The 110,534-nt window shown below is 63.8% G+C and carries 113 protein-coding genes, 2 tRNA genes and 1 other RNA gene (1 of these 116 cut by a window edge); 62 read left to right on the top strand and 54 right to left on the bottom strand.

Annotated elements, in window-relative coordinates:
- Window positions 1–116: 116 nt before the first annotated feature.
- From AC07X5_RS13340 to AC07X5_RS13315, 6 genes are all read left to right on the top strand, one after another.
- Window positions 117–1,916, top strand: coding sequence for an acetolactate synthase 3 catalytic subunit (locus tag AC07X5_RS13340; protein ID WP_409959816.1), 1,800 nt, complete (start codon window positions 117–119; stop codon window positions 1,914–1,916).
- 167 nt (window positions 1,917–2,083) lie between these two features.
- The gene (gene ilvN, locus AC07X5_RS13335; protein ID WP_494770560.1) at window positions 2,084–2,575 is read left to right on the top strand and encodes an acetolactate synthase small subunit; all 492 of its coding nucleotides are present in this window, start codon (window positions 2,084–2,086) and stop codon (window positions 2,573–2,575) included.
- Between the two features lie 63 nt (window positions 2,576–2,638).
- Window positions 2,639–3,655 carry a ketol-acid reductoisomerase gene (gene ilvC / locus AC07X5_RS13330; RefSeq protein ID WP_494770559.1) on the top strand — a complete coding sequence of 339 codons (1,017 nt, stop codon included), beginning with the start codon at window positions 2,639–2,641 and terminating at the stop codon, window positions 3,653–3,655.
- A gap of 250 nt (window positions 3,656–3,905) precedes the next feature.
- On the top strand, window positions 3,906–4,739 hold the full coding sequence (pssA, locus tag AC07X5_RS13325; protein ID WP_494770558.1) for a CDP-diacylglycerol--serine O-phosphatidyltransferase: 834 nt from the start codon (window positions 3,906–3,908) through the stop codon (window positions 4,737–4,739).
- A gap of 210 nt (window positions 4,740–4,949) precedes the next feature.
- Window positions 4,950–6,488 (top strand): 2-isopropylmalate synthase, encoded by a 1,539-nt coding sequence (locus AC07X5_RS13320; RefSeq protein WP_494770557.1) that lies wholly within the window; start codon window positions 4,950–4,952, stop codon window positions 6,486–6,488.
- A gap of 115 nt (window positions 6,489–6,603) precedes the next feature.
- On the top strand, window positions 6,604–7,680 hold the full coding sequence (locus AC07X5_RS13315; RefSeq protein WP_494770556.1) for a serine hydrolase: 1,077 nt from the start codon (window positions 6,604–6,606) through the stop codon (window positions 7,678–7,680).
- A 79-nt stretch (window positions 7,681–7,759) separates the two neighbouring features.
- On the opposite strand, the gene AC07X5_RS13310 is transcribed toward AC07X5_RS13315, so the two are convergent.
- The 4 genes from AC07X5_RS13310 to AC07X5_RS13295 form a co-directional block, all read right to left on the bottom strand.
- On the bottom strand, window positions 7,760–8,608 hold the full coding sequence (locus AC07X5_RS13310) for an IclR family transcriptional regulator (protein ID WP_494770555.1): 849 nt from the start codon (window positions 8,606–8,608) through the stop codon (window positions 7,760–7,762).
- A 55-nt stretch (window positions 8,609–8,663) separates the two neighbouring features.
- Complete coding sequence (locus tag AC07X5_RS13305; protein WP_494770554.1) at window positions 8,664–9,449, bottom strand: arginyltransferase; 786 nt, start codon at window positions 9,447–9,449, stop codon at window positions 8,664–8,666.
- Window positions 9,446–10,201 (bottom strand): leucyl/phenylalanyl-tRNA--protein transferase, encoded by a 756-nt coding sequence (gene aat, locus AC07X5_RS13300; RefSeq protein ID WP_494770553.1) that lies wholly within the window; start codon window positions 10,199–10,201, stop codon window positions 9,446–9,448. The genes AC07X5_RS13305 and aat overlap by 4 nt, the downstream gene beginning before the upstream one ends.
- 84 nt (window positions 10,202–10,285) lie before the next feature.
- Window positions 10,286–10,927, bottom strand: a complete 642-nt coding sequence (locus AC07X5_RS13295; protein ID WP_494770552.1) for a lysozyme inhibitor LprI family protein — start codon at window positions 10,925–10,927, stop codon at window positions 10,286–10,288.
- Between the two features lie 253 nt (window positions 10,928–11,180).
- On the opposite strand from AC07X5_RS13295, the gene AC07X5_RS13290 reads away from it, so the two are divergent.
- Both AC07X5_RS13290 and AC07X5_RS13285 read left to right on the top strand, forming a co-directional pair.
- A complete protein-coding gene (locus AC07X5_RS13290; RefSeq protein ID WP_494770551.1) occupies window positions 11,181–11,777 on the top strand; it encodes a putative pterin-binding protein in 597 nt (198 codons plus the stop codon).
- Between the two features lie 88 nt (window positions 11,778–11,865).
- Complete coding sequence (locus tag AC07X5_RS13285) at window positions 11,866–12,285, top strand: SRPBCC family protein (RefSeq protein WP_494770550.1); 420 nt, start codon at window positions 11,866–11,868, stop codon at window positions 12,283–12,285.
- Between the two features lie 37 nt (window positions 12,286–12,322).
- Here AC07X5_RS13285 and AC07X5_RS13280 read toward each other — a convergent pair whose 3' ends face one another.
- The 3 genes from AC07X5_RS13280 to AC07X5_RS13270 form a co-directional block, all read right to left on the bottom strand.
- The gene (locus tag AC07X5_RS13280) at window positions 12,323–12,541 is read right to left on the bottom strand and encodes a DUF3606 domain-containing protein (RefSeq protein ID WP_494770549.1); all 219 of its coding nucleotides are present in this window, start codon (window positions 12,539–12,541) and stop codon (window positions 12,323–12,325) included.
- Complete coding sequence (locus AC07X5_RS13275; protein ID WP_494770548.1) at window positions 12,525–12,770, bottom strand: hypothetical protein; 246 nt, start codon at window positions 12,768–12,770, stop codon at window positions 12,525–12,527. The genes AC07X5_RS13280 and AC07X5_RS13275 overlap by 17 nt, the downstream gene beginning before the upstream one ends.
- Window positions 12,771–12,938: 168 nt before the next feature.
- Complete coding sequence (locus AC07X5_RS13270) at window positions 12,939–13,523, bottom strand: helix-turn-helix domain-containing protein (protein WP_494770547.1); 585 nt, start codon at window positions 13,521–13,523, stop codon at window positions 12,939–12,941.
- 95 nt (window positions 13,524–13,618) lie between these two features.
- On the opposite strand from AC07X5_RS13270, the gene AC07X5_RS13265 reads away from it, so the two are divergent.
- Complete coding sequence (locus AC07X5_RS13265; protein ID WP_494770546.1) at window positions 13,619–14,152, top strand: GNAT family N-acetyltransferase; 534 nt, start codon at window positions 13,619–13,621, stop codon at window positions 14,150–14,152.
- A 47-nt stretch (window positions 14,153–14,199) separates the two neighbouring features.
- On the opposite strand, the gene def is transcribed toward AC07X5_RS13265, so the two are convergent.
- Entirely contained in the window at window positions 14,200–14,739 is a 540-nt protein-coding gene (def, locus tag AC07X5_RS13260; protein WP_494770545.1) for a peptide deformylase, read from the bottom strand.
- A 245-nt stretch (window positions 14,740–14,984) separates the two neighbouring features.
- Here def and AC07X5_RS13255 point away from each other — a divergent pair.
- A tRNA-Asn gene (locus tag AC07X5_RS13255) sits at window positions 14,985–15,060 on the top strand.
- Between the two features lie 110 nt (window positions 15,061–15,170).
- Window positions 15,171–15,246 (top strand) — tRNA-Asn (locus AC07X5_RS13250).
- Window positions 15,247–15,619: 373 nt separating this feature from the next.
- On the opposite strand, the gene AC07X5_RS13245 is transcribed toward AC07X5_RS13250, so the two are convergent.
- The 7 genes from AC07X5_RS13245 to AC07X5_RS13215 all read right to left on the bottom strand — a co-directional run bounded on the left by AC07X5_RS13245 (window position 15,620) and on the right by AC07X5_RS13215 (window position 19,471).
- Window positions 15,620–16,489, bottom strand: coding sequence for a DUF4365 domain-containing protein (locus AC07X5_RS13245; RefSeq protein ID WP_494770544.1), 870 nt, complete (start codon window positions 16,487–16,489; stop codon window positions 15,620–15,622).
- A gap of 7 nt (window positions 16,490–16,496) precedes the next feature.
- Window positions 16,497–17,234: an HNH endonuclease gene (locus AC07X5_RS13240; protein WP_494770543.1), complete on the bottom strand. Its 738-nt coding sequence runs from the start codon at window positions 17,232–17,234 to the stop codon at window positions 16,497–16,499.
- A 50-nt stretch (window positions 17,235–17,284) separates the two neighbouring features.
- Window positions 17,285–18,025: an abortive infection system antitoxin AbiGi family protein gene (locus AC07X5_RS13235; RefSeq protein WP_494770542.1), complete on the bottom strand. Its 741-nt coding sequence runs from the start codon at window positions 18,023–18,025 to the stop codon at window positions 17,285–17,287.
- Window positions 18,026–18,101: 76 nt separating this feature from the next.
- Complete coding sequence (locus AC07X5_RS13230; RefSeq protein WP_494770541.1) at window positions 18,102–18,398, bottom strand: H-NS histone family protein; 297 nt, start codon at window positions 18,396–18,398, stop codon at window positions 18,102–18,104.
- A gap of 83 nt (window positions 18,399–18,481) precedes the next feature.
- Window positions 18,482–18,829 carry a hypothetical protein gene (locus AC07X5_RS13225; protein WP_494770540.1) on the bottom strand — a complete coding sequence of 116 codons (348 nt, stop codon included), beginning with the start codon at window positions 18,827–18,829 and terminating at the stop codon, window positions 18,482–18,484.
- A 131-nt stretch (window positions 18,830–18,960) separates the two neighbouring features.
- The gene (locus AC07X5_RS13220; RefSeq protein ID WP_494770539.1) at window positions 18,961–19,134 is read right to left on the bottom strand and encodes a hypothetical protein; all 174 of its coding nucleotides are present in this window, start codon (window positions 19,132–19,134) and stop codon (window positions 18,961–18,963) included.
- A gap of 61 nt (window positions 19,135–19,195) precedes the next feature.
- Window positions 19,196–19,471 (bottom strand): hypothetical protein, encoded by a 276-nt coding sequence (locus tag AC07X5_RS13215; protein ID WP_494770538.1) that lies wholly within the window; start codon window positions 19,469–19,471, stop codon window positions 19,196–19,198.
- A gap of 47 nt (window positions 19,472–19,518) precedes the next feature.
- Between AC07X5_RS13215 and AC07X5_RS13210 the strand changes: the two genes are divergently transcribed.
- The 5 genes from AC07X5_RS13210 to AC07X5_RS13190 all read left to right on the top strand — a co-directional run bounded on the left by AC07X5_RS13210 (window position 19,519) and on the right by AC07X5_RS13190 (window position 23,148).
- Entirely contained in the window at window positions 19,519–20,238 is a 720-nt protein-coding gene (locus AC07X5_RS13210) for an SOS response-associated peptidase (protein ID WP_494770537.1), read from the top strand.
- Window positions 20,189–20,548: a hypothetical protein gene (locus AC07X5_RS13205; protein ID WP_494770536.1), complete on the top strand. Its 360-nt coding sequence runs from the start codon at window positions 20,189–20,191 to the stop codon at window positions 20,546–20,548. The genes AC07X5_RS13210 and AC07X5_RS13205 overlap by 50 nt, the downstream gene beginning before the upstream one ends.
- A 46-nt stretch (window positions 20,549–20,594) precedes the next feature.
- A complete protein-coding gene (locus AC07X5_RS13200) occupies window positions 20,595–20,981 on the top strand; it encodes a hypothetical protein (RefSeq protein WP_494770535.1) in 387 nt (128 codons plus the stop codon).
- A gap of 201 nt (window positions 20,982–21,182) precedes the next feature.
- Entirely contained in the window at window positions 21,183–21,926 is a 744-nt protein-coding gene (locus AC07X5_RS13195; RefSeq protein ID WP_494770687.1) for a DNA/RNA non-specific endonuclease, read from the top strand.
- A 91-nt stretch (window positions 21,927–22,017) separates the two neighbouring features.
- Entirely contained in the window at window positions 22,018–23,148 is a 1,131-nt protein-coding gene (locus tag AC07X5_RS13190) for a hypothetical protein (protein WP_494770534.1), read from the top strand.
- An 84-nt stretch (window positions 23,149–23,232) separates the two neighbouring features.
- On the opposite strand, the gene AC07X5_RS13185 is transcribed toward AC07X5_RS13190, so the two are convergent.
- On the bottom strand, window positions 23,233–23,577 hold the full coding sequence (locus tag AC07X5_RS13185) for a helix-turn-helix domain-containing protein (RefSeq protein ID WP_494770533.1): 345 nt from the start codon (window positions 23,575–23,577) through the stop codon (window positions 23,233–23,235).
- Between the two features lie 154 nt (window positions 23,578–23,731).
- Between AC07X5_RS13185 and AC07X5_RS13180 the strand changes: the two genes are divergently transcribed.
- The 13 genes from AC07X5_RS13180 to AC07X5_RS13120 all read left to right on the top strand — a co-directional run bounded on the left by AC07X5_RS13180 (window position 23,732) and on the right by AC07X5_RS13120 (window position 34,815).
- Complete coding sequence (locus AC07X5_RS13180; RefSeq protein WP_494770532.1) at window positions 23,732–24,052, top strand: hypothetical protein; 321 nt, start codon at window positions 23,732–23,734, stop codon at window positions 24,050–24,052.
- A 24-nt stretch (window positions 24,053–24,076) separates the two neighbouring features.
- The gene (locus AC07X5_RS13175) at window positions 24,077–24,457 is read left to right on the top strand and encodes a DUF4177 domain-containing protein (protein ID WP_494770531.1); all 381 of its coding nucleotides are present in this window, start codon (window positions 24,077–24,079) and stop codon (window positions 24,455–24,457) included.
- 4 nt (window positions 24,458–24,461) lie between these two features.
- On the top strand, window positions 24,462–24,968 hold the full coding sequence (locus AC07X5_RS13170) for a hypothetical protein (RefSeq protein WP_494770530.1): 507 nt from the start codon (window positions 24,462–24,464) through the stop codon (window positions 24,966–24,968).
- Between the two features lie 175 nt (window positions 24,969–25,143).
- The gene (locus tag AC07X5_RS13165; protein ID WP_494770529.1) at window positions 25,144–25,467 is read left to right on the top strand and encodes a hypothetical protein; all 324 of its coding nucleotides are present in this window, start codon (window positions 25,144–25,146) and stop codon (window positions 25,465–25,467) included.
- A 127-nt stretch (window positions 25,468–25,594) separates the two neighbouring features.
- Window positions 25,595–26,104 (top strand): hypothetical protein, encoded by a 510-nt coding sequence (locus tag AC07X5_RS13160; protein ID WP_494770528.1) that lies wholly within the window; start codon window positions 25,595–25,597, stop codon window positions 26,102–26,104.
- Between the two features lie 140 nt (window positions 26,105–26,244).
- Entirely contained in the window at window positions 26,245–26,421 is a 177-nt protein-coding gene (locus AC07X5_RS13155; RefSeq protein WP_494770527.1) for a hypothetical protein, read from the top strand.
- Window positions 26,422–26,434: 13 nt separating this feature from the next.
- Entirely contained in the window at window positions 26,435–26,584 is a 150-nt protein-coding gene (locus AC07X5_RS13150; RefSeq protein WP_494770526.1) for a hypothetical protein, read from the top strand.
- Window positions 26,585–27,133: 549 nt separating this feature from the next.
- A complete protein-coding gene (locus AC07X5_RS13145) occupies window positions 27,134–28,330 on the top strand; it encodes an AAA family ATPase (protein WP_494770525.1) in 1,197 nt (398 codons plus the stop codon).
- Between the two features lie 478 nt (window positions 28,331–28,808).
- A complete protein-coding gene (locus AC07X5_RS13140; RefSeq protein WP_494770524.1) occupies window positions 28,809–29,996 on the top strand; it encodes a site-specific integrase in 1,188 nt (395 codons plus the stop codon).
- A 285-nt stretch (window positions 29,997–30,281) separates the two neighbouring features.
- Window positions 30,282–30,707, top strand: a complete 426-nt coding sequence (locus AC07X5_RS13135) for a hypothetical protein (RefSeq protein WP_494770523.1) — start codon at window positions 30,282–30,284, stop codon at window positions 30,705–30,707.
- Window positions 30,708–31,233: 526 nt separating this feature from the next.
- A complete protein-coding gene (locus tag AC07X5_RS13130) occupies window positions 31,234–31,833 on the top strand; it encodes a site-specific integrase (protein ID WP_494770522.1) in 600 nt (199 codons plus the stop codon).
- Window positions 31,834–32,044: 211 nt separating this feature from the next.
- Window positions 32,045–33,061 (top strand): DNA cytosine methyltransferase, encoded by a 1,017-nt coding sequence (locus AC07X5_RS13125; protein WP_494770521.1) that lies wholly within the window; start codon window positions 32,045–32,047, stop codon window positions 33,059–33,061.
- Window positions 33,058–34,815, top strand: coding sequence for an ATP-binding protein (locus AC07X5_RS13120; RefSeq protein WP_494770520.1), 1,758 nt, complete (start codon window positions 33,058–33,060; stop codon window positions 34,813–34,815). Before AC07X5_RS13125 ends, AC07X5_RS13120 begins: the two co-directional genes overlap by 4 nt.
- A gap of 402 nt (window positions 34,816–35,217) precedes the next feature.
- On the opposite strand, the gene AC07X5_RS13115 is transcribed toward AC07X5_RS13120, so the two are convergent.
- Entirely contained in the window at window positions 35,218–35,523 is a 306-nt protein-coding gene (locus AC07X5_RS13115) for a hypothetical protein (RefSeq protein ID WP_494770519.1), read from the bottom strand.
- A 129-nt stretch (window positions 35,524–35,652) separates the two neighbouring features.
- On the opposite strand from AC07X5_RS13115, the gene AC07X5_RS13110 reads away from it, so the two are divergent.
- Together AC07X5_RS13110 and AC07X5_RS13105 are read left to right on the top strand one after the other, a co-directional pair.
- A complete protein-coding gene (locus AC07X5_RS13110) occupies window positions 35,653–36,267 on the top strand; it encodes a tyrosine-type recombinase/integrase (protein WP_494770518.1) in 615 nt (204 codons plus the stop codon).
- A 68-nt stretch (window positions 36,268–36,335) separates the two neighbouring features.
- Window positions 36,336–37,067: a DUF2142 domain-containing protein gene (locus tag AC07X5_RS13105; protein ID WP_494770517.1), complete on the top strand. Its 732-nt coding sequence runs from the start codon at window positions 36,336–36,338 to the stop codon at window positions 37,065–37,067.
- Between the two features lies 1 nt (window position 37,068).
- On the opposite strand, the gene AC07X5_RS13100 is transcribed toward AC07X5_RS13105, so the two are convergent.
- The 3 genes from AC07X5_RS13100 to AC07X5_RS13090 form a co-directional block, all read right to left on the bottom strand.
- Window positions 37,069–37,314: a hypothetical protein gene (locus AC07X5_RS13100; protein ID WP_494770516.1), complete on the bottom strand. Its 246-nt coding sequence runs from the start codon at window positions 37,312–37,314 to the stop codon at window positions 37,069–37,071.
- A 160-nt stretch (window positions 37,315–37,474) separates the two neighbouring features.
- Window positions 37,475–37,915 (bottom strand): nuclear transport factor 2 family protein, encoded by a 441-nt coding sequence (locus tag AC07X5_RS13095; protein WP_494770515.1) that lies wholly within the window; start codon window positions 37,913–37,915, stop codon window positions 37,475–37,477.
- Between the two features lie 95 nt (window positions 37,916–38,010).
- Window positions 38,011–38,982, bottom strand: a complete 972-nt coding sequence (locus tag AC07X5_RS13090; protein ID WP_494770514.1) for a zinc-dependent alcohol dehydrogenase family protein — start codon at window positions 38,980–38,982, stop codon at window positions 38,011–38,013.
- Between the two features lie 289 nt (window positions 38,983–39,271).
- On the opposite strand from AC07X5_RS13090, the gene AC07X5_RS13085 reads away from it, so the two are divergent.
- The 3 genes from AC07X5_RS13085 to AC07X5_RS13075 all read left to right on the top strand — a co-directional run bounded on the left by AC07X5_RS13085 (window position 39,272) and on the right by AC07X5_RS13075 (window position 40,767).
- Window positions 39,272–39,589: an ArsR/SmtB family transcription factor gene (locus tag AC07X5_RS13085; RefSeq protein ID WP_409963383.1), complete on the top strand. Its 318-nt coding sequence runs from the start codon at window positions 39,272–39,274 to the stop codon at window positions 39,587–39,589.
- 125 nt (window positions 39,590–39,714) lie between these two features.
- Window positions 39,715–40,029, top strand: coding sequence for a hypothetical protein (locus AC07X5_RS13080; RefSeq protein ID WP_494770513.1), 315 nt, complete (start codon window positions 39,715–39,717; stop codon window positions 40,027–40,029).
- Between the two features lie 180 nt (window positions 40,030–40,209).
- Window positions 40,210–40,767: a hypothetical protein gene (locus tag AC07X5_RS13075; protein ID WP_494770512.1), complete on the top strand. Its 558-nt coding sequence runs from the start codon at window positions 40,210–40,212 to the stop codon at window positions 40,765–40,767.
- A gap of 19 nt (window positions 40,768–40,786) precedes the next feature.
- On the opposite strand, the gene AC07X5_RS13070 is transcribed toward AC07X5_RS13075, so the two are convergent.
- Window positions 40,787–41,698, bottom strand: a complete 912-nt coding sequence (locus AC07X5_RS13070; RefSeq protein WP_494770511.1) for a LysR family transcriptional regulator — start codon at window positions 41,696–41,698, stop codon at window positions 40,787–40,789.
- Between the two features lie 74 nt (window positions 41,699–41,772).
- On the opposite strand from AC07X5_RS13070, the gene AC07X5_RS13065 reads away from it, so the two are divergent.
- Together AC07X5_RS13065 and AC07X5_RS13060 are read left to right on the top strand one after the other, a co-directional pair.
- A complete protein-coding gene (locus tag AC07X5_RS13065) occupies window positions 41,773–42,354 on the top strand; it encodes a GNAT family N-acetyltransferase (RefSeq protein ID WP_494770510.1) in 582 nt (193 codons plus the stop codon).
- Window positions 42,355–42,375: 21 nt separating this feature from the next.
- Window positions 42,376–42,666 carry a hypothetical protein gene (locus AC07X5_RS13060; protein WP_409963393.1) on the top strand — a complete coding sequence of 97 codons (291 nt, stop codon included), beginning with the start codon at window positions 42,376–42,378 and terminating at the stop codon, window positions 42,664–42,666.
- A gap of 67 nt (window positions 42,667–42,733) precedes the next feature.
- On the opposite strand, the gene AC07X5_RS13055 is transcribed toward AC07X5_RS13060, so the two are convergent.
- The 3 genes from AC07X5_RS13055 to AC07X5_RS13045 form a co-directional block, all read right to left on the bottom strand.
- On the bottom strand, window positions 42,734–43,492 hold the full coding sequence (locus AC07X5_RS13055) for a 3-hydroxyacyl-CoA dehydrogenase (protein ID WP_494770509.1): 759 nt from the start codon (window positions 43,490–43,492) through the stop codon (window positions 42,734–42,736).
- A 112-nt stretch (window positions 43,493–43,604) separates the two neighbouring features.
- Entirely contained in the window at window positions 43,605–44,657 is a 1,053-nt protein-coding gene (locus AC07X5_RS13050) for an extracellular solute-binding protein (RefSeq protein ID WP_494770508.1), read from the bottom strand.
- A gap of 325 nt (window positions 44,658–44,982) precedes the next feature.
- Window positions 44,983–45,534, bottom strand: coding sequence for a phasin family protein (locus AC07X5_RS13045; RefSeq protein WP_409963399.1), 552 nt, complete (start codon window positions 45,532–45,534; stop codon window positions 44,983–44,985).
- A 201-nt stretch (window positions 45,535–45,735) separates the two neighbouring features.
- Between AC07X5_RS13045 and AC07X5_RS13040 the strand changes: the two genes are divergently transcribed.
- The 9 genes from AC07X5_RS13040 (at window position 45,736) to AC07X5_RS13000 (ending at window position 56,764) form a co-directional block, all read left to right on the top strand.
- Window positions 45,736–46,707, top strand: a complete 972-nt coding sequence (locus tag AC07X5_RS13040; protein WP_494770507.1) for a histone deacetylase family protein — start codon at window positions 45,736–45,738, stop codon at window positions 46,705–46,707.
- A 2-nt stretch (window positions 46,708–46,709) separates the two neighbouring features.
- Window positions 46,710–47,168 carry an acyl-CoA thioesterase gene (locus tag AC07X5_RS13035; protein WP_494770506.1) on the top strand — a complete coding sequence of 153 codons (459 nt, stop codon included), beginning with the start codon at window positions 46,710–46,712 and terminating at the stop codon, window positions 47,166–47,168.
- Between the two features lie 100 nt (window positions 47,169–47,268).
- The gene (pncB, locus tag AC07X5_RS13030; protein ID WP_494770505.1) at window positions 47,269–48,489 is read left to right on the top strand and encodes a nicotinate phosphoribosyltransferase; all 1,221 of its coding nucleotides are present in this window, start codon (window positions 47,269–47,271) and stop codon (window positions 48,487–48,489) included.
- 4 nt (window positions 48,490–48,493) lie between these two features.
- On the top strand, window positions 48,494–49,909 hold the full coding sequence (locus tag AC07X5_RS13025; protein WP_494770504.1) for a sodium:proton antiporter: 1,416 nt from the start codon (window positions 48,494–48,496) through the stop codon (window positions 49,907–49,909).
- Window positions 49,910–50,064: 155 nt separating this feature from the next.
- The gene (locus AC07X5_RS13020) at window positions 50,065–51,051 is read left to right on the top strand and encodes a 2-hydroxyacid dehydrogenase (protein ID WP_494770503.1); all 987 of its coding nucleotides are present in this window, start codon (window positions 50,065–50,067) and stop codon (window positions 51,049–51,051) included.
- A 70-nt stretch (window positions 51,052–51,121) separates the two neighbouring features.
- Entirely contained in the window at window positions 51,122–52,906 is a 1,785-nt protein-coding gene (locus AC07X5_RS13015; protein WP_494770502.1) for a DNA recombination protein RmuC, read from the top strand.
- The gene (locus AC07X5_RS13010; RefSeq protein ID WP_494770501.1) at window positions 52,903–54,084 is read left to right on the top strand and encodes an MFS transporter; all 1,182 of its coding nucleotides are present in this window, start codon (window positions 52,903–52,905) and stop codon (window positions 54,082–54,084) included. The genes AC07X5_RS13015 and AC07X5_RS13010 overlap by 4 nt, the downstream gene beginning before the upstream one ends.
- A 183-nt stretch (window positions 54,085–54,267) precedes the next feature.
- Entirely contained in the window at window positions 54,268–55,611 is a 1,344-nt protein-coding gene (locus AC07X5_RS13005; protein ID WP_494770500.1) for a surface lipoprotein assembly modifier, read from the top strand.
- 19 nt (window positions 55,612–55,630) lie between these two features.
- Entirely contained in the window at window positions 55,631–56,764 is a 1,134-nt protein-coding gene (locus AC07X5_RS13000; RefSeq protein ID WP_494770499.1) for a FecR family protein, read from the top strand.
- Between the two features lie 58 nt (window positions 56,765–56,822).
- Here AC07X5_RS13000 and AC07X5_RS12995 read toward each other — a convergent pair whose 3' ends face one another.
- The 5 genes from AC07X5_RS12995 to AC07X5_RS12975 form a co-directional block, all read right to left on the bottom strand.
- Window positions 56,823–57,686, bottom strand: coding sequence for an LOG family protein (locus AC07X5_RS12995; RefSeq protein ID WP_494770498.1), 864 nt, complete (start codon window positions 57,684–57,686; stop codon window positions 56,823–56,825).
- Between the two features lie 86 nt (window positions 57,687–57,772).
- Window positions 57,773–58,159 (bottom strand): fluoride efflux transporter CrcB, encoded by a 387-nt coding sequence (gene crcB / locus AC07X5_RS12990; RefSeq protein ID WP_494770497.1) that lies wholly within the window; start codon window positions 58,157–58,159, stop codon window positions 57,773–57,775.
- Window positions 58,160–58,267: 108 nt separating this feature from the next.
- Window positions 58,268–59,578: a TRAP transporter large permease gene (locus tag AC07X5_RS12985; protein WP_494770496.1), complete on the bottom strand. Its 1,311-nt coding sequence runs from the start codon at window positions 59,576–59,578 to the stop codon at window positions 58,268–58,270.
- A gap of 58 nt (window positions 59,579–59,636) precedes the next feature.
- Window positions 59,637–60,173, bottom strand: coding sequence for a TRAP transporter small permease (locus AC07X5_RS12980; protein WP_184862706.1), 537 nt, complete (start codon window positions 60,171–60,173; stop codon window positions 59,637–59,639).
- A gap of 2 nt (window positions 60,174–60,175) precedes the next feature.
- Complete coding sequence (locus AC07X5_RS12975) at window positions 60,176–61,186, bottom strand: TRAP transporter substrate-binding protein (protein WP_409963425.1); 1,011 nt, start codon at window positions 61,184–61,186, stop codon at window positions 60,176–60,178.
- A 184-nt stretch (window positions 61,187–61,370) separates the two neighbouring features.
- Between AC07X5_RS12975 and AC07X5_RS12970 the strand changes: the two genes are divergently transcribed.
- Together AC07X5_RS12970 and AC07X5_RS12965 are read left to right on the top strand one after the other, a co-directional pair.
- Window positions 61,371–61,901, top strand: coding sequence for a winged helix DNA-binding protein (locus AC07X5_RS12970; RefSeq protein WP_409963427.1), 531 nt, complete (start codon window positions 61,371–61,373; stop codon window positions 61,899–61,901).
- A 54-nt stretch (window positions 61,902–61,955) separates the two neighbouring features.
- A complete protein-coding gene (locus AC07X5_RS12965) occupies window positions 61,956–65,600 on the top strand; it encodes a hydantoinase B/oxoprolinase family protein (protein ID WP_494770686.1) in 3,645 nt (1,214 codons plus the stop codon).
- 36 nt (window positions 65,601–65,636) lie between these two features.
- Here the strand turns inward: AC07X5_RS12965 and mnhG are convergent, their stop codons facing one another.
- The 16 genes from mnhG to gyrA form a co-directional block, all read right to left on the bottom strand.
- Window positions 65,637–66,017: a monovalent cation/H(+) antiporter subunit G gene (gene mnhG / locus AC07X5_RS12960; protein ID WP_409963429.1), complete on the bottom strand. Its 381-nt coding sequence runs from the start codon at window positions 66,015–66,017 to the stop codon at window positions 65,637–65,639.
- On the bottom strand, window positions 66,014–66,301 hold the full coding sequence (locus AC07X5_RS12955) for a K+/H+ antiporter subunit F (protein ID WP_494770495.1): 288 nt from the start codon (window positions 66,299–66,301) through the stop codon (window positions 66,014–66,016). The genes mnhG and AC07X5_RS12955 overlap by 4 nt, the downstream gene beginning before the upstream one ends.
- Window positions 66,298–66,789: a Na+/H+ antiporter subunit E gene (locus AC07X5_RS12950; RefSeq protein WP_409963433.1), complete on the bottom strand. Its 492-nt coding sequence runs from the start codon at window positions 66,787–66,789 to the stop codon at window positions 66,298–66,300. The genes AC07X5_RS12955 and AC07X5_RS12950 overlap by 4 nt, the downstream gene beginning before the upstream one ends.
- The gene (locus tag AC07X5_RS12945; RefSeq protein WP_494770494.1) at window positions 66,789–68,510 is read right to left on the bottom strand and encodes a monovalent cation/H+ antiporter subunit D; all 1,722 of its coding nucleotides are present in this window, start codon (window positions 68,508–68,510) and stop codon (window positions 66,789–66,791) included. The genes AC07X5_RS12950 and AC07X5_RS12945 overlap by 1 nt, the downstream gene beginning before the upstream one ends.
- Entirely contained in the window at window positions 68,510–68,875 is a 366-nt protein-coding gene (locus AC07X5_RS12940; RefSeq protein ID WP_494770493.1) for a Na+/H+ antiporter subunit C, read from the bottom strand. Before AC07X5_RS12940 ends, AC07X5_RS12945 begins: the two co-directional genes overlap by 1 nt.
- Entirely contained in the window at window positions 68,875–71,856 is a 2,982-nt protein-coding gene (locus AC07X5_RS12935; protein WP_494770492.1) for a monovalent cation/H+ antiporter subunit A, read from the bottom strand. Before AC07X5_RS12935 ends, AC07X5_RS12940 begins: the two co-directional genes overlap by 1 nt.
- Before the next feature lie 145 nt (window positions 71,857–72,001).
- On the bottom strand, window positions 72,002–72,433 hold the full coding sequence (locus AC07X5_RS12930; protein ID WP_494770491.1) for a ComEA family DNA-binding protein: 432 nt from the start codon (window positions 72,431–72,433) through the stop codon (window positions 72,002–72,004).
- Between the two features lie 74 nt (window positions 72,434–72,507).
- The gene (gene lapB, locus AC07X5_RS12925) at window positions 72,508–73,662 is read right to left on the bottom strand and encodes a lipopolysaccharide assembly protein LapB (RefSeq protein ID WP_409963439.1); all 1,155 of its coding nucleotides are present in this window, start codon (window positions 73,660–73,662) and stop codon (window positions 72,508–72,510) included.
- On the bottom strand, window positions 73,652–73,966 hold the full coding sequence (locus AC07X5_RS12920; RefSeq protein WP_409963440.1) for a LapA family protein: 315 nt from the start codon (window positions 73,964–73,966) through the stop codon (window positions 73,652–73,654). The genes lapB and AC07X5_RS12920 overlap by 11 nt, the downstream gene beginning before the upstream one ends.
- Before the next feature lie 112 nt (window positions 73,967–74,078).
- Window positions 74,079–74,429 (bottom strand): integration host factor subunit beta, encoded by a 351-nt coding sequence (locus AC07X5_RS12915; protein ID WP_409963442.1) that lies wholly within the window; start codon window positions 74,427–74,429, stop codon window positions 74,079–74,081.
- 81 nt (window positions 74,430–74,510) lie between these two features.
- Window positions 74,511–76,196: a 30S ribosomal protein S1 gene (gene rpsA, locus AC07X5_RS12910; protein ID WP_007852596.1), complete on the bottom strand. Its 1,686-nt coding sequence runs from the start codon at window positions 76,194–76,196 to the stop codon at window positions 74,511–74,513.
- Window positions 76,197–76,391: 195 nt separating this feature from the next.
- Window positions 76,392–78,443, bottom strand: a complete 2,052-nt coding sequence (locus AC07X5_RS12905; RefSeq protein ID WP_494770490.1) for a bifunctional 3-phosphoshikimate 1-carboxyvinyltransferase/cytidylate kinase — start codon at window positions 78,441–78,443, stop codon at window positions 76,392–76,394.
- Window positions 78,443–79,348: a prephenate dehydrogenase gene (locus AC07X5_RS12900; RefSeq protein WP_409961303.1), complete on the bottom strand. Its 906-nt coding sequence runs from the start codon at window positions 79,346–79,348 to the stop codon at window positions 78,443–78,445. The genes AC07X5_RS12905 and AC07X5_RS12900 overlap by 1 nt, the downstream gene beginning before the upstream one ends.
- Window positions 79,349–79,423: 75 nt before the next feature.
- Window positions 79,424–80,521, bottom strand: coding sequence for a prephenate dehydratase (pheA, locus tag AC07X5_RS12895; protein WP_494770489.1), 1,098 nt, complete (start codon window positions 80,519–80,521; stop codon window positions 79,424–79,426).
- 56 nt (window positions 80,522–80,577) lie between these two features.
- Complete coding sequence (gene serC, locus AC07X5_RS12890) at window positions 80,578–81,687, bottom strand: 3-phosphoserine/phosphohydroxythreonine transaminase (protein WP_409961307.1); 1,110 nt, start codon at window positions 81,685–81,687, stop codon at window positions 80,578–80,580.
- A gap of 145 nt (window positions 81,688–81,832) precedes the next feature.
- Window positions 81,833–84,496 carry a DNA gyrase subunit A gene (gyrA, locus tag AC07X5_RS12885; RefSeq protein ID WP_494770488.1) on the bottom strand — a complete coding sequence of 888 codons (2,664 nt, stop codon included), beginning with the start codon at window positions 84,494–84,496 and terminating at the stop codon, window positions 81,833–81,835.
- Between the two features lie 221 nt (window positions 84,497–84,717).
- Here gyrA and ompA point away from each other — a divergent pair, with 221 nt between their 5' ends.
- The 14 genes from ompA to AC07X5_RS12815 all read left to right on the top strand — a co-directional run bounded on the left by ompA (window position 84,718) and on the right by AC07X5_RS12815 (window position 96,381).
- Complete coding sequence (ompA, locus tag AC07X5_RS12880; RefSeq protein WP_494770685.1) at window positions 84,718–85,368, top strand: outer membrane protein OmpA; 651 nt, start codon at window positions 84,718–84,720, stop codon at window positions 85,366–85,368.
- 199 nt (window positions 85,369–85,567) lie between these two features.
- Window positions 85,568–86,293 carry a bifunctional 2-polyprenyl-6-hydroxyphenol methylase/3-demethylubiquinol 3-O-methyltransferase UbiG gene (gene ubiG, locus AC07X5_RS12875; RefSeq protein WP_494770487.1) on the top strand — a complete coding sequence of 242 codons (726 nt, stop codon included), beginning with the start codon at window positions 85,568–85,570 and terminating at the stop codon, window positions 86,291–86,293.
- A 37-nt stretch (window positions 86,294–86,330) separates the two neighbouring features.
- Window positions 86,331–86,996 (top strand): phosphoglycolate phosphatase, encoded by a 666-nt coding sequence (gene gph / locus AC07X5_RS12870; protein ID WP_494770684.1) that lies wholly within the window; start codon window positions 86,331–86,333, stop codon window positions 86,994–86,996.
- 12 nt (window positions 86,997–87,008) lie between these two features.
- Window positions 87,009–87,395, top strand: a transfer-messenger RNA (tmRNA) gene (gene ssrA, locus AC07X5_RS12865).
- 221 nt (window positions 87,396–87,616) lie between these two features.
- Window positions 87,617–88,861 (top strand): tyrosine-type recombinase/integrase, encoded by a 1,245-nt coding sequence (locus AC07X5_RS12860; protein ID WP_494770486.1) that lies wholly within the window; start codon window positions 87,617–87,619, stop codon window positions 88,859–88,861.
- A 621-nt stretch (window positions 88,862–89,482) separates the two neighbouring features.
- Entirely contained in the window at window positions 89,483–89,701 is a 219-nt protein-coding gene (locus AC07X5_RS12855) for a helix-turn-helix domain-containing protein (RefSeq protein WP_494770485.1), read from the top strand.
- Window positions 89,701–90,666: a hypothetical protein gene (locus tag AC07X5_RS12850; RefSeq protein WP_494770484.1), complete on the top strand. Its 966-nt coding sequence runs from the start codon at window positions 89,701–89,703 to the stop codon at window positions 90,664–90,666. Before AC07X5_RS12855 ends, AC07X5_RS12850 begins: the two co-directional genes overlap by 1 nt.
- 63 nt (window positions 90,667–90,729) lie before the next feature.
- On the top strand, window positions 90,730–91,011 hold the full coding sequence (locus AC07X5_RS12845) for a hypothetical protein (RefSeq protein ID WP_494770483.1): 282 nt from the start codon (window positions 90,730–90,732) through the stop codon (window positions 91,009–91,011).
- A gap of 302 nt (window positions 91,012–91,313) precedes the next feature.
- Window positions 91,314–91,550, top strand: coding sequence for a hypothetical protein (locus tag AC07X5_RS12840; protein ID WP_494770482.1), 237 nt, complete (start codon window positions 91,314–91,316; stop codon window positions 91,548–91,550).
- 530 nt (window positions 91,551–92,080) lie between these two features.
- Window positions 92,081–92,410 (top strand): hypothetical protein, encoded by a 330-nt coding sequence (locus AC07X5_RS12835; RefSeq protein ID WP_494770481.1) that lies wholly within the window; start codon window positions 92,081–92,083, stop codon window positions 92,408–92,410.
- The gene (locus AC07X5_RS12830) at window positions 92,391–92,669 is read left to right on the top strand and encodes a hypothetical protein (RefSeq protein WP_494770480.1); all 279 of its coding nucleotides are present in this window, start codon (window positions 92,391–92,393) and stop codon (window positions 92,667–92,669) included. Before AC07X5_RS12835 ends, AC07X5_RS12830 begins: the two co-directional genes overlap by 20 nt.
- Window positions 92,670–92,867: 198 nt before the next feature.
- Window positions 92,868–93,107: a helix-turn-helix transcriptional regulator gene (locus AC07X5_RS12825; protein WP_494770479.1), complete on the top strand. Its 240-nt coding sequence runs from the start codon at window positions 92,868–92,870 to the stop codon at window positions 93,105–93,107.
- Complete coding sequence (locus AC07X5_RS12820) at window positions 93,104–93,487, top strand: hypothetical protein (protein ID WP_494770478.1); 384 nt, start codon at window positions 93,104–93,106, stop codon at window positions 93,485–93,487. Before AC07X5_RS12825 ends, AC07X5_RS12820 begins: the two co-directional genes overlap by 4 nt.
- Window positions 93,484–96,381: a DUF927 domain-containing protein gene (locus tag AC07X5_RS12815; RefSeq protein ID WP_494770477.1), complete on the top strand. Its 2,898-nt coding sequence runs from the start codon at window positions 93,484–93,486 to the stop codon at window positions 96,379–96,381. The genes AC07X5_RS12820 and AC07X5_RS12815 overlap by 4 nt, the downstream gene beginning before the upstream one ends.
- Window positions 96,382–96,461: 80 nt before the next feature.
- On the opposite strand, the gene AC07X5_RS12810 is transcribed toward AC07X5_RS12815, so the two are convergent.
- On the bottom strand, window positions 96,462–99,167 hold the full coding sequence (locus tag AC07X5_RS12810) for a restriction endonuclease (RefSeq protein WP_494770476.1): 2,706 nt from the start codon (window positions 99,165–99,167) through the stop codon (window positions 96,462–96,464).
- Window positions 99,168–100,377: 1,210 nt separating this feature from the next.
- Here AC07X5_RS12810 and AC07X5_RS12805 point away from each other — a divergent pair.
- On the top strand, window positions 100,378–101,067 hold the full coding sequence (locus tag AC07X5_RS12805) for a hypothetical protein (RefSeq protein ID WP_494770475.1): 690 nt from the start codon (window positions 100,378–100,380) through the stop codon (window positions 101,065–101,067).
- Between the two features lie 91 nt (window positions 101,068–101,158).
- Here the strand turns inward: AC07X5_RS12805 and AC07X5_RS12800 are convergent, their stop codons facing one another.
- From AC07X5_RS12800 to AC07X5_RS12765, 8 genes are all read right to left on the bottom strand, one after another.
- Window positions 101,159–101,617 (bottom strand): DUF2127 domain-containing protein, encoded by a 459-nt coding sequence (locus AC07X5_RS12800; protein WP_494770474.1) that lies wholly within the window; start codon window positions 101,615–101,617, stop codon window positions 101,159–101,161.
- Window positions 101,618–101,644: 27 nt separating this feature from the next.
- On the bottom strand, window positions 101,645–102,274 hold the full coding sequence (locus AC07X5_RS12795) for a DUF2894 domain-containing protein (RefSeq protein ID WP_494770473.1): 630 nt from the start codon (window positions 102,272–102,274) through the stop codon (window positions 101,645–101,647).
- A complete protein-coding gene (locus AC07X5_RS12790; RefSeq protein WP_494770472.1) occupies window positions 102,271–102,930 on the bottom strand; it encodes an OmpA family protein in 660 nt (219 codons plus the stop codon). Before AC07X5_RS12790 ends, AC07X5_RS12795 begins: the two co-directional genes overlap by 4 nt.
- The gene (locus tag AC07X5_RS12785; RefSeq protein WP_494770471.1) at window positions 102,927–105,860 is read right to left on the bottom strand and encodes a DUF802 domain-containing protein; all 2,934 of its coding nucleotides are present in this window, start codon (window positions 105,858–105,860) and stop codon (window positions 102,927–102,929) included. The genes AC07X5_RS12790 and AC07X5_RS12785 overlap by 4 nt, the downstream gene beginning before the upstream one ends.
- On the bottom strand, window positions 105,857–106,648 hold the full coding sequence (locus AC07X5_RS12780; protein WP_494770470.1) for a DUF3348 family protein: 792 nt from the start codon (window positions 106,646–106,648) through the stop codon (window positions 105,857–105,859). Before AC07X5_RS12780 ends, AC07X5_RS12785 begins: the two co-directional genes overlap by 4 nt.
- A 224-nt stretch (window positions 106,649–106,872) precedes the next feature.
- Window positions 106,873–108,990: a TonB-dependent receptor family protein gene (locus AC07X5_RS12775; protein WP_494770469.1), complete on the bottom strand. Its 2,118-nt coding sequence runs from the start codon at window positions 108,988–108,990 to the stop codon at window positions 106,873–106,875.
- Between the two features lie 99 nt (window positions 108,991–109,089).
- Window positions 109,090–109,767, bottom strand: coding sequence for a hypothetical protein (locus AC07X5_RS12770; RefSeq protein ID WP_494770468.1), 678 nt, complete (start codon window positions 109,765–109,767; stop codon window positions 109,090–109,092).
- Window positions 109,764–110,534: the 3' end of a substrate-binding domain-containing protein gene (locus AC07X5_RS12765; protein WP_494770683.1), read on the bottom strand. Its footprint extends 798 nt past the window's final position; 771 of the gene's 1,569 nt are visible here — the last part of the coding sequence; its start codon lies off the right edge, out of view; it ends in the stop codon at window positions 109,764–109,766. Before AC07X5_RS12765 ends, AC07X5_RS12770 begins: the two co-directional genes overlap by 4 nt.

Raw genomic sequence — 110,534 nt, 5'->3', positions numbered from 1 at the left:
CGCGGCAATCATCCACGCCCATGTCCTTGGCCTCAAGTTCTAAGCTGGCTTCACAAGAGTCCACGCAAGGAGCACCCAAGGTTTTTCGTCAGAGAAATTCACAAAGGTTGATCATCATGGAAATCTCCAAGGCCGAAATCACTTCGGCAGCCGCTGCTGCGCAGGGCAACCCCCATTCCTCCAACGCTGCGGGCTCCCAGGACCTGATGGGCGCCGAGATCCTGGTCAAGTCGCTCCAGGCCGAGAACGTCCAGTACATCTGGGGCTACCCTGGCGGCGCCGTCCTGTACATCTACGACGCCCTGTACAAGCAAGAGACCATCCAGCACGTGCTGGTGCGCCACGAGCAGGCAGCCGTGCATGCTGCCGACGGCTATGCCCGCGCCACCGGTGAAGTCGGCGTGGCCCTGGTCACCTCGGGCCCCGGCCTGACCAATGCGGTCACCGGCATCGCCACGGCGTACATGGACTCCATCCCCATGGTGATCATCTCCGGCCAGGTGCCCACGCCCGCCATCGGGCTTGACGCCTTCCAGGAGTGCGACACCGTCGGCATCACGCGCCCCATCGTCAAGCACAACTTCCTGGTCAAGGACCCGCGCGACCTGGCGGCCACGCTCAAGAAGGCCTTCCACATCGCCCGCACCGGCCGCCCCGGCCCCGTGGTGGTTGACATCCCGAAGGACGTGTCCTTCAAGAAGGCCGCCTACACCGGCTATCCGCAGAGCGTGGAAATGCGCTCGTACAACCCCGTGCGCAAGGGCCACAGCGGTCAGATCCGCAAGGCCCTGCAGCTGCTGCTGGCCGCCAAGCGCCCCTACATCTACACCGGCGGCGGCGTGCTGCTGGGCAATGCCACCAACGAACTGCGCACCCTGGTGGACATGCTGGGCTACCCGGTCACCAACACGCTGATGGGCCTCGGGGCCTATCCCGCATCGGACCGCAAGTTCCTGGGCATGCTGGGCATGCACGGCACCATCGAAGCCAACAACGCCATGCAGAACTGCGACGTGCTGCTGGCCGTGGGCGCGCGCTTCGACGACCGCGTGATCGGCAACCCCAAGCACTTCGCGCAGAACGACCGCAAGATCATCCATGTGGACATCGATCCGTCGAGCATCTCCAAGCGCGTGAAGGTCGACATCCCGATCGTCGGCGACGTGAAGGACGTGCTCACCGAGCTGATCTCCATGATCCGCGAGAGCAGCACCCGCCCCGACGCCGGCGCGCTGGCGGCCTGGTGGGACACCATCGAAGGCTGGCGCAAGCGCGACTGCCTGAAGTACAGCATGGGCAGCCCCGACGTCATCAAGCCCCAGTACGTGGTGGAGACGCTGTGGAACATGACCAAGGACGTGGACACCTACATCACGTCCGACGTGGGCCAGCACCAGATGTGGGCGGCCCAGTACTACCGCTTTGATGAACCCCGCCGCTGGATCAACTCCGGCGGCCTGGGCACCATGGGCGTGGGCATTCCCTACGCCATGGGCATCAAGCTGGCCAAGCCGCAGGCCGAGGTGTTCTGCATCACCGGCGAAGGCTCGGTGCAGATGAACATCCAGGAACTGTCGACCTGCCTGCAGTACAACACGCCGATCAAGATCTGCTCGCTGAACAACCGCTACCTGGGCATGGTGCGCCAGTGGCAGGAGATCGAGTACTCCGGCCGCTACAGCCACAGCTACATGGATGCGCTGCCCAACTTCGTGAAGCTGGCCGAGGCCTACGGCCACGTGGGCATGCTCATCGAGCACCCCAAGGACGTGGAGCCCGCGCTGCGCGAAGCACGCAAGCTCAAGGACCGCACGGTGTTCATGGACTTCCGTACCGACCCCACCGAGAACGTGTTCCCGATGGTGCAGGCCGGCAAGGGCATTACCGAAATGCTGCTGGGCTCCGAGGACCTGTAAACACAGGCCGTCGGCTCCCGCTGCGGCCTGCAGCCACCGCGTGCCGGTTGCTGCAGGCCAATCCACCGCTATCAGCCCGATAGCATCCCTTTGACGAATCTATTGCCTGCCGAGCCTGCGCATTACCGTGCGCAGGGGAGGGCAGCGAAAAGAGGAATGTCTTCACCATGAAACACATCATTGCCGTTTTGCTGGAGAACGAAGCCGGTGCGCTGTCGCGCGTCGTGGGCCTGTTCTCTGCCCGTGGCTACAACATCGAATCGCTCACCGTGGCGCCCACCGAGGATCCATCGCTCTCGCGCATGACCATCCAGACCACGGGCTCCGACGACGTGATCGAGCAGATCACCAAGCACCTGAATCGCCTCATCGAAGTGGTCAAGGTGGTCGACCTCACCGAGGGCTCCTACACCGAGCGCGAGCTCATGATGGTGAAGGTGCGCGCCGTGGGCAAGGAGCGCGAGGAGATGAAGCGCATGGCCGACATCTTCCGCGGCCGCATCATCGACGTGACCGAGAAGAGCTACACCATCGAGCTCACCGGCGACCAGTCCAAGAACGACGCCTTCCTGCAGGCCATCGACCGCACGGCCATCCTCGAAACCGTGCGCACCGGTGCCAGCGGTATCGGCCGCGGCGAGCGAATTCTTCGCGTGTAAGACAATCCACCCCGTTTTTCCGTATTTCAACCCCCAAACAACGCATTTCAACCGGAGCGACCCATGAAAGTTTTCTACGACAAAGACTGTGACCTGAGCCTGATCAAGGGCAAGACCGTTGCCATCATCGGCTACGGCTCGCAGGGCCACGCCCACGCACAGAACCTGAACGACAGCGGCGTGAAGGTCGTGGTCGGCCTGCGCAAGGGCGGCGCCTCGTGGGACAAGGTCGGCAAGGCCGGCCTGAACGTGATGGAAGTGAACGACGCGGTCAAGGCCGCCGACGTGGTCATGATCCTGCTGCCCGACGAGCAGATCGCCGAGGTCTACACCAACAACGTGGCCCCCAACATCAAGCAAGGCGCTTCGCTGGCCTTCGCCCACGGCTTCAACGTGCACTACAACCAGGTCGTGCCCCGCGCCGACCTGGACGTGTGGATGGTCGCCCCCAAGGCCCCAGGCCACACCGTGCGCAGCACCTATGCCCAGGGCGGCGGCGTGCCCCACCTGGTGGCCGTGCACCAGGACCAGTCCGGCAAGGCCCGTGACCTGGCCCTGTCCTACGCCATGGCCAACGGTGGCGGCAAGGCCGGCATCATCGAGACCAACTTCAAGGAAGAAACCGAGACCGACCTGTTCGGCGAGCAGGCCGTGCTGTGCGGCGGCGCCGTCGAGCTGATCAAGATGGGTTACGAAACCCTGGTCGAAGCCGGCTACGCCCCTGAAATGGCCTACTTCGAATGCCTGCACGAGCTCAAGCTCATCGTGGATCTGATCTATGAAGGCGGCATCGCCAACATGAACTACTCGATCTCGAACAACGCCGAGTTCGGCGAGTACGTGACCGGCCCCGAAGTCATCAACGAGCAGTCGCGCGTGGCCATGCGCAATGCCTTGAAGCGCATCCAGAACGGTGACTACGCCAAGATGTTCATCCAGGAAGGCCGCCTGAACTACCCCAGCATGACGGCCCGCCGCCGCAACACCGCCGACCACAGCATCGAAGTGGTGGGTGGCAAGCTGCGCGCCATGATGCCCTGGATCGCCAAGAACAAGCTGGTCGACCAGACCCGCAACTGATCGGTTGCGCGGTTTTCCCGCGCACACCATCTGCCAAAGGCCACTTCGGTGGCCTTTTTTCATTTCTGCGCCGGGCGCGCCGGTGGCCCAGGGGGCGGGGAAGGGGCTGGTACCAGCTACACTGCGCCTTCGGTCTGGAACGTGCAAGCGTTCCCGGGAGGGGTGCCATGCGCCTGCGGTGCAGGGGTGCCGACTACTATAATTTTGATAGCTGTTCACGCCAGCCTGCCTGGCGATGGGGAATTCTTCGATGCATGACGGCAAGGCTTCTGCCGACGCTTCGGGTGTGATGGTGCGCAAGCGGCGCAAAGGCATCTACATCCTGCCCAACCTGTTCACGCTGGCCGCCCTGTTCGGCGGCTTCTATGCCGTTGTGATGGCCATGAACGGGAATTTCGAAATGGCGGCCGTGGGCGTTTTCTGTGCCATGGTGCTCGACAGCCTGGACGGCCGGGTGGCGCGCATGACCAACACCCAAAGCGCCTTCGGCGAGCAGATGGATTCGCTGTCGGACATGGTGTCCTTCGGCGCCGCTCCTGCGCTTATCGCCTATGAGTGGTCGCTCAAGGACCTGGGGCGCTGGGGCTGGATCGCCGCGTTCGTCTACTGCTCCTGCGCCGCGCTGCGCCTGGCGCGCTTCAACGTGAACACGGGCGTGGTGGACAAGCGCTACTTCCAGGGCCTGCCGTCGCCGGCGGCCGCCGCGCTGGTGGCCGGCTTCATCTGGCTCATGACCGAGCTGGGCGTGCGCCGCGGGGTGGACCAGTGGATCACCTGGGACCAGGTCACCTGGACCATGTTCGCCTTCACGCTGTATGCCGGGCTCACCATGGTGACCAACGTGCCGTTCTACAGCTTCAAGGACATCCAGATGAAGAAGAGCGTGCCCTTCGCTGCCATCGTGCTGATCGCGCTGGTCATCGCCATCATCAACATCCACCCGCCCATCGTGCTGTTCAGCGTGTTCGTGCTCTATGGGCTGAGCGGCTACGGCGTGTACGCCTGGCGCAAGGCCAAGGGCCAGCACAGCAGCGTGATCAGCACCTCCACCGACGAGCCCGACGAGCGCGGCCTGCACAAGTGAGCGCCTGCTGGCGCTTTGTGCTACATTGCGTGCATGAACACGTTGGCCACGGCCCTGCTACTGCTAGCTGACCCCCACGGGCCAGGACGGTAGGCGCACGCGCACACGTTTTCCACCGAGGCCCGTATGCACCCGCAACGGGCCTTTTGCTTTGGGCGCCAGAATTCCAGCGTTGCGGACCACCCCACCATCAAATACCAGGAGAACCCCATGGCCGACAAACTCATCATTTTCGACACCACCTTGCGCGACGGCGAGCAATCGCCCGGCGCCTCGATGACCAAGGACGAGAAGCTGCGCATCGCACGCCAGCTCGAGCGCCTGAAGGTGGACGTGATCGAGGCGGGTTTCGCAGCCAGCTCCAACGGTGACTTCGAGGCCGTGCAGTCCATCGCCAACGCCATCAAGGACTCCACCATCTGCTCGCTCTCGCGCGCCAACGACCGCGACATCGCGCGCGCGGCCGAGGCGCTCAAGGGCGCCAACAGTGCCCGCATCCATACCTTCATCGCCACCTCGGCGCTGCACATGGAGAAAAAATTGCGCATGACGCCCGAGCAGGTGCTCGAGCAGGCGCGCCAGTCGGTGCGCTTTGCGCGCAACCTGGTGGCCGACATCGAGTTCAGCCCCGAAGACGGCTACCGCAGCGACCCGGACTTCCTGTGCCGCGTGCTCGAAGCCGTGATCGCCGAGGGTGCCACCACCATCAACGTGCCCGACACCGTGGGCTACGCGATTCCCGAGCTGTACGGCAACTTCATCAAGACGCTGCGCGAGCGCATTCCCAACAGCGACAAGGCCATCTGGTCCGTGCACTGCCACAACGACCTGGGCATGGCCGTGGCCAACTCGCTGGCCGGCGTGAAGATCGGCGGCGCGCGCCAGGTCGAATGCACCATCAACGGCCTGGGCGAGCGCGCCGGCAACTGCTCGCTCGAAGAAATCGTCATGGCCATCAAGACGCGCCGCGACTATTTCAACCTCGACCTGAACATCGATGCCAAGCACATCGTGGCCGCCAGCCGCATGGTCAGCCAGACCACCGGCTTCGTGGTGCAGCCCAACAAGGCGGTGGTGGGCGCCAACGCCTTCGCGCATGCCAGCGGTATCCACCAGGACGGCGTGCTCAAGGCGCGCGACACCTACGAAATCATGCGCGCCGAAGATGTGGGATGGAGCGCCAACAAGATCGTGCTGGGCAAGCTGAGTGGCCGCAACGCCTTCAAGCAGCGCCTGCAGGAGCTGGGCGTGAGCCTGGACAGCGAGACCGAGATCAACGCCGCCTTCACCCGCTTCAAGGAGCTGGCCGACCGCAAGAGCGAGATCTTCGACGAGGACATCCTGGCCCTGGTCAGCGACGAAAGCGTGACCGCCGAAAAGGAGCAGTACGGCTTCGTGTCCCTGTACCAGCAGAGCGAAACCGGCGAGCAGCCGCGTGCACGCATCGTCTTCACCGTGGACGGCCACGAGGTGCGCAGCGAGTCGGGCGGCAATGGTCCGGTGGACGCATCGCTCAAGGCCATCGAGTCCCACGTCAAGAGCGGCGCCGAGATGGTGTTGTATTCCGTCAACGCCATCAGCGGCTCCACCGAGAGCCAGGGCGAGGTCACCGTGCGCCTGCAGAACAGCGGCCGCGTGGTCAACGGAGTGGGCGCTGACCCCGATATCGTGGTCGCGTCAGCCAAGGCCTACCTCAGTGCGTTGAACAAATTACAAAGTAAAGCTGACCGGGTGGCTGCACAGGGTTAATTGTTGAATCTATAATTCATTCACTTTCTGGGAAAGTCGCGCAAGGTCTTGATCTTGCGCGACTTTTTTTGATTCTGTACACTGGCCCACACTTCTTACCCTTTGGAGCACTTTGATGCACCATGGCCGCACCGCACTGAACCGTCTTTTCAAAGTTTTGGGCTTTGTTGTTGTGAGTGCGGCGCTCGCGTCGCCCATGGCACATGCCAACGAGCGCAAGAAGGCGCCCGCCAAGAAGCAGGTGGCTTCGGTCACCGCCAAGAAGTCCGTAGGCCCGCGCAAGGCCGCCGTTGCAGCCAAGCCGGTGCGCGTTTCGGCCAAGACCTCCAAGGCCGCCACCCGCGTGGCCTTCATCCCCGCCAAGCCATCGTTCGGCCAGCTCGCGGGCCTGCATGAAGTCAATGACCCGCTGGACCTCAAGTCCAGCGTGGCCCTGGTGATCGACCAGGAGACCCATGAAGTGCTCTTGAGCAAGAACGACCACGCCGTTCTGCCGATCGCATCGCTCACCAAGCTCATGACCGGCCTGATCATCTCCCAGGCCAAGCTGCCCATGGACGAGCAGCTCACCATCACCCAGGACGACGTGGACACCGAAAAAGGCAGCCGCTCGCGCCTGACGGTGGGTTCCACGCTGACCCGCGGCGAAATGCTGCACCTGGCGCTCATGTCCAGCGAAAACCGCGCCGCCCACGCCCTGGGCCGCACCTTCCCTGGTGGCCTGGACGTCTTCGTCGCGCAGATGAACGCCAAGGCCCGCCTGCTGGGCATGACCGACACCAAGTACGTCGAGCCCACCGGCCTGTCCAGCCGCAACCAGAGCAGCGCCCGCGACCTGGCCACGCTGGTCAACGTGGCCCATGGCGATCCGGTGATGCGCGAGCTGTCCACCTCGCCCGGCTACGAGCTGGCCCTGGGTGCGCGCACCCTGCAGTTCAACAACACCAACGGCCTGGTGAAGAACCCCACCTGGGACATCGGCCTGCAAAAGACCGGCTACATCTCCGAAGCCGGGCGCTGCCTGGTGATGCAGGCCCAGGTGGCCGGCCGCAAGATCATCATGGTGTTCCTGGATTCCGCCGGCAAGTTCAGCCGCCTGGGCGACGCCGAGCGCGTGCGCCACTGGGTCGAATCCATGCCCGCCGCCATCAGCCCCGTGAAGACGGTGGTGCACGGCAGCTCCAACGGCTGATTCCGGCCCAGGCATCAAAAAACCCCGGTGGCGCAGGCTCCCGGGGTTTTGTTTTTCTGCCGGCCGCCTGCCGCCCGCGCTACTCGACCGGCGTGTGCAGGATCTCGCCGCTGTGCAGGGAGGATGAGGACAGGGGCGAGGTAGGGCCCTTGGCCGGCACATAACCCAGCGCCAGCGAAATCTCCTGCGCCGTGGCCTGCAGCTTGGCCATCCAGCCCTCGTCCAGCCGGTCGGCAGGGGCCGAGATGGACAGGCCCGCCACCAGCTTGGCCTGGTCATCGTAGACGCCTGCGGCCATGCAGCGCACGCCCAGCTCCAGCTCCTCGTTGTCGCGCGCCGTGCCGTACTGGCGCGCCTTGGCCAGCTCGCGCTCCAGCACCGGCAGCTGGGTGATGCTGTTGCGCGTGTGGCCCGCCAGGCCCGTGCGCGTGGCGTAGGCTCGCACGCGCTGGGGGTCGTCCACGGCCAAAAAGAGCTTGCCGGTGGAAGTGAGGTGCAGCGGCGCACGGCCGCCGATGGCACGCACCACCTGCATGCCCGAGCGCTCGCTGTAGGCGCGCTCCACGTACACGATCTCGTCGCCCTGGCGCATGCTCAGGTTCACCGGCTGCTGGATCAGCTTGTGCAGGTTGCGCATCGGGGCCAGGGCCGCATCGCGCACGCTCAGCCGCGCCTTGACCAGGTTGCCCAGTTCCAGCAGGCGCATGCCCAGCCGGTAGCTGCCCGACTCGGGCCGGTCCACAAAGCGGCCGATGGTCAGGTCGTTCAGGATGCGGTGCGTGGTGGAGGGGTGCAGCCCCGTCTTCTCGCTGATCTCCTTGAGCGAGATGGCGTCTTCACGCGATGCGAGCACGTCGATCAGCGTGAACATGCGCTCCAGTACCTGGACGCTGGGTTTGACGGGAATACCAGGGTCGATTTTTTTCATGGGCTGCAGGGCTTCAGGGCCTCTGCATCTTACCTTGTGAAATGCAATGGCACCATCAGGTGCTCTGGGAGGCCCCGCCCGGGGTGCCGCCTGGGTGACGCTGGTCCACGCGGTGCCACCCATTGTCCTGCCGGATTTCATGGGGCAGGAAGCGCGCCTTGTAGTTCATCTTGGGGCTGGCCTCGATCCAGTAGCCCAGGTAGACATAGGGCAGGCCCATGGAGCGCGCCTGCTCGATCTGCCAGACCACGTTGTAGGTGCCGTAGCTGACGCGTGGCTCGGGCTCGTAGAAGGTGTAGACGGCCGACAGGCCGTCGTTGAGCACATCGAGGATGGACACCATCTTCAGCGCCCCCGGCTCGCCGGTGGCTGCATCCACCTCGCGGAACTCCACCAGCCGCGAGTTGACCCGGCTTTGCAGCAGGAACTGGGTGTACTGGTCGATACTGTCCTGGTCCATGCCGCCGCCCGCGTGGCGGCCGTTCTGGTAACGCAGGTACAGCTGGTAGTGCTCGGGCACGAAGCACAGCCGCAGCACCCGTGCCTGCAGCTTGCCGTGCTGCGCCGCGGCACGGCGCTGGCTGCGGTCCGGGCGGAACTCCTGCGCGCGCACGCGCAGCGGCGTGCAGGCCTGGCAGCCGTCGCAATAGGGGCGGTAGGTGAACATGCCGCTGCGCCGGAACCCCGTGGCCACCAGGCCCGAGTACACATCGCTCTGTATCAGGTGGCTGGGCGTGGCGACCTGCGAACGCGCCTGCCGCTCCGGCAGGTAGCTGCACGGATAGGGCGCTGTCGCATAGAACTGCAGGGTCTGCAGCGGCAGGTCGTTGAGTTGCGTCATGCCATGGGCGAGGGGTGGGGCAACAGTTGGTTCCAGTATACGGGCTCGAAACCCCATGTGCCGCCCGGCAGGTCTTGCGCCGCCGCGATATGGTGCAGGAACTCGCTGCGCGGGATCTCGCGCGCGCCCAGCGAAGCCAGGTGGCGCGTGTTCTGCTGGCAGTCGATCAGCGCCACCCCGTGCACGCGGCAGATCGCCACCAGCGCCGCCAGCGCGATCTTGGAGGCATCGGTCGCATGCGCGAACATCGACTCGCCAAACACCGCCCGCCCCAGCGCCACGCAATACAGGCCGCCCACCAGTTGCCCGTCCACCCAGGTCTCCACGCTGTGGGCCGAACCCGCCGCGTGCAGCGCCTCGTAGGCGCGCACCATGTCGGGCACGATCCAGGTGCCCGCCTGCCCCTCGCGCGGGGTGGACGAGCAGGCGCGTATCACCCGCCCGAAGGCGCTGTCCACCCGCAGCTCGCAATGGCTGCTGGCGGCGAACCTCTGCACCACCTTGCGCAGCGATCGGTGCAGCCGGAACTCCGCCACCGGCAACACCATGCGCGGATCGGGCGCCCACCACAGGATGGGCTGGCCCTCGCTGAACCAGGGAAACGTGCCCTGCCCGTAGGCGGCCCGGAGGTGCGGCACATCCAGCGCGCCCCCGGCGGCCAGCAGGCCCGGCGCCGGGTCATCGGGGCCCCAGGCGCTCGCCGGGCTGGGGAAGGGGTCATGGGGTTCCAGCCAGGGGAGTTGGGCGGGCATGGGGGCAGAAGGGGCGAAGGAAAGCGGATGGTTTGGAGATTGTGCGGCAAGCCCCGCTGCTGGCGCAGGCCCGTGGCGTTTGCGCTACTTGCGCCGGTAGTCGCCCCTGAAGGACACGTTCATCCCGCCGCAGCCCGAATCGTCCTTCACGACCAGGCCGCCACGCTGCAATGCCATCGTAGCGCTGCAGCCCCCGTCGTCATAGGCCAGCAGGCCGGACCGCAGCGTGCCCACGCCCCGTATCTCGCCTACGTTCACCTGCCCATTGGCCGCGTTGGGGCCGTACCAGACGGCATCGCCGGCCACGTAGACCTTGCCGTCCTGCAGCGCGACGAGGGACAGGTCGGCGTGGTCCTTGTCGGTGTACACGCCATTCCACTCGGCGCTGGCGGCCGTGGCGGGCGCCACGCTCTGCAACAGCGCAATGCGGGCCGTGAATTCCTTGGCCAGGCAGCGCGCATCCTTGCACTGCGTGACCTCATACGACTTGAGCCATTCTCGCTGCCACTGCACCAGCTGCGGCCGGGCCTTGGAGCGGGTGACCGCATCCTTGAAAGCGGTGTTGAGCTGCTCGTCCAGCGTGGAGAGCTGCGCATCGGAGCAGATCAGCTTTTCCATGGGCGACTTCGCCTTGGCACAGTCGAAGCTGGCGGCGCTGGCCAGGGTGCCGAAGGCCAGCAGGGCGGCTGCGGCAAGCCAGGGCCGTATCGTTCGGTTCAGGTGCATGGTGTGGTGGTCGTAAAGGCGTGCATCCATCATACGAAGCCGTGTGCGGGAAAGGGGTGGTGCAATCAATCACTTTGTACTGTGCGCGTCGCAGTGCAATGGGCAATTTGTACTAGAACAAAGTGCGAGCCTCTGTTTGCGCCGCAGCCCTGGCGATGGCCAATCGGCGCTTGACACTCAGATGCGCCAGACGCACCCTACGGCCCGCCGCCCATCGGCGTGCCCCATACCAACAACACTGGAGAGTACCAACATGATCAACAAACGCCACTTCGTCACCACCATCGGCCTGGCAGGTGTGTTGCCCGCCACCAGCGCCATCGCCGCGCCCAATGCCAAGGCAGGCGCCGCCCACCCCGCACTGCTCACCGTGAGCGGCGCCGTCGGCAAGACCAACCGCGGCGCGCTCGATCCCGTCGTCGACCAGATGATGGCCAAGCACAAGATCCAGTTCAGCAAGGCCTTCGCATTCGACGCTGCTGCCCTGCAGCGCCTGCCCGCGGTGACCATCAAGCCCACGCTCGAATACGACAACAAGGTCCATACCCTGGAAGGCCCGCTGCTGGTCACCGTGCTCGAAGCCGCTGGCGTGGCGCGCGGCAGCAATGTGCAATTGGGCCTGCGCGCTGTGGACGGCTACAACGTGGCCATCAGCCTGGCGGATGCGGCGCAGTACCGCATGATCGTGGCCACGCGGCTGGATGGCCAGCCCATGGCACTGGGCGGCCTGGGCCCGCAGTGGGCTGTGTACGACGCGGACAACGTCGCGCCGTTCAAGGACAAGCCAGTGCAGGAGCGCTTTGCCCTGTGCCCCTGGGGCCTGTACCACATCGACGTGAAGGCGGCCTGACCTGTAGGACGGTGCCGGAAACCGCGCGCCCGGCCCCGGGGCTGGCCTACCATCGCTGAGCACCCGAACCCTGATGGAAGGCAACCCCGTGGCTACAAACATTCCAGAAGCCCTCGTCGTCAGCCAGCCCGTAGCGGTAGCGGCCAGTGCGGTCTACGAGTTCGCCCGGCGCATGGAGAACCTGCCTCTTTGGGCCTCGGGCCTGGCCACGGGCATCGAGCAGCGCGATGGCCAGTGGTTCACCGATTCGCCCATGGGCAAGGTCCGGGTCGACATGGCGCCGCACAACCCGTACGGCGTGCTCGACCATGATGTGACGCTGCCCGACGGGACCACGGTGCACAACGCCTTCCGCGTCACGCCGTGTGGTGAGCATGGCAGCCTGCTTAGCTTTGTGGTGCTGCGCCCGCAGGGTGTGGGCCAGGCAGACTTCGATGCGGACGTGGCCCATGTGCGCAAGGACCTGGCCGCATTGCAGCAATTGCTGGAGCGGCAGCAGCGCCCCTGATGCAAAGGCTGTGCTTCGGCGGCACGGCCCGTCAACCTCAGTCCTTGTTGCGCGTCAGGTGGTTGAGCACCGCATCGGCCGAATTGCCCACGGCCGCCACGGCATCGCGCAACTCCTGTTCCGTGCACTCCAGCGACGCCATCCAGGCCTGGATTTCGGGTTCGTGCGCCAGGCTCACGAAGCGGCGGTCCACCTCGGTGTCGGCCGGGTCGTCGTCGCCATCGCTGCCGGTCGCGGGGTCAGCGCCGCTTGTCATCGGTTTCGCCCGTCACGCCTGTGCCCTGGCGTGAAGCCGGCTTGGGGCTGGGGTGTTCCTCGATGTCGCCCAGCCGGTGGCCCGAGGGGTCTACCGCATCCACCGGGCCGTAGCCCGGCTGCTCTGCGCCCGGGCGGTTCGCATAGGTCTGGCCCAGCGTGCCGGACTCGTCCTTCAAACCGTACTGGTTGTGGCCGGAGTTGGCGGGGGTCGGGGTCTTGCTGGGCATGGCCTGCTCCTGGTGATAGGGAGCCTTCATCCTAGGCCGGCAGCCCGGGGCAGGGTGTAGGACGTGGGCGGCTGCGCCCCGTGGTGGAGCCAGAACCTGTTCAAAGTCTTTTTTGCTTCAAAAAGACTTTGAACAGGTTCTCAGGTGCAGGCGCGCTCGTCTTTTCTTTTATCCCTTGCGCAGCACCACCACGGCATAGGTGCAGGCCGTGGCCGCCTCGTTGCGGAACTCGCAATCGGCAGGCGGCCCCAGCTCCAGGCAGTCACCCGCCTCCATGGCATGGCGGGTGGTGCCTTCCATGAACACCAGCGCCCCCTGCAGCACCCAGATCAGTTGCCGCTGCGCCACGTACGCGGACGCGGGCATCGGCACCCGCGCGCCCGCGGGCAGCTCCACCTGCACCAGGTCCAGCGGCAGGTCGTGCGAGGGCGGCGACACATGGCGGCGTACATAGTGCGTCTGCGGGTCGGTCCACACCGGCTGCTCGGCCCGGCGCAGCAGCCGCCCCTCCTTGGCCTCGGCGCGTGCGATCAGCTGCGACATGCTCAGCCCGAACGCGCCCGACAGCCGCGCCAGCAGCGTCGCCGTGGGGCTCGACTCGCCCCGCTCCAGCTTGTGCACCATGGCCCGCGACACGCCAGAGTGTGTGGCCAGATCGGTCAGCGACCAGCCCCGGCCCTCGCGCTCGATGCGCACACGGGCACCGATGCGCTGGCTCAGGCTGTCGACGGCGTCGTCTACTTTGGTGGACATTTGTTTTATCATGATGGACAATATTCCATCAAAATCATGGTCGTGTCCACCACGCTGATCGAGGCAGCGGTGGATGTGGACTTACGGAAGTAAATATGCAGATACGCGACGCCCACACCGGCGACATCGAAGGCATCCTCGCCATCTACAACGACGCCGTGGCCAACACCACCGCCATCTGGAACGAAACCCTGGTCGACGCCGCCAACCGCGCCGCCTGGCTGGCCGACCGCCAGCGCCTGGGCTACCCCGTGCTAGTGGCCATCGACGCGCAGGGCGGCGTGGCCGGCTACGCCTCCTTCGGCGACTGGCGCGCCTTCGACGGCTACCGCCACACCGTCGAGCATTCGGTCTACGTGCACCACGACGCCCGCGGCGCCGGCCTGGGCAAGCGGCTCATGCAGGCCCTCATCGAACGCGCCCGCGCCATCGGCAAGCACGTCATGGTCGCCGGCATCGAGGCCGGCAACACCGCATCCATCCAACTGCACGAACGCCTGGGCTTCACCCAGGTCGGCCTGCTGCCCGAGGTGGGCACCAAGTTCGGCCAATGGCTGGACCTGGCGTTTCTGCAGCTCAAGCTCGATGCGCGGACGGATCCGGATGGAGCAGGGCGCAAGAGCGATTGATTGATTGATCGACTGACGGGCTGGCTTGCCCATGTGTCGCCGCAGCTTCAGTCGTCTTCCGCAGCGCTGATGTCGGGGAAGAGAACTTCCGTGAACCCAAACTGCGTGAAATCCCGCACCCGCATCGGGTACAGCTTGCCGATCAGGTGGTCGCACTCGTGCTGCGCCACCCGCGCATGGAAGCCATCCACCGTGCGGTCGATCGGGTCGCCATACAGATCAAACCCCGTGTAGCGGATGCGCGCCCAGCGCGGCACCTTGCCGCGCAGCCCCGGCACCGAGAGGCAGCCCTCCCAGTCCTCTTCTTCCGCATCGCCCAGCGGTGTGATCACCGGGTTGATCAGCACCGTGGGCGGCACGATGGGCCGGTCTGGGTAGCGCGGGTTGCGCTCGTTCGAGCCAAAGATCACCAACTGCAGGTCCACCCCAATCTGCGGCGCCGCCAGCCCTGCGCCGTTGACGGACTGCATGGTCTCCAGCATGTCGCGCACCAGCAGGTGCAGCTCGTCCGTATCGAACGCGGTCACAGGCTGGGCCACGCGCAGCAGGCGCGGGTCGCCCATCTTCAGGATGGTGTGGATGGTCATGGTGGGTGAGACGAAGGATGTGCTGTATGTATGTGGTTGCCAGTCAGCCGGTACGGTCAGCGAGCCAGCCAGTTGGCCAACTGCACATCATGCCCCAAGGCCGCCAGCCCCGCTGCAGTGGGGCGGGGCACCGCAGCGCGCTGCGTGGGCGCCCCCGTCGCGCGCAGAACTTTTCGCCCAGATTGCACCAAACATCGCCGCGACTGGAAAACGCCCGAATTTTGTGTATATAATCTAAGTCTTGTTCCTCGATAGCTCAGTCGGTAGAGCGCCGGACTGTTAATCCGTAGGTCCCTGGTTCGAGCCCAGGTCGAGGAGCCAAGAATTCACGTGCTGTGCCCCGCTGCAATCATCGGGTACACCACCGGCAAGCGCAGAGCACGCTTGCCACCACTGCAGCACATCATCGTCAGACAGATAGTACCGATCATTCCTCGATAGCTCAGTCGGTAGAGCGCCGGACTGTTAATCCGTAGGTCCCTGGTTCGAGCCCAGGTCGAGGAGCCATTCATTGGCAGTAAAAGGCTACCCTTTGCGGGGTGGCCTTTTTGCTTTGGGGCGGCGCATTGATGTGGTTGATGCGGCGAGCATCATAGGTTGATGGCTGCGGGCATCGTGGGTCGGTGTGGTTCGGCGGGGTCTACTGCGAGGTCGTTGCGGGGCGAGGCTCCATGCACTGCGCTGGTCTGCGAACTCTCGGCTATGACCTGATGATGAGCGGCATCGGCGGGTGCTATGGGTGGGTCTCGCGGGCCTCGATGCGGGGTGGCCTGGGGCGGGGCTCATTGAGGCGATAGATGGCGCGCGGATTGATGTCGGGTGCATCAATGAGTGCTATGGCAGACGCCTGTGCTGGGAAGAGGGCGTCGCTCGGTTCTGCTCACTCCGAGTCATTGAGATGATCGGAAAGCAGCAAGTAGGCCTCGCCGAGATCGTTCAAGAACAACTGCAGTCGGTAAGACGCTACCTCTCCAGCGGAATCCATGTAGGGGTAGACGCTCTCCGGGTCGCGGCTGTAAGGGATGGTGCTGTCTTCGAAGTCTGCATAATCGTCGTAGAAGAGTTGATCTATGCCAGCAGAGGCCCAGGGGAACATGGCCTCCACCAATGCTTTCGGTCTGTACCCAGCGTATGTGACAAACCACTCCTTGACCACCTCTTCCTCGCCGTCATCGGCATATACGATCACTTTGATTGGGCTGCGACCTAAGCTTTTGTTGTACCAATCCTCCATTTCGATAGAGACTCGGCCGTCACTCTGCACGTGGCGCATCAACTCTTCATCCAATGCTAGTCGCCGCAGCCGTTGATCACGCTCGGAACCCTTGAATGTAGCCGCAAGTTGAGAGCGACTACTTGAGTCAAGCGTATTACTGTAAGGAATGAGAATCTTCCAGCCCTTTGATGTTCTTTCTATTGATTGTTCCTGCACTTGGACCCAATACGTTTTCTCGGATTCCGGAAGATGTGCGACAAGGAGGACGGGAAGCCGATGGCCTAGCCAATAATCCAAATGCGCCTTTGAGCCGTAGTAAACAAGTCCCTCGGGCTTCAGTGTAAAGTGACTGGGGCCGGTTTTGATTTGTATACCTACAAGTTGTCCAGTTGGTTCTTCTTCAACTAGTTCAACCTGCGCATCAATACCCATATCCGCGATTGGCTGTTCTCGAAAAATCCATCCCAACGAAGAAGCAAATAGGTGCGCCACCGCGTGTACACCGATCTGTTCAGTGCTGTTGTACCTTGCCATATTAATCCTACGTTGTTGCTTTTTTCGGCGGATGGTTTAATCGCACCGCACGGTAGACGTGATTTCGATGATGCGTCATGAATGGCTGATGTTCGGGCTGAAGGATAACACGCATCCCATCCGCAATGCCCAGGGTTTGAGGCTCACTGAGCAACGGCGAAACAGCTAGAACGCCATTCTCGTCAAACGTAATGAATCCCCTATCGAAGGCTCGGTCAAGGTTAGGGCTCAGTAGCAGCCCGTTGAACGGGTCAAGCCTTTCGGCATTGGAGGATGCGCTCCAAGGCTTGATGTGCGAGGCCACCAACATCTTCAATTCCTTGTAGCCAGTGACTGCACATCCTTTCCAGTGCCGGAGGAGCTTTTGTCGAAATGCGCCTTGGCCAATTCGCGCCTTCACCAACTCGATTTTCTCTGTTGGCTTGAGGATCGGATCGCTTAGGATATTCTCGATGTCTTGCTCAATGTCCCTATGAAATTCTTCTTCTAAATACTCTGCATACTTTACAAGAGCGCTACTGTACATATGATGTCCGCTCGCGTTGCGCTCGATGAAGATCGGCAGAGTCTCCAGCTTTAAGCGAATGGCAGCATAGATTTGCGGCGAGATTACTGCGGCTAGAGGCTCTTGAAGGATGCCCGCTTCCATGCCCCATTGTGTCAGTACACCTGTGATGGCGCCGTCATACTTTCTGACGCTGGAGTCGGAAAGCCCTTGATGCGTCATCCAGGATTTAAATTTCATGTTAATTATTTGCCTGTGCAGTGCGGAAATGCAGAAATTAGAAAACCTCGCTAAAAGTCATTAATTATCTGCTCAGTTGTTATTATTCTCGCCATTAGCTTATCCACGTCGTTGTAGGGGTGCGCGCCTTTTACATTGCGTAGATATGTTATAAATTCCGTTATTTCAGAATCGTCCTTTATTATTATGTATCTGATGTCATTTGGCTCGAAAACTAGCCTGTGCTTCTCATACATCTTGATTAGATTTTCGGAGTCATTTTTGAAATCCTCTTCACTCGCTATCATCTGTTCTTTATCGTTGAATGGAGGCGAATACCTCCACTCTCGTTCATCTGAGAATCTGTAATTTTCATCAATCAGTGCGCCCTTTCTTATTAAGGGGCCTTCATAGTTTTTCATATACCTAAGAACGTCGGTTAGAGCCATTTCCTCTTTTGTAGCACGATAGGCCATCTTGTCGGGGTGAAGGACGAAGTGGTTTATCGCTGTTTGGTAGCTGCGTGACAATTCGGAGTTTGCAGCTACGTATAAAACGGGATTCAGTCCATTCTTTATTGCCCAACTTTTGGTCAATCCAATGCCGTAAGAGCCGTACTTCCTTATATGATCCTTTATTTCTGACATTGGGATGTCACAGAAACTAATCATGGGGCAGTGGAATGAAGTGGGTACGCCACCCAGGTAAACAGTTTCTTTGCAGAAGAATACCTTGAAGTTCTCTCTGAAAATTCCAAATAGATTCTCTTTATTATCCGTGAAATGTGTGAGGTTGCTTGAGCTAAGTGGCATTTCTTGTGTTGCTGAAATTTATAAGGATAGACTAACGGATCGTTATTGTGTCTTTGTGGTTTATATTTGTGAATTATTATGTAATGGCAAAAGCAGAGCGGTCCTTATCGGCAATCCACACTGGAGCACGGCCCCGGCCTGTCCAAGTCGCTCCCGTCGCGGGATCCCGGTATTTCGCCTCAACCTTTGTGCCTTTGGCGCTGGAAGCCTTCCTGGCCTTGCCGCCCCCGAACACATCCTCAGAGGTCAGCCCAAACTCCGCGATGAGGGCGCGTGCCTCGGCGATTGCGCCTGACTGTTCGGCCTTGCGGGTCTCCTCGATGAGTCGGTCAAGTTCGGCTTTACGGGCGATGAGCGCTTTGTAGTTGGACATTGTGAGCCTTGTAGTTACAAAGCTTCAGAATACAGCAACCTGCTTGATATCTTGCAATCCTCGCACGCAGCGGAATCTGCGATTTAGTTGCAGCCGAATGCGTTGCAAGTCTTGTTGTAGCTGTTTCCGCGGCTATCAGTTCCTTGATAGAACGTTGATCCGCCAACTGAAGTGCTGGAGCCTGACCAAGAATTCCCATTCGCAGCGGAGCCATTGTGGAATGTCATGTTCCCAACCGTATTGCTGGTCTGATTCCAGTTGGTACCATTCTGGATGTTGTGCCCCTGCATCTGGGTGGTGTTGCCGTATCGCTGGACGGAGTAGGTGTTGCCTTGGTTGTCCGTGCAGTTTTGGAATGCCCCGGTACCGAAGCAGGCCGCCGAGGCTGCCATGGGGAAGGCGATTGCTGCCGCGATGAGTAGTGCTCTCATTGGAATCTCCGTATGCGGCGTGATGCTGGGCCGCTGGCCAGACGCAGCTGCGAAGCCACTTTGTATCAACATGCTACAGAGAGTGCAGAGGCTTGCAAGTTTTATTTGCGCCCATCACCCATTTGGGCTGCTCAGAACGGTGCTCTCGATACAACCACCTCGGCGCGCCCCTCACCCTGGAACACCACCTCACCGGTAGCTACCACCATCACCGTGCACCATTCCCCGTGGCGCAGCACCTCGTAGTGATCGAACGGCAGCGGCAGCACCCGGTCATCCACGACCACGCCATTCTTTACGGGCACGCGGAGCAGGGTAGGGTGGCCCATTGGGATGTTCTCATCAGACCCGCTGACCCCCAGCAGCCTATTTGGATCCGTCGATTTCACAGTACCACTCCTGCATGTACCAGACCTTGTCTACGCGCTCATACCCAATAAAGCGGATCATCCCGGCCGTGATGTAGGTCACCCGGGGCTCATAGAGCTTGGGGAAGCCTGATCCCAGGGCCTCCAGCACCTCATAGGTCTTGTCCTCGCCGACAGACTTCTCGTGCTTGAGCCATAGGTCGCCGTAGCCCCTGCGCCTCACGGGCACATGCAGCTGACCTTCTTCCCGTACCAACATGACCTTGACCCGCATGGGGGTGACTGTAGCTCAGAATACTGGGGTTATGTACAGTATTGTGCATGTGCACCCGGTACATCCCTCCCCACGAGCGCGACATCGAGCGCGACTGGCACATAGGCAACCGCAACCCCTATCGCTGGTGGGAGGAGGTGCTGCACCCCCAATACGTGGGTCCGTTCCTGCGGAGATCCCCACCGGGTAGCGCCAGGCCCGTGGAGCTGGTCATTGGGCAATGGGGGCTCATCCCGGCCTTCTCCGCGACATACCGGGTGGCCTTCTCCACCAGCAACGCCAAGTCAGAGGAACTGCTGAGCAAGCCGAGCTACCGGCATCCCTGGTTGAGCGGGCAGAGGTGCCTGATACCTGCCGTGAGTTTCGACGAGCCGTGCTGGGAATCCGGGGTCAATGAGTGGTGGCGCTTCCACCGAGCAGATGGTCGGCCGTGGGCGCTGGCGGGCCTATGGAACACCTGGACTGATCGGCTGACGGGCCAGGCCTTCGAGAGCTACACCATGCTCACGGTCAATGCGGATGACCACCCGGTGATGTGCCGCATGCACAAACCCAAGTTCGACCCGACGACCCGACGGCCATTGATCCCCCAAGACAAGCGCAGCGTGATTTCCATCGAGGCCCGCGACATTGGTGCATGGCTATTCGGAACGGCCCAGCAAGCACAGCGACTGCTTACACCACCCGCAGCCGAACACCTGAAAGGAGAGCCCCACCATGACACACACCATCAGCATCTACGCACCACACCTCAGCTGTTCGCCTGAGACATTGGAGCGTGCGAAGGTAGCGGCCATGGCCACGCTGGAGCGCCTTGGCGTGACCCTTGAGCAGGCCATGGATGCGCGCTTTGAAATGGAGTGCTGGGACGACATGGGCTGTCCCGATGACCACAACTTTGCGGACGTGGACGGCAAGCGATTCGACGCATTCCATGCAGCCCATCAAGCGGCCATGCAGGTATGCGGGGTGACCTTCGATGACGGCGTGTTCGACATCGGCATGGACGAGGTAGGTGTGCCGCAGCACCTGCCTGAATGGCATCCTGCATGTGGCCCCTTTGCGCTCTCGATGTGACCTGTCGAATCGATGACCCGACGACTATTCCCACCAGGAGAACCCCATGAAGCTCGTAGTGAAAACGTTGGACGGAAAGCACATTTCAGCGGATCAGCACGCCCGCGTTGTCGCGGCTGTTGAGGTCATTCTGAGCACCAGTGCATTCACGTTCACTGATGCGGTGTTGGCTTGGGCCGAGTACATGGACAGCTGCGAGGTCATTGAGGACAAGCAGGACTTCACCGAGGTGGACGAGGAGATGGCCAAAGAGTTCGGCTACGTCACCACCGAGGCTGATTTGAAGTTCCTGGCCACGCCGATTGAGGAGCTGGTGCCCTATCGTCCTCACCACGAGGAGCGGATGGCGCTCTACGAGCAACTACGCAACGCGATGAATGATGCTGTCGGCGAGCATGTCTACTTCTACGACGAAGAGGGCGTGTATGGCTGACGCTGTTGATCCGGGTTGGGCCCTGTCGTCGAGTCGTCGGGTCGTCGAGTGCCAGCGCAAATTTTCCCCGCCACTTTTCAGGTATGGCACCTGGGCTGAGTGAGCCTGCCCCGGTATCCTGCCGCACACAACAATAGGCCTTTCAATCCAGTGAATCAGTCTCTCCCTCGCTTGCGTCATTGCTCCATCGCCGCGGCCCTCCTGCTGGCCTTCATCGGTACCGCATCGGCTCGATCACCATCCCAGCAGTTCGACAGCGCTGCACTCCTGACGCCCCAGCCGACGAGCTTCGCTGAGTGCCCCCAGTTCTTCGCCAACCGCACACCACCAGTAGTTGCCAAGCGGCCGAAGCTGCGTGAGCTTTGCTATGAGGCATTTGCTGTGCTCCATGACGGCAACACCCGCACGCCGCTGTATGTGGCGCAGAGGTTGAACCGCAAGACCATCGAGAACGCCGATGAGAAGCGCAAGGACAAATTCTTCGCAGATGCCCGGCTGCCCAGCAGTGAGCGCGCAGAGCTGGACGACTACAAGCGCTCCGGATACTCACGCGGGCATATGGCACCGGCAGGCGACATGTCCACGCCTACCGCCATGGCCCAGTCGTTCTCCCTGGCCAACATGGTCCCGCAGAACATCCAGCACAACGGCGGCGCCTGGTCGCGCATCGAGCAGGACACCAGGCACTACATCCTCAGGGCCAAGGGCGATGTGTACGTGATCACCGGGCCAGTGTTTTCAGCAGGCAGCCCCAGCATCGGCAGCAACGGCGTGAGGGTGCCGACACACCTCTACAAGCTGGTGTACGACCCATCCACCCAGCGAGCTTGGGCACATTGGCAGCGCAATGAGGAGGGTGAGCGCGCGGGTCCGCCCATCAGCTATCAGGAACTGGTGAAGCGCACCGGCATTGAGTTCTTGCCACGGATCACGCCTCTGCATTGAGCCGTGATGCTCCACTTGCTTCGCTGCAATCTTTTACTCGTAACTATTCGTGAGCACGGCTATCATGCTCCAAGCTTAGAGAGGAACGCAGATGAAATATGCTTTGGCTGTTATAGTATTTCTCAATATATCGACAGGTTTTGCGCAAATACCAAAGACCTCGGAGGAAAAGCGGCCTACAAAGAAGTCGTCAGCGACGTCAGTAGAAAAAGCCTCTAAAGCTGATTCATTGTCGGCTCCTGTAAACCTTTTGACAAAGCCATTTACTATTATAAACTATCACTCGGACCCTGAGGGTGCTGAGATAAGGGTTATTGAAAGTGGTAGATATGTCGGCAGAGCTTCCCATTCTTCAATTTATACTGTTGCGGATTTTGAAAAGAATATGCGGGCTGATGGTTGCGTATATGTTATGCCAATGGAGGCTAAGTGGTTAAGTGGAGCTACTGCGAGGGGCGGGGCTCTCGGTATGTGTGATGGCACATCTAGAGATTATGATTATACGTTTGTGCGCCCTAAAGATGCACCATCTATTGAAAAGGATGAAAACTTTGCGGCTACATTAAAGGCCGAGCGAGAACGGGTAGATAAAAGTCTTGGTCAATTTACTGTTGTCTTAAAAACGGTACCAGAGGGTGCTGAAGTGTTTGAAGTCACTTCATCTGGGCGTCACCCATGGGGGCGATCCCCAGTTCGATTGAAATACGAAATTTTTGCTCAGAAAAGAATTGCTGGTAGGCGGCAAGACGGTTGTATGCCGACAATGAAGTTTGAAGCCCATTGGCCGAGTGGCGCTAAATCGACGATTGAGTCTCTATCTTTATGCGGAGAAATGAAGGCAGAAGAAACTCGGGTAATTGATCGTCCTGTAGGCATGCCCGGGCTAGAAGTAGATCAGAACTTTGCTGCTGCGCTCATACTGGAGCGTATTCGGAAAGAGAACAACGATCAGCAGGCCTTGCAGGCGCAACGCGCTCAGGAACAAGCACAAATCGCTCGGGAGCAGGCCAATCAGGCGCAGCAACGTTTGGCACAAGAAGCACAACGCCAAGCTGAACAGGACGCCTTTGACAATAAGGCGGCCGCCATAATCAATGGTTTGCTGCTGGGTATTAGTCAGCGACAGCCAGAACCAGTCGTCATTGAGCGACGCCAAGCACCCACCGAACTAAAGTGTGTAACCAGGCCACGCTTCGGCAGATTAGACACTGTCTGTGAGTAGCCTTAAGCTCCGAGAGGCCGTCATACAAGGAAACCAATGAGATGGCTGCGGACGACTATCCGCCGAGGTGTGGTCGTCGGGTCGTCAAGTAGCCTGTGAGGACTCAAGCGCCTCTATGAAGACCTTAGCGACCTCGCGCCGAGCCTCTGGTGGCCGCTTGTGCAACGCAAGCAGCAGCGCCGCGATCTCGTCATCCTCACAGTACAGGTAGGCCAGGGGCACACCGAACACCCGAGCGATCAGCCGAGCAGTGCCTACAGGGGGCTCGTGCACGCCGCGCTCGTAGCGGCTGATCCGCATCCGGCTGGCTGATTCCTCAAGACCGATCTCCACGCCAACTTTCTCCTGGGTCCAGCCCAAACCCTCACGAAGGGCCTGCATACGCCTTCCCACGATGGCGGGGGAGGATGACGGCTCGGCAACAGGCATGCATCGAGTTTCGTGACAAGCATGCCTTTTTCGGTAACGAAATTCGTCCACTAAGTAACGAAGAACGTTACAATATTTTCGCCGCCAGTTGGATGACACCACGCTGGCATTCCATTAACTATCAATTAACTATTGGGAGATTATTTTGAGGGATATGAATATTGGGAAGGTTTTTGTATTGACTGCAACGCTATCAACGGTGGCTTTGCTCGTGGCTTGCTCAGGCCCAACAGCTGAGGAAGTGAAGGAGGCCAAATCAGAATGCGCAAGGTTCTATAAGGAGAAGCGTGCGAAGTCCTTTAATGATGTGTCAGCCATTGATCATTGGAACAAGAATGGAAAGCTGGTCATTGAGCTTGCCGTAAAGGATGAACCGTCTTCGCGTAGCTACACCTCAGGAATTTGTGTGTATGACAAGGAAAAGGGCACATTGGAAATCCCGGGGCTCTTTGAGCAATCCCGCTGGGCCAAGTAATTAACACCAATTGAAAGGAGCAATATGGAGTATGAGTACAAGGTCATCGACGTGGCCGACGGGTCAATCAGCTCACTCCTTCTTGGAGAGGGCCGAATTGAAACGAAGGTCCTTGAGGCGTACATCAACGCCATGGCCTCAGAGGGCTGGAGGATGGTGTTCATGTCCAAAGTCATGCAGCGCCACCTTGTGGTGTCCGACAGGGAGACTTTGATGGTCACCTTTGAGCGCCGCGTCCCTGAGCATGAACGTGAGGCCCGGGCGGCCCGGTGTATTGATGACGTGATCGCAGCCGAGGAGGGCGCCAAGAGGCAAGGTCGCAAGGCCGTGTTGGGCACCGCTGGGGTGGTACTTGGGGCGTCTGCCCTGCAGGCTATCGCTGGTGGCCTGAGTGGTGAGGAGTGAGCGGATGGACCTGAACGACAAGATCGCAGCGAGGCGCCGGGAGGTCGAGCAGGAGCGCTTGCGGGCCCAGGAGGCTGAGTCAGTGCGTCAGAGGGAGGAGGTAGCCCGCCAAAAAACGGAGTTCGCCCGTCAGATGGAGGAGCGCCGCGTGGCTCAGGAGCAGGAAGCTGCAGCTATTCAAAAACAGCGAGAGAACCTTGCTCAACAGAGCTATGTAGCCTCTTCTAAACCGATTAAGACCGTGGATATCGAGTTGGAATCTGCACTGATTGGTGAAAGCTTGGAACGTGTTTCCAAGAAGCAGCTGGTGGGTTTCATTCTCTTGACGGCCCTGTGTTTGACCAACCTCTATAACGAGCGATACCTTCACTCAATGGGGTGGGGTGTAGCCGCTATGGGGTTTATCTATTACGTGGTCCGCAAGCATCGCCAAGCGGTCCTGGCCAATGCCGGAAACACAACGAAGGCAGACACCAACGAGGAAGACACATCGAAGCAGGATACCTTGTAGACACCACAAAGGTTTACACCACTAATCTCAATCAACCCCCATGGCGCCTCTGGAGAAATCCTCAGGCGCTTTTTGTTTGTCCATTTGAAAGGAGCTTGATATCAAATCGTTCGCAACCAAAAAGGAAATCAATAATCTGCTGGACACCACTACTGATGTTGAAGTGAAAGCCCTTATGAAGGACCTTCTCTCCACCATAAAGGATCAAGGGTTTCAATTTGAGGAGGTAGTTTGTGTGTTCATGGTTGACTCCCTGGACACCACTGATGCTGTCACCAAGGCCCTGGGATATTCCCCATTGGTCAATCGTTGGAGTGGTGCGTCATACACCAACCCAGGATTTACTCCCTATTGGGAATACTTTGCGGAACACCACAAATGGTATGAGTTGGTGTGTGTCCTCAGTGATGATGGCTTTGGCCATGTGGTGCTTATTCCAAAGGACACCACTGATTCTGACCTTCATCAATTGTGTGTCATGCACTCAACCATGAGGTAAACCTATGTGCTCCAACGTCGCCACCTTCGGGTGGCTTTTTCATGTCCAAAAACTGAGGAAATCTGTGTATCTATAACGAAGGATTAATTAAGGTCCTTCATCCATCAACAACTGAAAGGAACACCAAATGACTGCTATTAATGAAACACAAGCAACCACCTCCACTACTACCCCTGCAAAGATGCGGGTGCTCCAGGCCGATACGTGCCCTTCGCTTTCGGGGCGTACCTTCCTGGATTTCCAAGTGGGCTGCAATGAAAGTGAGCACCTGTTTATCCGCATCGTAAGGACCAGCGGGGGAGGGTTCTTCAGCAAGGAGTGGGTGCCCTACGACTCTATCGGCCCGCTGCTGGTCAACCCCGTAACGTCGGCTTCTCTGCGTCCTATCTTCCAAGGCAAGTCGGTGAACACCTCAGGGTTCCTGTTGGCCGTGATGAAGCACCTCGGATTCGTCCAGGCGGTTCCGGAAGCACTCCGCGGCTATCAGGTCTTGGAAAACCCCACCTTTGATGAACACACCAAAAAGCTCATTGCTGATGGTGTCGACCTCGCTGATGAACCTCCAAGTTCCATCGGCAAGAAGTCCATTGGCGGGAAGGGCAGGGGTGCCAAGAAGAAGCTGGAGAAGGTTGATTAACTGCCCTTGGAGTGGCACTCCGGAGGTGTGTCAGTTTTGCCTCTCGTAAGTCCTTGAAATGAAAAGAGTTTCCGACACCACGTCACGGCCGACACCAAACACCGGCCCTATACCGATCCTCTTGAGTTTGAAGGAACTTGATGCTGACCCTGATTGCAATCCTCGCGCTGATCGTCATTGGCCAGTCTGCTCTGTCATCGACGAAGTGGACGCTGCCCCTGCTGATCGGTGCCGTGCTCATCTACTGCTTTCCCCTGCTCATCCTCGTGGTGGCCCTCGCAGTCGCGGGTGTCGCCTACTTCCACATGTTCGATTGAAAGGACCTTCCCTATGTTCTACGAAGACTGCTTGCTGCGCGCCGTCAATTCCGCCCTGGACGATGACCTCCCCCCGGAACTGCTGCCCCTCACCGTGACCCGACACGCCGGGCTCCTCGCCGGGGTGCCAGCGGACCACCTGGGTGCTTCGTACTGGGGGTGACCCCGACCTATCAGGCGGCTCGCCGGGGCTGCCCTGGGACCAGCCTGGCACCTCCCTGACGCTCCCCCGGGGTGGTGCCGCAAGGTGCTGCTCCGGGGCGATCTCTCCCCTTGTTTTTTGCTGCGACCCCGAGGGCCTGGGAAACTGGAAACCTGGGGCGGTGGCGGGGCCTGGGAACCTGAAAACCTGGGAAGCTGCGAAGGTGGAGGGGCCTGAAAACCCGGGAACCTGGGGCAGCGCTTTTGAACACAACTTAGGGGTTGCCAATCCTCGCGGCAAAATTCGTGCTATACTTCGCCTTGCTGAGGAAACGACCAATTTGGTCCCTGGCGCCAAGTAGCACTGATATGTGCACCCCAAAGGTTAGATTTGACCTTCCGCTTGGCACCTTGATGAGTGCATCACTATTGCACCTCCCTGAGCTAGATCGCAGTGATGTCTCCGATCGCAACGTTGTACCTACCCTTAACCGTGGTGGGACATTCGTGAGCGAAACGAGATGTCGTCTCCTCCGAAGGTCCTGCTACCTTCCTTTGAGGAACCTACTGCATGATCGTACAAACTTCGACATCCCTTTCTGGCACCAACGTCGATCCATCTTTCATCCCCTTCATTGACGTGCGTGACGACGGACTGTCGAACACCACTCCCAAAGTTGCTTTCCCTCCGCTTGCAACAGATCCATCGTCCGTATGGAAGCCTGTGGAGGCGCCCGCGAATCCCCTCCTTGCGTATTCCCTTCGTGGGCAACTTGACGAGCTGAAGAAGCGTGCCGTCGATTCAGTTCCGTTCCTGGGGAAAGTCGCCCTCCTTGGGCAGTGGACGGTGTTCTACGCAGCACCAAACACTGGCAAGACTTTGATCACCCTCAATCTGCTTGCGCGCGCCGTCGCTGATGGTCGTGTGGACCCAGAGAATGTCTATTACGTCAACATGGACGACTCCAGCACTGGCGTCTGTGAGAAGGCGGCAATTGCGGAACAGTATGGTTTCCACACTATTGCTGGCGGCGAACACAACTTCAAGCCTGCGGTGCTCGTGGATAGCCTATCGGAACTTGTGCGCACCAAGACGGCAAAGGGATGTGTGGTCGTTATTGACACCCTGAAGAAGTTCGTTGATCTCATGCAAAAAAGTGAGTGCACCCAGTTTGGTGTTATCGCTCGAAGCTTTGTTCAGGCCGGCGGCACATTGGTTGCCCTTGCTCACACCAACAAAAAGAAGGGTGATGATGGGAAGGATGTGTACGGAGGCACGGCTGACATCGTTCAGGATTGCGACTGCATGTGTGTGATGACAGCAACTAAAGAAGCTACTGGCGATCACGTAGTAGTCCGTTTTGAGAACCAAAAGAAGCGTGGCGATGTTGATCCAGTTGTGGTGTATCGATACTTGGATCGAGCTGGTGTGTCCTATCAGGAACGATTCGATTCCGTGACGTTGGTGGGTGAGGCCGAACAGGCTCAAGCGTTGACTGCGTCGATGATGGCGAACGACAAGTCGGCGATCGATATCGTGATGGATACCCTGCGACAAAAGTCGGCGAACAAGATGGAGTTGTGCAAACAACTTGCACCTCGCTTGAAGATGGGTGAGCAGAAGGTGGGGGAGCTGCTTGAGCGTTATTCTGGGGACTCTGAGCCGCACCATTTTTGGAACTTCAAGGTGGGTCATCGCGGAAAGAAAACGTTCAGCCTCAACCTCGCACTTATCGCCCAGCATCACCCAGACGATTCCGACTATTGATCGTTCACATCGCGCAGGTTCGGATGATGTGTGACCACCTGCCAGGTGCTGTGACCGGGGAGGGCGCCAGCCTCCCAGGTTCTCAGGTTGCCAGGAACCCAGCCCCACCGGCCCGGCCAGGGTTTCAGGTTCCCAGGTTTTCAGGTCCCGGTCCCGTCCACCAGCCTCGGCGAGCCCGGCCGAGGTGGGGGCTGACTTTGGGTGTTCCGGGAAACAACGCGCAGGCGCTCAAGGTCCTGCCAGATTGGCCCAGGGAAGGCCCCGCCGGGTCGGCCCATCCCTACACCCATCCCGGGACGCCACCCCACCCCCTTGGGCCACTCTTGCCCGCCGCAACCGCTGCGGCACCCTCGACTCCGTGACCGGCCCATAGGCGCGGCCGCACCAATAACTCGCTCCCCCTCGGTCAACTTTGGCGGCATTGCCAAGGTGGGCCGAAGGCTTGCCCAACGATTTCTCAACCACCCCAAGGAGGCCCATGCCTATCGTCAAACTGAACCCTGCTTTCATCACCAACAGCCTCAGCTGCCCACCCGACAAACCCCGCGTCGAATGGTGCTGCGATGAGATCCCCGGTCTCTACATTGAGGTCCGATCCACCAATCCGGGAAAGGGAACCTACTTCCTTCGATACAAAGACGCCAACAGCAAAACCTGCCACCAGAAGTTGGGCCGCTCCACGGAAATCAGCCTGCCTGACGCCCGCAAGCAAGCCCGCAAGTACAAGGCGGAAATCGCCCTGGGTGCTGACCCTCGCGGTGAAGAAAAGGCCCGCAAAGCCGTTCTGACGTTCAATGAGTTCTTCAAGGATCACTACTTCCCGTATGTGACCCCCCGCAAGCGCTCATGGGACCGTGACGAACAGCTTTTCAGGCTGCGCATACAGCCGGCATTCGGGAAGAAGCGGCTCAATGAGGTGACGCGCCAGCAGATCCAGACCTTCCACACGGGACTGCTCGATGGAGGTCTGTCGCCGGCGAGCTGCGATCACCACGTGAAGCTCATTCGGTACGCCCTCAACATGGCCATCGAATGGGACTTGCTGGACAAGAACCCGGCGGCGGGTGTGCCTTTGTTCAATGAGGATAACAAGATCGCGCGCTACCTGAACGAAGAGGAACTGCAGCGCCTCCTGGGTGTACTGCGGACCGATCGCAACAGGATGGTGTGCCAGATTGCGTTGTTCCTGATGAGCACCGGGGCGCGCCTCAACGAAGCCCTGCAGGCCAAGTGGGGGCAGATCGATCGGGTGCAGAGGGTGTGGCGGATTTCAGCGGAACACTCCAAGTCCAAGCGGATGCGGTCTGTGCCCCTGAATGACTCCGCGCTGGAGGTGCTGGACCAGTTGAGCACTGAGGGGAGTCATGCGAATGTGTTCGTGAACTTCCAGACCGGGAAGCCCTACACAACCATCATGAAGGTGTGGACCAGGCTGCGCGAGAAAGCCGGATTGCCGGACCTGCGCATCCATGACCTACGCCACCAGTATGCATCCTTCCTGATCAACAGCGGGCGGTCGCTGTACGAGGTGCAGAAGATCCTCGGGCACTCGGACCCCTCGGTGACCCAGCGGTATGCGCACCTGGACTCGAAGTCGCTACAGGAGGCCGCGAACAGCGCGTCGGTGATGCTGAGGGCGCCGGTGAAGTTGAAGATTGCGGCGTAGTTGTTGGGTTGGGGCTTCTGGTGCGTTCTCGCGGACGTCCTGGAGGCCTCTTTTTCCATGGGCGACGACTGTCAGCATACTCTTCAAGCTGCTTCTTGGCAGAGTCCATCCGGTCGCCATGGCAGGTCGTGGTCAAACCGCTGCTCCGCAGAAACGAGCGCCCTCTCTGAATGACAGGCGCGGAGACCTCCTGCGATGCAGAGCTGTAATTTATCTGTTTACTACAAAGGTGTTGATGGCTAGATTGCGGTGGCTCCATCCACCACAGCCCTAAGGAGGCACACCATGAGCACTGCAGAAAACACGTTAGGCATGATTAGCTTGAAGAGTTCCAAGATCACCAACATCAAATTCACACATGACGTTTTGAAAAAGGATTTTGATGAGAATATTCTTGCTGCCAGCTATCTGATTAGTGTTATAAATCTTTCAAGCAAGTGTTTGACGATAGCTGGTACGAGAAGGATTGGCGCCTCGGATGCGGAATGGAAATGGACTCCGATCCCTAAAACATGCCGTAACTGTAGTAGTAGCATGGAGCAATGCTTCAAAGAACAGCGATTTTCGGCAATTATGAGCACGGACTGCACCTCTGCACCATTTGAGCTATTTGTCGGCTATGCTATTAGCGAAACTGAAGCTCAAGGTGGTGTTTTTGATATCACTCCCAACTGTTCGGTGGCGGGTGGCGTTATTGGAATAACCGACTAAATAATTAGTAGAGCATTAGACGGCGCGGGTGGGGCAGCGCAGTTGATTCTGATGCTGGCCCCGTGATTGCCGTAAGGGATGAGGCTTTCTTTCGCTTTGTTGCCAGATAGTCGGGAAAAGCTCGGCCGGAATACGCCTAACTCGTTGATCCAGATCGGTTTTTCGGACCGGATGGCAGCACGCATAGCAGTCTGGTTCGGCATAGGCTCGGCTCGCGAATAGCGGCCGCGAGGGATCGCCAAAACCGCTTACGAATCTTCAACTTACGAGGGGGCACCCCGGCCAGCGACCTGGACTGTTAATCCGTAGGTCCCTGGTTCGAGCCCAGGTCGAGGAGCCATTCATTGGCAGTAAAAGGCTACCCTTCGGGGTGGCCTTTTTGCTTTGGCGTGGTCTGTGCGACGCGCCCACACCTCCCTCGCCAACGCCTGCCCAGCCCTCCCGCATTCCTTCCCCGGAATTAATTCGGCGTGCCCTCAGCACGGTCATCGGGCGGGGCCTGCTGGACAAGAGCCCGGCTGCAGGTGTGCCCCTGTTCAACGAGGACAACAAGGTCGAGCGCTACCTGAGCGACGAGGAACTGCAGCGCCTCTTGGTGGTGTTGCGGACCGATGAGAGCAGGATGGTGTGCATGATCGCGTTGTTCCTGCTGAGCACGGGTGCACGTCTCAACGAAGCCTTGACGGCCAAGTGGGGGCATATAGACCGGGTGCAGCGGGTGTGGCGGATTTCAGCGGAACACTCCAAGTCCAAACGGATGCGATCTGTGCCGTTGAATGACTTCGCCCTGGAGGTGCTAGATCAGTTGTGCACCGAAGGGAAGTTCGCCAACCTGTTCATCAACCAGCAGAGCGGGAAGCCCTACACAACGATCATGAAGGTGTGGACCAGGCTGCGCGAGAAAGCCGGATTGCCGGACCTGCGCATCCATGACCAGCGCCACCAGTTCGCGTCGTTCCTGGTGAACAGCGGGCGGTCGTTGTACGAGGTGCAGAAGATCCTCGGGCACTCGGACCCCTCGGTGACCCAGCGGTATGCCCACCTGGACTCGAAGTCGCTGCAGGAGGCCGCCAACAGCGCGTCGGTGATGCTGAGGGCGCCGGTGAGGTTGAGGATCGCGGCGTAAGTGACAGGGGCCTCGAGGGTGTATGCAAGAGCATCCATGAGGTCACCAACCCGGCGAGCATGTATGCGCGGCCTTGATCATTTCTCTGCCGGTTCCTAGACTTCCTCAAGTAAAATAGATCTTGCAAAATTTGTGCAATTTAAATATAAATTAAGTATTCGGCGGAGTCCGAATCGCACAAAACCGAGGTGGTAAGTGGTGGCTTAAAATAATGAAATACACAGCAATTGATCTCTTTTCAGGGTGTGGCGGATTGACGGCAGGGCTTAAGAGCGCTGGTTTTAATGTTCTTGCGGCTGTCGAAATCGATCGGAAAGCTAGTGAAACCTATGCGCTCAATCATTCTGATGTTGAATTAATTCGTGTTGATATTAAAAAGCTTTCCGCTGCGAGGCTTCTAAAAGTTAGTGGCTTAAAGAAGGGCGCACTCGATCTCCTCGCTGGGTGCCCTCCTTGCCAGGGTTTTTCCACCCTACGGGCGCGGAGTGGACGAGGGCCTTCTCCTGATCCCCGAAATGACTTGATTGATGAGTTTTCCCGCTTAGCAGTTGCTCTTCGTCCGAAAATGATCATGATGGAGAATGTGCCTGCTCTGGCGAATTTTGAAAAATTTAATAATTTAATTTCGCAGTTAAATAGCGCGGGATATAACACTAAAGTTGAAATACTTGATGTGAGCCAGTTTGGTGTGCCTCAGCGGCGTAGGCGTTTGATACTATCGGCCAGTCGAGTAGGCGCCGCTAAGCTGGCAACCCCATTGGCGGAAAAAATGACAGTTCGGCAGGCTATCGCCGATTTACCTGCTGTGGGAAATAGTGGGGATGAACTCCATGATTACCAAAGTGGCAAAAGATCTGCGCGCGTCCAAGCTATTATTGAAGCCATACCAAAGGATGGGGGGAGTCGACATAGCTTGCCACCTGAATTGACCCTAAACTGTCACAAAAACAATTCGGGGTTTAACGATGTTTATGGCCGAATGAAATGGGATGACGTTTCTCCGACGATTACCAGTGGCTGTGGAAATCCTTCAAAAGGGAGATTCATACATCCACAAGAAGATCGACCCATTACGTTGAGAGAAGCCGCTCTTCTTCAGGGATTTTCTCGCGGATACAAATTTGACATGATTCACGGCAAGGAGTCCGTGGCCTTGATGATCGGAAACGCACTTCCACCACCATTTATCGCCCTACACGGCGCGGAAATGGCGAAAGATCTCGCATGACTGCAATTTCTGAGCTTATTGAGAAGATTGCGACAAAGTTCGATGCAAAAGAGTTCGATAAATTTATCCATACTATAAATTTTCCTAAGTTCAAGAACTTTGCTCCTGATGCAAAAATAGATTTTCATTTTCCTGTCGCAGTTATTGTGGGGCCCAATGGAGGCGGCAAAAGTTCCGTGTTACATGCCGCATGGGGCATGCCGTTAAATCATAGTATTTCGCGATTCTGGTTCTCCACGCCTATAGATCCAATTAGCTATGATGAACTTGAACAACATAGAGTTTGGTATTCGCATTACGTAAAAGGTGCAGACACTTTCGCTCAATCGCGAAAAATGTCAAGTAAAACTCGACTCAACTATTGGGAGCCTACGAGACCCGCCCAAAAAGAGGGTATGTCTCCCATGCCAGTGAAAACAAAAAAGCTTGCACCATTTATGAGTGACACTGGTGATCGCTGGACACCAACGGATAGAGTTGCTTTCTATTTCAATGCAAAGGCAGAAACTAGCGCTGTGGATCGATTTTTCAAGGATCATGAAAATGCTAGTCTCGATCTTCGTCAAGAGACTTTCATTCGATACTCTGGAAAGTTGAAGGAAATTGTTGAAGGAAATTTGACAAAATTTCCGTACTACGGAGTTGAGCGTGTTTCGGAAAATTTTCTGCTATCGGCTGAGCAGTTAACTGCTGTCAATAGGATACTTCAGAAAAAGTATAAATCAGCTAGGTATGTGAAGCACAAACTTTATGATAAGCAATCCTTTAGTCAAAGTGTGATTTTTGAGACGGACAAGCGAAACTATTCTGAATGCTTTGCGGGAAGCGGGGAGTTGGCTGTAGTTAATTTTGTTTTATCGCTGGATAAGCTTAAAAGCTTTGATTTGCTATTGCTTGATGAGCCTGAAACGTCACTCCATCCTGGAGCCCAGGAGAGCTTGGTGGAGCTTCTTTTAGAGACAGTTGAAAAAAAGTTTATTCAAGTAATTATCTCTACTCATTCTCCAGTGTTTGTGCAGTTACTTCCGCAGAGTGCGTTGGTGATCTTGGATGAAACTGATAAAGGAGTTGTTCCCCGACTTAATCCAAATAAGATATCTGCCTTCGCAAGACTTGGGCATGTTAGTAAAGAGAAAATAACTATTCTTGCCGAAGATAGATTGCTCATGGCAATTGTGCTGGCTGTGCTTAAACGACTGCAGCGTGACTTGGCTAAAAAAGTCGTTGTTGTTGCGTCAGAATTGGGGGCCTCGGAAATGCTTTCAAATCAAGTGAGGGCACATATTCAATCTAAATCCAAGGTATTAATGTTTTTGGACGGGGATCAGAAGGAGGTGGAAAATATATTCAAATTGGATCCCGATACTATATCCAAGGCTGAAGAAAAGGTCATAACATCAAAGCTTAAGCAGCTTCAAGTCTCAATCATTGGATCCAAAACTGATTTTGATGGCTGGATGAGATGGTGTGCTGAGAATGTTTTCTTGCTCGATAGAGTGTGTGCTGAGAATGTGTTTTTGGAATTATTGGCTCCAAGTCATAAAATTTTTGATAAACAAAATCCCACGAATAAGGAATTCAAGTCAGCACTGAAGAGCTATTTGCAGCATGTTGGTGAAGATTCAAGCGCAGATTCGCAATACTACCTTTTCAAGTCGGCTTTGAATTCGGTGGTAAAGGGCAGTTCGTTGGATCTGGAAATGGATCGCTTGGCTCATTTGATAGAGCAAAAAATACTTCAATTGGAGGCTTGACCAGTCGCTAAATTCGGAGAGCCGAAGAAAAGCGCCCGACATTGGCGCCGTTGATTAGTCGGGAAACGGTCGGCCGGAATGCGCCTAACTCGTTGATCCAGATCGGGTTTTCCGCATGGATGGCGCCGCGCATAGCGGTCAGGGTCGGCATAGGATCGGCTGAGGAATCGCCGCCGAGAGGGATCGCAAAAACGCCTTCCAAATCTTCAGCTTACGAAAGAGCGCCCCGGCCTGCTACCTGGACTGTTAATCGGTAGGTCCCTGGTTCGAGCCCAGGTCGAGGAGCCATTCATTGGCAGTAAAAGGCTACCCTTCGGGGTGGCCTTTTTGCTTTTGGGTGGCGTCCATGCTGGTGCGATAGGTGTGCTGTATGGACCTCGTACCAACATCTGAGGGCCGCAATTACCCTTGATCCTGGGCTCCTGATGAGGGGGGCGTTTTAGACGCTTGGCCTTTTTCTTCGATAAGGCGCAGCAGCAAAGAAAACTCAGGCCGACCTGTCCAACTTCCCAGCGTGTAAGAAAAAAAGCCGAAGGACAGGGCGCAGTACAGAATTCCCAAGTCCGACTGGCCTGACCACACGAGTCGTATGCCTTGGCCAAGCATGATCACCGCAGCTACCACGATGACAACTCTGTTGGTGCGCCATCCGTTGTGCTGCTTTCGCAGGTGGCTCACCATCTTCTGTTCTTGTTCGGTCAATTGCATCTTGTGCTTTCCATCCTGGGAGTTGTCTTGCTGACGAACAGGTCTTCGTGCGTTGCCGTAAAGGTGCCTTGAACTGCCGCCAGAGGCGACCCACATTCTGCATGTCTTCGGCATATCGATGGCTAGGACTTGCTGGACAAGAACCCGGCGGCGGGTGTGCCCCTGTTCAATGAGGACAACAAGATCGAGCGCTACCTGAACGAGGAGGAACTGCAACGCCTCCTGGGTGTCCTGCGGACCGATGACAACAGGATGGTGTGCCAGATCGCGTTGTTCCTGCTGAGCACCGGGGCGCGCCTCAACGAAGCCATGCAGGCCAAGTGGGGGCAGATAGACCGAGGGCAGCGGGTGTGGCGGATTTCAGCGGAACACTCCAAGTCCAAGCGGATGCGGTCTGTGCCGTTGAATGACTCCGCGCTGGAGGTGCTGGATCAGTTGAGTACCGAAGGGAAGTTCATCAACCAGCAGAGTGGGAAGCCATACACAACGATCATGAAGGTGTGGACCAGGCTGCGCGAGAAAGCCGGACTGCCGGACCTGCGCATCCATGACCTGCGCCATCAGTTCGCCTCGTTCCTGGTCAACAGCGGGCGGTCGCTGTACGAGGTGCAGCAGATCCTCGGGCACTCCGATCCCTCGGTGACCCAGCGGTATGCTCACCTGGACTCCAGGGCGCTGCAGGAGGCCGCTAACAGTGCATCGCTGAGGATGAAGGCGCCGGTGAAGTTGAAGATCGCGGCGTAGTTGTAGGGACCTCGCTGTTTTTTCTGCAATGGCACTCACCCGACAAGGTCACGCCTTGGCAGCGGCTCGTGTTCTACCTCGCTATTTTCACCCTGGTGACATCGCGGACCAACCTTGTCCCTCTTCTCTTGCTGCCCTTGGTACTGGTCGCCAGGCACTGGTCGCGGCGGCAGTTTTTGGCGACGGGGGTGTTGATCGTTGCCAGCGCAGGGTGGACGCTCTACGGATTGATCACCACGTTTGACGACCGGGTGACGCGTGCTTTTTCATCTACGCAGATCATCGGGTTCTACCTGCGCGACCCGGCCGAATTCCTGGCCCTGGTCGGCAAAACGCTTGCCCATGAGGAAGAGGGCTATCTGATCCTGTATTCGTTCATCGGCCACCTGGGCTGGACGGACGCACCGATACCGCGGTACGCTATGTTGAGCATTTTGTGCGGCCTGTTGCTGAGCGCCGTTCTGGCCGTGGTGGCTACGCGCTTTCAGGCGTCTGAAAACAGCCTTCGCGCCGTGCTGCTTTTCTTGGGCATTGCAAGCGCGTTGCTGGTGTTCTTTGCGCTGGCCGCGACTTGGAATCCGTACCCGGCGCAACTTATCAAGGGCGTTCAGGGCAGGTACTTCATCATCCCTGCCATGTTTGTTGCCGCTGCTCTGGGCTCCGTGAAGGTAGGGCATCAGGACAGATCCCCGAGATGGCATGGTGCTTACGCGCTGGCATACGGCGTCTTCTGTTTATTCGCGCTGGTGGTTACCTTGCAGGAGCGCTATGGCATGAGTATTTTTGATGCCGTTGGGTAGTTCAAAATGGCGCCCGCGACACCACCACCTCAGCGCGCCCCTCGCCCTGAAAGACCACCTCACCGGTCGCAATAACCATCACCGTGCACCATTCCCCGTGGCGCAGCACCTCGTAGTGATCCAGCGGCAGCGGCAGCACCCTGTCACCAAGCGTCCCATTCCCGAGCGGCACACGGAGCAGGGTAGGGTGGCGCATTGGAATGTTCTCATCAGACCCGCCGGCCCACAGCAGATCCGTCGATTTCACAGTACCACTCCTGCATGTACCAAACCTTGTCTACGCGCTCGTAGCCGATGAACCGGATCATCCGGCTGTGATGTAGGTCACTCGGGGCTCATACAGCTTCGGAAAGCCTGATCCAAGGGCCTCCAACACCTCATAGGTCTTGTCTTCGCCCACTGACTTCTCATGCTTGAGCCAGAGGTCGCCATAGCCCCGCCGCCGCACCGGAACGTGCAACTGCCCCTCTTCCCGCACCAACATGACCTTGACCCGCATGGGGGTGACTGTAGATCACCGCGAAGCACGCCGTCTGCCGCGTGATGAATCCATCGACCACGATGAAGGTGTCCGTTCCTGCGTCCACCCTCGACGCGGCGGAGGACTCGCATGCCCATTCCACATAGGCCAGGTCGCCGTGGACCACGGCCACATCGGTGCGCCACACGGCATCGGGCAATTCGTCGATCAATTTGGCATACATCGAAGCAATCTCCGGGCGGCCCCGGTAAGTGGTGCCATTGACGATGGCCACGGCATCTTTCGCGTAGTGGGTGGATACCTTGAAGGCATTCTGCTCGGCCAGGGCGGCCTCGTGGCTGGCAAGGATCTGTTCGGTGGTCGGCATGGGGTGGGTGCTTCCTGGTGGTGTCAGTGCGTTGGGGGCTTGAATGGATGGAGCGAAGTCCTGGCGGCGGTGAGCCGCCAGGGTGCTTCGCTCGGTCAGGAGACCGAGATCACCACCTTCCCGCGGATGGGCTGGCCATCGACCTCTCCGCGCTCCAGTGCGGTGTGGGCCTCTGGAATCTGGGCCAGCGAGAAGCGGGCGCCGATGACGGGGCGCACGCGCTCGCTTTCCAGCAGGGTCTTGAGGGCCTGCAGCTTGCCGCGGTTCTGGCGGGTGAAGACGAAGTGGTACTCGGCGTTCACACCCCATGCCGCGACCAGGTTCTGCGGCGTGGCCAGGTCGACGATGGACACCACGCGGCCTGCGTCGCTGAGCACGTGGGGCGACTGGCTCAGCGTCTGTCCGCCAATGGTGTCGAACACCACGTTCACCCCCTGGCCGCGGGTCAAATCGGCGATGGCTTCGGTGTAGTTCTGGCTGGTGAAGTCGATGGCATGGTCTGCGCCCAGCTGGCGAACAAAGTCCAGGTCACGGCCCCTGGCGGTCGTGTACACGGTGGCACCCATCGCCTTGGCCAACTGGATGGCGATGGAGCCCACGCCGCCGGCGCCGCCGTGGATCAGCACCGACTCGGCCGGGTGCAACCTGGCGCGCGTGACAAGGGCCTCCCAGGCGGTGCCGCCGACGAGGGTGGTGGATGCCGCTTCTTCATGCGACAGGTTGGCGGGCTTGTGGGTCACCAGCGCTTCCGGCACCACGTTGTACTCGGCATACGAGCCGCCTTTGGGGCCAAAGATCTTGGGGGTGTAGAACACTTCGTCGCCCACGGCGAAGGTGGTCACCCCAGGGCCTACCTGTTCAACCACGCCCGAGACATCGTGGCCGATGATGGCGGGCAGTGGCACGGACTCGGGGTAGTCGCCCCGGCGGATCTGGTAGTCCAGCGGGTTGATGGCCGTGGCGACCACGCGCACCAGCAGTTCGCCGGCACCCACTTCGGGTACTGGTACCTCCTGCAGCTCGAAGCTGTCGGGGCCGCCAAATTTTTTGAGAACGATTGCTTTCATGTCATTTACTTTCAGTGAGGGATGGGGTTGAACCGGTGCCATCTGCTGCACGCTGGTGAGCGCCTGAACGACTTCAACGACAACGTGCAGGGTGTATTGTCGTATCGATGTTTTGCGAAATGACGTTGCGACAAAATTGCCCTCAATAGATCCAGGGGCTCCACGTCCACAGGGCACGCGGTCGGCGTCGTCTCTGGTAATGGGGCAGTCGCAGGCGGCCCGGCTCAGAACCCGCAGCGGTGCCGTGGCCTCGGCAAACTGCTAGAGTCCATGAACACAAAGCCGAGCGATGAACGAAGAGCAGCTACCCCTCATACAGATCCTGGATGTGCTGGCCAATGAGCAGCGCATGGACATCCTGCGCAAGCTCAAGTCGCCGCGCACCGCCTTCCCGCCGCAGGACGAGGGCGATCCGGTGCTCGATGGGGTGTGCGTGTCGTCCATCCAGGCGGGCCAGGGCCTGGCTTTTTCCACCACGTCCAAGTACCTGGCGGACCTGGCGCGCGTGGGCCTGGTCAGCGTCAAGCGCAGCGGCAAGTGGTCGTACTACAAGCGCAATGAGAGCGCGATCAAGGCGGTGGTGGCCCGGCTGAAGGCTGAGTTGTGAGCGCGAGCCCATGCGGCGCACCCAAAGCATCTACACATCCCGATTGCACTCCAACGCGGCTGCAAAAAGATCTTGAACAGGTTCTAAGATCGCGACGTAATTCAATGGAAACAGGCACCTGATTGATGACGTGGCCTTTCGATCAACCGCGAAACTGCGCGACGGTATTCTCGAAAAGTGTGCTGGACAGAAGCCGGCCGATCCTGCATGTCTCCCACGATGAAGACGACCACGGATGGCAGTTCCTGGATGGCGTCAGCGAAGAATTGGAAGACGTTGTCCTTGCCGGCCTCGGCCATGTGCTGGAAATCGATCCCGCCGTGGTCGAACTCGCCGGCATGGAGCCGGGGTTTCACGCGTCGAGATCTGCGGTGAACGAGCCGTGGGTCATCCAGCGCACGCCACCCGACCCGGACGACGACATGGCGGACGAAACTTAGGTCGTCGGGCGTGGGGTGTCTCCAGCCCAAGTAATCTCTGCTGTGCACGCTGCAACCCGGTACGATTTGAACCGGTAATGCTCAGGAAGGAGCACTTTCATGACCTATAGAGGACCTGGAGGTTGGAGATGGCAGGCCGCAGGGCGGGCTTGCGCCTTCGTTGCCTGTAGCGTCCTTGGCATGAACGCATCCGCAGGCATCACCGACGGTGATCTGTTCGGCCACCGCCTGGGCGCTCGCGTCGTGACGTCGCCGAGCACCCTGGGTTACTGGAGCCAGGGGCGGGCCATCATCATCGTCGACAAGCCCGAGATCCCGCCGGAGTTCGAAAAGCTCGAACTGCTCACCACGCCCAAGACCTACACCATCGGCAACATCTACGCGAGCAAGAGCCTGCCGGAACGCACGGCTGCCTTCACCCTGGCCGACAAGTACAAGGACCTGTTGCCCACGCTCTACCGCGAGCAGTGCGTGCGTGAGCGCGATGGCTTTGGCGGCACCGTGCTGGACATGCGCTGCGGCAACTACCAGCTGAGCATCCAGGTTTTTTCGCCGGACCGGCAGAACCCCAACAACCCGTACACGGTACAGATTGGCTTGACCATGGCGCGCGAGACGCGGGTCGGCTACGACTGGCAGATGCTGCTGGACGAGGAGGTGGATGCGGTGGACAAAGAGGGGCGCCAGCGCAGGCTGGAGCAGGCCAGGAAGGACCGCAGCCTGCGCGGCTTTCCTTGACGAACAGGCCGCTTGCTACTTAGCGGGCCTTGCTGCGCGCAGGTTTTGGGGGCGTCCCCAACGCCTTCAGCGCTGCCACCGTCTCGCGCAGCCCGCGGTGCAGCCGCTTGTCCTTGCGCACCACCACGGCCAGGGTGCGGGCCAGGGGCGGCGACAGCGGGCGCACTTCCACGGCGCTGCCATGCGTGCCCTGCACGGCCATCCCCGGCAGCACGGCGCAGCCCAGGCCGGCGGCGACCAGTTCCTTGATGGCCTCCACGCTGCCCAGCGACATGGCGGGCTGCAGGGCCACGCCGGCCTGGGCGAACCAGGTGTCGGCGATGCGGCGGGTCTGGCCGCCGGGTTCGAACAGCAGCACCGGGTGGCGGGCCAGGTCGGCAGCGGTCACCTTCTTGGGCAGCGCGGTGCCCTTGGGCGCGATGGCGACAAAGGCGTCCTGCAGCACGGGCGTGACGTCGAGCATGCGGCCGCTGGCGGGCAGGGTGACCAGGCCCAGGTCCAGGGTGTTGTCTTCCACGGCCTGCACGATGTCGGCGGTATTGCCGGTGCGCACGGTGATCTCCAGGCCCGCAAAGCGCTGGCGCAGCGCGCCCAGCACGGGCGGCAGCAAGAAGATGCAGGCCGTGGCGCCGGTGCCCAGTCGAACCCGGCCTGCCGTGCCGCTGGCATGGTGGGCCACGGCGTGCAGCGCATCGGCCACGGCGGCATCGATGCGGGCCACGTGCACCAGCAGTTCTGCGCCCGCCGCCGTGGGGCGCAGCACGCGGCCCACGCGCTCCACCAGCGGCGTGCCCAGGCGCTTTTCGAGCTGGCGCACCTGCAGACTCACGGCGGGCTGGGTCAGGTCCAGCCGCTGGGCGGCGGCGGAAAAGCTGCCCAGTTCGAGGGCGGTGGCAAAGCCGTGCAGCTGGTCGAGGTTGATGCGTTCCATGCCAAAGAATTTCTCATACTTTGCATAAGTTGGGAAAGCTTCTTTTATGCAGGGCAACGCGCCACACTGGCGCCATGCATTTGTTTACCGCACCTCTTTCCCCACCGTTGCCATCTACCGTATCACCGCAGGTACGCGATGCGGCCGATACCGACCTGCCCGCCATCCAGGCCATCTATGCCCGCCATGTGCTGCATGGCCTGGCCTCGTTCGAGGAGGTGCCGCCCGGTGTGGACGAGCTGCGCACCCGCCTGGCCACGGTGCGCGCCGCCGGCCTGCCCTACCTGGTGGCCGAGATCGATGGCGCCGTGGCGGGCTATGCGTATGCCACGCTGTACCGGCCGCGCTCGGCCTACCGGCATACGGTGGAGGATTCGGTGTACGTGGCCCAGGGCATGGCGGGGCGGGGCATTGGCGCGGCGCTGCTGTCGGCGGTGATTGCCCGCTGCGAGGCCGGGCCCTGGCGCCAGATGATGGCCACCATAGGGCAGGGCGATGGCAACCGGGGCTCCATCGCCCTGCACACGCGCATGGGCTTCACGCGCATCGGTGCGCTGCGCTCCGTAGGCTTCAAGCACGGGCAGTGGCTCGATACGGTGCTGATGCAGCGGCCCCTGGGCGTGGGTGATGGCGCGTTGCCCATGCCCGCCGCGTGATGGGCGCGCCTGTTGCAGGCCGTGGCGGCTGCTCTCGTATTTACGCTGCTGTACGGCGCGGGCAACGGGCTGCTCACCATCACGCGCGGCACCTTGCCGCTGGTGCTGTTCGACCACCGCACCTACGGCGCTTTTGTCGGGCGGCTGGTGGCGCCCGGATTTCTGCTGTCGGCCTGCGCGCCGGTGGTCTACGCGGCCATCATGGATGCGTATGGCGCTGCGGCGGCGCTGTGGCTGTCGGTCGTTGTGGCGGCGCTGGTGTTTGCGGCGTCGCTGGCGCTGCGGTTGCGCTTCGGGCCACGGGTTCTGTAAACGACAACGCCCGGGCATGTGCCAGGGCGTTGTGTCTGCTTCAAGGCGCCGCCATGCGGCGCGGGGATCACTTCGGCGCGAGACGGATCGCGCCGTCGAGGCGAATCACCTCGCCATTGAGCATGTCGTTTTCCAGGATGTGCTTGACCAGCTTGGCATAGTCCTGGGGCGTGCCCAGGCGGCTGGGGAAGGGCACGCCCGCAGCCAGCGCGTCCTGCACCTCCTGGGGCATGCCGAACAGCATGGGCGTGCCGAAGATGCCGGGGGCGATGGTCATGTTGCGGATGCCGTTGCGTGCCAGGTCGCGCGCGATGGGCAGGGTCATGCCGACCACGCCGCCCTTGGATGCGGCGTAGGCGGCCTGGCCGATCTGGCCGTCGTAGGCGGCGACGCTGGCGGTGGAAATCAGCACGCCGCGCTCGCCCGTGGCGTCGGGTTCGTTCTTGGCCATGGCCTCGGCGGCCAGCCGGATCATGTTGAAGCTGCCGATCAGGTTCACGGTGATGGTCTTGCTGAACACGGCCAGGGCGTGCGCGCCGTTCTTGCCCACGGTCTTTTCCGCCGGGGCAATGCCGGCGCAGTTCACCAGGCCCACCAGCTTGCCCAGCGACACGGCCTTGGCTACCACGGCCTGGCCGTCGGCCTCGTTGCTCACGTCGCACTTCACGAAGGCGCCGCCGATGTCCTTGGCCACGGCCTCGCCTTTTTCCGCCTGCATGTCGGCAATCACCACGGTGCCGCCCTGGGCCGCCAGCATGCGCGCCGTGCCTTCGCCCAGGCCCGATGCGCCGCCGGTCACGATGAATACCTTGCCCTTGATGTCCATTGCTGTCTCCTGAAAATGGATGTTACGTTAACGTAAACGTCAATTATGAACGCAAAAAAAGCCCGGGCGCTACCGGGCTTTCCTGCAATGGTCCGCAGACCTGCGTGGCCGCTTACTGGAAGCCCACTCGGTCCAGCATCTGCTGCACCTTGGTGGTGTTGGCACCCACTGCGCTGATCGGGATGGTTTCGCTCTTGAAGGGCGCGTTGCCCGTCATGGCCTTGAGGGCCGGGTTGTCGATGGCCAGGCCCTTGGCGGCCGGCCACTCGTTGTTGCCGTTGGCAAAGTAGTTCTGCGCGTCGGCGCTGGCCAGGTATTCCAGGAACTTGATGGCGTTGGCCTTGTTCTTGGCGTTCTTGGCGACCGCGCCGCCGGCGATGTTCAGGTGCGTGCCCCAGCTTTGCTGGTTGGGGAACACCACGCCGACCTTCTCGACCACGGCGGCGTCTTCGGCCTTGCCCGAGCGCATCATGCGCGCCAGGTAGTAGCTGTTGGTGACGGCGATGTCGCACTCACCCGAGGCCACGGCCTTGATCTGGTCGGTGTCGCCACCCTTGGGCGGGCGCGCCAGGTTGCCCACCATGCCCTTGAGCCAGGCCTCGGCCTTCTGCTCGCCCATGTGCTCGGTCACGGCGCCGAACAGGCTCAGGTTGTAGGGGTGCGAGCCCGAACGGATGCACAGCTTGCCCCTGTTCTTGGCGTCGCCCAGCTCTTCGTAGGTGTCCACGTCGTCCTTTTGCACCTTGGCCTTGTTGTAGACGATCACGCGGGCGCGGGTGGACAGGCCGAACCAGGCGATGCCGCCGTCGGCTTCGGGCTTGCTGCGCAGGTTGGCGGGAATCGCATCGGTCAGCACCTTGGACTGGATGGGCTGGAACAGGCCATCGACCTCGCCCTTGTACAGGCGGGCAGCGTCCACCAGCAGGATCACGTCGGCAGGCGATGCCGTGCCTTCGGCCTTCAGGCGCGCCAGGATGCCGGCGTCGTCCGCGTCCACGCGGTTGACCTTGATGCCCGTGGCCTTGGTGAAGCCGGTGTAGAGCGCTTCGTCCGTGGCGTAGTGGCGCGCCGAGTACAGGTTCACCACCTGCTCCTGGGCGGATACGGCGCCAGCGGCAGCGGCCAGCGCGCAGGCGGTCAGCAGGGCTTTCACGGTCTTGGACATGGAGTGCGTCTTTCGGGTGTAACAAACAACCGCGCGATGATAGGACAAACGCGAATTATTCTTAATAAACCCAAGGGCGCGAATGGACATGGCCCCGGGGCACCCGCCACCGCTGACCAGGGCGGGTGCGTTGCGGGCAAAAAAAAGCCCGGTGGTGTACCGGGCTTTGAATTGGATCCAGGAAACGGGGGTTTCGAGAGGATCCAAGGAGACAACTGGGGGCGCCGAACCTGCATTTGCTGCGTCTCGGCGCCATGGGTTGAATTATCAGGGTAATCCCTGCGTTTCGCCTAGAGTCTGCACTCCAGACGCGATTGGCAGCGGATCAGCCGCGCTTGCGGGGAGCAGCCGACTTGGCGGCGTTGGCAGCGGTGCTGGCAACGGCGTTGAAGTTGGCTTCGGCCACGTCGGAGGCTTGCTTGACGGCCTTTTGCACCGACTCGAAAGCGTTGTTGGCGGCAGAGACGGCGCTCTTCATCACGGCCACGGCGGTTTCGGAACCGGCGGGGGCGTTCTTGGCGGCGCTGTCGACCAGGTTGGTGAAGCCGCGCTGTGCGTCAGCGGCCTGGGCTTCGAAAGCCTTGCCGAATTCGGCAGCGGTGCCCGACGAGATGTCGTACAGGTGGCGGCTGTAGGCGGCGGTCTTCTCGGCCAGGGGCTGGAACAGGCCGGCTTGCAGGGCCAACAGTTCTTGTGCGTCCTTCACGCCCAGGACAGCCTGGGTGTGGTTGGCGGCTTCAGCCAGGGCAGCGCGCGAAGCGGTCACGTTCAGTTCGACCAGCTTTTCCACGCCTTCGAACGCCTTGGTGGTCAGACCAAACAGGGTTTCGAGGTTGGCCTTGTGGGATGCCAGAACTTGTTCAGCGGTCAGCGACATGTCATATCTCCTGAGAATGGAGGCCCAGCGGGCCGAGGTGGTTTACAGAGAATCTGCGCTGTCGTTGACTTCGTGAGTCATGTTGCAGTGCAGCATGGGTTGAATTTTAGGGGCTTTGCCCACGATTGCAAGTGCTTTTTGTTGCGATGCAGCAATTTAGAGGTGACAGTCCAACAGGGCGCCCCTTGCCACAATGGCGTCATGCATGCCTATTACGCGGACCAGTTCGTGCTGCCGCTGCCCGATGGCCACCGTTTCCCCATGGCCAAGTACCGCCTGTTGCGCGATGCCGTGGCCACCCACCTGCCCGGCGTGGCGCTGCAGGTGGCGCCGCCCGCGTCGGATGGCGAACTCGCGCTGGCGCACTCGCCAGCCTATATCGACGCCATTGCCCACGGCACGCTGCCGGCACCGGCGCAGCGCGAGATCGGCTTTCCCTGGAGCCCGGCCATGGCCGAGCGCGCGCGCCGCTCGGTGGGCGCGACCATTGCCGCCTGCCGCGTGGCCATGGCCGGCGGGGAGGGCGGCGGCATCGCGGGCAACCTCGCTGGCGGCACGCACCATGCCTATGCCGACAAGGGCAGCGGCTTTTGCGTGTTCAACGACATGGCCGTGGCCGCGCGGTTGATGCAGGACGAGCACGCCCGTGCCGCCTCGGCCATGGGCGCCAACCCGCTGGCGCTGCGCGTGGCCATCATCGACCTGGACGTGCACCAGGGCAATGGCACGGCGCGTATCTTCCAGGGCGACGATTCGGTGTTCACCCTGTCCATGCACGGCGCGCGCAACTTCCCGTTTCGCAAGGAGGCGGGCGACCTGGATGTGGAGCTGCCCGACGGCTGCGGCGATGACGAGTACCTGGCCGCGCTGGAGCAGGCGCTCGATGCGCTGGACCAGCGCTTTGCGCCCGGCCTGGTGCTCTACCTGGCTGGTGCCGACCCGCATGTGGGCGACCGTCTGGGGCGCCTTGCCATCAGCCACGACGGCCTGGAGGCGCGCGACCGGCGCGTCTTCGACTGGGCCTGGCAGCGCCGCGTGCCGGTGGCCTTTGCCATGGGCGGCGGCTACGGCACGGACATCGCCGACACCATCAAGGCCCAGCTCGCCACCTGGCGCGTGGCCCACCAGTACCAGCAGCGCTGGCAGAATTTCCTGCAACCTTCCTCCGTTTGACCATGACGAGCACCACCCCCGCACCGCGCCCTGCGCCGCAGCCGCGCAGCGGCTATCGCACCTTCCGCACCATCAGTACCCGCTGGGCGGACAATGACCTCTATGGCCACGTGAACAACGTGGTGTACTACAGCTGGTTCGACACCGCCGTGAACGCCCACCTGATCGAGCAGGGCGTGCTCGACATCCACACGGGCAACACCATCGGCCTGGTGATCGAGACGCAGTGCAACTACTTCGCGCCGCTGGCCTTTCCTCAGGTGGTGGAGGCTGGCATCCGCGTGGCGCGGCTGGGCGGCTCCAGCGTGCGCTACGAGGTGGGCCTGTTCGCGTACGGCGAGGAGATGAGCGCCGCGGCCGGCCATTTCATCCATGTGTATGTGGACCGCGAAACGCGCCGGCCTGTGCCTGTGCCCGAGCCGCTGCGCCAGGTGCTGCAGGCGCTGGTGGTGCCGGGGTAGGTTACCCCTGACCCTGCGCTGCAATGATCGGTGCGATGGCCTACACTGTGCTGCCTTGCTGCCCCCTGGCCTGGGCCATCCGTTGCGGCCCGCTTCGACAATGATCATCACCAGCCTGCTCGACACCGACCTGTACAAGTTCACGATGATGCAGGTGGTGCTGCACCAGTTCCCCGGGGCACAGGTCGAGTACCGCTTCAAGTGCCGCAACCCCGGCGTGCAGCTGGCGCCCTATGCCAACGAGATCCGCGACGAGATCCGCTCGCTGTGCAGCCTGCACTTCCAGGACGCCGAGCTGGCCTACCTGCGCTCCATGCGCTTCATCAAGAGCGATTTCGTGGACTTTCTCGGGCTGTTCCGCCTGAACGAGAAGTACATCACCATCACGCCGCAGCACAACGGCGAGATCGAGATCACCATCCGCGGGCCCTGGCTGCACACCATCCTGTTCGAGATTCCGGTGCTGGCCATCGTCAACGAGGTCTACTTCCGCAACACGCAGAAGGTGCCCAATTTCCCCGAAGGCCGCCGCCGGCTGGATACCAAGATCGCCCAGTTGCAGGCCGAGGGCCTGTCCGAGCTCAAGATCGCCGACTACGGCACGCGCCGGCGTTTCAGCCGCGCCTGGCACGAAGAGGTGCTGCGCGTGCTGTGCGCGCGCCTGGGCACGGGCGACCGCCGGCCCGGTGCGCCGGTGGGCCCCGGCCAGTTCGCGGGCACCAGCAATGTGCTGTACGCAATGAAGCTCGGTGTGACGCCTCTGGGCACCATGGCGCACGAATACCTGCAGGCCTGCCAGGCGCTGGGCCCGCGGCTGCGCGACAGCCAGGTCTTCGGCTTCGAGATGTGGGCCAAGGAGTACCGGGGCGACCTGGGCATCGCGCTGTCGGACGTGTACGGCATGAGCGCCTTCCTGCGCGACTTCGACCTGTATTTCTGCAAGCTGTTCGATGGCGCGCGCCATGACAGCGGCGACCCGTTCGCCTGGGGCGAGCGCCTGCTGGAACACTACCGCAAGAACCGCGTGGACCCGCTGACCAAGACGCTGATCTTCAGCGACGCGCTCACCGTGCCGCGCACCATCGAGCTGTACCAGCAGTTCCGCGGCCGCTGCCAATTGGCCTTCGGCATCGGCACCAACCTGACCAACGACCTGGGCAGCCCGCCCGAGCACGAGCCGCTGCAGGTGGTGATCAAGATGACCCAGTGCAACGGCCAGCCCGTGGCCAAGCTCTCGGACACGCCCGGCAAGGGCATGTGCGACGACGAAAAATACCTGGCCTACCTGCGCCAGGTGTTCGAGATTCCGGCACCGCTCTGAGCCGATGAAGCACCTGCGCTGGCCGGCATTGGCCGTGCTGTTGTTGTCCATGCTGCCGGGCCTGGCCACGGCGGCCGAGGTGGATGGCCGCGCGCTGTCCGTGCTGTGGGGCGTGCCCTTCGCCGGGGTGCTGCTGTCCATTGCCATCATGCCGCTCCTGGCGCCCACGGTCTGGCACCACCATTTCGGCAAGATCACGGCGGCCTGGGCGCTGGCGTTTCTCGTCCCCTTCGCCCTGGTCTTTGGGGTACCCGCCGCCGGCACGAGCCTGGTGCATGCGCTGCTGGCGGAGTACATCCCCTTCGTGATCCTGCTCACCGCGCTGTTCACGGTGGCGGGGGGCATCTACATCCGCGGCAACCTGCATGGCAGCCCGGGGCTCAATACCGCCCTCCTGGCCATCGGCGCGGTGCTGGCCAGCTTCATGGGCACCACGGGTGCATCCATGCTGCTGATCCGCCCGCTGATCCGCGCCAACGACAACCGCAAGCACGTGGCGCATGTGGTGGTGTTCTTCATCTTCATCGTCTCCAACGCCGGGGGCTCGCTCACGCCGCTGGGTGATCCGCCGCTGTTCCTGGGATTCTTGAAGGGCGTGGACTTCTTCTGGACGGTGCGCCACATCTTTCCCGAGACGCTGTTCCTGGTCGGGGCGCTGCTGGCGATCTTCTACGCACTCGATTTCTGGTACTACCACCGCCGCGAGGAGGTGCTGCCGCAGGATCCGACGCCCGACACGCCGGCTCTGGGCTTCGACGGCAAGGCCAACTTCCTGCTGCTGGGCGCCGTGGTCGGCCTGGTGCTGCTCAGCGGCTTCTGGAAGTCGCCCGTGGCCTGGAACATCGCCGGCACCGAGGTGGGCCTGCCCGGCGTGGTGCGCGATGCCGGGCTCATCATCGTGACCCTGGTGTCCCTGCGCCTGACTCCAGCGAAGGTGCACGCGGACAACCAGTTCGGCTGGGGCCCGATGCAGGAGGTGGCCAAGCTGTTCGCGGGCATCTTCCTGACCATCATCCCGGTGATCGCCATGCTCAAGGCCGGCGTCAATGGCCCCTTCGGCGCCATCGTCGCGGCCGTGACCCGGCCCGACGGTTCGCCCGACCCGGCCATGTACTTCTGGGCCGCAGGCGCGCTCAGCTCCTTTCTGGACAACGCGCCCACCTACCTCGTGTTCTTCAACACCGCAGGCGGCGACCCGGCCGCGCTCATGACCACCCTGGCACCCACGCTGGCCGCCATCTCGGCCGGCGCCGTGTTCATGGGGGCCAACACCTACATCGGCAATGCGCCCAACATGATGGTCAAGGCCATTGCCGAGGACCGGGGGGTGAAGATGCCCAGCTTCTTTGGCTACATGCTGTGGTCCGGGGGAATCCTCATCCCGCTTTTCGTGGTGATGACTTTCATCTGGTTCAAGTGAAACTCCCCCTGAGTCGCTTCGCGCTATCCCCCAAAGGGGGACGCCCCCAGTGCGGCGGGGCGGCCCTTGCACGGGGGCGCTTGCATGGCAAGCGTCAGTTGCACGCGCTGTGCGTACAAGTTGTAGACAAGTAGTCCTATGGAGAACACCCGCTCATGAGCAAGCCCCGCATCCTGGTCGCCCGCGCGATCTTCCCCGACATCGTCGAGCGCCTGCGCCAGCACTTCGAGGTGCAGGACAACCCTGAGGACGTGATCTGGACGCCCGCCGAGCTGGCCGAGCGCCTGGCCGACAAGGACGGTGCCTTCACCACCGGCAGCCAGCGCATCGACGCAGCGCTGCTGGCGGCGGCACCCGGCCTGCGCATCGTGGCCAACATGGCGGTGGGCTACAACAACTTCGATGTGGACGCCATGACGGCGGCGGGTGTGCAGGGCACCAACACGCCCGACGTGCTGACCGAGACCACGGCCGACTTCGGCTTTGCGCTCTTGATGGCGACCGCACGCCGCATGACCGAGAGCGAGCACTACCTGCGCGCCGGCCAATGGACCAAGTGGAGCTACGACATGTTTTCGGGCTCGGACATCCATGGCAGCACGCTGGGCATCATCGGCATGGGCCGCATCGGCCAGGGCATTGCCCGCCGCGGAGCGCATGGCTTTGGCATGAACGTCATCTACCACAACCGTTCGCGCCTCTCGCCCGAGCTGGAGGCCGAATGCAAGGCGCGCTATGTGGGCAAGGAAGAGCTGCTGCGCACGGCCGACCATGTGGTGCTGGTGGTGCCCTACACCCCGGCATCGCACCACACCATCGGCGCGGCGGAACTGGCGCTCATGAAGCCCACGGCCACGCTGATCAACATTGCGCGCGGCGGCATCGTGGACGACGCGGCCCTGGCCGTGGCCCTGCGCGAGCAACGCATCGCGGCGGCGGGCCTGGATGTCTTCGAGGGCGAGCCCAGCGTGCACCCGGACCTGCTCACCGTGCCCAACGTGGTGCTCACCCCGCACATCGCCAGCGCCACCGTGCCCACGCGCCGTGCCATGGCCAATCTGGCAGCGGACAACCTGATTGCCTTCTTCGAGAAGGGTGCTCCGCTGACGCCGGTGAACACGCCGGCATCGCGCGGGTGCTGATTTACGTACACAATAGCGGCCCTGCCATCGCGCACCGCCCTGGTGCGCTCTTTCTAGCCCAGCCCCGCTTTTGACCACCGACACCCTCATCCTGCTGGCCGCGCTGGCCCTCGTACTTTTGCTGCTGGTGCTCGTTCTGCTGCGCCGCCCGCGCATCGATCTGCCGCCCGAACTGGCGGCCCGCCTGTTGGCCCTGGAGCAGACGGCCCAGGCCACGCAGCTCGCGGTGGCCCGCAACGATGGCGCGATGGAGGCCCTGGCCCAGCAGATGCGCGGTTTCACGCAGACCACGCAGGCCACGCTAGAAACCGTGCGCCACGCCGTGGACGAACGCCTGGCGCAGGCCGTGACCGAGTCGCGCACTGGCCGCGCCGAGCTGCTGGCGGCCTTCGGCGTGTTTGAGGGCCGGCTGGAGCAGCGCATCGAAGGCCTGCAGCAGGTGGTGGCCGGCCGGCTGGAGGACAGCCGCAAGGCGCTGCTCGAGAACCTGGCCCAGGGCCAGGCGGATTCGGCCGTGGCGCGCAAGGAGCTTTCGGACACGCTCACCGGCTTTCGCGCAGAACTCACCAGCACCACGGCAGCACTGGCAGCCGAGAGCGTCAAGTCGCGCGAGGCCATGGCCGAGAGCGGGGCGCTGTTCGAAAAGCGCATCCAGGAGCGCTTCGAGGCGCTCACCCTGGCCACGCGCACCACGCTCGACTCGCTCAAGGGCGACATCCAGAGCCAGCTGGGCACCATGTCCGGCGCGCTCAAGGACCAGCTCGAAGCCAACGGCAACCAGATCCGCAACCAGTTCGCCGTGCTGCAGGACGCGGTCTCGCAGCAGCTCACCGGCATGCTGCAGGGCAGCCAGACCAATGCCGAGCAGCTGCGCAACGCGCTCAACGAGCGCCTGGCCGCCATCCAGGCCGACAACTCCACCAAGCTCGAAGAGATGCGCCGCACGGTGGACGAGAAACTGCACGCCACGCTGGAGCAGCGCCTGGGCGAATCCTTCAAGCTCGTAAGCGACCGGCTGGAGCAGGTGCACAAGGGCCTGGGCGAGATGCAGACCCTGGCCGGCAGCGTGGGCGACCTCAAGCGCGTGATGACCAACGTGAAGTCGCGCGGTACCTGGGGCGAAATGCAGCTCGGCGCCATCATCGAGAACGTGCTCACGCCCGACCAGTTCGCGCGCAACGTCAAGACCGTGCCGGGCAGCGACGACCTGGTGGAATTCGCCATCCGCCTGCCCGGTCGCAGCGATGAACATCCCGTGTGGCTGCCCATCGACTCCAAGTACCCGGTGGAACAGTACCAGCGCCTCATGGACGCGCAGGACGCGGCGGACAAGGGGCTCATCGCCTCGGCCGGCAATGCCTTCGAGGCCTCGATCAAGCTCGAAGCCAGGAAGATCTTCGGCAAGTACGTCTCGCCCCCGCACACCACCGACTTCGCGGTGCTCTACCTGCCCACCGAGGGGTTGTTCGCAGAAGTCATCCGCCGCCCCGGCCTGGTGGAGGCGCTGCAGAACGACTGCCGCGTGATGATCACCGGACCGGCCAATCTGGCGGCCATGCTCAACAGCCTGCAGATGGGCTTCAAGACCCTGGCCATCGAGAAGCGTTCGTCCGAGGTCTGGAGCCTCCTGGGCATGGTCAAGACCGAGTTCGCCAAGTTCGGCGACGTGGTGGAGGCGACCAAGAAATCCATCGATTCCGCCGCCAAGCGCTTTGAAGAAGTGGGCGTGCGCACCCGCGCCATCCAGAAGCGCCTGCGCGACGTGCAGGACCTGCCCGCACCCGATGTGGCTGGCGCCGTGCCCAAGCTGCGGCCCCCGATGTCGGCGGCGGACGCGCAGGACGAGCTGCTGTGAACGCGGCGCTGGCCCGCCTGATCGCCGGCCAGATCTGCGTGCACGCCTGCATGGCGGGCATGCGGCTGGCTGCGCCCCTGCTGGCGCTGCGCGAGGGCTACAGCGCCGCCGCCGTGGGCGTGCTGCTGGCGCTGTTCGCGCTCACGCAGGTGTTTCTGGCGCTGCCGGCGGGCCGCTATGCGGACCGCCATGGCCTCAAGCGCCCGGTGGGCATCGCGGTGGCCGTGGCCACGGCGGGCTCGGCGGCGGCCCTGGTGTTCCCGGTGTTTCCGGTGCTGTGCATTGCCGCGCTGACCTCGGGTGGCGCCACGGGCGCGGCCACCATTGCGCTGCAGCGCCACGTGGGGCGCGCCGCGCACGACGCCACGGCGCTCAAGCAGGTGTTCAGCTGGCTGGCCATCGGGCCCGCGGTGTCCAATTTCCTCGGGCCGTTCTGCGCCGGGCTCATGATCGACCATGGCGGTGTGGTGGCCGGCGACACCCAGGGCTACCGCGCCGCGTTCGCGCTGATGGCGCTGCTGCCCCTGGCCACCTGGTTCTGGGTGCGCGATACGCAGGAGTTGCCCCCGGTGATCGCCGCGGCCGGCGGCCCGCCCCAGCGCGCCTGGGACCTGATGAACGAGGTGCCCTTTCGGCGCCTGCTCATCGTCAACTGGATCCTTTCGTCGTGCTGGGACGTGCACACTTTCGTGGTGCCGCTAATTGGACACGAGCGCGGGCTGTCGGCCTCGGTCATCGGCTCCATCCTGGGGGCCTTCGCGATTGCCGCCGCCGTGATCCGCGTGCTGATGCCCTTGGTGGCCGAGCACTTGCGCGAGCGCGTGGTGGTCGCGGTGGCCATGGTCGCCACGGCGTTGCTGTTCGCGGTCTATCCGCTCATGCCCACGGCGCTCACCATGGGCGTGTGCTCGGTGCTGCTGGGCTTTGCCCTGGGCTCGGTGCAGCCCATGGTCATGAGCCTGCTGCACCAGATCACCCCCTCCCACCGCCACGGCGAGGCACTGGGCCTGCGCCTCATGGCCATCAATGCGTCGAGCGTGCTCATGCCCATGCTGTTCGGTACCGCAGGGGCCGTGATCGGGGTGGGCGGCCTGTTCTGGGTGGTGGGCGCCGCCGTGGGCGCCGGCTCGCGCCTGGCCTGGAACATGGGGGCGCCGGCTTCCGGGCACGGGCACTGACCTGCGCCGGCGCGCTGCGCCACTTTGTAAAAATCCGCCTGTGCTGGCGAAATCGGAGTAGATTCCGGTAGCGTCTGCTCACATCGTTTGCAAACCGCTGCAGGCGAGGGGGTCAGCGCTGCTGCCCACGACGCGGCCATCCCCCTGCATCGGTACGCCATTGCCCGCATGAGGAGATCTCCCATGGGTATTGCTCGTCTGTCTTGTCGCAGGCCGCTGCTGCGGCTGGGTCCGGTGGTGCTCGGCCTGGCGCTTGCTGCCGGCGCTGCCCATGCCGATGCATTGATCGACCGGGCTGCGGCCCTGGTCCAGGGCGGCTCCGCGCGCGAGGCCTTCGACCTGCTCGACGCACAGGAGGCGGTGCGCGCAGGCGACCCCGCCTTCGACGCCGCCATGGGCAGCGCGGCCCATGCCGCGGGGCAGTACAGCCGCGCCGTGCTGGCCTGGGAGCGTGTGGTGGCCGCACAGCCGGACAACATGGCCGCGCAGGTGGCGCTGGCCCGTGCCCTGTATGCCGTGGGCGACCAGCGCGGCGTGCTGGCCCTGTCGGAGCGGGCGCGCGCCCTGGGCATCCCGGTGGATGCCGCGCTCAGCATCGACCAGTTCCTGGTCTCCTATGACCGCGCCGCGAGCGACGGCGGCTCCAGCCTCAAGGGCTATGCCGAGCTGGCGCTGGGCCATGATTCCAACGTCAACGCCGGGCCGGCGTCGATGCTGCTGCCCTCGCCCGTGCCGGGCACACCGGCCTGGACGCTGGCGCCCTCGGCGCTGGCCCGTTCCTCCGACTTCCTGGCGGCGCTGGTGGCGGTGCGTGGGCGCTACGTGATGGACGCCCGCTGGTCGCTGGTCGGCGCGGCGGCCGGCACGCCGCGACGCAACGAGGGCGGGGCGGGGGCTTTCGATTCCGACCAGTTCGATGCCAGCGCGGGCGTGGCCTGGCGCTCAGAGCGCCATGAGCTGATCCTGCAAGGGCAGGGCTCCTACTATGCGCTCGACGGCACGCGCCTGCGCAGCATCGGCGGCGTGCTGGGCGAATGGGTCTACCGGCTCGACGGCTTCCGGCAATGGGGCAGCTTCGTGCAGTCGGCACGCCTGCACTACCCCACGCAGCCGCTGCGCGACGTGCAGCGCACGGTGGCCGGCACTTCCTACGCCCATGTGTTCCGCGACGGCAGCCTGGCCTATGCCGGCGTGCATGGCGGACGCGAGGAGCCCGATGCGGCCGGCGTGGACTACCTGGGCCACCGCCTGGTGGGCGCACGCCTGGGCGGGCAACTGGCCCTGGCGCGCAACTGGGCGCTGTTCGCCAACCTGGATTGGGAGCGGCGCCGCTATGGCGCGCCCGATCCCTTCTTTGCCGTGGTGCGGCGCGACCGCCAGGTGAATGCCTCGCTGGGCGTCTCATGGATACCTGCCACGGCCTGGCGCGTCACGCCGCAGTGGACGGGCACGCACAACGATTCCACGTTGCCTGTGACGGAGTATCGGCGGCGCATCTGGTCCGTCACCGTGCGCCGCGAATTCTGAACAAGGAAGAGGTGAATCCATGACGACTGAACCTCGCCTGTCCCGCATCGCGCTGCTCATGGCCATGGTGGCTGCATGGCCGGCCTCCACCCTGGCGGCGGCCGGGCTGGTGCAGTTCGCCAGCGGCGAGGTCAGCCTGCGCCGGGGTGATGCCACCAGCAGCGTGGCCAAGGGGGCCGAAGTGGACACGGGCGATGTGCTGCTGACCGGCAGCGCGGGCCGCGCGCAGATCCGCTTCACCGATGGCGGCCTGGTGGCGCTGTACCCGGACTCGCAGTTCACCGTGACCCGCTATGCCGACAGCGGCGACGTGGCGCAGGACGGCTTTGCGGTGACTCTGCTGCGCGGCGGCATGCGGGCGATCACGGGGCTGATCGGCAAGCGCAACCCGGGCAGCTACAAGGTCACCACGCCCACGGCCGTGGTGGGCATCCGTGGTTCGGCTTTCCTGGTGGGCTTCAACGCCCAGGGCCAACTCACCGTGGCAGGCGAGCAGGACGAGATCGAGGTCTGCACCGAGGCCGGCTGCGTGGGCGTGAAGGCCGGCGAAGCCGTGCTTGTGCTCTCCAGCCAGAAGCTGCCGGTGTATACCAACACGCGGGCGCTGCTGCCCTTGCCGGCACTGCCTCTGCCGCAGATGGCCGGCGACCAGTTGCAGGGAGATGGGCATCGCAGCAGCATCTTCGTGATTCCGCCGCCCCCGCCGGTGCATGTGCCGCCCCCGCCACCGTTGCTGCCGCCCGTGGTGGATCCGGTCGTGCCCCTGCCGCCCCCACCGCCGCCTCCACCAACCCCACCACCGCCTCCTCCTGCACCCGTTCCGGTGCCGCCACCTGCACCGGTGCCTGTCCCGGTGCCCGCACCCGTGCCGGTCCCCGTACCGGCCCCGGTTCCGATCCCGGTACCGCCGCCCGAGGTCGTGCCGCCCCCGCCGCCGCCCACCACGCAGGTGCCGACACCGCCACCGCCCACCACCGGGGGCGGGGGGACCACCACGCCCGGCACGACGACCCCGCCGCCGCCGACCACCACGCCGCCCACGACGACGCCGCCCCGGCCCGTGCCACCGGCACCCACCACGCCGATCTTCGTGCTGCCACCCGGCGTGATCCTGCTGCCCCCGGCTCCGCCGGCCCCGACACCGATACGCTGATGGCGTGGCGGCGCCAGGGCTGCTGGCCCTGGCTGCCACCCTGCTGCCTGCGGCGCGCTCAGATCCGGTAGAACGCCTTGATCAGGTCCCAGGCTTCCTGCGGGTCGTCGGTGTAGTGGAAGAGCTTGAGGTCCTGCGGCGAAATCGTGCCTTCTTCCACCAGCACGTCGAAGTTGACCAGGCGCTTCCAGTAGTCGGTGCCGAAGAGCACGATGGGCACGGGCTTGGCCTTGCCGGTCTGTACCAGGGTCAGCACTTCGAACAGCTCGTCGAGCGTGCCGAAGCCGCCGGGGAAGGCCACCAGCGCCTTGGCACGCATCATGAAGTGCATCTTGCGCAGCGCGAAGTAGTGGAACTTGTAGCACAGCGAGGGCGAGATGAAGCGGTTGCCGCTCTGCTCATGCGGCAGGGCGATGTTCAGGCCCACGTTGAGCGCGCCCACGTCATGGGCACCGCGGTTGGCCGCCTCCATGATGCCCGGGCCACCGCCGGTGCACACGTAGATGCGGTCGGCCGGTGCGTTGCGCTCGCTGTGCTCGGCCACCAGGCGGGCGAACTGGCGTGCCAGGTCGTAGTAGCGCGCGTTGCGCACGGCCAGCCGGGCCTTGGCGATGGCCGCCTCGTCGCCGGCGGCCTCGGCAGCGGTCAGCAGTTCGGCTGCCTCATCGGGTGCGACGAAGCGTGCGCTGCCATAGACCACCACGGTGCTCTCGATGCCCTGCGCGGCCTGGCCCAGGTCGGGCTTGAGCATCTCCAGCTGGAAGCGGATACCGCGCGTCTCGCGGCGGAACAGGAATTCGGGGTCGGCGAAGGCCAGGCGGTAGGCGTCGGCATGCAGGGGATTGCCGCTGGCGGCGTGGTTCTGCAGTTCTGCCCAGGCGTCGGCCAGGCGGCTTTCATTGAGTTGGGTATTGGCATCCATGGAACCATTGTGCCGAGGTTCTGGGGCACTTTGCGGCGCAGGGGTGCTCTTTTTGTGAGGAAGGCCAAGCCCTCCAGGGGCTGCGCTCAGGCGCGCTGCGCGAGGAACCAGGTGGCGCTCTGGATGCCTAGCACGGTCAGCGCCAGCGATCCCGCCACATGCAGCCCGGCCGTGCCCAGCGCCAGCGCATAGCGCTGCTGCATCAGCATGGCCACGACCTCGGCCGAAAAGCTCGAGAACGTCGTAAGCCCGCCCAGGAAGCCCGTGACCAGTGCCAGCCGCCAGGCCGGGTCAAGCTGGGGCAGGGCCTGGAACACCGCTACGCACACCCCGATGAGGTAGCCCCCCACCAGGTTGGCCGCGAGCGTGCCCCATGGCAGCACCGCCGTCCCGGTGTTGAGCCACAAGCCCAGCCGCCAACGCGCCAGCGCGCCCAGGCTGGCGCCAATGCAGATGGCCACGACTGCGAGCATGGTGGGTTCTCTCCCTTGAAAATAGATGCGGCAGCCATTGTGGCCGAAGCGCCTGATACCGGGGCGGCATCGATGCCAGGGAAGGCGCGAAGCGCCTCCGCGCGTAGTCTATTTCTCCTTGCCCATCACCAGGTCTGGCAGGATGGTCACGATCTGCGGGAACACCGTGATGATCGCGATGCAGACCACCAGGCACAGGAAGAACGGAATGGCGGCGCGGGCAATCGTATTGCTGTCCTTGCCGGTCATGTTCTGCAGCACGAAGAGGTTGAAGCCCACGGGCGGCGTGACCTCGGCGATCTCGACCAGCAGCACGATGAAGATGCCGAACCAGATCAGGTCGAACCCGGCCTGCTGGATCATGGGCAGCACCACGGCGCTGGTCAGCACGATCATGCTGATGCCGTCCAGGGCCGTGCCCAGCACCAGGTACACGACCACCAGCACGCTGATCAGCGCGAAGGGCGACAGGTGCATGGCGTTGACCCACTCGGCCAGCTCGCGCGGGATGCCGGTGAAGGCCATGGTCTTGGTGAGGAAGGCGGCGCCCGCCAGGATGAACATGATCATGCAGCTGGTGCGCGTGGTGCCCATCAGCCCGTCCTTGAAGTTCTGCCAGGTCAGCGAACGGCTCCACAGCGCCAGGCCCAGAGAGCCCAGCACGCCAAAGGCCGCGCACTCGGTGGCGGTGGCATAGCCCGTGATCAGCACCACGACGATGAAGACGATGAGCAGGCCCACGGGGATCAGGTTGCCCGACTTGCGGATCTTCTCGCGCAGCGTGGACGGCGGATCGGCTGCCGGCACCTTGTCCGGATTGCGCAGGCTCCACCAGCCGATGTAGCCCGAGAACAGCAGCATCAGCAGAATGCCCGGCAGGAAGCCGGCCAGGAAGATGCGGATGATGGAGGCATCGGCTGCCACGGCATACACCACCATGGTGATGGAGGGCGGGATCAAGATGCCCAGCGTGCCGGCCGTAGCCAGCGAACCAAGCGCCAGCTTCTCGTCGTAGCCGCGCTTCATGAGTTCGGGCAGCGCCACCTTGCTGATGGTTGCGCAGGTCGCGGCCGACGAACCCGAGACCGAGCCGAAGATGCCGCAGCCCAGGATGGTGGTGTGCATGAGCCGGCCGGGCACGCGGTTGAGCCAGGGCCGCAGGCCTTCGAACATCTCCTCGGACAGCTTGGTGCGAAACAGGATCTCGCCCATCCAGATGAACAGCGGCAGCGCTGCCAGCTCCCAGCTCGCATTGCTTTCCCAGAAGGCCGAGAACAGGTTCTTGGCCGGCTGCGTGGAGGTGAAGAAGGCCTGGCCCACCCAGCCGCAGATGGCCAGGGTCATCGCGATCCAGACGCCGCCGGACAACAGCACCAGCATCAGCAGCAGCAGGACGCCGCCCACCATCAGAATATCCATGTCATGCTTTCTTGTGGCCGCAGCAGGGCTGGCGGCCTGTTGTTATTGGTGGCGGGGTTCAGATGTCAGAAGAGAAGTCGCCCTTGGCGTGGCGTTCCTCGACCGCGCGAACGAAGGTGGGCACGCCGCCGCGCAGCACGATGATGAATTCATCGACCACGGCCACCCACAGCAGGATGGAGCCGAGCGCAAAGCTCAGCTGCGGAATCCACAGCGGCATGGGCAGCAGGCCCTGCGAGATGTCGTTGAACTCCCAGCTCTCGTAGGTGTAGCTGCAGGCGGCCCACATGAGGTAGCCCACGGCCACGGAGCCGATGGCCAGCGACACCACTTCGAGCTGGCGGCAGCGCCGCGGAGGCAGTTTTTCCAGCAGCAGCGTGACGCGCACGAAGTCGCCATGCTTGAAGGCGTGGGCCATGGCCAGGAAGGCCGCGGCCGCGCAGAACCAGGCCACGATGTCGTTGATGGCCCCCGTGCGCAGGCCCAGCTCGCGCATGATGCTCTGCGCCACCATGAGCACGCAGATCAGCACGATGAAGCCGGCGCCCACGGCGCCGGCGCCCAGGTAGATGCGGTCGAGCCAGCGGCGCAGCATCGTCACTTCTTGGCCGCGGTGGCGGGCGCGCTCTTGCGGTAGGCCGCGATGATGGCCTCGCCATCAGCCCCGGCCTTCTTGGTCCAGTCGGCCAGCATGATCTCGCCGACCTGGCGCATGTCGGCCATGAGCTTGGGCGCCGGGGTCACGATCTTCATGCCTTTTTCGACCAGGGCCTTCTTGTACCACTCGGTCTTCTCTTCGCTGAGCTTCCAGCCGCGCGACTCGGCATCGGCCGAGGCCTTGAGGAGCGCGTCCTGGCTGGGCTTGTCCAGCGCGTCGAAGGCCTTCTTGTTCACGATGACGGCGTTCTTGGGCAGCCAGGCCTGCGTGTCGTGGAACAGCTTGATGCTTTCGTAGATCTTGCTGTCGTAGCCGGTGGAGCCGGAGGTCATGGTGGCTTCCACCACACCGGTGGCCAGGGCCTGCGACAGTTCCGCGGCCTGGATGGTCACGGGCTGCGCGCCGATCAGCTCGGCGATCTTGGCCGTGGCGGGGCTGTAGGCGCGCCACTTGATGCCGCGCAGGTCGGCCACCGAGCCCAGTTCCTTCTTGGAGTAGATGCCTTGCGGAGGCCAGGCCACCGCGTACAGCAGCTTCATGCCCTGGGTGCCCAGCAGCTTGTCGAGGTAGGGCTTTTGCGCGTCGTACAGGCGCTTGGAATCGGCATACGAGGTGGCGACGAAGGGGATGCCGTCCACGCCGTACAGCGGGTTCTCGTTTTCGAAGTTGCCCAGCAGCACCTCACCGGCCGGCGCCTGACCGCCCTGCACGGCGCGCTTGATCTCGTTGGCCTTGAACAGGGACGCGTTGGCGTGCACCGTGATCTTGAGCTTGCCGGCCGTGGCCGTGTCCACGTCCTTGGCGAACTGCATCAGGTTCTCGGTGTGGAAGTTGGTCGCGGGATAGGCGGCGGCCAGATCCCATTTGGCCTGGGCCATGGCCGAGGTGGCGGTGAAGCCGAAGGCCAGTGCCAGGCCGAGCGCAGTGACGGGGAAGATTCGACGCTTCATGGAGTGCTCCGCAAATGGAAGGGACATGGGTGGGGGAAGTCAGGCGACTGTATCGAAAACAACTCGTTACCGCATAGGTGTTTTGCCTGAACGTTGACAAATTGCCAACAAATCATCGGTGACTTGCCTACAATCGCCGCATGCACATCCCGTGCCAGTTGTGACTACTGCAAAGGCGTTTTTCATGAAACCTGCGGCCAAGGGCAAAGGTGATTCCGGACCCATCGTGTCTTCGGCGCACCTGGTGTCGGCCCAGAGCGCGGAGATGAGCGAGTTCGAGTTCGGGCTCATCGTCGCGGGCAACGCCTTTCACCGCTGGGTGGTGCACTGCATGGCGGCCGCGGGCCTCAAGGACCTCACGCCGCTCGACGTGGTGGTGCTGCACCATGTGACGCACCGTGCGCGCGACAAGCGTCTTGCCGATATCTGCTTCATCATGAATGTGGAAGACACCCACCTGGTGAACTACGCCCTGAAGAAACTGCAGAACCTGGGCGTGGTGGCTTCGCAGAAGAATGGCAAGGAAGTGACCTATGCCGCCACCGATGTGGGCCGTGCCTATGTGCAGCGCTACCGCGAGATCCGCGAGCGCTGCCTGATCGACGCCCTGCATGCCGACGATGCCCTGAACCGCGACATCGGCGAGCTGGCCCGTTTGCTGCGTGTGCTCTCGGGCATGTACGACCAGGCGGCCCGTTCGGCCGCTTCCCTGTGATGTGTGGCGGCATGGCCCGTCGCTCCCTCTTTCTCCTCTATTGATTGCATGACGATGGCTTCTCCCGCCTCCACCCACCCCGCGCGCTGGCAGTTCTGGATCGACCGCGGGGGTACCTTCACCGATGTGGTGGGCAAGCGGCCCGACGGCACGCTGGTCACGCACAAGCTCCTGTCCGAGAACCCCGAGCAGTACAAGGATGCGGCCGTGGCTGGCATCCGCCATCTGCTGGGGCTGAAGGCGGGCGAGCCGGTGACGCCCGAGGCGGTGGAGTGCGTGAAGATGGGCACCACGGTGGCCACCAATGCGCTCCTGGAGCGCAAGGGCGAGCCCACTCTCTTGATCACCACCAAAGGCTTTCGCGATGCGCTGCGCATCGCCTACCAGAACCGGCCGCGCCTTTTCGACCGCCACATCGTGCTGCCCGAGCTGCTCTACAGCCGCGTGATCGAGGCGCAGGAGCGCATGGGCGCGCACGGCGAGGTGATCGAGGCGCTGGACGAGGCCCACCTCAAGGAGCGCCTGTGGGCCGCCTACGACGCCGGCCTGCGCAGCGCGGCCGTGGTCTTCATGCACGGCTACCGCTACACCGCGCACGAAGAAGCGGCCGCCCGCATCGCGCGCGAGGCCGGCTTCACGCAGGTGAGTGCATCGCATGCCACCAGCCCCATGATGAAGTTGGTGAGCCGGGGCGACACCACGGTGGTCGATGCCTACCTCTCGCCCATCCTGCGCCGCTACGTGGAGCAGGTGGCCGGTGAGATGCCGGGCGTGCCGCTGTATTTCATGCAATCTTCGGGCGGGCTGACCGATGCCCATGCCTTCCAGGGCAAGGACGCGATCCTGTCCGGTCCGGCCGGCGGCATTGTGGGCATGGCGCGCACGGCGGGCCTGGCCGGGCACCAGCGCGTGATCGGCTTCGACATGGGCGGTACCTCCACCGATGTGAGCCACTACGCGGGCGAGTTCGAGCGCGAGTTCGAGACCCAGGTGGCGGGCGTGCGCATGCGCGCACCCATGATGAGCATCCACACCGTGGCGGCGGGCGGGGGCTCCATCCTCGGTTTCGACGGCGCGCGTTTCCGCGTGGGTCCCGAGAGTGCCGGCGCCAACCCCGGCCCGGCCAGCTACCGCCGCGGCGGCCCGCTGGCCGTGACCGATGCCAACGTGATGGTGGGCAAGATCCAGCCCGCGCACTTCCCGCGCGTGTTCGGCCATGCGGCCAACGAGGCACTGGACGGCGATGCCGTGGCAGAGAAGTTCGCCGCGCTGTCAGAGCAGACCGGCCGCGCAGGCGAGGATGTGGCCCATGGCTTCATCCAGATCGCCGTGCAGCAGATGGCCAACGCGATCAAGAAGATCTCGGTGGCGCGCGGCTACGATGTGACGCGCTACACCCTGCAGTGCTTTGGCGGCGCGGGCGGCCAGCATGCCTGCCTGGTCGCAGACGCATTGGGCATGACGCGCGTCTTCGTGCACCCGCTGGCCGGGGTGCTCAGCGCCTACGGCATGGGCCTGGCGGACCAGAACGTGATCCGCGAGCAGGCCGTGGAGCGCAAGCTCGCACCCGAGGCGCTGGCCGAGATCGATGCCGTGCTGGAACGCCTGGCCACGGCCGCGCGCGCCGAACTGGAGCAGCAGGCGGGCGACGGCACCGCCACGGTGCACCGGCGTGTGCATGTGCGCTACGAAGGCAGCGACAGCGCCCTGATCGTGCCCTTCGGCGACGTGGCGGCGATCACCGCGGGTTTCGAATCCGCTTACCGCCAGCGTTTCGCCTTCCTGATGCAAGGCAAGGGCCTGGTGGTGGAAGCCGTGTCGGTCGAGGCCGTGGTCGCCGGCGATGCGGCCGTGGAGCCGCGCCATGCGCTCAACCCCGCACGCGAAGTGCCGCGCCGCAGCACCGTGCGCATGTACACCGGCGGCACCGATGGCGTGCCCGCCTGGCACGACGCCGCCCTGGTGGTGCGTGAGGACCTGCGCCCCGGCGACGTGATCCCCGGCCCTGCCATCATTGCCGAGAAGAACGCCACCACCATCGTCGAGCCCGGCTGGGAAGCGCAGCTCACCGACCTGGACCACCTGCTGCTTGAGCGCCGCGTGGCGCGCGCCGTGCAGCATGCCGTGGGCACCACGGTGGACCCGGTGCTGCTGGAGGTGTTCAACAACCTGTTCATGAACATCGCCGAGCAGATGGGCCTGCAGCTGCAGAACACGGCCTACTCGGTCAACATCAAGGAGCGGCTGGACTTCAGCTGCGCGCTGTTCGATGCCGAAGGCAACCTCATCGCCAATGCGCCGCACATGCCGGTGCACCTCGGGTCCATGGGCGAGAGCATCAAGACCGTGATCCGCGACAACGCAGGCCGCATGCAGCCCGGCGATGTGTTCGTTCTCAATGACCCGTACCACGGCGGTACCCATTTGCCCGACATCACGGTGATCACGCCGGTCTACATTGGCGAAGAGGCCGAGCCGACGTTCTACGTGGGCAGCCGTGGCCACCATGCGGACGTGGGCGGCATCACGCCCGGCTCCATGCCCCCGTTCTCCACGCGCATCGAGGAAGAGGGCGTGCAGATCAACAACGTGAAGCTGGTGGAACGCGGTGTGCTGCGAGAGGCTGAGATGATCGCGCTGCTGGAAAGCGGCGAGTACCCCTCGCGCAACCCGCAGCAGAACATGGCCGACCTGCGCGCGCAGATCGCCGCCAACGAAAAGGGCCAGCAGGAGCTGCGCCGCATGGTGGGAGAGTTCGGCCTCGATGTCGTGCAGGCCTACATGCGCCACGTGCAGGACAACGCCGAGGAGTCCGTGCGCCGCGTGATCACACGCCTGAAAGACGGCCAGTTCACCCTGCCGCTGGACAATGGCTCGCAGATCAGCGTGGCCGTGCGCGTGGATGCCAAGAACCGCAGCGCCGAGATCGACTTCACCGGCACCAGCGCGCAGCAGACGCACAACTTCAACGCGCCCACGGCGGTGTGCATGGCAGCGGTGCTGTATGTGTTCCGCACCCTGGTGCAGGACGACATTCCGCTGAACGCGGGCTGCCTCAAGCCGCTCAAGGTCATCATCCCGCAGGGCTCCATGCTCAACCCCAATCCACCGGCCTCGGTGGTGGCGGGCAACGTTGAGACCTCGACCTGCATCACCAACGCCATCTATGGCGCACTGGGCCTGATGGCGGCAGGGCAGTGCACCATGAACAACTTCACCTTCGGCAGCGAGCGCTACCAGTACTACGAGACCATCTCGGGGGGCAGCGGCGCGGGCGGTGTGTGGGACGCTGCGGGCACGCTGGTGGATGGCTTTGCGGGCACGAGCGTGGTGCAGTGCCACATGACCAACTCGCGCCTCACGGACCCCGAGGTGCTGGAGTTCCGCTTCCCCGTGCGGCTCGAGGGCTACGAGATCCGCAAGGGATCGGGCGGGGCCGGGCGCTGGGCGGGCGGCGATGGCGGCGTGCGCCGCGTGCGCTTTCTGGAGCCCATGACGGCCAGCATCCTCTCCAACGGCCGCCACCACGGCGCCTTCGGCATGGCCGGGGGATCGGCTGGGGCGGTGGGCATCAACAAGGTGGTGCGCGCCGATGGCAGGGTGGAGCAGCTCGACCACATCGGCCAGGCGCAGATGCAGCCGGGCGATGTGTTCGAGATCCATACCCCCGGGGGCGGCGGCTTCGGCTTCGTCGGCTGACGGTGCAGGCCCGCGCGCCGCGCGGGCCTGGCCGTATCAAAGATCCTTGCGCCCTTCGGCGGCGGGGCCGCTCAGGCTGGGCGGCACGCCGGGCTGGCCCGCCTGGCGTGCGCGGAACAGGGCGGCGCGCATCAGGAAGATCGAGGTCACGGGCACCGTGATCGCCACGAAGCCAGCGATCAACAACGCATGCAACGCCAGGCTGCCATCGGCCACCGAGAAGTAGACCACCGTGGCATGCATGATGCACCAGCAGCCCATGGTCGCGGCGATGGAGGGGGCATGCAGGCGCTCGAAGAAACTGCGCAGGCGCAGCAGGCCGAGCGAACCCAAGAGGGCCATGCCCGCACCCAGCAGCACCAGGAGGGCGACCACGATTTCCAGCCACAGGGGCAGGGCGGTGGTGGCGCCGTTCATTCGATCACCTCGCCACGCAGCAGGAACTTGGCCATGGCCACCGAGCCGACAAAGCTGAACAGCGCCAGCAGCAGCGCCGCCTCGAAGTAGTTCTTGCTGCCGTACAGCAGGCCCAGCACCAGCATGAGCAGCATGCCGTTGAGGTACATGCAGTCCAGCGCCAGCACGCGGTCCTGGGCCGAGGGGCCCTTGAGCAGGCGCGCCAGCGCGCAGCCCATGGCCAGCACCAGCATGAACAGGGCGGCAGGCAAGGCCCAGTCGAGGATGGGGGTCGTGCTCGTCATTCGAAAATCTCCATCAGGGGGCGCTCGTAGCGCCGCTTGATCTGCGCGGCGATGGCGGCGGCATCGTCCACTTCCAGCACGTGCAGCATCAGCACGCTGCGGTCCACCGAGAGCTCGGCCCAGGCCGTGCCCGGTGCGATGCTCACGATGACGGCCAGCACGGCCAGGGCATTGGCATCGCGCAGCTCCAGCGGAATCTGCACGAAGCCCGAGGGGTGGCGCCTGCGGCCGGGGGCCAGCAGCAGCCGCGCCACGGCGATGTTGGACTGCACGGTGTCGCCCATCACCGTGAGGGCCAGGCGCAGCACGGCGCCCGGGGCGCGCACGCGCACGGGCAGGGGGCGCAGGCCCGCCGTGAGCAGCGGTATGGCCAGTGCCAGCACGCCGCCCAGCACGAAGTTGCCGGCGCTCAGCGAGCGGTTGAGCAGCAGCCACAGCACCAGCAGCGCCAGCGACAGCATGGGGGCGGGGAGGATGCGCTTCATCATCACTGCGGCCTTCCGTTGGCGCCCGGTGCCGTGCCGGGCGGGTTGGGCACGGGCATGGCCGACATCACGGCCTGCACGTAGGTGCCGGGGGCATGCAGTGCGTCGGCCGTGGCCTGGGTGTAGCGCATCACCGCGCCGCCCTGCCAGGCCAGCAATGCGCAGCCCGTGAGCAGCAGGGCGATGGGCAGGCCCTCCAGCACCAGCAGCTTGGGCGCGGCGCGGTCGTGCAAGGCCCAGAAGTGGCGGATGCCGGCGCGGGTGAGCGCGATCAGCGCCAGAAGGCCTGTGCCCACCATCAGCGCCAGCAGCGCCCAGCCGCCCGAGCCCAGCACGAAGCCGCCCGAAGCGCCCAGGCCCAGCGGGTTGAGCAGGGCGTGGATCATCGCGAACTTGCCCACGAAGCCCGGCAGCGGCGGCAGCCCGGCGATCACCAGGGTGCAGGCCATGAAGGCCAGGCCCAGGAAGGCCACCGCGGCCGGGATGACCTGGCCGATCAGAACCTCTTCCTTCTCGTCCAGGTTCAGGCCCTGGGTGTGCACCAGGTCGGCGGTGAGGAAGGGCGCGTCGTCCGTCTGCTCGTGCGGTGCCAGGCTGGCGCCATCGTTGCGCCAGCGCTCGATCAGGTCGGTCAGCAGGAACAGGGCGCTCACCGCCAGGGTGGAGCCCAGCAGGTAGTACAGCAGGCCGGCAGTCAGCAGGGTCTGCCCGAAGCCCAGGGCCGCGAGCAAGGTGCCCGAGGAGAGGATGGCGGCATAGCCGGCCAGGTGCCCCAGGCGCTGCGAGCCCAGCATGCCCAGGGCGCCGAAGCACATGGTCACCAGGCCCGCACCCACGATCCACTGGCTGCCGAACTGGGCCGAGTCGCCCGCATCGCTGCTGAACATCAGGGTCCACAGCCTGAGGATGCTGTAGACCCCCACCTTGGTCATGAGCGCGAACAGCGCGCCCACCGGTGCCGTGGCCGCGCTGTAGGCCGGCACCAGCCAGAAGTTGAGCGGCCACACGGCGGCCTTGATGAGAAAGGCCACCGCGAGGATGCCCGCACCCGCGTGCAGCAGGCCCCGGTCGGACGGATCGATGCCCGCGATGCCGCGCGCCAGATCGGCCATGTTCAGCGTGCCGGTGATGCCGTAGAGCATGGACACGCCGATCAGGAACAGCGAGGACGCCGCGAGGTTGATGGCGATGTAGTGAAGTCCTGCCGCGACGCGCGGTCGCCCCGAGCCGTGCAGCAGCAGGCCGTAGGAAGCCGCCAGCATGATCTCGAAGAACACGAACAGGTTGAACAGGTCGGCCGTGAGAAAGGCGCCCGACAGGCCCATGAGCTGGAACTGGAACAGTGGATGGAAATGCACCCCCGCCTTGTGCCAGCGCGCGGCCGAGAACAGCACCGTGGCCAGCGCCACGGTGCTGGCCAGCACCAGCATCATGGCCGAGAGGCGGTCCAGCGCCAGCACGATGCCGAAGGGGGCGGGCCAGTTGCCGGGCAGGTAGACGCCCAGGCTGGTCTGCACGCCGGGCTGCTTGGCCTGCACCAGCAGCAGCACGGCGATCACGAGGCCGAGGAAGGTGGAGACCACGTTCATGGCCACCTTGGTGCGCTGGCGCTCTTCGCGCAGCAGCAGCATGAGCCCGGCCGTGAGCATGGGCAGCGCGATGGGCGCCAGGATCAGGTGCGGCATGAGCAGCGCCGTGACGCGCGCGGTGAAATCGCCCGCCATCATGGCATCTCCTGCCCGTCTTTGCCCGCGGTGCCGTCCACATGGTCGGTGCCGGACATGCCGCGCGAGGCCAGCAGCACCACGAGGAACAGCGCCGTCATGGCAAAGCCGATGACGATGGCCGTGAGCGTGAGCGCCTGCGGCATGGGGTCGGCATAGTGCTGCAGGTCCTGCGGCAGTCCTTGCTGCAGCACGGGCTCCTTGTCGATGGCCAGGCCCAGGCGGCCCATGCTGAAGATGAACAGGTTGACGGCATAGGACAGCAGCGCCAGTCCCATGATGACCTGGAAGGTGCGTGGGCGCAGCAGCAGCCACACGCCCGAGCCGGTGAGTATGCCGATGGCCAGTGCGAGTATCAGTTCCATCAGCGGACTCCTGGGATGTTGTTGTTGTGGGTGCCTGCTGCCGCCAGCGCGGCCATGGCGGCGGCCTGTTCCTCCTGCGCTTCCTCGGCGGCGCGGGCGTTGAAGCGGTGGCTGCGCACCGACTGGTGGGCGATGGCGGTGAGGATCAGCAGGGTGGAGCCCACGACCAGGGTGAACACGCCGATGTCGAAGAACAGCGCGCTGGCCACATGGATCTCGCCCACCACGGGCAGGTCCAGGTGGGCCGTGTGGCTGGTGAGGAAGGGGTAGCCCCAGAACAGCGCGCCCAGGCCCGTGGCCAGCGCGGTCAGCAGGCCGGTGCCGATCCAGCGGCGCGGGTACAGCGGCAGGTGGGCTTCGACCCAGGAGGTGCCCGACACCATGTACTGCAGCACCAGGGCGACCGAGAACACCAGGCCGGCCACGAAGCCGCCGCCCGGCTCGTTGTGCCCGCGCATGAAGAGGTACACCGCCACCATGGTCGCAAAAGGCAGCAGCAGGCGCACCAGCACGGCCGGCACCATGAGGTAGCCCACGGCGGTGTCGGCGGTCTGGCGTGGGTTGGCCAGGTCGGTGGCCACGTCGGCCGGCACGGCGCGCTGCTGGGGCGGCAGGTCCATGACCTCGCGCGCGGGGCGGAAGCGCCGCAGCAGCGCATACACCGTGAGCGCCACAATGCCCAGCACCACGATCTCGCCGAAGGTATCGAACCCGCGGAAGTCCACCAGCATCACGTTGACCACGTTGGTGCCGCCGCCCTCGGTGAGAGCCCGCTCCAGGAAGAAGGTGGAGGTGCTCTCGGGGAAGGGCCGGCTCATCATGGCGAACGACAGCAGGGCCATGCCGGTGCCCGAGAGCAGGGCCAGGGCCATGTCGCGGTAGCGGCGCAGCTGGGTGCGGCGCGCCTGCGACAGCGTGGGCACGCGCAGGCTTTCGTCGCGCCGGGGCAGCCAGCGCAGGCCTAGCAGGATGAGGATGGTGGTCACCACCTCCACCACGATCTGCGTGAGCGCGAGGTCGGGCGCCGAGAACCACAGGAAGGTCAGGCAGGTGCACAGCCCGGCACCGCCCAGCAAGGTGAGCGCGGCCAGCCGGTGGTACTTGGCCTGCCAGGCGGCCGCCACGGCGCACAGGGCACCCAACAGCCAGAGCCCCGCGAACGCCGGCGACAGGGGCAACTGTTCGCGCGAACCGATGGGCAGGCCGCGCACCCACAGCGGCAGCGTGCCGGCCACCAGGGCCGCGACCACCAGCCAGAGCATCTGCCACTGCAGCCGCCCGGTGCCCAGCAGGCGCCGGCCATTGCGCCCGGCCAGCGACAACCGGGCCAGGACCCAGTCGAACAGGCGCTGGCCGCTGATGTGGTGCATGAGCGGTGGTGCGTCCAGCGCGCCGCGCTCGCGCAGCCAGCGCAGCAGCAGGTAGAGCGCCACGCCGCCGCCCAGGGCCACCAGGCTCATCACGAACGGGGTGTTGAAGCCGTGCCACACGGCCAGGCTGTAGGTGGGCAGCTCGCCGCCGACCACGGGCCTGGCCGCGGCCTGCAGCACGGCGCCGACCGACCACGCCGGCACCATGCCCACCACCAGGCAGGCCAGCACCAGCAGTTCCACCGGCACGCGCATCCAGTGCGGGGGCTCGTGCGGCGTGTGGGGCAGATCGGTGGCGGGCGGGCCGAAGAACACGTCTGCGATGAAGCGCAGCGAGTAGGCCACGCTGAAGATGCCGGCCAGGGTGGCGGCCACGGGCAGCAGGATTTCGAGCCAGGGCACGGTGTTCACGAACACCGTCTCGGCAAAGAACATCTCCTTGGACAGAAAGCCGTTGAGCAGCGGCACACCGGCCATGGCGGCGCTGGCCACCATGGCCAGCGTGCCGGTGATGGGCATCATGCGCAGCAGGCCTGACAGGCGGCGGATGTCGCGGGTGCCGCTTTCATGGTCCACGATGCCGGCCGCCATGAACAGCGAGGCCTTGAAGGTGGCGTGGTTCATGATGTGGAACACGGCGGCCACGGCGGCCAGCGGGCTGTTCAGGCCCAGCAGCAGGGTGATGAGTCCGAGGTGCGAGATGGTGGAGTAGGCCAGCAAGCCCTTGAGGTCGTGCTGGAACATGGCTGCATAGCCGCCCACCAGCAGGGTGCACAGGCCTGCGCCGCCCACCAGCCAGAACCACTGCTCCGTGCCGGCCAGCGCCGGCCACAGCCGCGCCAGCAGGAAGACGCCAGCCTTGACCATGGTGGCCGAGTGCAGGTAGGCCGACACCGGCGTGGGCGCCGCCATGGCATTGGGCAGCCAGAACTGGAAGGGGAACTGCGCGCTCTTGGTGAAGGCGCCCAGCAGCACCAGCACCAGCGCCGTGAGGTACAGCGGATGCGCCTTGATCAGCGTGCCCGCGGCGAGCACGTGGTCTAGGTCGTAGCTGCCCACGACGTGGCCCAGCACCAGCATGCCGGCCAGCATGCACAACCCGCCCGTGCCCGTGACGGTGAGCGCCATGCGCGCGCCGCGGCGTGCATCCTTGCGGTGGTGCCAGTAGCCGATCAGCAGAAACGAGAACAGGCTGGTCAGCTCCCAGAACAGCGCGATCTGGATGATGTTGCCCGACAGCACCACACCCACCATGGCGCCCATGAAGGCCAGGAAGAACGAGAAGAAGCGCGGCACCGGGTCGGCCGCCGACATGTAGTAGCGCGCATACAGCACGACGAGCGAGCCCACGCCCAGCACCAGCATGCAGAACATCCAGGCAAAGCCGTCCAGGCGCAGCACCAGGTTCAGGCCCAGTGCGGGCAGCCAGGTGATCTCCTGGCGCAGCACCTCGCCCCCTGCGATCTGGGGAAAGTACAGCGCGGCCTGCACCGCACAGAACAGGGCGATGAGGCCGGCCAAGGTGGATTCGGTGTTGCGGGCGTTGGTGGGCAGGACCGCCGCCAGCAGGCTGCCGATGAAGGGGAGGATGATGAGGGTGATCAGGGGCATGCCCGAACGATTTTAGGGCGTGCTCCCAAAGTCCCTTTGCAGCGGCTGGAGAGAGACGGCTCCTGCATGGCCAGGGGCCGGGCATGAAAAAGCCCGCTTGAGCGGGCTGACTGCCATGCGGATGCGCCCGCGGAGCGGGCTCTCGTCACTTCTTCGCGTCGCTGGCGGTCGCCTGCGGGGCAGCAGCGGCAGCAGGCTCTGCCGCCTTGTCCTTCTTCTTGCTGGCGGGCTTGTCTTCGCCCTTGGCTGCGGTCTTGCTGGCCTTGGCTTCCGCTTCCTTCTTTTTCTTGTCGGCCTTGGCCTGGGCGGCGGCGCTGAAGCGCTTGCCGTTGACGGTCAGGCCCTCGGCCGAGAACTTGGCGGCCGTCTTCTCGCCCACGCCTCCCACGCGGCCGATGAAGTCGCTCCAGTCCTTGAACTCGCTTTTCTTGCGCTCGTTGAGGATCTTCTCGGACATGGCCGGGCCGATGCCCTTGATGCCGTCGAGTTCGGCCGCGCTGGCCTTGTTCACGTCCACGGCGGCGAACGACGCGCCCGCAAACAGCAGGGCAATGATGAACAGGAATTTCTTGAACATGGATGCGGCTCCCTCTAGTTGTGTGTTGAGCGCGGGCCGGACGGCTCGCGCAGCCATCATATCGGCCCGGGGGATCAAAGCTCTTCTACACGGCGGGCGGGGTAACTGTCCCAGGTCTGGCAGCCGGGGCATTGCCAGAAATGCTGGCGCGCCTCGAAACCGCAGGCCGCGCAGCGGTAGCGCGTGAGCGGCTTGACGGCGTGGTCCAGGGCCCGTTGCACCTGGGGGTGGAACTCCTCGTGCTCCAGCTTCTCGCCGGCCAGCCACTTGGCGGCGGCCACCAGGGATTTTTCCTTGTCCAGGTGGTCCACATAGCGCTGGCGGGCGCCTTCTCCGGCTCCCAGGGCGGTGTCGATGGACACCAGGCTCTCCAGCACGTCGAGCGAGGGGCCGCCGTCGTAGTGCTCCTGCAGCAGGGCCTGGGCCTGCGCCGTCTGCCCCGTGGTGGCGGCCACCTCCACCATCAGTGGCGCGGCCAGGGGCAGGGCGGCGGGGTTGTGCTCGCCCAGCGCCTTCAGGGTGGCCAGTGCGGCGGCGGGCTGGCCCATCAGGTGTTGCAGCCGTGCCATGTCGATGCGGGCGCGTGCGGCGCCCGGGGCTGCGGCCACGGCCTGCTCCAGCAGCGCGAGGGCGCCGGCATGGTCGGCCTGGCCGCTGAGCGCTGCCGCCTGCTCGCACAGGTAATGCGCCTGGCGGGTGCTGAAGTCGCCCTGGTCGGCATCGTGCATCTTGCGCGCGATGGTGGTGGCGTGCGGCCAGTCGCGCGAGCGCTCGTAGATGGCCAGCAGTGCCAGACGGGCCTGGGCCTCGAAGGGCGTGCCCTCCAGGCGGTTGAGCGCGTCCTCGGCGCGGTCGAGCAGGCCAGCCTTGAGAAAGTCGAGCGCCAGCGCATGCTGGGCGCGCTCGCGGTCGGTGCGGCTCAGGTCGCCGCGCGAAAGCAGGTGCTCGTGCACGCGCACGGCGCGGTCGTACTCGCCGCGGCGGCGGAACAGATTGCCGAGGGCGAAGTGCAGCTCCGAGGTGTCGGGGTCGTTCTGCACCGCCTCGATGAAGGCGTCGATGGCCTGGTCCTGCTGCTCGTTGAGCAGGAAGTTCAGTCCCTTGAAGTAGGCCTTGGGTGCGCGGCGGTTCTCTGCGCGCAACTGGCGGATGTCGAAGCGCGATGCCAGCCAGCCGAGCACGAAGGCCAGCGGCAGGCCCAGCAGGATCCAGCTGAGGTCAAATTCCATGGATGGGCGGCATCTCGGCAGGTGCGGCTTCGGCCGGGACGGCGGCCTTGGCAGGGGTGGCGGGTGGTGTTGTCTGCTTCAGTGCCTGGCGTGCCACGCTGCGGTGCTTCCACCAGCGCGGCACCATGCCCAGCACGCCGACGATGAGGCCGGCGGAAAACGCCGTGAGCACGACCAGCACCAGCGGCGCGCGCCACTGTGTGCCGAAGAAGAAGTGCACGGTGGCGTCCTGCTGGTTGTTCAGCGCGAACGCGAAGAGGGTAAAAAAAATGGCTGCCTTGAGCAGCCACAGGAGGTATTTCATGGGGCTCCCCGGTGGTGGGGAGATTCTACGGCGCTGGTGGCGCTGTCCCCGGGATGGTGCGCACCCCTGTGGGGAATGCACTCCCTGGTTGGCGTTCGGCCCGGCCGCTGTGTCAACCCGAGGTGCCCGTGGCCTTGGCCGCGGTTGCCGGTGCGGGTGTACCGTCGTCTTCCATCTCGGCCGTGCGCTTGTCCACAGCTTCGCGCAGGGCCTTGCCCGGCTTGAAGTGGGGCACGCGCTTTTCCGGAATGGCCACGGCTTCGCCGCTGCGCGGGTTGCGGCCCATGCGTGGCGGGCGGTGGTTCACCGAGAAGCTGCCGAATCCCCGGATCTCGATGCGATGGCCACGCACCAGCGCATCGCCCACCGCATCAAGAATGGTCTTGACGGCGTATTCGGCATCGCGGTGGGTGAGCTGGCCAAAGCGGGCGGCCAGTTCTTCTACAAGGTCGGAGCGGGTCATGGCGTCGATTGTCGGGGATAAAGAGAAGCGGGCGCACGAGGCGCCCGCTGAGGATTGACCTTCAGAAGGTCAAGCCGTCACTCACTTGTCGGAGTTGTCCAGCTTGGCGCGCAGCAGGGCGCCCAGGCTGGTCGTACCGGCGCTTTCGCGGCTCGATTGCTGGCTCAGGCTGGCCATGGCGCCTTGTTCGTCGGCCATGTCCTTTTGCTTGATCGACAGCTGGATGTTGCGGGTCTTGCGATCCACGTTGACCACCACGGCCGTGACTTCGTCGCCTTCCTTGAGCACGTTGCGGGCATCTTCCACGCGGTCGCGGGAGATTTCCGAAGCGCGCAGGTAGCCCACGATGTCTTCGCCGAGGTCGATTTCAGCGCCACGGGCGTCCACGGTCTTGACCTTGCCGGTCACCGTCTGGCCCTTGTCGTTCACGGTCACGAAGGTCGTGAATGGGTCGCCGTCGAGCTGCTTGATGCCCAGCGAGATGCGTTCGCGGTCCACGTCCACGGCCAGCACGATGGCTTCCACTTCCTGGCCCTTCTTGTAGTTGCGAACAGCGGCTTCGCCGGGTTCGTTCCACGAGAGGTCGGACAGGTGCACCAGGCCGTCGATGCCGGCAGCCAGGCCCACGAACACGCCGAAGTCGGTGATCGACTTGATCGGACCCTTGACGCGGTCACCGCGCTTCGTGTCCTGTGCGAATTCCTGCCATGGGTTGGCCTTGCACTGCTTCATGCCCAGGCTGATGCGGCGCTTGTCTTCGTCGATTTCCAGGACCATGACTTCGACTTCGTCGCCCAGCGAAACCAGCTTGGCGGGAGCGATGTTCTTGTTGGTCCAGTCCATTTCGGAGACGTGCACCAGGCCTTCGATGCCGGGTTCGAGTTCGACGAACGCGCCGTAGTCGGCGATGTTCGTGATCTTGCCGAACAGGCGCGTACCTTGGGGGTAGCGGCGGTTCACGCCCATCCATGGGTCGTCGCCCATCTGCTTCAGACCCAGCGAGACACGGTTCTTCTCGGTGTCGAACTTCAGGATCTTGGCGGTGATTTCCTGGCCGGCGGTCACCACTTCCGATGGGTGACGCACGCGGCGCCATGCCATGTCGGTGATGTGCAGCAGGCCGTCGATGCCGCCCAGGTCCACGAACGCACCGTATTCGGTGATGTTCTTGACCACGCCCTGCACGATGGAGCCTTCCTTCAGGGTTTCCATCAGCTTGGCGCGTTCTTCGCCCATGGAGGCTTCCACCACGGCGCGGCGGCTCAGCACCACGTTGTTGCGCTTGCGGTCGAGCTTGATGACCTTGAATTCCAGGGTCTTGTTCTCGTAAGGCGTCAGGTCCTTGATAGGACGCGTGTCGATCAGCGAGCCGGGCAGGAATGCGCGGATGCCGTTGACCAGCACGGTCAGGCCGCCCTTGACCTTGCCGCTGGTGGTGCCGGTGACGAATTCGCCGGATTCCAGGGCCTTTTCCAGGCTCATCCACGAAGCCAGGCGCTTGGCGGTGTCGCGCGACAGGATGGTGTCGCCGTAGCCGTTTTCGATGGAGCCAATGGCCACCGACACGAAGTCACCCACTTGGACTTCGACTTCGCCCTTGTCGTTCTTGAACTCTTCCAGCGGCACGTAGGCTTCGGACTTGAGGCCGGCGTTGACCACGACGAAGTTGTGTTCCACGCGCACGACTTCGGCGGTGATCACTTCGCCTGGGCGCATTTCGGTACGCTGCAGGGATTCTTCAAAAAGGGCGGCAAAAGATTCGGACATGTGTTTCCTTGCCACAAACAGGATTCCGGAAGCACCATTGCTTCCGTTTTTATAGCTGCTTGCGGTGGTTTTTTGCGGCAAAGCCGCGGTTAGGTGGTGGTTGATCCACAGGGCCCGTGCGCTGGTGAGCGAGCGGTGCCTTTGGGGCCGTGCAGGGCTTGCGCCCTGGCTTGCAGCGCCTTGCGGCCCTGCCAGTCAGCCCTGCGCGGCCGAGGCTGCGAAAGGCTGCCGCTCCTGCCACCAGGCAATCACCTGCTCGACGGCTTCATCGATCGTCAAGTCGGAGTTGTCCAGCACCAGGGCGTCCTGCGCGGGCTTCAAGGGAGCGACGCTGCGGGAACTGTCCCGCGCATCGCGTGCCTCAAGGTCTGCGCGAAGGTCGGATATGTTAGCCGAAAATCCCTTTGAAATCAACTGCTTATACCGGCGCTCCGCACGGCAGGCGGCGCTGGCGGTCAGATACACCTTCAAAGGTGCTTCGGGGAAGATCACCGTGCCCATGTCGCGCCCGTCGGCCACCAGGCCCGGCAGGCGCCGGAAACTGTGCTGCAGGTCCACCAGGGCCTCGCGCACCGCGGGCAGGGAGGACACGCGCGAGGCGTTCATGCCTGCCTCTTCGGTGCGGATATCGGCGCTCACGTCGTCTTCGCCCAGCAACACCCGGCCGCCTTCGAAGTGCACGGGCAGGGTCTTGGCCATGTCGGCGATGCGGGATTCATGGGCGGCGTCGATGGCCAGGCCCGCGCGCAATGCGGCCAGCGCCGTGATGCGGTACATGGCGCCCGAGTCGAGGAAGCGGTAGCCCAGGCGCTGGGCCACGGCGGCGGCCACGGTGCCCTTGCCCGAGGCCGTGGGGCCGTCGATGCAGATCACCGGGATCTGCTCGGTGGCGGCGTGGGCCACCGAGAACAGGGCCTCGAAATAGTCCGGGAAGGTCTTGGCCACGCACTTGGGGTCTTCGATGCGCACCGGCAACCGGGCCGGGTTGAAGGCCGCGAGCGAGAAGCACATGGCCACGCGGTGGTCGTCGTAGGTGTGGATGCTGGCGGCCTTCCAGTCGGCCAACTGCGCAGGCGGGGTCACGCGGATGAAATCGGCGCCTTCCTCCACCGTGGCGCCGAGCTTGCGCAGCTCGGTGGCCATGGCGGCGATGCGGTCGGTCTCCTTCACGCGCCAGCTCGCGATGTTGGTCAGTCGGGTCGTGCCTTCGGCATACAGGGCCATCACGGCCAGGGTCATGGCCGCGTCGGGGATGTGGTTGCAATCGAGGTCGATGGCCTTCAGGGGCCAGCCCTGGCCGGGTTCGCCGCGGCGGATGTGCAGCCAGTTGGCACCACCGGTGACCTGCGCGCCCATGGCGCGCGCAGCCTCGACGAAGCGGATGTCGCCCTGGATGGAATCGAGCCCCACGCCTTGGATGCGGATGCCCTCGGGCAGGCCTTCGTGGCCCGAGGCGATGGCGCCCAGTGCGATGAAGTAGCTGGCCGAGGAGGCGTCCGCCTCCACATGGATCTCGCCCGGCGAGCGGTACTGGCTGCCGGCGGGGATGGTGAAGCGCTGCCAGTCCTGGTGCGTGACCGCGATGCCGAAGCGCGCGAGCAGTTGCAGGGTGATGGCGATGTAGGGCTTGGAGATCAGCTCGCCCACCACGTCGATCTCGATGGCCTGCGTGCGAGCGGCCAGCGGCAGCGCCATGAGCAGGGCCGTGAGGAACTGGCTGGAGACATCGCCGCGCACGCGGATCGGGCCGGCCAGCGCCAGGGCCGGCACGCCCTGGCCGTGCGCGATGCGCAGCGGCGGGTAGCCGTCGTTGCCCAGGTAGTCGATCTGGCAGCCGAGCTGGCGCAGCGCGTCGACCAGGTCGCCGATGGGGCGCTCATGCATGCGCGGCACGCCCGACAGCTCGAATTCACCACCCAGCAGCGACAGCGCGGCCGTGAGCGGGCGCATGGCCGTGCCGGCGTTGCCCATGAAGAGTTTGGCGGGCGAATGGGGTGTTGCGCCACCCAGGCCGGTGATGCGCACCGTGGTGCTGCCATCCTCGTCCACCGTGCAGCCGATCTGGCGCAGGGCGTCGAGCATGACGCGGGTGTCGTCCGAAGCCAGCAGGTCGTGCACGGTGGTGGTGCCGGCGCTCAGGGCAGCCAGCAGCAGCACGCGGTTGGAGATGCTCTTGGAGCCGGGCAGGTGGACTTCGCCGCCTGCGGCGCAGAGGGCCGGCAGGTCGAGCCAGGGGGTGCTGAACATCAGCGGCCCTTGCTCGAGCGCTGCGCGCCCATGCGCCAGTGCGCGCGGGTCTCGCTGGCCAGTGTGATCATGTCTTCGAGCGCCTGCGCATCGTTCTTCTGCATGGCCTGCTCGATGTTCTGCAGGGTCTGCTGGAACTGGCGCGACTGGGCCAGCAGTTCTTCGCGGTTGGACAGCAGGATGTCGCGCCAGACCTTGGGATCGCTGGCGGCAATGCGCGTGAAGTCGCGAAAGCCCGGGCCGGCGAGCGAGAGGAAGTCGTCGCCGTCCTTCTGGCCGGTGATGCTGTTCATCATCGCAAAGGCCAGCAGGTGGGGCAGGTGGCTCACGGCGGCGAAGGCCGCGTCATGGGATTCGGGCGACATGCTGCTCACCCGGCAGCCCAGCGCGTTCCACACGGTCTCGGCCTGGCTGAGCTGGGTGGGGAGGGTGCCGAGCTGGGTGTTCGCCGTGCGCTCGATGGGCGTCAGGATGACCTGGCGGCCGGTGTACAGCTCGGCGTCGGCATGCTCCACGCCCGAGACCTCGCGGCCGGTGATGGGGTGGGCGGGCACGAACGAGCCCACCTGGTCGCGCAGCGCGCGGCGTGCAGCCTGCACCACGTCGGCCTTGGTGGAGCCCACGTCCATGATCAGCATGTTGGGCGTGACCAGGTGGCGGATGGCCTTGAGCGTGGCTTCGGTGGCGGCCACGGGCACTGCCACCAGCACGATGTCGGCGCCGGCCACGGCCAGCAGGGCCGAAGGGGCTTCGACGTCGATCACGCCGAGCTGGCGCGCCCGGTCGGTGGTGGAGGGCGATTTGCTGTAGCCCACCACGCGCTTGACCAGGCCGGCCTTCTTCATCGCCAGCGCGAAGGAGCCGCCCATGAGGCCGCAGCCGATGAGTCCCAATTGTTCAAACATGGTGGTGCGATTCCGGCAGGGGGCGACGGGGTGCGATCGCCGGGCGTTCAGGGGTGCGCGTGGGCATGTCCAGGCTCATGGCGCCACCGGGTAGGTGCCCAGCACCTTGTAGAAGGCGCACAGGCTGCGCAGCTCTTCGAGTGCGCGGGCCACGTGGGGCTGGGCGGGGTGGCCGTCCAGGTCGATGTAGAAATAGTACTCCCACTGGCCGGTGCGCGCAGGGCGCGACTCGAAGCGCGTCATGGACACGCCGTGCGCCTTGAGCGGCACCAGCAGGTCGTGCACCGCGCCGGGGCGGTTGGGCACCGAGACTACCAGGCTGGTGCAGTCCTTGCCCGAGGGCGGCGGCGTCTGCAGCGTGTGCGGCAGGCAGATGATGGCAAAGCGCGTGCGGTTGTACGCATCGTCCTGGATGGCATGCGCAACGATGTGCAGGCCGAACTGGGTGGCGGCGCGTTCGCTCGACAGCGCGGCCCAGGCCGGGTTGGTGGTGGCCAGGCGCGCGCCTTCGGCATTGCTCGACACCGGGCGGCGCTCGGCGTGCGGCAGGTGCTTGGACAGCCAGGCCTGGCACTGGGCCAGGGCCTGCGGGTGGGCCAGCACGGCCTCGATGCCGTCGAGCGAGTTGCTGGTGCGCAGCAGGTTGTGGCGCACCAGCAGGCTGACCTCGCCCACCACGTGCGTGGGGGTGTGCAGGAACAGGTCGAGCGAGCGCGTGACCACGCCTTCGGTGGAGTTCTCCACGCCCACCACGCCGTACTGGGCACTGCCCGCCGCCGTGGCGTGGAACACCTCGTCGAAGTTGGCGCAGTACATCAGGTCGGCGGCGCCGCCGAAGAACTCGATGGCGGCCTGCTCGCAGAAGGTGCCTTCGGGGCCGAGCACGGCCACGCGCTGGGGCGATTCGAGCGCCAGGCAGGCCGACATGATCTCGCGCCAGATGGCCGCCACGTGCGCACCCTTGAGCGGGCCGGGGTTGGCGGTCTGGATCTTGTCGATGACCTGGGCCACGCGGTCGGGCCGGAAGAACGGCGTGCCCTCGCGCTTCTTGACCTCTCCGACCTGCTCGGCGACCAGGGCCCTCTGGTTGAGCAGCGTGAGCAGTTGCCGGTCGAGGGAGTCGATCTGCACGCGCAGGCTGGCGAGATCAGGGGAGGCTTGCGGTTCGGTCATGAAGGGGGCAGCTTTTCTGGCGGGCGTCCGGTGGGAGAGGGGCGGGAGGGCGGGACTCAGGCGCGCTTCTGTTCAAATTCTCGCATGTAGTCCACCAGCGCCTGTACACCGGCCAAGGGCATGGCGTTGTAGATGCTGGCACGCATGCCGCCCACGGACTTGTGGCCCTTGAGTTGCAGCAGGCCGCGCTCGCGGGCGCCGGCCAGGAAGGCGTCGTTGCGCGACTCGTCGCGCAGGAAGAAGGGGATGTTCATGCGCGAACGGCAGTTGGCGGCCACCTTGTTCACGTACAGCTGCGAGGCGTCGATGGCGTTGTACAGCAGCTCGGCCTTGGCGATGTTGCGCTGCTCCATGGCGGCCACGCCGGTCAGCTCGCCCTCGCGCTGGCGCAGCAGCCACTGGAAGGTCAGGCCCGCCACGTAGATGCCCCAGGTGGGTGGCGTGTTGTACATGGACTCGTTGTCCGCCACGGTCTTGTAGTCGAAGGCGCTGGGGCAGGCGGGCAGGGCATGGCCCAGCAGGTCTTCGCGCACCACCACCAGGGTCAGGCCGGCGGGGCCCAGGTTCTTCTGCGCGCCGCCGAAGGCCAGGCCCACGCGCGACCAGTCCACGCTGCGCGAGGCCACGTGCGAGGAGAAGTCGATGACCAGCGGGGCATCGGAGCCCAGGGCCTTGAGGTCGGGCAGTTCGTGGAATTCGGTGCCGTTGATGGTTTCGTTGCTGCACAGGTGCAGGTAGCTCGCGCCGCGGCTCAGGTTCCAGGTGGCGGGGTCGGGCACGGTGGTGAAGTCGCTGTCCTGGCTGCTGGCGGCGATGTTGACTTCCGAGGCGTACTTGCGCGCCTCCTTTTGCGACTTCTGGCTCCAGCTGCCGGTGACCACAAAGTCCACGACGGCGGCGCGCGAGAGGTTCAGCGGCACGATGGCGTTCTCTGCCAGGCCGCCGCCCTGCATGAACAGGATCTTGAAGTTCGCGGGCACGGCCAGCAGCGTGCGCAGGTCGGCCTCGGCCTGCTGGTAGATGGACAGGAACTCCTTGCCACGGTGGCTCATCTCCATCACGCCCATGCCGCTGCCATGCCAGTCCAGCATTTCGGAGGCGGCTTGCTGCAGCACTTCGGCGGGAATGGCGGCGGGGCCGGCGGAGAAGTTGTAGGGGCGGTTCATGTCAGGCGAAACGAAAAAAGGAAGGTCAGTCTCGATGGGCTGGCGGCTTGCGCCGCGCTGGCCCGCATTGCTTCATGCTGCACCAAGCCGCATCGCGCGCAGCACCCGGCAGGCCCCGGGGATGCTGCTGCGCGCATGCAGTCCGTCAGGACTCGGAGGGCCCGTCCGCTCCCGGTGCGGCGTCACCGCCGGCGTCGGCTGCGCCGCCTTCGCCTTCGATCACATTGGCATCGTTCTCGACGATGCGCTGCAGGCCGCTGAGCTGGGAGCCCTCGTCCAGTGCGATCAGCGTCACGCCCTGCGTGGCGCGGCCCAGCTCGCGGATCTCGGAGACGCGGGTGCGCACCAGCACGCCCTTGTCGGTGATCAGCATGATCTCGTCGTCGGCATGCACCAGCGTGGCGGCCACGACCTTGCCGTTGCGCTCGCTCTGCTGGATCGCGATCATGCCCTTGGTGCCGCGGCCGTGGCGCGTGTACTCGACGATGCTGGTGCGCTTGCCGTAGCCGTTTTCGGTGGCAGTGAGCACGCTTTGCGTTTCGTCTTCGGCGACCAGCATGGCGATCACGCTCTGGCCGTCTTCCAGCGTCATGCCGCGCACGCCGCGGGCCTGGCGGCCCAGGGGGCGCACGTCGTTCTCGTCGAAGCGCACGGCCTTGCCGCCGTCGCTGAACAGCATCACGTCGTGCTGGCCATCGGTCAGCGCCGCGCCGATCAGGTAGTCGCCGTCATCGAGGTTGACGGCGATGATGCCGCCCTTGCGCGGGTTGCTGAACTCGTCGAGCGCGGTCTTCTTCACGGTGCCCATGCTGGTCGCCATGAACACGTAACGGTCGGCCGGGAAGGTGCGCATGTCGCCGGTGAGCGCCAGCACCACGTTGATCTTCTCGCCTTCCTGCAGCGGGAACATGTTGACGATGGGGCGGCCACGCGAGCCGCGCGAGCCTGCCGGCACTTCCCAGACCTTGAGCCAGTACAGCCGGCCGCGGTTGGAGAAGCACAGGATGTAGTCGTGCGTGTTGGCGATGAAGAGCTGGTCGATCCAGTCGTCTTCCTTGGTTGCCGTGGCCTGCTTGCCGCGCCCGCCGCGCTTTTGCGAGCGGTACTCGGACAGGGGCTGGCTCTTGATGTAGCCGGTGTGGCTGAGCGTCACCACCATGTCGGTGGGGGTGATCAGGTCCTCGGTGGAGAGATCCTGCGCGCTGTATTCGACGATGCTGCGGCGTGCGCCCAGCTTGCTCTGGCCGAATTCCGTCTTGATCGAGGTGAGCTCTTCGCCAATGATGGTGGAGACGCGCTCGGGCTTGGCCAGGATGTCCAGCAGGTCTTCGATGACCGACATGACTTCCTTGTACTCGGCGACGATCTTGTCCTGCTCCAGGCCGGTCAGGCGCTGCAGGCGCATCTGCAGGATTTCCTGGGCCTGCGTTTCCGACAGGCGGTACAGGCCGTCCTGGCCCATGCCGAATTCCTTCTCCAGCCCATCGGGGCGGTAGTCGTCGGCACTCACCACGCCGCCATCGGCGCGCGTGCGGGTGAGCATCTCGCGCACCAGCTTGCTGTCCCAGGGGCGGGCCATCAGCTCGGCCTTGGCCACCGGCGGGGTGGGGGCGTTGCGGATGATGGCGATGAAATCGTCGATGTTGGCCAGCGCCACGGCCAGGCCTTCGAGCACGTGGCCGCGGTCGCGCGCCTTGCGCAGCTCGAACACCGTGCGGCGGGTGACCACTTCGCGGCGGTGCTGCAAAAAGACGCTGATCAGGTCGCGCAGGTTGCACAGGCGGGGCTGGCCGTCGATCAGCGCCACCATGTTCATGCCGAAGGTGTCCTGCAGCTGCGTCTGCTTGTACAGGTTGTTGAGCACCACCTCGGGCACTTCGCCGCGCTTGAGCTCGATCACCAGGCGCATGCCCGACTTGTCGGACTCGTCCTGGATGTGGCTGATGCCCTCGATCTTCTTCTCGTGCACCAGTTCGGCCATGCGCTCCTGCAGCGTCTTCTTGTTGACCTGGTAGGGCAGCTCGTCGACGATGATGGCCTGGCGCTGGCCGCGGTCGATGTCCTCGAAGTGGCACTTGGCGCGCATCACGACCTTGCCGCGGCCGGTGCGGTAGCCGTCCTTCACGCCGTTGATGCCGTAGATGATGCCGGCCGTGGGGAAGTCGGGTGCGGGAATGATCTCCATCAGCTCGTCGACCGTGGCGTCGGGGTTGCGCAGCATGTGCAGGCAGCCATCGACCACTTCGTTGAGGTTGTGCGGCGGGATGTTGGTGGCCATGCCCACCGCGATGCCGGCCGAGCCGTTGACCAGCAGGTTGGGCAGCTTGCTGGGCAGGACCAGCGGCTCCTTCTCGCTGCCGTCGTAGTTGGGGCCGAAGTCGACGGTTTCCTTGTCGATGTCGCCCAGCATCTCGTGCGCGATCTTCGCCAGGCGGATTTCCGTGTACCGCATTGCGGCCGCGTTGTCACCGTCGACAGACCCGAAATTGCCTTGGCCATCCACCAGCATGTGGCGCAAGGAGAAGTCCTGTGCCATGCGCACGATGGTGTCGTACACCGCCGAATCGCCGTGCGGGTGGTACTTGCCGATCACGTCGCCGACGATACGCGCGGACTTCTTGTACGGCCGGTTCCAGTCGTTGTTGAGCTCGTGCATGGCGTACAGCACGCGCCGGTGCACGGGCTTCAAGCCATCGCGCGCATCGGGCAGCGCCCGGCCCACGATCACGCTCATCGCGTAGTCGAGGTAACTGCGCCGCATCTCCTCTTCGAGGCTGATGGGCAGGGTTTCTTTGGCAAACTGGGTCATAGGGCGGCAATGCGGCGAAGGAGAATCATTTTAGAGGGGAAAGCGTGTAGCGCTCCCGCAACATATCGTCGCAATTACGGTTTTGTCCTACGGGCCCCAATGCGGTGCGGGCGCTTTTGGTCAGTTACGTATGGCACAATCGTTTGAACGCTTTGGGTGATGGTCACCTCAAGCGTCCTGATTCGCAGCGCGGCTGCGGCTTTTTCCCCAAGAGGAGAACCATGAAGAAACTGAACAAAGTGGCGATGTTGTTTGCCTCTGCAGCGCTCGCAACCGCCGCTGGCGCTCAAACCGTTGACAACTGGAGAGACGCTTCTGGCCAACTGGTCTGGAAGAACGGCACGAACGAATACTGCTGGCGCAATGCCAACTGGACGCCGGCCACCGCCGCTCCAGGCTGCGATGGCGCCATCGTTGCTCCAGCTCCCGCACCCGCTGCTGCTCCTGCTCCTGGCGCTGCTCCCGCACCTGCACCAGCTGCTGCTCCAGCCGCTGCTGCTCCAGCAGTCATGGCCAGCAAGGTGACCTACGCTGCCGACGCATTCTTCGACTTCGACAAGTCGGTGCTGAAGGCAGAAGGCAAGGCCAAGCTGGACGACCTGGTCTCCAAGGTCAAGGGCATCAACCTGGAAGTCATCATCGCCGTGGGTCACACCGACTCCGTGGGCTCCGATGCTTACAACCAGAAGCTGTCGGTCCGCCGTTCCGAAGCCGTCAAGGCTTATCTGGTGTCCAAGGGCATCGAAAAGAACCGCGTGTACACCGAAGGCAAGGGCGAGAAGCAACCAGTGGCTGACAACAAGACCGCTGAAGGCCGCGCCAAGAACCGCCGCGTGGAAATCGAAGTGGTTGGCACCCGCGCCGGCCAGTAATCTCTCGATTGCTTCGCACCAAAAAGCCCCGGCAACGGGGCTTTTTTTCGTCTGGAGCCGGCTGAGGGCGCGGCCTTTGTACTGGTACAAAGTGCACCACCCTTGTCCGGACCGCCGCCTCTTATATATATGAGCGGGCAACAGCCCCTCCTGGGGTGCTGGCCGCCTGGAGATCCCGCCATCGTTGACAATGCATGCCATGAGTGACGATACGACCACCCCCACCCTGAATGCCGATCCGGCCGAGCTGGCCAAGTTTTCCGCACTGGCCCACCGCTGGTGGGACCCGGACAGCGAGTTCCGCCCACTGCACCAGATCAACCCGCTGCGCCTGGACTGGATCCATGCCTTGGCAGGCCTGGGTGGCAAGCGCGTGCTCGACGTGGGTTGTGGCGGCGGCATCCTGGCCGACTCCATGGCGCGAAAGGGCGCGGACGTGACCGGTATCGACCTGGCGAGCAAGGCGCTGCGCGTGGCCCAGTTGCACGCGCTCGAGGCCGGCACCAAAGGGGTGCAGTACCGCGAGATCAGCGTGGAGGCGCTCGCGGCCGAGCAGCCCGCCAGCTTCGATGTGGTGACCTGCATGGAGATGCTGGAGCACGTACCCGACCCGGCCTCCGTCGTCAAGGCTTGTTCTGCATTGGTCAAGCCCGGCGGCTGGGTATTCTTCTCCACCATCCACCGCAATGCCAAGGCCTTCATGCTGGCCATCGTGGGGGCGGAATACGTGCTCAACATGCTGCCGCGCGGCACGCACGAGTATGCCAAGATGATCCGCCCGAGCGAGCTGGCTTTGCACTGCCGCGCTGCAGGCCTGGATGTGCAGCAGACGCGGGGGCTGGAATACAACCCATTGACCAAGCGCTATTGGCTGAGCGGGGACACCAGCGTGAACTACATGTTCGCCACCCGCAAGCCGGCCTGAGCCCCATCGAGAGACCCTGTCCGTGACGACGAACCCCATATTCCACAACATCCGCGCCGTGCTGTTCGACCTCGACGGCACCCTGATCGACAGCGCACCCGATCTGGCGGCCGCCGCCGACAAGATGCGCACCGACCGCGGCATGGAATCGCTGCCGCTCGAACGCTACCGCCCCATGGCCGGCGCAGGTGCGCGCGGCATGCTGGGCGAGGCCTTCGGCCTCAAGCCCGAGGACGCCGAATTCGCCGCCCTGCGCGAGGAGTTCTTTGCCAACTATGAGGCGCGCATGACCGTGCTGACGCAGGTGTTCGACGGCGTGCCCGCCATGGTCGAGGCCCTGCACGCGAAGGGCCTGGCCTGGGGCGTGGTGACCAACAAGGCCATGCGCTTCACCGACCCGCTCACCCGCGCCATGCCGCTGTTCGCCAGCGCGGGCGCCGTGGTCAGCGGCGACACCACACCGCATGCCAAGCCCCACCCGGCGCCGCTGCTGGAGGCTGCCGCTCGCTTGAAAATCGACGCCAGCCAATGCATCTACGTGGGCGATGACGAGCGCGACATCGTCGCCGGCCTGGCCGCCGGCATGGGCACCGTTGCCGCCACCTACGGCTACCTGGGTGCTGCCCAGGCGCCGCACGCCTGGGGCGCGCACGCTGCAATTAAATCTCCCTCCGAGCTCTTGCAACTGCTGGGACAGGCCTAAAATAGAGGGTCTGGGGCTGTCCTGGTTTCGACGTGGGTTCGGAGTCAGTGTGGTGCATGTCGAGCTTGAGTCACGCTCGTAAATCTCGATTTAACAAACTAACTGCAAACGACGAACGTTTCGCACTCGCTGCTTAATTGCCAGTGAGCCTTGCAACAGTTGGCCGATGGGCTGGGCAAGGGGGTTCTGAGCAATCAGTGCCTCCCGGCTGCAAGGATAATTACATGGGCTGGCTCCAATCCGGGTACCTTGGGTTGGGGCGAGATTCAAGGGTACTGGCGGCCGGTGTAGCGTGCGACTGCGCGACACAGGCAGCGAGATCCAAAACAGACCGCTAAACATGTAGATCTGCCTGGTGAAGGCTTGCGGACGCGGGTTCAATTCCCGCCAGCTCCACCATTACAACGTCCAAGGGCGTTCGCTGACATCCAGCGAACGCCCTTTTTCTTTGGTGAATCAACGACTTACAGTGCATAGACGTTCGCGGTAGTCCATCTACATCCGAGGCAAAGCGGGGGAACAGACGGGGGAACAAATCCGGAAAGTCGTAGACTCGGGCCAGTTGTTCCCCCGTTTCCCTATGGGGGAGCCCGTTCCCCCACCCCTGGAGCTGTTCCCCCATGCTGACCGATGCGCACTGCAAAAACGCGAGTTGTTCCCCCGGCGCCAAACGCGAGCGCCTGGCCGACTCGGGAGGCCTGTACCTGGAGGTCAGCCCCTCGGGTTCAAAGCGGTGGTTCTGGAAGTACCGCAAGGATGGGAAGGAAGGGCGCATGGCACTGGGCAGTTACCCGGCCGTGGGCCTGACGGCCGCCCGCAAGGCGCGTGATGCCGCCAAGAGCCAGAAGGCGGCAGGCGTTGACCCGGTGCAGGCCCGCAAGGTGGAGAAGCTCAAGGGCGCCCGGCAGGACGGCGACACCTTCAAGGCCGTGGCCCTGGAGTGGCACGGTAAGCAGGTGCCCGAGTGGAGCCCTGGCCATGCCGAGCGCACCAAGCGCCAGCTTGAGCGGGATCTGTTCCCCTGGATTGGTGAGCGCTCGATGGCCAGCATTGAACCCATGGAACTGCTGGCCGCCCTGCAGAAGGTGGAAGAGCGTGGCGCGATAGAAACCGCCGACCGCGCCCTGATGCTGTGCCGCCAGGTATGGCGCTACTGGCTCCCCACCGCTGCCAACACCCAGCGCGACATTACCGAAGGCCTGAAAAGCCGCCTCACGCCCTATCGCGGCACGAACTTCCCCGCCGTGGTGGAGCCGAAGCGCTTTGGCGAGTTGCTGCGGGCCATGCACGCCTACAAGGGCGGGCCGACCGTGCGCACGGCGCTGCTGCTGGCCCCGCTGCTGTACCAGCGCCCGGGTAACCTGCGGGCCATGGAGTGGGCTGAGCTGGACCTTGATGCCGCACTGTGGACCATCCCAAGCGCGAAGATGAAGCGCACCAAAAGGGAAAAAGAGCAGGGCGCTGCTCACGTGGTGCCCATGCCCACCCAGGCCGTGGAGCTGCTGCGCGATCTGCACCCCCTCACAGGCCACGGCGCATACGTGTTCCCTGGCCAGCGCGACCACGGCCGGCCCATGTCGGATAACTCGGTACGCAGTGCCCTGTACTCGCTGGGCTTCGGCGATGAACAGTCATGGCATGGCTTTCGGGCCAGCGCCCGCACGATGCTGGTGGACCAGCTCGATCTCGACCCGCTGGCCATTGAAGCGAACCTGGCCCACGCGGTGAAGGACTCCAACGGCCGCAGCTACAACCGCACCCAGTACCTCACGAAGCGCTTTGACCAGGTGCAGCAGTGGGCCGACTACCTGGACAAACTGCGCAAGGGTGCAGACGTGTTGCCAATGCCGCAGCGTGCCGCCTGACGGGCTGCACCAGCACCAGACACAAGGGGCCGTGAGGCCCTTTTTTCATGGGCGCGCGATGGTCGTGCAAATTTCCTTCACCACCATTCCCGGGAAAACCGTGGGAACAGTGGGAACAGACACCATGAACCTAGCAACCATGCGGATTACCGGCCGGTAGCGAGTGGGAACAAAGTGGGAACAGACTGGGAACAGAGTGGGAACACTTTTACATAGTGAGAAAAATAACTCACACAACACTCTTTTCTACCTATTCCCATCCCTTCATGGCCTCGCTTTTGGCCCTTTGGCCCTGCCGTGTCATCGGCGCACCGGCACGCACATTCGTGGAAATGAGCGCGTGAGGGCCTTCCCCTGGAACCACCCTCGGGGCCGCGTGCAGACGTTTGCACTCGCGTCGTCTGTCTGTGGATAACTATTCCCATTAATGTGCTGAAATATTGAGCAAGTGCACCATGCGCTGGGAACCCGCATGAATGCTCACTCTCCCGATAATGTGCGAAAAGCTGTCCACAATGCACAGTAGATACGACGGGCGTTATGTTTAATAGTGTGCGCTATACGGTGATTTTTGCACACTATCGGGAGGAATGACACAATGAACGCCACGAAAGGATTTCCATGACGATTGATGACTTTGACGCTGCGCTGTCGGCACTGGGCTGGAAGGTAAGTGAGTTCTGCCGTGCAACGGGTCTGCACCGCAACACCCCTAGCCGTTGGCGTAATGACGGCGTGGAGATACCCGCATGGGTGCCCCAGCACTTGGGCCTGCTGCTTGAGCTGAAACGCCTGCAGGCTACCTACTTGGTGCCGCCTCCGGCTAACGGGGAAGATTGATGGCTATCGATTCGGTCAGTGCGATCAAGCCGCCTGATGGCAGTGATTGGGTGCCGCAAGGTCCATATGGTTTGCAGCGCTTTAGCGGGACTGGCGATTGCCGCCTATTGCGCCTTGACGAAGCTCTCCATTGGATGGGGCACAAGCTGGAATGGCCGCGAAAGAAGGCCATATATGCCGTTTTCAGCCACCTGATTCAGTTGGATGAAGCCGACTCGCCGCATCGGCGTATGGTGCTGTATGTCATCAATGGGGATGACTACGCGCAACCTCTGGCAATCGGCGACAAGCTCAATCCCAAAACGAAGGATCTGTGGGGGGAGCTTTCGTATTCTTATCCTGATACCAGCTCTTCGGGAACTGTGCGCGAAATTGCCAACACATGGGAGGACTCTTGGCCGGGCTATGTGCTTCGCACTGATGATTTTTATCGCATCGGCTGGATCGCGTATTGCAAGCAGATGAAGCAGGTAGCTCGATCTTCCGTGGGGCCGGCCGAATGGGAAGAGTTGTATCGGACGAAGTACTTTTTGAGCCTCGAAGACTGGGTGAAACGATGCACAAAGTTCATGCGCTCTTTCGGGCGTCTTGCTGTGCCTTTCGCGGTGGCGCATGAATTGTGGAGTTGGGGCACTGTAGTGGAGGAAGCGCGTGCATCCGCCTTTCCTCTGGCGGATTGGGACGCCCTAAAAGCGTACCGCCAAGCAAATCAGGGAAGCGACTGGGGGCTGGGCAATCAGATACCGGTAGCACTCACCGAGCTTGGCCAGCGCAAGGAATTGGGAATAACGGAGTCCGCCGCACTTGACGCAATGGCTAAAGAGGTGGGACTAGCGGGGCGAGAATCGTTGCGCAAGCCGCTCAAGCTGTCAGTCACTAGTAGCGGCCGCAAGCGCGCGGCGAAGGACGCGGCAGGCACTGGGCAGCCCGTTACCGCAGTGCGAGACGGGCGCAAGGTTGCATAGGCGCTGCTTTGGTGGGGCGTCTTTCTGGTTCAATGGCGCTTCATTCAAACTACCGGATGTGACATGAGCCCAGAGCTTGAGAAGCGGTTGCAGGCGTTGAGCAACACCAGCAAGGGACTACCTTTCATCGTTGAGATGCTTGAGCGGGGCGACTTCGCTGACCCGAAAGAACAAGCTGAGGTCAAACGTTGGGTGACGCGGGAAGCAAAGCTGCGCCATAAGGCCTTCTTGCGAACTCCGCAGGGATCTGCTGTGCGGCAAGCGGATGCGGCAGGGCGCGCGGTTTGGATATCGCTGCTTGCCCTGGCCATATCAGCTGTTGCGTTGTGGCAGTCGTGGAAGTAGGCATAGCCTCTCCCTGGTGCCTTGCTGATCCGCCCCAGGCACGCTACACTGCGCGCAAGCCGAGAGGCCCGGTGCTTGAAAACACCCCATCCGAAGAGGTCGCAGCCCCCACCTGAAAGCGGGGCTTTGTCACGCCTAAATTCTGGGTCGGTGCGCCTGCGCCGCCTCTCATGGTTTCGGGCGGGATGGGGCGAACGGCAACGCCGCCCGCACGGCTTCGGACGTGTTTTCAACATCCCGTCCACCCGCTGCGCTTGAAAACGCAAACGGTGGTTCCCTTGATTCCCGAAGGAGCCAAGACCATGACTGCCACCACTTCGGCCGGCCGCTGCGCTGCGCCCAAATCGCCCACCTCGGGCACCCCTGATCCCATCCAGTTGTATGCCGATGCGCACAACGCATTGGCCATGGCGCTGCATTACCTACGCATGCCTCAAGCCAATGTGCCCGGTGCATCACGCAAGGCTGTGCAGGCCCTGGCCGCGCTGCGCTGCCTGGCGAGTGCAGATGTGTGCGCAAGCCCAGATGGGAGTGCTTGACCATGGCACATCCTCACACCCCGGCTCCCGCCACCATGGCAATGTTTGCGGCCTGGCTGGCAGCACGCCAGCAATGTGCCCTGCAGGGCATGCAGTGCAGCACGGGCCAGGCCTTCGGCGTGCACTGCGATGCGTTCGCTGCACTGGCCACAGCGCACCGCCTGGTGCAGCAGTTTGAAGGTGAGCAAGTGGGCCAGGTAGCCCCGTGCGCGCCAATCAATAGGAGGGCTTAAGCCATGGCACAAATGCAATGGAGCCGGGGCCAGCTCGCATGCGCTCTGTCGGAGATTTCTCGCACTGCGCGAGCCATGGAGCGCATAGGGACGATGCAGCAGGACGCGCCCTTGGGTGGGGAACTGGAGGATGAAGACGCGCTCGCTTTTGCCAGTCGATGCCTCGCGCAGCGCATCGGGTGGCTGGCCGATATGGCCGCGCAATGTGCTGCGCCAGCTGGTGGGTATGTGGATCTGCACTCGCCGCTGGAATGGTCGATGCCGCCTGTGTTCGCTGATCGTGGGAGGGCTTGAGCCATGGCCACATCAGACGACCTGCAAGCCCTCAAGTTGGCGGAAGCGGTAGAGGTAATGGACGGATTGTCGGAAGACGGATTCTCTGAAATTGCCGCCATCGCAAAGCTCGCATTGAAGAGCTTTGAAAGCCCAGACGGCTACCGTCATCTAGACAACATCGTGCATGCCCTCAAAGCGATTTGGGGCAAGGCAGACGAGATACAAGGCTGCATAAGCCGCCAAGCCGAGTCAGTCAAATGCCGTCATGTAGACCGGGCGCAGCAACGCCGCTCTGTGGCTTGGCTTGCCTTCAAAGAACAGGAGACTGCCCATGCTCGCAAATCACATTGAGCGGCCGAGCGTGACGCTTTCCGACAGGCGCCAGCGCGTTTGCTTGGAAGTTGCATGGGAGCTGGACGCGCTGGCCAGGCTGCTGCCCGGCCTGGTGCCCAACATCGAGGAAGCGCACGGCGCACACCATGCGGTGCGGGGCATTGCTGGGCGCTTTCTGCGGCTGGCAGAAGCGCTGATGGGGGCGATTGATTCGCCGGCTTACGTCGATGAGCACCTTGAGCAAATCATTGACCTAAGGAACCCCGGCCAGGGGTAGAAAGTGGCCTCGCATTGCGCCGCAGGCCGCGCATTGGGTTGCAGGAGGGTTGCAGCGATAAGTCCGGCCGTGAGTGCGTCCAGCTCTCAGCGAGCCAGTGCGGAAAGCTGCAACCCATTTGCAACGCGACTTTGCAGAGTTGCATGGCGAAAACTGCGTTCATGCCTTGTGTGCACCACGACGGATGCGCCGGCAGACATGAAAGGTTTTTCCATGCAAGTTGTGCACTCCACCAAACCCGTTGTTCCCCGTGATCGCCTGTTGCGCCTGCCCGATGTCGAGGCCGCGACCGGCTGCAAGAAAAGCACCATTTACAAGCTGATGAAAGAGGGCAAGTTTCCCCGCTGTGTGCGTATCACTGCCCGCATGGCCGCGTGGCCTGAGTCGGCAATCTTCGCTTGGGTACAGGCCCGCATCGCAGGGGATGACCCAGCATGAAACGCGCGATGACACGAGTTGAGCATGCGGCCCATCTGCTGGCATGGCGCACTTTTCAACACGAAACCCTTTTCGTGCCACTGGGGTTTGGCGAGCTGCTGCCGCAGCAACTGGCCGGGGTCGTGGAGAAAGAGCGCATGTCGTTTCTCAAGGCAGACCATCAGGCAGGAACGTGCCTCGATGCGCTGGCCGAGCAGCTTGTGCACACGTATGCACCTGTGGCCCCTGAGGTGTGGCGTCGGCTGGATGCCGCACGCGCTGCCTTGCAACTGGCTTCCACCCACGGCGACAACTGCCGCTACCTGCAGGCGGCAGAGCTGACCTACCTGCGGCCCCTCGCCTGGCGCAATGAAGAGTGGTTTAACCACCCCGGTACATGACAACACCCATCACCCCCGACCTGATCCGCGCAGCCCTGGCGCACATTCCGGCCAGCCTTGCGCGGGACGAATGGGCGCGGGTGGCCATGGCCATAAAAAGCGAGTATCCAGATAACACCGGCCAGGAGCTTTTCGAGGCATGGAGCGCGACTGCAGACACGCACGACGCGCGGGCCACGCGCAGCACCTGGCGCAGCATCAAAGCTGGCGGGGGCGTCACCATCAGCACGCTGTTGCACATCGCCAAGGTGCATGGCTTTACCCTGCCCAAGGCCACCGAAACGCCGGCAGCGCCTGACCCTGCCGAGCTGGCCAGGCGCGAGGTAGAGCGGGCCAGACAGCGCCAAGAAGAACAGACCACGCGCCAGGCAGCGCAGGCCGCAGCGGCGGCCGAGGCGGTGGCTTTGTGGGATGCCAGCAGCGACAGCGGCACAAGCGCTTACCTGGCACGCAAGGGCGTGCAGGCGGTAGGCGTGCGCTTCACTGCAGACGGCTGGCTGCTGGTGCCGGTGCGCGATGCGGCGGGCAAGCTGTGGAACCTGCAGCGCATTGCGCCTGAGCGCGCACGTTATGGCACAGACAAACTGTTCATCAAGGGTGGGCGAAAGTCTGGCCTGTGGCACTGGTGCGGTGAGCCGGCCGGCGCCGATGTGCTGTTGATTGCTGAGGGCTACGCCACGGCCGCCAGCCTGCACCAGGCCACGGGCCGGCCTGTCGCTGTCGCCTTCGATGCCGGCAACCTGGCGAGCGTGGCCAAGGCTCTGCAGGCGTCTTACCCTGCTGCTCTGCTGGTGCTGTGTGGCGACGATGATCAGGCCACCGAGGCACGCACAGGCACCAACACCGGCCGCGTGAAGGCCCAGGCAGCAGCGCAGGCGGTGGGGGGCTTGGCCGTTTTCCCTGAGGGGCTGCCCGAGGGCGGCAGCGACTTCAACGACATGGGCCAGGCGCGCGGCATGGAAGCTGTGAGCGGTTGCATTGATGCAGCCATTCATGCGAGGGGCACAGAGCCCGCAGAACCGGCTGACGCGGGGCAGGGTGGGCCAAGCGGCAATGCGCCCCCTCCTGGCCCGCCTGGCCGCCCTGCTGGGCCAAGCGGCGCGGCTGCGGGGGAGGGGCGCCCCTTCGACCCCTTCACCGTGGATGATTCGGGCGTATGGCATGCCGGCGTGGACCGCGAGGGCCAGCCAAAGCCGCCGCAGTGGGTTTGCAGCCGCCTGGACGTGCAGGCCCTGACGCGAGACCAAGACGGGGCAGGGTGGGGCTACCTGCTCGCCTTTGCCGACCCGCTGGGCAAGCCCAAGCAATGGGCTATGCCCGCCCGCATGCTGTCTGGTGATGGTGGGGAATACCGCGCCGCGCTGCTGAATATGGGCCTGCGCATCGCCCCATCGCCCAGCGCCCGCAACCTTCTGACCCAGTACATCCAAACGCGCGACCCCGGCGAGTTTGCGAGCTGTACGGACCGTATCGGCTGGCACGGCCGGGCCTTCGTGCTGCCGCATGAAACTATCGGCGACGATGCCGAGCGCATCGTGTTCCAGTCTGAAAACCAGATGGAAAACACCTTTCGTGTGAAGCACGATGCGGAGGTTTGGCGCGACCGCATCGGGGCGCTGTGCATAGGCAATTCGCGCCTGGTGTTCGCCGTGGCCAGCGCATTTGCCGGGCCGCTGCTGCGCCCTGCAGGTATGGAGAGCGGCGGCTTTCACATTCGTGGCGACAGCTCCAGCGGCAAGACCACGGCCCTGCGTCTGGCCGCCAGCGTTTACGGTGGCCCGAGCTACATGCAGCGCTGGCGCACGACCGATAACGCGCTTGAAGCCATCGCGGCGCAGCATTGCGATTCGTTGCTGATCCTTGATGAGCTGGCGCAGGTAGAGGGCAAGGTGGCCGGGGAGTGTGCATATATGCTGGCCAACGAACAGAGCAAAGCACGCGCCACACGCAACGGCGCGCCACGTGCCCGCCTGTCCTGGCGCCTGCTGTTTCTCAGTGCCGGTGAGTTGGGCCTAGCCGACCACATGGCCGAGGGCATGAAGCGCACGCGCACCGGCCAAGAGGTGCGCATGGCCGACATTCCGGCCGATGCCGGCGCCGGCTTCGGCACGTTCGAGAACCTGCACGACTTCGCAGGCGGGGCCGTGTTCTCCAGCCATCTGACGCGAGAGGCGCAGACCTGCCATGGTGCGCCAGGCCGCGCATTCCTTGAATGGGCCTGCAGCAACGCGGATGGCCTGGGCAAGCGTGTGCGCGCGCGCGTGCAGGCCCTGGCACGGCAGTGGGTGCCCGAGGGTGCCTCGGGCCAGGTGGACCGGGTGGCCGCACGGTTTGCCCTGGTGGGGGCGGCCGGCGAGCTGGCCACAGAGGCGCAGCTCACGGGGTGGCCAGCGGGCGAGAGCGAGCGCGCTGCACACGTGTGCTTTCAAGCCTGGCTGCGCGCCCGTGGCGGCGCCGGCAATGGCGAGGTGGTCAGCATGCTGCGGGCCGTGCGCCGCTTTCTGGAATCGCACGGTGAAGGCCGCTTTACCTGGTGGCACCGGGCATCCGACGACCACAACGCCAAGACGCTGCAGCGGGCAGGATTTCGCCGCATGGTTGACAAGGACGGCAAGCCGATCAAAAACGATGCCGAGCACCAGCGGGAGTATGGCGAGCGCATGGCCCCTGCCGATGGCGAGGGGGTCAGCGTTGAATACTTCGTGCTGCCCGAGGTGTTCCGTGCCGAGGTGTGCCAAGGCTTCGACTACCAGGCAGTGGCCCGTGTCCTTCTGGAGCATGGGGCATTGATCCCTGGTACCGGTCGTGCATTCGATTGCAAGCAGCGTTTGCCGGGGATGGGGTTGTCAAACTGCTTCCGCATTTCCCCAGCGCTTTTCGCCATCGACATTTAGCTGTTGACACAGCATCAGAGGCCGAGACTGTACAGGCACCAAGAGCCACCGTCTCGAACTCTGCCCTCTGCGCAAATCTCTCACTTGGTTAGAGTCAGGCTCCATGCAGCCCACTGCCTCAGAGCGTTTCCAATCCTTCTTTGAGAACCCTCAGACCAGTGAGTTTCGAATTTTTCCTTTAGGTGCTGCCCAACATCTAAACCAGACAAACTTTCTTTCGCAGTGACAAGTTCAATCGCCGCACGGACAGTAGGGCGTGACGCCGCCCTTGTTGCGACCACAAGAGAGGCTTGAGAGGTTGTCGCTTCGGCCAGAGGTGTACCGTCTGGACGCGCAAGCCCCAAGCTCACGAGACATGCGAACGTATTTCGCCCGTGCTCCTTTTCCATTTCGAGTCGGCTTCGCTTAGAAGTACATAGATGTTCAAAGGCCGCCACAACTTTGTGTGGAGGTGCCTGGCCGAGAAAAATATCGGAAGCCCGACGAATGTCAGGAACCTCGGAGAGAGACGAAAGCCCTTTCTGAGAAGAATCAGCTACGACGAGTGTCTTGCCGATTTGGGACGTTATCCCCAAGCCATGAAGCCAACCTAGAACACGAACAGCATAGGATGCAATGGTCTTCGCTCCGAGTTCTTCGCGCTTGTTCGCCTCATCGTAAATTTGAGTGAAACGATCAGCCGGCAACGTGCCATGCATCGCCTTCTCTCTTAGCCTCCTGACAATCTCATGCGCATTCCAATAGGCAAGAGCTAGATCGAGCGCCTGCTGTTCTGACTTGAACGCGGGCACTATCTTCGTTTCCTTTCTGTTCGCCTCCACGTGACCCAAATTCGCTAGGTCGCGCACCAGGTTGTCTGTGGCTCCAATACTCAAACCCATGTGCTTCGCTAGCAGCGCGTAACTGAGCTGCGGTTTTCCAATTATGAAGCGCAATGCTTTTGCGTATCTTGGGAATGTGGTTTGAGGGATGTAGGTAACGGGGATGTATGGAATTTTCTCAGTGAGGATGTAGTCCCTAAAAATATCCCAGTAGACGGCAAGACGCGTGCCGCTCCGGATCACAAGGCGCTTGTCGATCAGTCTCGCAACAACGTCCTCGCCAAAGTCTTGGGTGATTCGGAAGAACTCAGCAGGCGACTCTTGCGCAATTTTTTTCAAGCACGCATGATCTGAAGGCCCCACATTATCCAGATCGCGCTTGAAAAGAGACTCGATATTTATGGATTGGTTGAGAATGTCGGCCTGCTCGATACCACTGCGAGACAGCTCCATAATGTGAACGCAAAGTTTCTTCAAGAGCCACGGAAAACCCTGCGAGTGATCCTGGAGAACTCGTCTCAACTGAGGGATTAGGGGCTGACCAAGTTCTTTCGCAAAGCGGTTGATCGCAGTCTCAACCTCTCTCTTGGAGAAAGGGATGAGTGCCAGCTCCTTTCGGCGATCTGCGAGCGAGTGCCACAAGTGATACGCGTTGTGCTCCGCTGGGATTACGCCGTCAGTCTTCCACGAAAAGCCGATCACCAAGTTGGATTGCGTCTCCTCGACAGCGGCACATATGCTTCGCATTTGGCTGAAAACGTCTGCCAGCTCAGCTTTGTAAAGCAGCTCCTCGAACTGGTCAAAAAACACGCATAGCACTCTGCCCTGAGCTTCCAATGCTCTAAAAAACTCATGCATTGGCGGAGTGGAGAAGATGCTCGCTGCTCCGCCAAGCTCTGGAGCCTCTAAGCTTGTACCGAAGCCAGCACTCATTGCAGCCCGAACAGCTGTTGAGACTGCCAGCTCAGGAAATCGCGCGGTCGTTGCTGCGCGAGAGTCGACAGTAAAGACAAAGTATTTTCCTCGATGGCGAACATTACGTGCCCGGGCTGCAATCTTGAGTACGGTGGAACTCTTGCCCCACCCGGACGGACCCTTTAGCGCAATCAATCGTGTGCTCGTTGTCTTGTTTCGTACCGCCTCCAAGAAATCGAAAATGTCACTCTGCAAACTATCGCGACCAATGAAATCTGCGGGCCGCGCGGGTCTGTAATCGGCCCAGTGGTCAGCCACCGGTACCTGAACTATGCTTTGAAGTTCGTCCCGAAGCCTGCTTTCGGCGACTGCCTGTGACTCAAGCTTCTCCGTAAGCCAAGGAACGGTGAATGTTGTGTCAGTTTTGGCAAGAAGGTCAAAAGTGGCTGCATCCGTGACCCGCTGTCCATTTTCAGCTTTGAACAGTAGAGCACCCGTCCGAATCCCCGTTCCGCTGTCGATCACCGGGATAGCCCAATACTCTGCACTAAGCGTAAGCAGTAGAACAGCTTCAGTTCCCGGAGTGAGCTTGCTCAGATCTATTGGGAGTTGTGCAGGATCGACTACTAGATGGGCTGAGATGAGCCGCTGCACCAAGTCTTGTGGTGGATATATTTGTAGTTGTCTACGTTCCTGAGGTGGGCGCTGATTCCACTCCTCCTGAAAACCCTTCGCATCCTTGCCTAAGGCGAATGTCGACAAGAGCCAGCCTGATGAATACTTGCGGAACATTACGTTCCCTAAAAGCTTGGTTAGAACTTCACTGGAGATCGTTGACCGGTACGCTTTGCACTCGACAAAGATCTTCTCACCAGTTGAGTGATCTGTTCCAAGTAGGTCAACCTCAGTCCCGGTGAGTCTTACCTGCTCCACGACCTTAAAGTTTTGCGTCTTCAAGAATCGTGCAGCAAATCGTTCTAGCACTGAGCCTCGCGCCGTAGTGGAGGTCTCAGGTGGAACAGCGACTTCTATTAGATGATCGAACGACATAAGTAGCCCCTTGAATTCACCAACTTTACCCGAGCGCATGACTGCCCGAGATCGACCGGTTGCAGACAGGCTGTTCGGGCGCGTGCAGAGGCGAGGTAAGTGCGCTGTAAAACGCCATGTTATGAGCCTCCCTTTTCAGCAAGCGAACCCACGGATGCCGTAGAACTATGCTCGCCGTGGCGGCGTGCACTTCGATGCAGCAATGGGAAGGAAAACATCCCGGGAGGCGATGACCAATAGCGACCGAAGTACGCAGCTTCCGGCCGCCTGTTGGGGCGGGGCAGGAGTTCACTTCGCGCCGCGATTACTCAGATGCCCCAGAGTGTGCATCAGCGCTTTTTACGCTCGCGCTCGAAAGTGGGTTTGAGTTGTAACAACGACCGGCCTGCACGCCCGGAAATGTGCAGAAATCGCGTTTTTCCCTGAAATTTGTTCCCACTCACGCCGGCAGTGGGAACAGAGTGGGAACGCGCTAAGCCCCTGTTTATGCGGTGTTCCCACTGTTCCCACTGTTCCCATGCAAAAACACAAGGGGGCGAAGGATGCGGGCGCACACGATTGCACTCGATGCCCAAAAATGTGCATCCAACTGAACGGCCGAGCGCCCGGCAGGGGGGTATGGGGGTCATGGTGTTTGCATGCCCTGAGGCCGGAAACCGATTGCCCAATCACGCGTACGCGGCCGGGAAATCTTCGAGGGGGGGTACTCCCTGTTTGGTGGGCGCAGTCTGGCCAGGGAGGGGCTATCAAAAACATGCACGCATGGCCACTGCAGACCGGCCTGTACTCTTCGCTCGCAACGCCGGGAAAAATGGAAGGTGGGGGGCTTGTCTCGGGGTGGGAGGGGGTGGGGCAAAAGTCTGAGTGTTGCTGCCTGGAAACCGACTGTTCAGGTGTCCTTTTATGGGGAGTGAAAACTACCCCCCGGGGGTTTGGCTGGCCTGGCCCTGGGCTGGATGGTGGAGGGGTAGGGGGGCGTCCAAAGTTTGGAGGCTTTGCCCCGGAAACCGATCAGTTCCCTAAATTTTTACGCGCGCAGGTTTTGGGGGAGGGGGGTGGGTCAATTGGTGCCGGTGGCGGGGGTAGCAAAACCAAAGCGGGGGAACAAATGGGGGAACATTTGCCATGCGGGAAAATGGAAAGCTATATTCCATGAGGGTTGCAGAGGGACTTTCAATTGACGCCAGCCCATCCACAACAACGCCAGACAATGGGTAACCCCCTGTTGTCTGGCGTTTTTCTTTGTGCCTCGTTGTCTGGTTTTGTCCTGAGATTCACACCGAATCCGCACGACTTTCATGCGAAGCCCAATGCACCACGCACTGCGATAGAACAGGCGTCACCAAAACGCGATCAAATGGCTGCAAAAAAGAATGGACCCGGCTGGAGCGATGTGAAGGCGCAGTTGGCCGGGATGGACCGTGCCGACCTGATCCGCCTGCTGCAGGACATGTATGCAGCCAGCAAGGAAAACCAGTCGTTCTTGCATGCGCGCTACGCCCTGGGTGACGATGTGCTCAAGCCCTACAAGGCCACCATTGACCGCTGGCTCTGGCCGGACTTCCACAGAAATCAGGATTTCTCGGTGTCCAAGGCCAAGAAAGCCATTTCGGACTTCAAAAAGGCCGTGGGGCTGTCCGAGGGCGCGGTGGAACTCATGGTTTTCTATTGCGAACGCAGTGCGGGATTCAGCAATGAGTTCGGCCTGCAGGACGAGGGATATTTTGATGCCCTGGTGCTGATGTTCAATCAGGCGCTGGACGCCGTTCAGGCGCTGCCCCTGGAAAATAGGCAGGCCCTGCTGGCGAGGCTGGATGCCGTGCGCCACACCAGCCATGCATTCGGCTATGGCGTGGGCGATGACATGGACCGCCTGCTTGCCAAAGCCGGATTGGGCTGATGCTTGTGGCCGGGCTGGCGTGAAGCCCGTGGGACTGTGGGCGCTGGCTTGCCGCCCGCAGTTGGGCGCCAGGCCGGCGCATTGTGTTGTTTCATCGCTTGCGCCGCCAAAGCTGCTGCCCTAAAAAGCCCACCACCGCCATGTTGGCCAAGGCCACGACAGCCGAAACCAGGCTGGGGTGGTGGAAGAAGTGCCAGAGCTCGAACGGGATGTACAGCCCGCCAGACAGCGTGCCCAGCCACTCACCCCACCAGCGGTCCTTCCACAGACCATAGGCCTCGGCAAAGCGCACCAGCACATAGGCCGCTGCGGCGAGCAGCAGGGGTTTGAGGTCGGTGCGCGCCAACTGGTCGATGTCCGAGAGGACCATGGCCGGGTAGCGGTCGCCGGGCGAAAGGCCGACGTGCCCGATCAGCGAGGCCACGATGTGGTGCAGGTCGTGGTGCAGCAGGCTGAGAAAGCCCAGGCTGGCCGCCAGTGCGGCGACCCCCTTGAAGGCTTCGAAGGCGGCGATGGCACGCAGCGCCTTCCGGTGGGGTGGTGGGGCCATGCCCGGCATGGTAGCCGCAAGTGCTGCCTACCGGCGCGCGGTGCGCTGGGTGCGCGGCACCCTCGGCGCCGGGCGCGCCAATTGGGCATTGGTCTCTTCCAGCCAGAGCAGCGAATCCATCTGCGACAGAAAGCGCCGCAGGTAGTCGGGCGAGAGCCCGCGCATGAGCGCCAGCGAGCGCAGCATGAGCTTGTGCGAGTTCAGCGGCCCGGCATGCTCGGGCGCCTTGCGCATGGCCTGCGTGACCTGCTGCTCTGCCGAGATCCTGGACCAGACCTCGCTGAACTGGCGCACGCTTTTCATCTCCGACAGGCTGGCGCTTTCGCTGGTGCGCACCTGGTCGGCATCGGCCTGGGCGCGGGCGGCGAGTTCGCGGTTCAGCTGGGCCAGGGGGGAATCCGCAGTGCGGCCGGGTGCTGCGACGGGCTCCTTGGTCGCCACAGGGCCCACCCGGGCTGCTGCATAGGCGGCCACGGCGGCGTCCAGCCGGCCTTGCAGCAGTTGCTGTACGGCGGGTGGCTGCGCCTGCATGCGCCGCGCCAGCGCCTGCAGGTAGGCGAAGCGCGCAGGGTCATGACGCTCGGCGCCCTCGGCCTGCAGCGATTCCAGCGTGGCGTCGGGAGGGGCGGTGCTCTGGTCGTCGTCGGTGCCGCTCATGGCGTGGCGGCCGGCTTGGGCTGGGCGGGGCGGGCTACCGGGGCCATCTCCACGCGGCGGTTCTGGGCGCGGCCTTTTTCGTCGGTGTTGTCGGCCACGGGCTGCTCGGCGCCAAAGGCGGCGGCAAACACCTGGGACGAGGGCATGCCTTCTTCGGCCAGGGCGCGCGCGACGGTCAGCGCGCGCTGGGCCGAAAGCTCCAGGTTGTCGGCAAAGCGCTGGCTGCCGCCGCTGCGCAGCGGGATGTTGTCGGTGAAGCCGCTCACCATCAGCATCTCGTCGCGCTCGCGCAGGTACACCAGCAGCGGCTGCACCAGGGTGGTCAGCAACTGGCGGCCTTCGGGGCGCAGCTCGGCCGAGCCGGTGGCGAACAGCACGCTGCCGCTGATGCCGATGCGGCCGTCGTTCATGGTCACACGGCCGCTGGCCAGCGGGCCAGCCAGGGCCTTCTCCAGGGCCATGCGGCGCTGCTCGGCCTGCTGGCGCTTTTCCACTTCCTGCTGGAGGCTGTTCACCAGGTCGATCTGCACCACCAGCACGCCCACCAGGATGAGCACGAAGGCACCCAGCAGGCCCGCCATCAGGTCGCCGAACACGGCCCAGACGGGGGCGGTCTGCTCGGTGGCGTCGTCCAGCGTATCTTCGAAGGTGCTCACGCGGCCATCCCTTGCGAGGCCGCTGTGGCGGCCTGGCTGTGCAGGCGGCGCAGGTCTTCGACGATGCCCTGCTGCGAGGAGATGCTCAGGTCGATCACCTCGCGCGCCTGGGCCACGTAGTAGGCCAGTTGCTCATCGCTGCGGCCCAGCAACTGGCCGATGGCGCCCTCGATGCTTTGCAGGCCCTGCACCAGCTTGTCGTTGCTGGCGGTGAACAGGCCCACGCCATGGCTGAAGGATTCGCCCAGGCTGGCCAGCTCCACCGCGCTCGCGGCCACATGCGTGGCCACTTCGTCGATCTTGCCGGCCTGGGTGCCCAGTGCGTCGGCAAACTGCTGGCCGGCCTGCTCCAGCACCTGGGCGGCCGAGCCCACCAGCGATTCGATGGACGCGCGCTGCTGTGCAGTCGCATCATTGACCGAATGCAGCAGGGTGGAGAGCTGCTCCATCATGGCCGTGCGCTCTTCCAGCGCGAGATTGTCGCGCTCGCCCAGGCGCGTCATCTCCTGGCGCAGCTGGGTGATGACTTCGGCCGCGGCCTGCGGTACGTCGGATGCGGTCTGCAGCAGGCGCGTGAGCGGCGCTTCGAGCGCTGCGCCCAGCGTGGCCAGGTGCTGGGCCACCGCCGCCTGCAGGGTGTCGAGCCGGTCCACCGCGGCCTGGCCGCGGGCGGCCTCGGCGTCGCGCAGGGCCGCCAGTTCGGTGCGCCACACGCCGGTGAGGTTGTCCATGCGCTCGCCCTGGGCCTGTTCCCAGCGTGCCTCGGCCTCCACGCGCGTGCGCAGCAGCGCATCGGACTGCTCCATCAGGCGGGCGGTGCTGCCCAGGGTCTGCTCCACCTGGCCGGACATGCGCTCACTGAGTTGCGCTGCCGTGCCTTCCAGCGCGCGGTACAGGCCCTGCTGTTGTTCGACGGCCTGCGCGCCTGCGCGTTGCAGTTCGGCCGTGACGGCGCCGGCCATGCCTTCCATCGATCGGCTCCAGGTGTCCAGGCGCTGCTGGTCGGCCTGCACCTGGGCGGTGTGCGACTGCGCCACGGTGTCCTGCAGCGAGGCCAGCAGGGCATTGGCACGCTGCTCGAAGGACTGGGTGGCGGCCTGCAGCGCGCTATCGAGTTGCGCTGCGGCGCTCTCCAGCGCCTGGCCCACGGCGCGCTGCTGCTCGGCGGTCTGGGCGCTTGCGCGCTGCCACTCGGCGGACAGGGTGCCGGCCATGCCTTCCATGGAGCGGTTCCAGCCTTCCACACGCTGCTGGTCGGCGGCGGCCTGGGCTGCGTGCGACTGCGCCACGGTGTCCTGCAATGAGGCCAGCAGTGCGTCGGCGCGCTGCCCGAAGGACCGGGTGGCGGCCTGCAGCGCGCTGTCGAGTTGCGCTGCCGCGCCTTCCAGGGCCTGGCCCACGGCGCGCTGCTGCTCGGTGGTCTGGGCGCTTGCGCGCTGCCACTCGGCCGACAGGGTGCCGGCCATGCCTTCCATGGAGCGGCTCCAGCTCTCGACGCGCTGCTGGTCAGCGGCCACCTGGGCGGCGTGCGATTGGGTGACTGTGTCCTGCAGCGCAGCGACCAGGCCGCTGGCGCGTTGGTCGAAGGCCTGGCTGGCCGCCTGCAGGGATTGCTCCAGCTGGCGGGCCGCACCGGCCAGGGCCTGGCCTGTCTCGTGCTGCTGGGCAGCGGCCTGGGTGCCCGCGCGCTGCCATTCGGCCGTGAGCGCGCTGGCGGTGTTTTCCATGGACCGGTTCCAGCCTTCCAGGCGCTGCTGGTCGGCAGCCGCCTGGGCCGCGTGCGACTGGTCCACCGTCTCCTTGAGCGCGTCCAGCAGGGCGCCGGTGCGCTGCTCGAAGCCCTGGGTCACCGTCTGCAGGGCGCCATCGAGCTGTGCCACCAGGCGGTCCTGGGCCTGGGTGTGGCCTTGCAGCGCGTCGGCCCAGGTAGCAGCCACCTGATGCGCCGTGCCCGCCCACTGGGCGGACAGGGCCTGCATCTGGGCATCGGTGGCCTCGCGCAGGCGCTGGTGCGAGCGTTCGGCCTCCTGGGCCAGCGTGGCCATGGCCTGCTCGACCACGGGGCGGATGGATTCGCCGGCCTGGCGGGCGCTGCTGGCCAGGCTGTCCTGCAGCGATGCGCCCACGGTGCTGGCCAGTGCGGTGTAGGCGGTAGCGGCTTCGCGGTGAAAGCCCTGCTGCTGGTCGGCCAACTGCTCGTTGAGCTGGCCGTGGCGGCGCTCCAATCCTTCCATCAGGGCCTGCAGGCGCTCGGCGATCAGCGGCATGGCCTGGGCCTGGGCCTGCAGCGCGTCGAACATGGCGTCGCGCTTGTGGGCGGGCGAGAAGCTGCGGAAGGCCGTGGCCACGCGGGCATCGAGCTGGCGCAGCACCTGCAGGCGTTCGCGCCGGCCCAGGGCCGACATCAGGCCCAGTGCGGCGGAGGTGGCCACGCCCGCGACCGAGGTGCCGAACGACAGGCCCAGGCCCTTGATGGGGGCGGCCAGCGCCGCGCGGATGGCTTCGAGGTTGGACGAGGCTTCCAGCGCGAACACCGCGCCCCGGAACGTCACCACCATCCCGAGGAAAGTGCCCAGCATGCCCAGCATGACCAGCAGGCCCACCAGGTAGGGTGCCAGGGCCGGGCCGGGCAGGGCCACGCGCTCGCCCTCGATGCGCTGGCGCACGGGGTGGCGCAGGGGCGCGGGCAGGCGCTCCAGCCAGGGGGCCAGATCCGCCTGGGGCTCGGCCGGCGTGTCGGCCAGCGCATCCGCCAGGGAGCGGGTGGCCGAGCGGAACTGCACCAACTCATAGGCGCCCAGCAGGTAGACCAGCGCGATCACGGCCGTCATGGCCAGCGCCAGCGGGCTCGTGCCCACGAAACCCCAGGCCACCCAGCCGGCGACCGCCAGGCCGGCTGCAAACACGCCGGCCATCACACTCTTGTTCATTCCTGAAACCCTGTTCTCTTGTTCTCGTTGCGGGCTGCCTCCAGCAGCCCCATGATGGGTTGCAGCCGCACCTGCATCTCCGCCAGCAGCAGGGCCTGCAGGTCCTGCTCGAAGCCGGCCAGCCAGCCGCCGGCCTGGCGCCAGCGCAGCGGCTCGTCGGCGTGGCCCGAGGCCTGCACCCGGGCCTGGTGCGCCTTGCGCAACTGCACGAAGCGCCGCTCCAGGTGGCCGGGCAGCGACGCCCACAGGCGCTGCTCGCGCGCGCCCAGCATCTGCTCCATCACCCCGTCCAGCGCCGCCAGCTGCCGCAGCGGCGCGGGGCCCTTGAGCAGGGCCGCGCGCACCTGGGCGCGCAGGGCACCCAATCGGGCATCGAGCTGCCTTTGCTGCTCCGCATAGCGCGGCCCGTGGGCTGCGAAGTCGGCCTGGGCCTGCGGATCGGGCTGCTCGACGGGGGTGTTGTCGGCGCGTTCGCGCAGCGGCCGGGCGGGGCGGGCAGGGGCGGTTGCCAGGCGGGTCAAATCGGCCTTGGTCTTTTGCAGCAGGTCCTCCAGGGCCTGCGCATCGATGGCCTCTTCGTCGCCCGCAGACGGCGCGACGGTGTGGGCCTCGATCGAACGCAGCGAGCCGTTGAGCTCGACCGCATCCACCACGCTCAGCCACTGGCCCAGCTGTTCCGCCACGTCCGGGCGTGCCGGGGCACGCTCTGCCCGCGTCCATTGCGCGAGCAGGACGACGAGGCGTGAACTATCGAGTCGTTGGTGCAGATACATCCCGGGGGTAGCCATTCACTTCGCCTGCAACCCTTGCGGGGCGGCAGGCATCCGGGAAACGGGTCCCCGTGGGCAAAACCGCGTATTTTCGCCCATGTCGGCATGCTGCCCGGGCTCCGGCACCCGGGCGTTGCAGGTGTTACACCCGGTGCATCCGCGGGTGGATGCTGAAAAAGGGCTAAGAAGGGGGTAAAAATCGGAAGAAGACAACCAAAGCCGCCAGAAGGCGCGAGTTGCCGCTACGGGAATTGCGCGCGCAGCCCCACCATGATGCGCCGCCCGGCCGCCGGCTCGAAGAATCGGCCGTTGCCATCGTTCACGATGAGCGAACCCGCGTACTGCCGGCCGAGCAGGTTGTCGAGCCGGGCCCAGGCCTGCCAGCGCGGGCTGGCGGCGGCATGGCCGAAGGTGTAACCGGCGCGCAGGCCCAGCACGGCAAAGCCGGGGGCGGCTTCGGTGTTCACGTCGTTGGCAAACACCTTGCCGGACACATCGAGCGTGGCGCCCAGTTGCCAGTGGGCGCTGGGCGCATAGTCCAGCGCCAGCTGTGCCAGGTGCCGCGCCGTACCGGGCAGGCGGTTGCCCGCGCCCACCCGGGCGCCGGCGGCACCGGTGTAGGCATCGCCAAAGAAGGCGTCGAGGTACGTGTAGGCGGCGCGCGGCTTCCAGGCGCCGGCCTGCGCGCTCCATGCCAGTTCCAGCCCGCGGCGGCGCACGTTGTCAGCGTTCTGGAACACGGTGCGGCCGTTCACCGTGGCGGCGGGCACGATCTCGCTGCGGCTGCGCGCATCGAACCAGGCGGCCTGCACCTGGTGCACGGCGCCTTGCCACTTGGCGCCGATCTCCATCTGCCGGCTGCGCGAGGCCGCGAGGCCGAAGTTGGGGCCGGTGTTGTCCCGGCTGTAGGCCATCTCGGCCAGCGTAGGCGTCTCGAAGCCGCGGCCCAGGTTGGCATACAGGTTGAGCTGGTCGCTCGCGCTCCACACCAGGCCGAGCACCGGGCTGGTCTGGCGCCAGCGGCGCGCGCCGCTGTCGTCGGGGTTGGCAGGGGTGATGAAGTGGTCGCTCACGCGCATGTCCACCCGGCTGGCGCGCAGGCCTGCCACAGCGCGCCAGGTGGGTGCGAGCCAGGCGTCCACCTGGGCAAACAGGTCGGTGTTGCCGGCGCGGTCGCGCTCGTTGCGGCGCAGCGCGCCGCTCTCGCCGTTCTGGTTGACGAAGCCCTGGCGCTGTTCGGAAAGGCGGTCGGCGTCCAGGCCCAGGGTCCAGGTGAGCGGCAGGCCCGAAGGCATCCTGGCGCTGTGCGTCCATGCCAGGCCCAGGCCGTGGTAATCGCGGTCGAGGTCCACCACGCCGCCCGCGCTGTTCTCGGCCGCGCCGCTGAACGACAGGTACTGGGTGAGCGTGCGCCGGCCGCCATAGGCGCGGGCGCGCACGCTGTCGGCCGGGCCCAGTTGCCGTTCCAGCACCAGGCCCCACTGGTTCTGCGCCACCGACTTGCGCGTGCCGAAGCTGGCCGCCACCTCGGGTGCCTGGCGCGGGTTGGCGTTGAACTGCGCGCGCGTCAGGCCCAGCGGGTCCTGTGCATCGGGCTGGTCGTAGAGGTTGAGCAGGGCGGTGATCTTCGTGTCCGCATCGGGGCGTGCCACCAGCTTGCCGTTCAAGTGGGTGCGCCGGGCCGCGCTGTGCTCGCGCCAGCCATCGGTCTCGAAGCGCGACACGTCGACCAGGCCCGAGAGCGTGCGGTTGCCGAAGTCGAACGAGGCATCGGCCAGCCGCTGGCCGAAGGAGCCTGCCGCCACCGAAGCCTGGGCCCCGCCGCCCGCGCGCGGTTCTCGGGTGTTCACCTGCAGCACGCCGCCCGCGGCATTGCCGTAGAGCTGTGCCAGCGGGCCGCGCAGCACGTCCACCTGGGCGGCCGACTGCAGCTGCGCCGTGGCGGCCTGGCCCTGGCCGTCGGGCATGGTGGCGGGGATGCCGTCCACCAGGATGCGCACGCCGCGCACGCCGAAGGTGGAGCGCGCGCCGAAGCCGCGCACGGCGATCTGCAGGTCCTGGGCGTAGTTCTGCCGGTCCAGCGCCACCACGCCGGCCTGGCCGGCCAGCAGTTCGGACAGGTGGACCAGCGGTGTGGCCGCCGTGAAGCCATCGACCTGCACGCTGGTGTGGCTGGCCGCACTGTCGAAGCGGCGCTGGGCCTGGGCGTTGCCCTGCACCTCGACGGGCGCCAGGGTGCCGCCCTCGCTGGCCTGTGCCATGGCGGGCGGCGCCAGGCCCGCCAGCGCCGAGAAGGCCGCGGACAGCGCCCGGGCCCGGTGGCTGGTGCGTGGACGGTGGGTGGCAAGTGCAGGGTGCATGGGCGGCATGGTGGGAGTGGCGCGCCAGCGTAGCGCAGGACGGCGGCCCGGCCTGTCAGCCAATGTCCCTTTGACCGCCCTGGACGTCCTGAACGCTCCTCAGCCCATGCCTGCCAGGAAGTCCGGCTGCTGGAACTTCATCTCCAGGAACTTGCCGTTGGCCAGCAGGGCCTGCGCGTCGGCGCCTGCGACATTGGCCACGATCTCCTGCATCTTGGCATCGAGCAGCGCCAACTGGTCGGCCAGGATCTGGCGCGCGGTCTTGCCGTCCTTGACCGCGTGGGTGGTGCGAAAGGCCGGTGGCAGAGCCACGTAGTTGGCCAGGGTCTCGGGCAGGTAGCGCAGCACCGTCTCGCGCACGGTGAACAGATTGGCGTCGTGGTGGCTGCGGTCACCCAGCAGGCGGGGCAGCACCTCGGCGATGGAGGTGCGCAGGCTGCGCAGGTGCGCGTTCATCTCGGGCCCCAGGTGCGGGCTGACTTGGGCGGCCAGCGCGTCGAGCCGGCGCAGGGCTTCGTCCACCGTGAGCGAGTCCTCGATGTGGCGGTCGATCTCGGGTGCCTGGCGGCCGGCGCGGCCCAGCAGCCAGCCAGCGGCATACAGCCCGGCCGTGATGGCCAGCCAGCCTGGCCCGATGGCGCCCGCGAACAGCAGTGCCGGGCCCGCCAGGGCCAGCGCGCAGCCCGCGATGTTGGCGTTGCTGTAGAGAAAAAGCAGCGCCCGCAGCTTGAACGGGCGACCCGGGGAGGGGGAGTTTGCGCTGGCTGGTGCCGTCACTGGTAGCCCCGTATCTCCTTGAAGACCAGCGCCAGCGCAGCCTTGCGGCCGTCGAACACGCGCCCACCGGTGAGTTGGGCCAGGGCCGCCATGTCGGTGTTGCTGGCCTCTCCGAACAGGATGGGGAAGATGCGGGCTGGCGAGGCTGTTCCCACGCGGCTGCGGAAGGTGTCGAGGTTGGCTCCGCTGGTGTTGAGCCCGTCGGTCAGCAGCACGATGCTCACGTAGCGCTCGGGGTCGCTGGCGCGTTCGCGCGCGGCCAGGGTCTGTGCCTGCAGCAGTGCGTCGTAGATGCCGGTGCCGCCAGATGCCTGCAGGCGGTCGGCATAGGCCGTCACCTGGGTCTGCGCGTCGGCCAGGGTGGCGCGTTCGAAGTTCACCTGCATGGGGGTGCCCACCGTGTCGGAGAAGGACAGCAGCACCACGCGCTCGCGGCTCTGGAAGCGTGCGTAGCGGGCGCTCGCGGTATCGGCCTTGGCGCCGGCCAGCACCTTGAGCGCCTCGCGCATGCCTTCCATGCGCGCGCCCTGCATGGAGCCGCTGGTGTCGAGCACGAAGATCGAGGTGGCGGGGCGCCGCCATTCACCCTGGTAGGCGGCCAGCACCGCGTCGATCACCTCCAGGCGGTTGGGGAAGCTCAGCTCCGCCACCGCTTCGCTGGGCAGGCTGGCGGGGAGGGCGATGTCCGGCGCCGTGGGCCGCAGGAAGGCGTCGGCAGCGAGCTGGCGCTGCAGCGCGGGTGCCTTGAGGGCGGCCACCAGGCGGTC

The organism is Acidovorax sp. GW458-11-26-14-TSB4, assembly GCF_059423865.1.
Note: the sequence above shows the minus strand (reverse complement) of the source record. Positions and strands in the feature narration are given on the sequence as shown.

Coding starts and splice junctions, on each gene's coding strand:
- AC07X5_RS13340 (WP_409959816.1), top strand. CDS start 117: ATGGAAATCTCCAAGGCCGAAATCACTTCGGCAGCCGCTGCTGCGCAG.
- ilvN (WP_494770560.1), top strand. CDS start 2,084: ATGAAACACATCATTGCCGTTTTGCTGGAGAACGAAGCCGGTGCGCTG.
- ilvC (WP_494770559.1), top strand. CDS start 2,639: ATGAAAGTTTTCTACGACAAAGACTGTGACCTGAGCCTGATCAAGGGC.
- pssA (WP_494770558.1), top strand. CDS start 3,906: ATGCATGACGGCAAGGCTTCTGCCGACGCTTCGGGTGTGATGGTGCGC.
- AC07X5_RS13320 (WP_494770557.1), top strand. CDS start 4,950: ATGGCCGACAAACTCATCATTTTCGACACCACCTTGCGCGACGGCGAG.
- AC07X5_RS13315 (WP_494770556.1), top strand. CDS start 6,604: ATGCACCATGGCCGCACCGCACTGAACCGTCTTTTCAAAGTTTTGGGC.
- AC07X5_RS13310 (WP_494770555.1), bottom strand. CDS start 8,608: ATGAAAAAAATCGACCCTGGTATTCCCGTCAAACCCAGCGTCCAGGTA.
- AC07X5_RS13305 (WP_494770554.1), bottom strand. CDS start 9,449: ATGACGCAACTCAACGACCTGCCGCTGCAGACCCTGCAGTTCTATGCG.
- aat (WP_494770553.1), bottom strand. CDS start 10,201: ATGCCCGCCCAACTCCCCTGGCTGGAACCCCATGACCCCTTCCCCAGC.
- AC07X5_RS13295 (WP_494770552.1), bottom strand. CDS start 10,927: ATGCACCTGAACCGAACGATACGGCCCTGGCTTGCCGCAGCCGCCCTG.
- AC07X5_RS13290 (WP_494770551.1), top strand. CDS start 11,181: ATGATCAACAAACGCCACTTCGTCACCACCATCGGCCTGGCAGGTGTG.
- AC07X5_RS13280 (WP_494770549.1), bottom strand. CDS start 12,541: ATGACAAGCGGCGCTGACCCCGCGACCGGCAGCGATGGCGACGACGAC.
- AC07X5_RS13275 (WP_494770548.1), bottom strand. CDS start 12,770: ATGCCCAGCAAGACCCCGACCCCCGCCAACTCCGGCCACAACCAGTAC.
- AC07X5_RS13270 (WP_494770547.1), bottom strand. CDS start 13,523: ATGTCCACCAAAGTAGACGACGCCGTCGACAGCCTGAGCCAGCGCATC.
- AC07X5_RS13265 (WP_494770546.1), top strand. CDS start 13,619: ATGCAGATACGCGACGCCCACACCGGCGACATCGAAGGCATCCTCGCC.
- def (WP_494770545.1), bottom strand. CDS start 14,739: ATGACCATCCACACCATCCTGAAGATGGGCGACCCGCGCCTGCTGCGC.
- AC07X5_RS13245 (WP_494770544.1), bottom strand. CDS start 16,489: ATGGCAAGGTACAACAGCACTGAACAGATCGGTGTACACGCGGTGGCG.
- AC07X5_RS13240 (WP_494770543.1), bottom strand. CDS start 17,234: ATGAAATTTAAATCCTGGATGACGCATCAAGGGCTTTCCGACTCCAGC.
- AC07X5_RS13235 (WP_494770542.1), bottom strand. CDS start 18,025: ATGCCACTTAGCTCAAGCAACCTCACACATTTCACGGATAATAAAGAG.
- AC07X5_RS13230 (WP_494770541.1), bottom strand. CDS start 18,398: ATGTCCAACTACAAAGCGCTCATCGCCCGTAAAGCCGAACTTGACCGA.
- AC07X5_RS13225 (WP_494770540.1), bottom strand. CDS start 18,829: ATGAGAGCACTACTCATCGCGGCAGCAATCGCCTTCCCCATGGCAGCC.
- AC07X5_RS13215 (WP_494770538.1), bottom strand. CDS start 19,471: ATGCGGGTCAAGGTCATGTTGGTACGGGAAGAAGGTCAGCTGCATGTG.
- AC07X5_RS13210 (WP_494770537.1), top strand. CDS start 19,519: ATGTGCACCCGGTACATCCCTCCCCACGAGCGCGACATCGAGCGCGAC.
- AC07X5_RS13205 (WP_494770536.1), top strand. CDS start 20,189: ATGACACACACCATCAGCATCTACGCACCACACCTCAGCTGTTCGCCT.
- AC07X5_RS13200 (WP_494770535.1), top strand. CDS start 20,595: ATGAAGCTCGTAGTGAAAACGTTGGACGGAAAGCACATTTCAGCGGAT.
- AC07X5_RS13190 (WP_494770534.1), top strand. CDS start 22,018: ATGAAATATGCTTTGGCTGTTATAGTATTTCTCAATATATCGACAGGT.
- AC07X5_RS13185 (WP_494770533.1), bottom strand. CDS start 23,577: ATGCCTGTTGCCGAGCCGTCATCCTCCCCCGCCATCGTGGGAAGGCGT.
- AC07X5_RS13180 (WP_494770532.1), top strand. CDS start 23,732: ATGAATATTGGGAAGGTTTTTGTATTGACTGCAACGCTATCAACGGTG.
- AC07X5_RS13175 (WP_494770531.1), top strand. CDS start 24,077: ATGGAGTATGAGTACAAGGTCATCGACGTGGCCGACGGGTCAATCAGC.
- AC07X5_RS13170 (WP_494770530.1), top strand. CDS start 24,462: ATGGACCTGAACGACAAGATCGCAGCGAGGCGCCGGGAGGTCGAGCAG.
- AC07X5_RS13165 (WP_494770529.1), top strand. CDS start 25,144: ATGAAGGACCTTCTCTCCACCATAAAGGATCAAGGGTTTCAATTTGAG.
- AC07X5_RS13160 (WP_494770528.1), top strand. CDS start 25,595: ATGACTGCTATTAATGAAACACAAGCAACCACCTCCACTACTACCCCT.
- AC07X5_RS13155 (WP_494770527.1), top strand. CDS start 26,245: ATGCTGACCCTGATTGCAATCCTCGCGCTGATCGTCATTGGCCAGTCT.
- AC07X5_RS13150 (WP_494770526.1), top strand. CDS start 26,435: ATGTTCTACGAAGACTGCTTGCTGCGCGCCGTCAATTCCGCCCTGGAC.
- AC07X5_RS13145 (WP_494770525.1), top strand. CDS start 27,134: ATGATCGTACAAACTTCGACATCCCTTTCTGGCACCAACGTCGATCCA.
- AC07X5_RS13140 (WP_494770524.1), top strand. CDS start 28,809: ATGCCTATCGTCAAACTGAACCCTGCTTTCATCACCAACAGCCTCAGC.
- AC07X5_RS13135 (WP_494770523.1), top strand. CDS start 30,282: ATGAGCACTGCAGAAAACACGTTAGGCATGATTAGCTTGAAGAGTTCC.
- AC07X5_RS13125 (WP_494770521.1), top strand. CDS start 32,045: ATGAAATACACAGCAATTGATCTCTTTTCAGGGTGTGGCGGATTGACG.
- AC07X5_RS13120 (WP_494770520.1), top strand. CDS start 33,058: ATGACTGCAATTTCTGAGCTTATTGAGAAGATTGCGACAAAGTTCGAT.
- AC07X5_RS13115 (WP_494770519.1), bottom strand. CDS start 35,523: ATGCAATTGACCGAACAAGAACAGAAGATGGTGAGCCACCTGCGAAAG.
- AC07X5_RS13095 (WP_494770515.1), bottom strand. CDS start 37,915: ATGCCGACCACCGAACAGATCCTTGCCAGCCACGAGGCCGCCCTGGCC.
- AC07X5_RS13090 (WP_494770514.1), bottom strand. CDS start 38,982: ATGAAAGCAATCGTTCTCAAAAAATTTGGCGGCCCCGACAGCTTCGAG.
- AC07X5_RS13085 (WP_409963383.1), top strand. CDS start 39,272: ATGAACGAAGAGCAGCTACCCCTCATACAGATCCTGGATGTGCTGGCC.
- AC07X5_RS13080 (WP_494770513.1), top strand. CDS start 39,715: ATGACGTGGCCTTTCGATCAACCGCGAAACTGCGCGACGGTATTCTCG.
- AC07X5_RS13075 (WP_494770512.1), top strand. CDS start 40,210: ATGAACGCATCCGCAGGCATCACCGACGGTGATCTGTTCGGCCACCGC.
- AC07X5_RS13070 (WP_494770511.1), bottom strand. CDS start 41,698: ATGGAACGCATCAACCTCGACCAGCTGCACGGCTTTGCCACCGCCCTC.
- AC07X5_RS13065 (WP_494770510.1), top strand. CDS start 41,773: ATGCATTTGTTTACCGCACCTCTTTCCCCACCGTTGCCATCTACCGTA.
- AC07X5_RS13055 (WP_494770509.1), bottom strand. CDS start 43,492: ATGGACATCAAGGGCAAGGTATTCATCGTGACCGGCGGCGCATCGGGC.
- AC07X5_RS13050 (WP_494770508.1), bottom strand. CDS start 44,657: ATGTCCAAGACCGTGAAAGCCCTGCTGACCGCCTGCGCGCTGGCCGCT.
- AC07X5_RS13045 (WP_409963399.1), bottom strand. CDS start 45,534: ATGTCGCTGACCGCTGAACAAGTTCTGGCATCCCACAAGGCCAACCTC.
- AC07X5_RS13040 (WP_494770507.1), top strand. CDS start 45,736: ATGCATGCCTATTACGCGGACCAGTTCGTGCTGCCGCTGCCCGATGGC.
- AC07X5_RS13035 (WP_494770506.1), top strand. CDS start 46,710: ATGACGAGCACCACCCCCGCACCGCGCCCTGCGCCGCAGCCGCGCAGC.
- pncB (WP_494770505.1), top strand. CDS start 47,269: ATGATCATCACCAGCCTGCTCGACACCGACCTGTACAAGTTCACGATG.
- AC07X5_RS13025 (WP_494770504.1), top strand. CDS start 48,494: ATGAAGCACCTGCGCTGGCCGGCATTGGCCGTGCTGTTGTTGTCCATG.
- AC07X5_RS13020 (WP_494770503.1), top strand. CDS start 50,065: ATGAGCAAGCCCCGCATCCTGGTCGCCCGCGCGATCTTCCCCGACATC.
- AC07X5_RS13005 (WP_494770500.1), top strand. CDS start 54,268: ATGGGTATTGCTCGTCTGTCTTGTCGCAGGCCGCTGCTGCGGCTGGGT.
- AC07X5_RS13000 (WP_494770499.1), top strand. CDS start 55,631: ATGACGACTGAACCTCGCCTGTCCCGCATCGCGCTGCTCATGGCCATG.
- AC07X5_RS12995 (WP_494770498.1), bottom strand. CDS start 57,686: ATGGATGCCAATACCCAACTCAATGAAAGCCGCCTGGCCGACGCCTGG.
- crcB (WP_494770497.1), bottom strand. CDS start 58,159: ATGCTCGCAGTCGTGGCCATCTGCATTGGCGCCAGCCTGGGCGCGCTG.
- AC07X5_RS12985 (WP_494770496.1), bottom strand. CDS start 59,578: ATGGATATTCTGATGGTGGGCGGCGTCCTGCTGCTGCTGATGCTGGTG.
- AC07X5_RS12980 (WP_184862706.1), bottom strand. CDS start 60,173: ATGCTGCGCCGCTGGCTCGACCGCATCTACCTGGGCGCCGGCGCCGTG.
- AC07X5_RS12975 (WP_409963425.1), bottom strand. CDS start 61,186: ATGAAGCGTCGAATCTTCCCCGTCACTGCGCTCGGCCTGGCACTGGCC.
- AC07X5_RS12970 (WP_409963427.1), top strand. CDS start 61,371: ATGAAACCTGCGGCCAAGGGCAAAGGTGATTCCGGACCCATCGTGTCT.
- AC07X5_RS12965 (WP_494770686.1), top strand. CDS start 61,956: ATGGCTTCTCCCGCCTCCACCCACCCCGCGCGCTGGCAGTTCTGGATC.
- mnhG (WP_409963429.1), bottom strand. CDS start 66,017: ATGAACGGCGCCACCACCGCCCTGCCCCTGTGGCTGGAAATCGTGGTC.
- AC07X5_RS12955 (WP_494770495.1), bottom strand. CDS start 66,301: ATGACGAGCACGACCCCCATCCTCGACTGGGCCTTGCCTGCCGCCCTG.
- AC07X5_RS12950 (WP_409963433.1), bottom strand. CDS start 66,789: ATGATGAAGCGCATCCTCCCCGCCCCCATGCTGTCGCTGGCGCTGCTG.
- AC07X5_RS12945 (WP_494770494.1), bottom strand. CDS start 68,510: ATGGCGGGCGATTTCACCGCGCGCGTCACGGCGCTGCTCATGCCGCAC.
- AC07X5_RS12940 (WP_494770493.1), bottom strand. CDS start 68,875: ATGGAACTGATACTCGCACTGGCCATCGGCATACTCACCGGCTCGGGC.
- AC07X5_RS12935 (WP_494770492.1), bottom strand. CDS start 71,856: ATGCCCCTGATCACCCTCATCATCCTCCCCTTCATCGGCAGCCTGCTG.
- AC07X5_RS12930 (WP_494770491.1), bottom strand. CDS start 72,433: ATGTTCAAGAAATTCCTGTTCATCATTGCCCTGCTGTTTGCGGGCGCG.
- lapB (WP_409963439.1), bottom strand. CDS start 73,662: ATGGAATTTGACCTCAGCTGGATCCTGCTGGGCCTGCCGCTGGCCTTC.
- AC07X5_RS12920 (WP_409963440.1), bottom strand. CDS start 73,966: ATGAAATACCTCCTGTGGCTGCTCAAGGCAGCCATTTTTTTTACCCTC.
- AC07X5_RS12915 (WP_409963442.1), bottom strand. CDS start 74,429: ATGACCCGCTCCGACCTTGTAGAAGAACTGGCCGCCCGCTTTGGCCAG.
- rpsA (WP_007852596.1), bottom strand. CDS start 76,196: ATGTCCGAATCTTTTGCCGCCCTTTTTGAAGAATCCCTGCAGCGTACC.
- AC07X5_RS12905 (WP_494770490.1), bottom strand. CDS start 78,443: ATGTTCAGCACCCCCTGGCTCGACCTGCCGGCCCTCTGCGCCGCAGGC.
- AC07X5_RS12900 (WP_409961303.1), bottom strand. CDS start 79,348: ATGTTTGAACAATTGGGACTCATCGGCTGCGGCCTCATGGGCGGCTCC.
- pheA (WP_494770489.1), bottom strand. CDS start 80,521: ATGACCGAACCGCAAGCCTCCCCTGATCTCGCCAGCCTGCGCGTGCAG.
- serC (WP_409961307.1), bottom strand. CDS start 81,687: ATGAACCGCCCCTACAACTTCTCCGCCGGCCCCGCCGCCATTCCCGCC.
- gyrA (WP_494770488.1), bottom strand. CDS start 84,496: ATGACCCAGTTTGCCAAAGAAACCCTGCCCATCAGCCTCGAAGAGGAG.
- ompA (WP_494770685.1), top strand. CDS start 84,718: ATGAAGAAACTGAACAAAGTGGCGATGTTGTTTGCCTCTGCAGCGCTC.
- ubiG (WP_494770487.1), top strand. CDS start 85,568: ATGAGTGACGATACGACCACCCCCACCCTGAATGCCGATCCGGCCGAG.
- AC07X5_RS12860 (WP_494770486.1), top strand. CDS start 87,617: ATGCTGACCGATGCGCACTGCAAAAACGCGAGTTGTTCCCCCGGCGCC.
- AC07X5_RS12855 (WP_494770485.1), top strand. CDS start 89,483: ATGACGATTGATGACTTTGACGCTGCGCTGTCGGCACTGGGCTGGAAG.
- AC07X5_RS12850 (WP_494770484.1), top strand. CDS start 89,701: ATGGCTATCGATTCGGTCAGTGCGATCAAGCCGCCTGATGGCAGTGAT.
- AC07X5_RS12845 (WP_494770483.1), top strand. CDS start 90,730: ATGAGCCCAGAGCTTGAGAAGCGGTTGCAGGCGTTGAGCAACACCAGC.
- AC07X5_RS12840 (WP_494770482.1), top strand. CDS start 91,314: ATGACTGCCACCACTTCGGCCGGCCGCTGCGCTGCGCCCAAATCGCCC.
- AC07X5_RS12835 (WP_494770481.1), top strand. CDS start 92,081: ATGGCCACATCAGACGACCTGCAAGCCCTCAAGTTGGCGGAAGCGGTA.
- AC07X5_RS12830 (WP_494770480.1), top strand. CDS start 92,391: ATGCTCGCAAATCACATTGAGCGGCCGAGCGTGACGCTTTCCGACAGG.
- AC07X5_RS12825 (WP_494770479.1), top strand. CDS start 92,868: ATGAAAGGTTTTTCCATGCAAGTTGTGCACTCCACCAAACCCGTTGTT.
- AC07X5_RS12820 (WP_494770478.1), top strand. CDS start 93,104: ATGAAACGCGCGATGACACGAGTTGAGCATGCGGCCCATCTGCTGGCA.
- AC07X5_RS12815 (WP_494770477.1), top strand. CDS start 93,484: ATGACAACACCCATCACCCCCGACCTGATCCGCGCAGCCCTGGCGCAC.
- AC07X5_RS12810 (WP_494770476.1), bottom strand. CDS start 99,167: ATGTCGTTCGATCATCTAATAGAAGTCGCTGTTCCACCTGAGACCTCC.
- AC07X5_RS12805 (WP_494770475.1), top strand. CDS start 100,378: ATGGGTAACCCCCTGTTGTCTGGCGTTTTTCTTTGTGCCTCGTTGTCT.
- AC07X5_RS12800 (WP_494770474.1), bottom strand. CDS start 101,617: ATGGCCCCACCACCCCACCGGAAGGCGCTGCGTGCCATCGCCGCCTTC.
- AC07X5_RS12795 (WP_494770473.1), bottom strand. CDS start 102,274: ATGAGCGGCACCGACGACGACCAGAGCACCGCCCCTCCCGACGCCACG.
- AC07X5_RS12785 (WP_494770471.1), bottom strand. CDS start 105,860: ATGAACAAGAGTGTGATGGCCGGCGTGTTTGCAGCCGGCCTGGCGGTC.
- AC07X5_RS12780 (WP_494770470.1), bottom strand. CDS start 106,648: ATGGCTACCCCCGGGATGTATCTGCACCAACGACTCGATAGTTCACGC.
- AC07X5_RS12775 (WP_494770469.1), bottom strand. CDS start 108,990: ATGCACCCTGCACTTGCCACCCACCGTCCACGCACCAGCCACCGGGCC.